The sequence below is a fragment of the Paenibacillus sp. LS-5 genome (assembly GCF_056121505.1).
In genome coordinates, this window is sequence record NZ_JBWAVA010000002.1 from 346,029 (window position 1) to 461,371 (window position 115,343).

Genomic DNA, 115,343 nt, shown 5'->3' on the forward strand with positions numbered 1-115,343 from the left:
CCAGCTTGCGGTTGACCCAGCCGTCATATTGCTTGGACAGGTGCAGCGGTGTTTCATAATGGGAGAGGGTGACCAGTGGTTCGATGCCGTATTTGTGAAGCTCGTCGAACAGGTCGTCATAGAACTGCAGACCTTTTTCATTCGGCTCGGTCTCATCCCCATTCGGAAAGATCCGTGACCAGGCAATGGAGGTGCGGAACACCTTGAAGCCCATTTCGGCAAAAAGCCGGATGTCATCCTTATACCGGTGGTAGAAATCAATGCCGGTGAGCTTCAGATTGTCTTCGGTAGGAACCCCGGTAACAGGGCCTTTGATGCCTTGCGGAGCTACATCCTGGGTGGACCAGCCTTTGCCGTCTTCCTGATATGCGCCTTCACACTGGTTCGCGGCTACGGAGCCGCCCCATAGAAATCCGTCTGGAAATTGTACAGTCATTAGTAATCCCGCCTCTTATAGGTTATTGAATGATTTATGGTAAGCTAATATTGTTTCCTTCAGGGTAAATGCTAAACGTTGTAACGCGTTACATGTCAAGTGTTAAGTTAGATAGATTATGGGTGTAAGGAGATAGAGCATGTCCAATCTGGATCAAATTGCGAAGCTGGCGGGCTTCTCCAAAGCAACGGTCTCCAGGGTTCTGAACGATTCCCCTCACGTCAGTGCGGAGACCAGGGACACCATTCTGGCCATTATGAAAAAGCTGGATTATGTTCCGAATGGCAATGCCGTCTCCCTCTCCAAAGGGCGTACCCTGCAGATCGGCATGTGTGCGGAGGGTATCAACGAGGTGATGCTGCCTTTTCTGAACAGCTTTGTAGAGACGGCCAGCCAGAACGGTTATCAGACTATTATTTATACCTCGGGCGGGGATGCGAAGAAAGAGCTGAAAGCCTTTGAAGATCTGCGGAGAAAAAGAGTGGATGCACTGGTCATTATTACCTGTGTTAATGATCATTCCCTGTTAGGTTCCTATTGCAAATACGGCCCGATTGTCTCCTGGCAGCGGATGGAGCTCACGGAGATCCACTCGGTCGCTATGAACCAATATGACGGGTACAAGCTGGGTGTGGAGCATGTTATTGAACAAGGGTACACCCGTGTTGCCAACGCACTTGGCAGGCCGAACAGTATGAATACGCTCAGCCGGTTGTCAGCGTATGAGGAGATCATGAAGAAATATCATCTCGCCATGCGCCCCGAGTGGACTCTTACCGGCATTTATTCGATTCGAGATGGAGAACGGCTGGCCCAGGAATTGCTGCTGGGCGGGGGAGAACGGCCGGATGCTGTGCTGTGCGCCAACGATTTGGTGGCAGCCGGGCTTATGAACGAAGCCCGCAGGCAGAAGATAAGGGTCCCGGAGGACTTGGCAATCATCGGCTTTGACAACACGGAGCTGGCGCATACGCTGGGGATCACCTCCATTGACAATCCCATTGCCGCCCAGGCACAGAACGCCTTCCATCTGCTCCAGGGAAAGCTGAACCAATTGGAGGCGGCGCAGCAGAAGCTGCAGTTCAGTCTCGTCAAGCGGGCGACAACGTAAGCTTGATCACGGGTGTGCATAAGGGCGTTCCCTATTAGCCCTCATAATTGCAAAAACAGAGGCAGGCCATGTGAACGGCCTGCCTCTGTTTTTTGATAGGTGGGACTATTGAAAGCTACGTGTGGAATCTCCGTTACATCAACGTGCTAACCTGTTGCGTGAGATATTGCAGTTCATAAGGTTTTACTAGTTCAAGCCTGGCTCTAGCCCTTAACCGCACCCGCGGTAAGTCCGCTCACAATGTATTTTTGACAGAACAGGTAGAGGATGAGCACCGGCAGCGAGGTCAGCACCAGATCCGCGAAGATCAGGTTCCAATCCCGGCTGTACTTGCCGTAGAAGTTGTACACCGAGAGCGGCATCGTCCAGTCCGAGCTGTCGGTCAGAAAATAGAGCGGGATCGTAATGTCATTCCAGACGGACATGAAGACCATAATCGCTACGGTTGCATTGACCGGAACGATCAGGGGAGTCACGATTTTGAAAAAGACATCAAACGTATTGGCACCCTCCAGGAAAGCCACCTCATCCAGCGCTTTGGGTATGGAGCGGATAAACCCGCTGTAGAGAAACACGCTGAACGCGGTGTTGAGAGAGGCATAGATGAAGATTACACTGGTAATACTGCCGTAAAAACCCATCCACTGCACGACACGGATCGTTGTAATGGTGGACATTGGAGCGATCAGCCCCATGAAAAAGAACATATACAGAAAGCCGGACCATTTGGTCTCCCTGCGTACCAGAATAAATGAAGCCGCCGAAGAGGTGAAGATATTCAGGATCGAGGATACGCCGGTAATCAGCAGTCCATTTAGAAAAGCGCGCCCCAGTCCGCCTTCGCGGAAGACCTTGGTATAGTTGGAGAACATCCATTGGTCCGGGAGACGCAGGGAGAACTTCAGCACCTCTGAGCTCGTCATAAAGCTTCCGAATATCATGATCAGCAGGGGAAGGATAATCAGCAGAGAAGCAAGGATCAGGAACCCTTCGACCAGATAATTGCGCCAAGCCATTTTACGTGTAAAACTCATTATTCTGATACCTCCTTACGCCGCATGAAGATTAGCAGTGGAATGGCGATGATGGTTACAGCGGCAAATAGCAGCGTGTTGACTGCCGTACCGAGGCCCCAGCTGCCTTCCCCGAACGAGCGCAGGATGATGGTACCCACTACCTGGGAAGCATTGCCCGGACCCCCGCCGGTGAGCACGAATACCTCTGAGAATACCTTTAGCCCGCCGATGAGGGTAAGCATCAAGTTGATATTGATTGCAGGGAGCAGGAGGGGAATGGTGATGCTGCGGAAGCTTCTCCATGAACCGGCTCCATCAATCGTGGCAGCTTCATAGTATTCTTTGGAAATGGACTGGAGTCCGGCCAAGTAGATGGCCATTTGGAAACCGGTATGCTGCCAGATGGAGACGGCCGCAACGGTCCAGATAACGATCGATGGATTAGTCAGCCAAGCCTGGCTTAAGGAATGCAGGCCCACAGCATCGAATATGCGGTTGATCGTACCATCGGAACGCAGCATCGGTGTAAATACAATACTAATGACCAGAACACTTAAGATTGACGGGGAGTAAAAGATAGCCCGCAGAAGGTTTTTGGATTTCAGCTTCATATTTAGGCCCACAGCAAGGGCAATCCCGAGCAGGTTCTTGCCGAGCACAGTGACTACTGCAAAGATAAAGGTATTCTTAATCGCGAGGAGCAGGGTTTTATCGGTAAAAATACGTTCAAAGTTGTCCCACCCGACAAATTTGATGGTGTCCCGGTCCAGCCGCCAATCGGTGAAGGAATAGTAGAGGCCGGTGAGTGCGGGAAACACGAAAAAAATGGAATAGATTAATAAGGCAGGCCAGATAAGGTAATACGAGTATAGTTTTTTTGATATTTTCATCTCTTCACACTCCTTTACAGCCAGGGCAGAATAAAGCCCGGACGGACTTTATTCTGCCTGTTGTACCGTTATTTAGAATCCCTCGACACCTTTGTCCTTCATCAGCTGGCTGAATTTTTCATCCCAGGCTTTGAGAACACCCTGAGGGTCCAGGCCGCCGGCGAACTCGTCTTGAAGCAGCCGGTACAGCTCGCTGCGGTCTACGATCATGTAAGCATCAGTGGTGAGCACAGTTTTCTTAGGAGTGATATATTGATCGACAATTTCCTGCTTGTATTCCGGAAGTTTCGGTGTAGTCACATCACTGAAGTTGGATACATAACCCTGAGCATCAACAATCTTCTGCGCCACTTCTTTGGTAGCGATGAAATCCAGGAATTTCTTGGCTTCTTCCATATGCTTAGCTTTCTTCGGAATGAATAACTGGCCGCCTAGCGGGCTTGCGCCAAGGCTTGCACCTTCGGAAGAAGGAATAGCGAACAATCCCAGATGCATATTCGGATCTTTTTCGGCCACATTTACAATCAGCCAGTCGCCCATGAACATCATGGCGGTTTCTTTATTCAGGAACTTGCCTACGGCCATATCATAGCTGTCACTGAGAATGTCGGTGTTGGTGTAGCCTTTCTTGTAGACGTCATATTGCTGTTGAAGGAAGGTGGCAAACTCGGGAACATCAGACCATTTTTTACGGCCGGCATTGATGTCGTCGAAAAGAGACGGTTCGTTCTTCGCGGCCCAGTCGGCAAATGCGGCAGCCGGCCAAATATTCGCGGCCCAGTTATCCTTGAACGGCATGAAGACCGGTGTAACTCCGCTTGCTTTGATCTTCTCGCATACTGCGAGGAATTCCTCGAAATTGTTCGGAATGGCAAGTCCCAGGTCTTTAAACATATCCTTGTTATATACAACTCCCTGCATTCCTGTATCCTGGCTGACATGGAAGCTGTAGACATGATCATTCGCGGAGAGTACATCCTTGTTCAGCAATCTTCCTACCCAAGGCTCATTGTCGAGAATTTCAAAGTTGCGCTCAAGGTTAAGATCCGTTGTGGCACTTGCCAGGTTGTACTGGATAAGATCCGGGACCTCATCCACGGCCAGCTTGGTCTGGAGGACGGTAGCCGTCTGTTCGGCAGGTAGCAGTTGAAGGTTCACTTTAATGTTGGTTTTCTGTTCGAACTCATCGAGCAAATCCTGTGCGACAAATGCCGAATCCTGTGAGCTTTTGGAGATGGCCAGCTCAATAGTAACTTTGCTGCTGCTTTTTCCACTGTCAGTGGCTGAAGCAGTATTGGAGTCTGATGCATTTTTGGAGCCTGAATTGCCGGACCCGCATGCAGCCAGCGATAATGTCATTACACCGGCCAATATACCTGTTGCGATTTTTTTCATTTTGTCACTCATGTTATCGCCCCCATAGATGTTGTGTTTTTTATTTTGTTGAATCCGTTTACATTTCTGATTATAGAGTGCTGCTTGTCTGAGGTACATGTTTGTGCTTGACTCTTTCTGTGTAATATTCTGAACTCCTGACCGCTTGTTCATTCAGGGGTTTGGATGTACAGTAGGAACATCAAAAGGATCAGGGAGGATTGAACTTGACGATTTTAGGCAAGAAACTAGGCGGCGGCAATTACCAGGCCAGTCTGCAGACGAAGTTCTTTCTGACATTCATGTTTCTCCTGCTGATTGTGCTTGGCTGCTTTCTGGTCTATGTCAACTACCTGGTCATCCAGCCGCTGAAGGAGAAAACGGAGAATGAAATGAAGATGGCAGCCGCCAAGGTCAGCGATCAGCTTAGCCTCTATATCAATAACCAGAATCAGCTGTCCCAGCGGATTCTGTCGAATAAAGATGTCTTCATGCTGCTCTCCGGCGGCGATTACACGGGAATAACCCTGGAAGGGCTGACCAGGAGCCGCAGGCTCAAGGATATCATGTTTCAAGCGATTGGTCCCAGCCTGAACATTGAAGACATGATTATCTATGACCTTAAGGGAGAGGAGGTCGTATCTTATATCGGATATACCAGTAACCCGACATCGCTTGCTCCGTTCCTGAAGGACAACGAAAAGATTGGGACGTGGAACGCAAGCGGTTACGCTTTGTATCGCCAGCCCTCGAACCGAATATCCTTTGTGCGGGCGATTATGAATCAGAATGGTCAGGTGTTCGGCTACCTGGCGATCCAGCTGGATCAGAAATATCTGAGAAGGTCAGCAGCCGGCATCGCGGGCAGTAAGGTGTATATTCTCGATCCGGAGCATCAGCTGATCTCCAGTTCGCCAGTACTTCAGGAAGGGCAGAAGGTTCCTGGATTTGCAGCCGCTAAAGCGGAGAATGGCATCTATCTGGGGAACAACCAGAACTATGTGGCCTATGATCGATCGGCTCAAACCGGTTGGACGACATACATTGTTACGTCGAAGAATGTGGTGCTTGGACCTGTCAATTCAGTCAAATATATATCCATACTGCTGATTACTGCACTGATTCTGTTCTCATTCGCTTTTATCTACTTCTCCACCAAAAATCTGCTGCTTCCCATCCGCAAGCTGCGGAGCCAGATTCTGCGGATCAACTACAGCAATATGAAGGTAAGGCCGGATACACATTCCAACAACAATGAGCTGATACAGTTGAATGAAGCTTTTCAGGAACTGCTGGAACGGCTTCAGGAGTCGATTGACCGGGAAAAGCTCGCGCTGCATGAAGAGGTAAAAGCACGGAATTCGGCGCTGCAGGCGCAGATTGCCCCCCATTTCATCCACAACGTCCTGTATCTGATCAGCATTGCTGCACAGGAAGGCAAGAACACCGTGGTATCGGAGATGTGCAAGCATTTGTCGGACAGCCTGCGTTATATTGTGTCTTCCCCTTATCAGCATGTGACGTTGTCCGAGGAACTGCGGCATACCCAGCATTATTTGTCTCTGATTCAGCACAATTTCGAGGATGATCTGGAGTGGGAGATTGATGCGGATGAGATGTTTGATCTGATCGAGCTGCCCCGGCTTGTCATCCAGCCATTTGTAGAGAACTGCATTGAACATGCTTTCAAAAACACCGATCCGCCCTGGAAAATACGGGTGAAAGTTAAGGTATACAACGGACTGTGGGCCGTAGAAATCCGGGATAACGGGGATGGCTTCGAGCCGGGCAGAATTAAAGAAATTCTGGACAATATTCATGGCTCAGACTTGGGAGCGTACGAGCTTCAGAATAATACATCGGGGATCGGGAATATGGGGATTGTTAACACGGTGAACCGGTTGAAGCTGATGTATAAGAACAGGCTATTCTTTAACATCTATCACCATTCGGAGGAGGGCAATGGAGCTACGATCCAGATTATTGCATCCCTGAGCAAAGACTTTTACTAACCAGGAGGGACAGCTATGTACACTGCAATAATTGCAGAAGACAGCAAGCCGATTCTACGGAATATCCAAGCTCTTTTGCAGTCGACGGAACTGCCCGTGAGAATTGTGGCGACAGTCTCGAATGGGATCGAGGCACTGGAATATATACAGGCACACCCCGTCGATATCCTGCTGACAGACATCCGAATGCCGAAGCTGGATGGACTTGCGCTGATCGAGAGCAGCAAGCTTGTGAATCCAAATCTGAAGGCTGTGCTGATCAGCGGATACAGCGATTTCGAATATACGCGAAAAGCGTTGAACCTTCAAGTGTTCGACTATTTGCTCAAACCTGTTGAGCGCCTTCAGCTCATTGAAGTCATGCAGCGGCTGGTTGAGCATCTGCAGGAGACACGCGGAAGCGAAATAAATATTTTAAAGGGAATGGTGGACCTAGAGTTCTTGTTGTCTCTGGAGCTTGGAACGGACTTTTATGAAGGGGATAAGATCATGCTGATCCTTCGCAAACAGCCCTTTACACCAGAACCGGGACCGGACCGCTGGACGAATCATGTGATTCAGTCTTGCTGTGTCGAGGCTTGCGCGCCACATGCCAGCTGGGTCTTTCCCGCATTGGCGCCTGAACAGTTTCTTGTAATCGTGAATAGTCCGGTTACGGACACCGGTCTATCCGTTAACGACTGCATGGAGAGAATCTCCGCTGCACTGCATGATCAAGGTATTCAGGTCTCCATCGCAGCAGAGGCACAGCGGGCAGGAATCAGGACACTTGCTGCGGGTTATGAGAAGCTGAATAAGCTGATGAATGAGGAGTTGTCTGTATCGTGCCGGCGAATGGAAACGGGCCATTCCCTGTCAAAGGGCGTGCTGGCCGGCAGTGAGATGGAGAAGCTGATGAAACATTTTGCGGATATGATTCAGCAGCGTCAAAGGGAACGATTTACGCTGCTGCTCAAACAGCAGTTGCTGAATTTCCATAATACCAATATCCGGATTACCGAGCTGGAAAGGTTCATCTGGACCCTGGCAGAGGCATTTCTTAACATGGAATCAGCTCCGCATACCGGGGAACGGCTGAAGGTGGAGGAGGGCGTGCAGCGGCTGCTGGCGAGTGAGAGCTATGAGATTTTCGAAGAGACTGCGCTCTCATGGGCTGAGCAGAACTTTGAATGGCTGCACCACCAGAACAAGAAGAGCGGTGAAGAACTGTTCCGGCAGCTGGATGAATATGTGCAGCAGAATATCTACGCCCAGCTGTCCATTTCGGATGTCTCGCGTAAATTTCATGTGAGTCCATCGTATATCAGCAGAATTATAAAAAAACATACGCAGGACACCTTTGTGCATTACTATATGCAGCTAAAAATCGATGAGGCTTGCCGGCTGATTGCAGCTAAACCGGAGTTGAAGGTGAAGGAATTATCGGAGGTATTATCCTTCGGGGATCAGCACTATTTCTCCAAAGTGTTCAAGGAATACACGGGCTGCAGTCCTACAGAGTACAGGGAGGGTCGAAGCAATAGTGACTAGGCGGTGGTCTCAAGTACACGGCTTTATATGATCTGACTTATGTTGATGATGACCATGACTAAAAGGCGCCTCAGTTTCCCTGGAGACTGGCGCCTTTTAGTCTGATCTGATCTTCAGGAAGAAGCTGCCGGGTGAAGGGTAAGCGGTATATTATTCCGTCAAGGATATTCCTGCTTTGTCGAATATATCTCGTAATTGCAGCTCTTTCTCATCGTTCCATGGGGTTGCCGGGGAATGGCTGAAGACAGGAACCGGAACACCCGAGAGACGCACTGCTTGTTTGATTGAGGGGATAAAGGGATTGTCCAGCGCGTACAGCGGTGGAATCTGAATGACCCTCCGGTGGTATTCAAGCACCTCTGACAATTCATTATTCTGAAAACTCTGATATAAGCCCAGCATAAGGTGCGGAGCGAAATTGGCGCTGGCTGCAATTGCCCCGGCTCCGCCTGCCGCAAGGGTGGGCAGCAAATATTCATCAAAGCCGCAGAACACAGCAAATGCCGGGTTCACTTCCTTAACCTGCAGAATCATCTGCCGGATATGGCTTAGCTGGTCCACCGTTTCCTTGATACCGACCACCTGCGAGTATCGGGCTGCAAGGCGGCTGACAAAGGCAGGACTCAAATCCTGGCCGGTAAGAGCCGGGAAGTTATACAGCATCAGCGGCAGCCCGGAAGCTTCGGCAATGGAGGCATAATGCGTAAACAGACTTTCATCGCTTAGCTTACAGTAGTAGGGATTGATGACGACGACACCGATAGCTCCGCTGCGTTCAGCATGCCGGGTAAGGCGGATGGCTTCGGAGGTCGTATTGCTGCCTGTTCCAATCCAGACCGGGAGGCGGCCAGCCGTATAATCAATGCAAAACTCCGCAATTTCCTCCCGTTCCCCCGCATCAAATTGGTTGAATTCCCCGGCGGTTCCCAGGAAGAACAAGCCATGAACACCTTTGTCTATCAGGCTGTCGATCAAAAGCTGCATGCCAGTACGGTCAAATTTCTGTTGTTCATTCAATATGGTGGGAACAGGGGGGATAATGCCTGCATTTCCATGAATAATATTCATTTTATTCCGCCTCCAAGTTTGATACTATAAACACAAGGTTATTATATTGAACCTGATGGAGTTAATCAAATGTTGTTTTATAGAAAGGGGATTAAAGGGTTGGAGCGTAAATATTGGGTTCCTGCTTTGGAGCGGGCCGATTTGATTCTGAATGCGATTTCCCTGAAGCCGGGGGAATGTAAAATGACTGATCTGTGCGATGCAACGGGCATCAATAAAAGCTCGATGTTTTCCTTGCTGCGGACGATGGAAGTTTTGAAGTGGGTGAAGAGGGATGAGAAGGAAGCCTATGCGCTCGGGGAAGGGATCGCGTATCTCAATACAGTATTTAATAAGTCGCATAAGCAGAACTACAACCTGGTGGAGCATTTTCTGAAGGCTTCCTCAGAGAGCGTTAAGGCCGTTGGCGAAACCTTTCAGCTGTCGGTACTCGACCGGAGTGAAATTATCTATCTGGCCAAGCAGGAAGGGCCATCACTGGTGAAGCTGGAGTCAAGCCCGGGGATGAGGTTCCCCGCTCACGCGACAGCGATGGGGAAGATGATGCTTGCGCTGCTCCCTCCGGATGAGTTAGACAAGCGGTACCCCGACAAGAGCATATCTCAGGTAACTCCACAGACCCTGACAGACTGGGATGAATTTACGGGAGAATTGGCTGAAATCCGCAGCAGTGGGTATTCCATAGACCAGGAAGAGATTATTCAAGGGATCTGCTGTGTGGCTGCACCTGTTCTTGATGCTTCCGGAAATGCGGTAGCAGCAGTAAGCGCCTCCATGCTGCGACATGCTTATGCCGATAACCTGGAAGCTGTCACTGAAGCGGTTATCCTTTTGGCGAAGAAACTGTCTTTATCTTAATGCCGGAATCCAAACAAGAAGAAAGAAGGGTTCAGAATGGAAATAAGCCTGCAAGAGATTATGCGTGAGGCACCGGAACAGTCAGCACCTATACATACAGCTGCGGCAGGGCCGGCAGGCAGACTCCCTATAACGGGTGAAATGTTGCGAAGTGCTCCAAGCGGTGAAATATTCGGAATGACCCAGAATTCGGGAATGGGCTGGAATCCGCTCCACTTGAATCGGCCTCAATATCTTATCCTAGGCACGATGGGGGGGATACGGCGCGAGGACGGCAGTCCGCTGGCTCTTGGCTACCATACCGGGCACTGGGAGATTGGCCTGATGATGGAGGAAGTCGCACATGAGATTACTGCACAACAGGGGATTCCGTTTGCGGGCTATGTCAGCGATCCCTGCGACGGCCGTTCCCAGGGAACATCGGGCATGTTCGATTCCTTGCCGTACCGGAACGATGCAGCGATGGTGCTGCGCCGGTTAATCCGTTCTTTGCCTACACGAAAAGGGGTACTGGGGGTAGCTACCTGCGATAAAGGGCTGCCTGCGATGATGGTTGCTCTGGCAGGCATGCGTGATCTTCCCGGAATCATTGTACCCGGGGGAGTCTCTTTGCCACCTGTTCAGGGGGAGGATGCCGGTAAAGTGCAAAGCATCGGAGCCAGATTCAGCAATGGTGAATTGTCCCTGGAAGAGGCGGCGGACCTCGGATGCCGGGCTTGTGCAACTCCCGGCGGCGGATGCCAGTTCCTGGGGACTGCCGCTACGGCCCAGGTTATTGCCGAGGCGCTCGGCATGTCGGTTCCCCATTCCGCGCTGGCCCCCTCGGGGCAGCCTGTGTGGAAGAATATGGGGCGCCAGTCTGCCCGCGCGCTTATGCAGATGGAGCATAGCGGTATGGTCATGAAGGATATTCTGACAGACCAGGCGATCAGAAATGCCATGGTGGTTCATGCAGCGTTCGGAGGGTCCACCAATCTGCTGCTCCATTTGCCTGCCATCGCCCATGCTGCCGGGCTGCGCGTTCCAAGCGTTGAAGATTGGAATGAAGTTAACCGTAAGACCCCGCGCCTGGTCAGTGTGCTGCCGAACGGACCTGTTCCGCATCCGACGATCCGCGTGTTTCTCGCCGGCGGTGTTCCTGAAGTGATGCTCCATCTGCGCCGGCTGGGACTGATTGACGATTCGGTACGGACGGTAACAGGAAGGACGCTTGGAGATAATCTGGACTGGTGGGAAACCTCGCAGAGAAGACAGGATATGCGAAGCCGTTTGAGAGAGGCGGATGGTATTGATCCGGATACTGTCATTATGAGTCCCCGAGAGGCTGCACGGCAGGGACTTGCCTCCACAATGACTTTTCCGACAGGCAATCTGGCTCCTGAAGGCTCGGTCATCAAATCGGCAGCCATTGATCCTTTGGTCCTGGACAGTGAAGGCGTATACAGGCACGTGGGGAGAGTTAAGGTCTATACTGCGGAAAAGGACGCGATCCGGAGCATCAAGGAAGGACGTATCCAGGCGGGGGATATTCTTGCCGTCATGGGCCGCGGACCCAGTGGAACCGGAATGGAAGAGACCTACCAATTAACATCCGCACTGAAGCACTTGCCCTTTGGCAAGTACGTTACACTCATCACCGACGCCCGCTTTTCCGGTGTGTCCACAGGGGCCTGCATCGGTCATATCGGTCCGGAAGCGCTGGCGGGAGGACCGCTTGGCAGACTCCGGGATGGGGACTGGGTAGAGGTTATTATCGATACGGTCAAGCTTGAAGGAAGTGTGAATCTGGTAGGGGATGGCGAACAGCCGGGCTCACCGGAAGAAGGAACGGAGATACTGGCTTCCCGGACCGCCCATCCGTTCCTTGCTGTCGATCCGGGATTGCCGGACGATACCAGACTATGGGCAGCGCTCCAGGCCGTCAGTGGCGGAACCTGGCAAGGCTGTGTGTATGATACCGACAAAATCATTGCCGTCCTCGAAGCAGGCCGGCAGGCAATGGGGTGGAAATGATGAGCAGAAATCTGATTCAGAACCCGATTCTCCGCGGCTTTCATCCGGACCCGTCTATCTGCAGAGCCGGGGAGGACTACTATATTGCCACATCTACATTTGAATGGTTTCCCGGTGTCCGGATCCACCATTCCCGTGATCTGGTGAATTGGCGGGTACTCACGCATGCGCTGACCCGCAAATCGCAGCTGAACATGGAAGGAGACCTTGATTCCGGCGGAGTGTGGGCACCGTGTCTCAGCTACGACAATGGAATTTTTTATCTGATTTATACCGACGTAAAGAGCAGACAGGGAGCATTCAAGGACACTCCCAATTATCTGGTTACCGCTCGGAATATCGAAGGTCCCTGGTCTGAGCCGGTCTATCTGAACAGCAGCGGCTTTGATCCGTCCCTGTTCCATGATACGGACGGGCGTAAATGGCTGGTCAATATGCTGTGGGATCACCGGACGCACAAGAACAGCTTTGCCGGAATTGTGCTAAAGGAGTATTCGGTTGTGCTAAAACGGTTGATCGGGCCGGTAATTCCTATCTATAAGGGTACAGAGCTCGGATTGACGGAAGGCCCGCATTTGTACCGGAAAGACGGCTGGTATTACCTGATTACGGCTGAGGGGGGCACCCAGTATAACCATGCTGTCACAGTTGCCCGGTCACGGACTATTGAAGGACCCTATGAAACTGATCCCCGCAATCCGGTGCTGACTTCAGCAGGCAACAGAGAACTGGAGCTTCAAAAGGCAGGGCATGCCTGTCTGGTCCATACGCAGACCGATGAGTGGTATATGGTTCACTTGTGCGGCCGCCCGGTGAAGGAGAAGTACTGCAATTTGGGCCGGGAGACAGCGATTCAGCGTTGTATCTTCACCGAAGAGGAATGGTTATCTCTTGCGGATGGAACGAATCAGCCTTCCGTCACAGTGGAAGGCCCGGATATTCCAGCTCAACCCTTTCCATCACCTGCGGAGAGAGATGATTTTGACAATCCGGTGCTGGATGTACGCTGGAGTACCTTGCGTGTTCCTGCAGATGAATCCTGGCTGTCGCTCCGGGAACGCCCGGGGTTTCTGCGCTTGATGGGAAGAGAGTCCATGAGCTCCCTGCACCGTCAGAGTCTGGTTGCCATGCGCCAACAGGATTTTTGCTGCAGTGCTGAAACCGGCGTGGAATTTGAACCGGAGCATTTCCAGCAGATGGCCGGCCTGATCATCTATTATGACACGAAGGATTACGTGTATTTGCGGATTACCCATGATGAGGAACTGGGCAAGTGTCTGGGAATCGTCCGGTCCGTGGACGGCGTATACGACGATTCTGTGAGTGCGCAGATACCATTGCAGCCTGGTACAATCTGCCTGTTGAAGGTAATTATTATTAGGGAGTCGGCTCAATTTTATTATAGTGTGGGCGATACAAGCTGGGAGAAGATCGGTCCAAGTCTGGATATATGTCATTTGTCCGATGATTTCCCCGCGTATATCAGGTTTACAGGAACGTTTATCGGCATGTGCGTTCAGGACCTCAGCGGAACATTTCAAGCTGCGGATTTTGATTATTTTGAGTACAAGGAGCTTCCGGGGGAATAAGCATTCGTCATGCCAGCCATTATTCTTCTGGCGTCATTGATCCTCATCCCTGTATTCCCGCGGAGATTTGCCGTACCAGCGTTTGAACTGACGGCTGAAATGGGCAATATCGCGGTAGCCCAACAGGTTCGAAATCTGGCTCACGGATAAGCTCGGATCATCGAGCAGTACCTTGGCCTCATGAAGCATCTGTTCAGACAGAAACTCCCTGGGGGACATCCCGAACACCTGCCGGAAGACACGATAGCAATGGGAGGCGCTGATGCCCAGCTCTGCGGCGATATCATCTATGCCATAATGGCTGTCGGGCAGCTCGACTTGAAACTGCTGAAAGACCAGTCCCTGCAGCCTGCTGCGGATCTGATGAGCAAGCTCTACCTTCTCGTAGGTGCCCGAAGCGGGTAAGTTGGCTTCGATGGAAAAAGCCTCCCACAGCTGGCCGAACAGTTCAAACACCGCAGATTGCAGCCTCATCCGTTGCGACATCGTGATGTCCCCGGAGATAGTGTTTGAAATCTCCACCAGCCTGGTAAAGACGGGGCCCAGCTTATGGGCAATGGTGCTCCCGGATTCAAAAAGAACATGGTCCAGCCGGCTTAACAGGGAGATTAGAATCTTGTCGTCGATATCAAAATGAATGCAAAAATAGGTAAAGGGTTTGCCATTGCCGCTTCTGCTGGAGTGGGAATCGCCCGGTCTTAACAAGACCAGATCTCCGGCCTTCTGCGTGTAGCTGTCATTGTTGACGACAAGCAGCTGTTCTCCTTCGAGCACATAATTAAATTCGTATTGCGGATGGGAATGAACGGGATAGGACCATTCGCCGTGCACCTTCCGCAGGTGCATGCCAAATAAATTCAGGGTTGTTTTGACATCGGGTATGATCGTTTCGCTGATGCTGTGTCCGAGTACAGGCGGTATAAATGCTGATACCATGGGACCTCTCCTTTCTTGACCATCTGTGTAACCTCAAATTTATTATCAGTATAGCAGGGCTTAGCTTGATTTGGGTAAATATTTGCTTGATTTGACAATGTTCCCGCCCGGGAGAGCCGTGTTAGGATGATCATAAACAATGCAAGTAATTTATTCAGCTTAAGTTACAGAGAGGAGTCTTTATGACAAAAACCAATTTGTTCTATAATGTTCAGCACTCTCCTATCGGTGCCTTCGCGAGCTTTACTTTGGGATTTAAGGGGAAGAATGGAGGACTTGGGCTGGAGCTGGGCAAACCGGCGGATGAGAATGTTTACGTTGGATTTCAGTCTGAAGATGGCGAAACCTATGAAGTGCTGCCCTTTTTCGAGCATGTGGAGGATGCGGGCGCGAGGTATGATATAGAAAAGGCGGACGAAACCGCCAAGGAACTGCAGGAGGTATTCCCTGCTTCGCCGGGTGGAAATGACAGAGATAAGCCAAGCGGCTGGTATCAGCCTTCCCGGGTAGTTATGAAAACGTTTGAGGATGAGAAAATAACCAGAACCCTGCATCCGGCAACGGATACCTGGAAGGCGGGAGATCTGACTTTTACCATTTATTCACCTGTCCGCTCCGTTCCTGATCCGGCCTCTGCTGATGAGGAGGAGCTGAAAGCCGCCATTCTGCCAGCCGTATTTGCTGAACTAACACTGGATAATACCCAAGGGACCTTTGCAAGAAAAGGATTCTTCGGTTACGAAGGCAGCGATCGCTACAGCTCCATGCGCAGGCTGAGTGATACCAGCGGAGGGGAGTTTGAAGGGATCGGACAAGGCCGGCTGACGGCTATTGCCTGTAAGGATACAGGGGTGCAGTCCGCTCTCGGCTTCACCATGGAGAAGATCCTTGAAGCGAAGCTTGAGCATAATCTTGCCTTTGGTCTCGGTGGAACAGGGGCTATTATGATGGAGGTTCCTGCAGGTGAGAAGCGGACGTACCGCTTCGCCATATGCTTTTACCGGGGCGGGCTGGTGACTTCAGGAATAGATGCCAGCTATGCGTATACCCGTTACTTTAAGAATATTGAATCCGTAGCAGGTTATGCGCTGGAGCATTTTGACGGGCTGATTCAGTCCTGTGAATCCGCCAATGCCTGGATCGATTCTGCCAGCCTGACAGAAGATCAGACCTTTATGCTCGCGCATGCCATTCACAGCTATTATGGCAGCACCCAGCTGCTTGAAGCGGAAGGGAAACCGATCTGGATCGTGAATGAAGGGGAATACCGGATGATGAACACGCTTGATCTGACAGCGGATCAGTTGTTTTTTGAATTGGTTATGAACCCTTGGACGGTGCGCAACGAGCTGGAACTATTCGTCCGGCGCTACAGTTATGTAGACAAGGTTGTGTTTCCTGGAGGAACCGAGGAATATCCAGGGGGGATCACCTTCACCCATGATGTTGGGGTAGCCAATGTATTTTCACGGCCGCAGTATTCTGCTTATGAGCTGGCAGGGCTGGATGACTGCTTCTCTTATATGAGTCATGAAGAGCTGATCAACTGGCTGTGCTCGGCACTGGTCTATATTGAGCAGACCCAGGACCGCGAATTCATCGACAGCATGCTGCCGACACTGCGCGCCTGCTTCGACAGCATGCTGAACCGTGATCATCCGGAGAGCCATCTACGCAATGGACTGATGGGTCTGGACAGCAACCGCACCCAGGGCGGTGCTGAAATTACTACCTATGACAGTCTGGATACCTCGCTGGGACAATCGCGCAATAATATTTACATGGCGGGGAAATGCTGGGCAGCCTATGTGGCACTGGAGAAATTTTTCGGACAAGAGGGATTGGCTGATCTCGCTGCCAATGCGGGACAGCAGGCAGACAAATGCGCTGCATCCATAGCCGCTAAGCTGAACAGTGATGGATATATTCCGGCTATCATCAATGAGGACAACGAATCGTGCATTATTCCGGCGATCGAAGGGCTGGTATTCCCGCTCTTCACAGGCTGTGAAGAAGCGCTTGACCGGAATGGCAGATTTGCCGGCTATCTGGATGCGCTGAACATTCACTTGAACAACGTACTGGTTCCAGGAGTATGTCTGTTCGAGGATAGCGGCTGGAAGCTATCATCCACCAGCAATAATTCCTGGCTCAGCAAAATCTACCTGTCCCAGTTCATCGCCCGAGAGATTCTGGATCTGCCTTGGGATGCGCGCGGACTTGCGGCAGATGCAGCACATGTGAGCTGGCTGCTCCATCCGGAGCTGTCCTACTGGTGCTGGAGTGATCAGATTCTCTCCGGCCTTATCGGCGGAAGCAAATATTATCCACGGGGGGTAACCGCTATTCTGTGGCTGCTAGAAGGTTCAGGCAACCGGTCGCTGACCGGGGTCAGGGAGGATACCTTTGCATGAACAATCCTCTGGATATCAGCAGCATGAACCCTGACGGTGGTTACCATGCCTGGCTCAGCTATCCGGCTCTGCCGTCCGGGCCCATGCAGGAACAATATGTGAAATGGTGCGGAGCGGTACAGGTTACTGAAGAGCACGGCACGGTCCAGGCTGCCCTTAAGGAATGGCAGAAAGGTATTGAATCCATGCTTGGCATGCAGGCAGTAAAAGTGGGAGAACCGGCTCCAAAGGGTCTATCTGTGGTATTCGGCACCTTTCAGGGCGGGAATCCGCTGATCGGCAGCGTGTTCGGGGAAGAAACGATCCGGACTGTAGGCCCGGAGGGTTTTGCGATCCGCACCAGCCAAGAACAAGGCTGTATTGCCGTTGGAGCCGCATCACCGGCAGGGGTGCTCTACGGAGTGTTCCACCTGCTGCGGCGGATCGGCAGCCTGAAGGAAATCGAGGGATTGGACGAAGTCGTTAACCCTGTGAATGGGCTGCGGATGATCAATCACTGGGATAATTTTGACGGAAGCGTTGAGCGGGGATATGCGGGAAGATCCTTTTTCTATGAAAATAACCGGTTTACAGACGATGCAGAGCGAATCCGTGATTATGCGCGGCTGATGTCTTCCACAGGAATTAATGCTATTGCCATCAATAATGTGAATGTTCATGAGCTGGAAACGCTGTTTATCTCCAAGCATCTGCCTGAGGTGGCCAGAATTGCCGATCAGTTCAGGTTATTCGGCATCAAGCTGTTCCTGAGCGTGAACTTTGCCGGTCCGATGCATGAAGGAGAAGTGGGAACCGCAGATCCGCTGGACCCCGGCGTACGTAAGTGGTGGCAGGACAAGGCGGCCGGTGTATATGCTGCGATTCCCGATTTTGGCGGATTTGTGGTGAAGGCCGATTCCGAGAACCGTCCGGGACCCTTCACCTATGGCCGGGACCATGCCGATGGCGCCAACATGCTGGCTGAAGCACTGGAACCGTTCGGCGGAATTGTAATCTGGCGCTGCTTCGTGTACAACTGCAAGCAGGATTGGCGTGACCGGAAGACTGACCGGGCCAGAGCGGCCTATGATCATTTCAAGCCGCTCGACGGCAAATTTAAGGATAACGTCATCCTGCAGATCAAGAACGGTCCGATGGATTTCCAGGTTAGAGAGCCGGTGTCTCCGCTGTTCGGAGCACTTGAGCGGACGAATCAGGTTATCGAATTCCAGATTGCCCAGGAATATACCGGACAGCAGCGCCATGTCTGCTATCTGGTACCGCAGTGGAAAGAGGTTCTGGAATTCAATACCTATGCCCAAGGAGAGAAATCCCCGGTGAAGCATATCGTGGATGGATCGATGTGGGGCAACCGTTACAGCGGAATTGCGGCGGTGTCCAATGTGGGCAATAACCGGAATTGGACCGGCCATTTGCTGGCCCAGGCGAATCTGTATGGATTCGGCCGCCTGACCTGGAATCCGGAGCTGACGGCAGAAGAAATCGCCAGTGAATGGATCTCCCTGACCTTCGGTACAGATCCTGCCGTTTCAAGTGTAGTCAGCCGGATATTGCTGGATTCGTGGGAGATCTATGAATCCTATACGGCACCGCTTGGCGTAGGCTGGATGATCAATCCCGAGCATCATTACGGGCCGAATGTGGACGGCTATGAATATTCGCAGTGGGGCACCTATCATTATGCCGACCACCAAGGGATCGGTGTAGACCGTACAGTAGAGACCGGAACCGGCTACAGCGCCCAATATATAGGTATAAATCGCGAACGTTATGATTCTCTCGAGCAATGTCCTGACGAATTGCTGCTGTTCTTCCATCATGTTCCGTATACCCATGTGCTGCATTCCGGCAAGACCGTGATTCAGCATATCTATGATACCCACTTCGAAGGGGCGGAACGTGCAGCAGAGCTGCTGGCTTCCTGGAGCAGCCTGAAGGGAAACCTCAGAGCGGATTTGTATGCGCAAGTGGAGCAGCGTCTCCAGGAACAGGCCAATCATGCCAAGGAATGGCGTGACCAGATCAATACGTATTTCTACCGCAAAAGCGGTATTGCGGATAACGGCAAACGCATTATCTACTAATAGGTTCAGCGGCCATGAGCGGATGATCTGCTGCAGAAAGTGCATTAGAATGCATTCAGGCCTTAACTAATTAATTCCGTCATCAGAATCTATTTCTATATTTGCATTAGCCTATGAATTCGCCTCGGCCTATTCATAGGCTAGCTTGCTTCCACTCATGACTTTCAAGTTCAAAGTATACAGGAGGGCATATGACACTCTCGTTCGGACGCATTATCGATCATTTAACCGAAGGAATCGCCAAGCTTGAACAGACGGTAGACAAGTTGGAATCTGGGGAACTGGAGACAGAGGTAAGAGGAATTGTGACTGCTTTTGCCGCTTCGCAATATGTTATTGAGCAGGCAATCGCGCTGGGAGCGAACTTGATCATCTCGCACGAAGGTGTATTTTACAGCCACAAGGAGCATGCAGCCGGGTTGGAACAGGACCCTGTTTATCAACAAAAGGCCGGGCTGATCGACCGTTCAAAGCTCGGGATATACCGTTTCCATGATTATCTTCACCGTTATGTACCGGATGGAATTACGAACGGGCTTCTACGGGAGCTTGGTTGGCAAGCCTATGTTACTGAGCACCGGCCGTCTGTTTCTATACTGACCATCCCGGCTATGAAGACTGAAGAAGTGGCGGAATATTTGAAAAAACAGCTGCAAATCCCCTATGTGCGCATTGCTGGCGATCTGTCCGCTTCATGCGTAAGAGTGGGCGTACTGGTCGGGTACCGGGGGGGCGGCTCCACGGCAATCCCTTTATATGAGCAAGATTCTCTGGACTTGATCATCGCCGGGGAAGGGCCGGAATGGGAGACACCGGAGTATATAAGAGACGCTGTCCAACAGGGACGGAGTAAGGCACTGATTATGCTGGGTCACGCAGAGAGTGAGGCACCCGGTATGAAATATCTGGCGGAGCAGCTGTCAGCAGCGTTTCCGGATGTGCCGGTACATTTCGTGCAAGATCAGCCGGTATTCCGGGTAGTGTAATAGATTGTCCCGAACCTCTTTGGAAGCAAAAGGGCGGGAGTGCTTGATTACTCCCTGTTCCACCTTGCGGATAAAGAGGTTTTTTACAAATGATCAATCCGGTTCATATTGTAGATTGCCCTCGAGGTAATATATATCTTATAGTTGTATTCTAGTAAAGGTAGATGCGAAGTCACCTTAAGGGAGTGCAGAATATGAAGCGGGAAAAGTTAATGTTCAGCAAAAGTGTTGCCTATAGATGGATTCTCTCCTATGCCGTGATTATGCTAATCCCGCTTATTGTGAGCGCTATCATTTATCTGCAGACCAAACAAATTGTCGAATACGAGATTATGCGGGCAAGTCATGCGATGCTGAAGCAAATGCAGAACACCATCGACAGTGAAATTAACCAGGCCGAGAAAATGGCCATGCAACTGTCCATCCATAATGATGTGAACAAATTCCTGAATCTGACCCTCCCGGATGAGGATACGCAGTCTTTTCAAATCTATAAAACCCGCCAGGAACTCAGCAAATATAAATCGACCAATGACTTTGTGAGCGGGATTTATCTATACTCAAGCGGCCTGGACAAAGTGCTGACGGATGAGACTTATACGGACAGCATTACTTTTTATGAGATCAATCGCCGGATGATCGGAATGCCTTATGCGGATTGGCTGTCTACACTCAAGGGAGAGGTTGCCGGGGAGAAGAACTTGCTTCCGCAAATTGAATTTAAACGCTGGGGTACGCAGGTGGTCTTAATGAAGCCATTCTCTAATGCCGGAAGGGCTAATGTCCTCAAAGGTACGCTCGTCCTTCCGCTGAACGGCAGTGCGATTCAGAATATGCTTAAAAACGTGGATTGGGTCAACAATGGGGACGTATATATCATCGATAAAAATCATCAGATTCTGTTCCAGAATAACAGTCTGGCAAATCTTCAGAGTGTCTCTTTCGCCGAAGAAGCCAATAAGAGTGCAGGGACTTCTTTTATGGATATCGCTGGTACGGAGAATATGGTATCTGTCATCGATTCGGACACAACAGACTGGAAGTATATAAGCGTATTTCCATCAAGTATATTTTGGGAAAAAGCGCAGGAGATCCGCAACCTGAATCTGTTCGGATTGCTGCTTTGTTTTTTTGTGGGGGGCGGCGTCATTTCTTATTTTGCACGCAAGAACTACAATCCTGTCCGTGAATTGGTGAATTTGTTCGAAGGAACCAAGGATGATCAATCCCAGCGGGTACTGGATGAGTTCGCCTTTATTAGAGAGAGCGCACTCGCTACGATCCGGGAAAGAGATGATATTAACAGCAGGCAATTCAGACAGCTGCGTGTACTGCAAGCCTACTATTTATCACGCCTGCTCAAAGGGCAGATTGAAGATGGATTAACCGTGGAAGAAGCGGCTAGGCTGCATCATTTTGAATGGGCATCGGAGGAATTCGCTGTACTGCTGTTCTACATTCAGGGCTGGGGGGAAGGCAGACCATCGCTCAGCCTTGCCAATTTTATCGTATCTAATATTATCAAGGACTTCACCGGTGAGCATCATGGCTTAAGCTTTACGGAAATGGATGGTATGCTGGCCGCTGTGATGAATATCAGTGCCGAGCGTAGAACCTGCTGGAAAGAGGATATTGAGGAGGCACTCGCTCAGACGCTAGAGTTCATTGAACGTAAATACCATCTGCAAATTGTAATGGCCGGAAGTGAGCTGCACACCGGACTGAATAGTCTGCACCAGGGGTATCTTCAAGCGCTGGAGGCTCAGGAGTACCGGCTGGTGCTGGAAGAGAATGTGTCGGTATGGTATGGCGATATTGAACCACAGCAGACGGACTACTACCTCTCCCTCAATGATGAGGTGGTCTTCATCAATCTGATTAAAAGCGGCGAGCTGGAAAAAGCTTCAGGGCTGGTGGATGAGGTTCTGGACCAGTTTTTCGGTTCCCAGGTTTCTGTAGAGCTGGTGAGGTATGCCATGATCGATTTGAGCAGCTCGATTATGAAGGCTGTCCCGCAAGAGACTCAGCGCTCCAAGCTGTGGGAGGAATGGCGGCCTTTGAAACGTCTGCTGGTCTGCACCACACGCGGGGAATTCCGGCAGGAGCTGATGGAACTGACAGCCATGGCCTGCGGCATGGCGAATGAGAAGTTGACGCTTATGTCCAATGCCGGAATAGGGGAAGAGGTCGCGGCGTACGTTAAGGACAATTATGCGGATATTAATCTTAGTGTATCCATGATTGGTGCCCATTTCGGCATTACTCCGCAATATGTATCCAAGTTATTCAAGGAACAGACGGGACAGGGGCTGCATGACTACATCAGCCAGATCCGCACGGCGGAGGCGAAAATGCTGCTGCAGGAGGGAGTGACCATAGAGGAGATTTCCATGCGTGTCGGCTTTTCCAGCAGCAGTGCGTTCATTCGGGTGTTCAAAAAATATGAAGGCATCACCCCGGGCCGTTTTAAGAATCTGCAATAAGTGAATTGGATCTTCCAGTTACCGGAAAAGAGGATAGGAGCTCAAATAGCCGATCCTCTTTTTTGCGTTTTGATCAATGGATTTTGCATATTGAACATTGTTTGTGTACAAGAATCAGCTTACATTGTAAGGGCATCAAGTCATCAAATAACACTAATTGGAGGTCGTCATCTTGATGAAATCATTCACAAAGAAAAAAGTCCACAAATCGCTTCTCCTTCTGTTTGGGTTCACACTGCTTGCAGCAGGCTGCAGCAATTCTAGCAATAATACTGATGAAAAAAACGCTTCTGTTAGGAATGCCAATGAAACCTCTGCTGCCAAATTCTCTTATCCAATGCCGGGAGGCACCGAATTAACCTTTATGAACGAACAATTGGGAGGTACGCCCGAACGATTGCCTATTGATGACGAATACGAAAAGCGCACAGGGATTAAAATCAAGCAGCTGGGCGGAACGCCAATGACGGATCAGAAATTCAGTCTGCTGCTGGCTTCCGGTGAACTGCCGGATATCTTCCTGAATACCTGGCTGCAGTATCCGGGCGGCCCGGACAAAGCGGTGGAACAAGGTTACATCCTGAAGCTGAATGATCTGATCGGCCAATATGCCCCCAACTTGAAGAAGGCACTCGCGGAGCATCCTGAGATTGACAAAATGATCAAAACCGATGATGGAACCTATTATGCCTTCCCATTCATCCGCTCCGAAGCTGGACGGGTCTATGGCGGGCCGATTATCCGCAAGGATTGGCTGGATGAGCTGAAGCTGGGTGTCCCGGAAACGATTGATGAATGGCACACGGTGCTGACCGCTTTTAAAGAAAAGAAAAATGCCGCTGCACCTGTAACGTTCCGCACGATGTTCCTGGGTGAGCGGACCGGCGGATTTGCGGGCGCCTTCGGTGTGATGGGGAACTTCTATGTAAATGACGGAAAGGTAGTCTACGGTTACCTGGAGCCCGGATATAAGGATTATCTGAAGACGATGGCCCAGTGGTACAAAGAAGGACTGATTGATAAGGATTTTGCTTCGATTGATTCGGCAACGGTAGACAAGAAGATGACCTCCAATGTGAGCGGTGCAACAATCGGCTGGCAGTTCTATATTGAAAAGTACAACGCAGCCGCGCAGGAGACGGAACCGGATGCCAACTTTGTGGCGGCACCTTATCCTGCAGCAGCCAAAGGCGGGCTCCCGGAGTTCGGACAGCTGGATAATGCTTACGCCGGTACCAGCTCAGCAGCGATTTCAGCCACAACGAAGAATGTTGAAGCAGCCATGCGCTGGCTGGATTATGCCTACACCCAAGAGGGCAGCATGCTGAATACGTATGGTGTTGAAGGCACTACGTATACTTTGGAGAACGGAAAACCTGTATACACCGATTTGGTAGTCAAAAATCCGGAAGGTCTCGGCAGTGACCAGGTAATGATGAAATACTCGCACGGAACCAATTTTCCAATGATTCAGCAAGATAACAATCTTCCGGCCAAATATAATCAAACCAAGGAGTCAATCGGCATCTGGAAAAAGACCAACCATGAAAGCCATCTGCTGCCTCCAATTACGCCAACCGCCGAAGAAGCCGACGAAATGAGCAGTATTATGAATGACATTAACGCCCTTGTGAAGGAAGCGGAGCTCAAAATTATTCTGGGTACTGAATCCGTTGATAACTACGATAAATATGTTCAGCAAATGAAGGACATGGGAATTGAAAGAGCGCTGGAAATTCAACAGGCAGCCTATGAGCGGTACATGAAACGCTAAAACCCCATTTCCGCAAGGGCCGCTGCACAAAGAGTATATCAGGCGGCCCTTGATATTTGCATTGCAGTAAAGGAGAGAAAGATATGCTGAAAACCAGACTAGGCAAAGATTTGCTCCGCAATAAATGGCTGTATCTGATGATTCTTCCTGTACTTATCTATTATGTGTTGTTTCATTATGTACCTTTATATGGCACGATCATTGCGTTCAAGCAATTTGTTCCGTCCAAAGGCATTCTGGGCAGTGATTGGGTGGGATTGAAGCATTTCGAGGAGTTTTTCTCCAGCATTTACTTTTTTCGTGTCATCAAGAATACGGTTTTGCTAAGTTTTTTCAACCTGCTGTTCGGATTTCCCGCACCGATCCTTCTGGCTTTGCTGCTGAATGAACTGAAGAGTCCGCTTTTTCGGCGGATTACCCAGACGATTACCTATATGCCGCATTTTATCACGCTGGTGGTTGTGGCAGGAATCATCCGCTATTTTACCTTATCGGATGGTTTGATTAACGATGTCATTGCCTTCTTTGGCGGCGCCCGGATCTCCTTTCTGCAGCAGCCGGAATCCTTCCGCCCCATTTATATAATCAGTGAAATCTGGCAGCAGATCGGCTGGGGGACCATCATCTATCTGGCAGCCATTACCGGAATTGATCAGCAGCAATATGAAGCTGCCAAGATTGACGGCGCCACGAAGCTGCAGCAGATCCGTCACGTGACACTGCCGGGGATTCTTCCGACGATTATGATCATGCTGATTCTGGCACTTGGAAATATTATGAATGTCGGCTTCGAGAAAATCATTCTCTTGTATAGTGCCAGCATCTATGAGACAGCCGATGTGATCTCAACTTATGTGTACCGGAAAGGGATATTGGAATTCAGCTACAGCTACAGTGCGGCAGTGGGGCTCTTCAACTCGGTCATCAACTTCACTATATTGCTGCTCGCCAACTCATTCAGTAAACGCGCCAGTAAAAACAGTCTTTGGTAAGGAGGGACAACCATGATTAAAACGTCACCCGGTGAACGTATTTTTGATATATGTAATACCATTATTATGGTGCTGATGATTATTCTCACGTTGTATCCCATGCTGTATATCCTGTTCTCCTCTCTTAGCGAGGGCAACCGTCTGATCTCGTTCAATGGCATTCTGCTTTGGCCGCAGGGATTTTCTCTGGAGGGCTACAAGGCTGTGCTTAACAATCCAGTGATTCTCACAGGCTTTAAGAATACCTTGTTTATTCTGGTGGTTGGGCTTGTTATTAATATGACGCTAACCTCGCTTGGGGCCTATTTTCTGTCCAGAGAAGGGGTTCTGCTGCAAAAGCCGATTATGTTCTTCATCGTATTCACGATGTTCTTTCAAGGAGGACTGGTTCCGTTCTACCTGATTGTGAAGTCCTACGGGTTACTGGACTCTTTATGGGCACTGATTCTGCCTACTGCAGTCAGTACCTTCAATCTGATTATTATGAGGACCTACTTCATGGCTATTCCCAAGGAGCTGGAGGAGTCGGCTTTCTTGGACGGTGCAGGGCATTTTACTATTTTATTCCGCATCTTCATCCCGCTCTCCATGCCGGTTGTCGCCGTGCTGATTCTCTATTATGGTGTAGGCCACTGGAACAGCTGGTTCAATGCAATGATCTTTTTGCGGGATCAGGACCTTTTTCCGATCCAGCTTGTGGTCCGCAACATTATTCTTGAAAATGACAATGCCAGCATGCTGGGAACCACTACGCTCATCCAGAGCCGCGATGTAGCCGAAACTCTGAAGTATGCGGCTATTATCGTGACGACGGCACCCATTCTGCTGCTGTATCCATTTTTGCAGAAATATTTTGTGAAGGGTGTTATGGTAGGAGCATTGAAGGGCTGATTGCTGTCACTTCCACAAACCATACACGGGAGGAACTTTGTCCATGAGTATCAAAAGAAGGCTGAACGGAGGCTGGCAGTTTATCAGACAGCCGCTTGGTTCAGAGCTGGCTTACGTGATTGCGGCCGAAGACTGGATGCCGGTAACCCTGCCTCACGATTGGCTGATCTACAATACGGATGCGCTTTATGAAAACGGGGAGGGCTGGTACCGAACTACCCTCAGCTTGGCCGAAGTGCCTGCTCATCAGCTGTGGTCCCTGCGTTTTGAAGGCGTATACATGAATTCTACTTTGTACGTCAACGGACATGCGGCTGGTGAATGGAAGTATGGATATTCCACCTTCGAATTCGATATTACGCCCTACCTGACTCAGGGAGACAATACGATTGTAATGCGTGTTGTTCATGAATCTCCGAATTCCCGCTGGTACTCGGGTGCCGGAATTTACCGCTCTGTGTGGCTTAAAATAACCCCAAAGACGCATATTGCGCCGGATGGCATTTATATTGCGGCCCGGCAGGCGGATAGCGGGTCCTGGACTGTGGATGTGGATTGTGAGCTGCAAGTAGAGGAAGGCCGGGATACGTCGGGACTAAAGCTCCTTCATATGGTTCTGGATGCAGGTGGAACAGTGATCGGACAGGTGGAATCTGCCGTTCCTGCCTTGGAAAGAGATCAGACGATACATGTCCACAGCCGGTTGACTATCGAACAGCCCTTGCTCTGGGATATTGGAAGTCCCCACCTCTATACCCTCCGAACAGAGCTATGGGATCAGGATGTGATTACGGAAGAGGAAGAACAGGCCTTTGGATTCCGTAAGGTAGAACTAGACAGCCAAAAGGGATTTTTCCTGAACGGACGTTACGTCAAAATGTACGGCGTGTGCCAGCATCATGATCTAGGCTGCCTGGGGGCAGCCGTGAATAAGGCAGCCCTGAGACGGCAGTTCGTGCTGCTGCAGGAGATGGGGGTGAACGCCATCCGGACGGCACATAACATGCCTGCCGTAGAATTGATGGAACTGGCAGACGAGATGGGGGTGTTAATTGTCTCGGAGGCTTTTGATATGTGGGAGCGAAGCAAGACTGCTTATGACTATGCCCGTTTCTTCCCCGACTGGTGGAAGAAGGACGTAGCCAGTTGGGTACGGCGGGACCGCAACCACCCGAGCCTGATCATGTGGAGCATCGGGAATGAAATCTACGATACTCACGCAGATACCCGCGGCCAGGAGCTGACGCGTATGCTGCAGGATGAAGTGCTGGCCCATGATCCCCGGGCCAATGCCTTCGTTACGATTGGCTCGAATTACATGCCATGGGACAACGCTCAGAAATGCGCCGATATCGTCAAGGTGGCGGGTTACAACTATGGCGAGAAGTATTATGACCGGCACCATGAAGAGCACCCGGACTGGTTCATCTACGGAAGTGAGACCTGCTCTACAGTGCAAAGCCGGGGCGTCTATCATTTCCCGCTGGCTCAGCCGGTATTGGCAGATGACGATCTACAGTGCTCCTCCTTGGGTAACAGCTCCACCAGCTGGGGAGCCAAAAGCACAGAGGCATGTATCACTTCAGACCGGGATGCGGCGTATTCCCTGGGACAATTTCTATGGACCGGCTTCGACTATATAGGCGAGCCGACACCCTACTTCACCAAGAATTCTTACTTTGGCCAATTGGACACGGCTGGATTTCCGAAGGACTCTTACTACATTTATCAGGCGGAATGGACCGATTACAGAACGCATCCGATGATTCATATCTTCCCCTACTGGGACTTCTCGGAGGGACAGCTTATTGATGTGCGGGTATGCTCCAATGCCCCGCGGATCGAATTGTTCTTCAATGAGGTATCACAGGGCATCTATGACATTGACCATGTCCACGGCCATAAGCTGCTTGGAGAATGGCAACTGCCCTATACGGAGGGTGTGCTCTGTGCTGTTGGCTATGATGAACATGGAAATGTGATTGCTTCGGAGCAAATTTCATCCTTCGGAAATAGCGCCTCTTTGGTGCTTACCCCCGATAAGCATGTGTTGACGGCAGACGGCCAGGATCTGATCTTCGTAACCATCACGGCGAAGGATTCGCAAGGTCTCCAGGTGGAGAATGCCAACAACCGGGTTCACCTGAGCATAGAAGGGCCTGGACGGGTGATCGGACTGGATAATGGCGACAGCACCGATTATGATCCCTACAAAGGCATGAGCCGCAGGCTGTTCAGCGGCAAGCTGCTCGCTGTTATTGCCGGCACGCTGGAGCCTGGTACAATCACCCTGCGGGCGTCTTCTCCGGCCATTGCTTCCGCCGAGCTTGTACTAGAGTCCAGCGCTCCGGCAACAGGTATATCGGATGACGGTGAGCTGTTCCTGTATGCCGACTGCCCTCTAGAGGGCATGGGGGATTCAGCAGATGCACAGCGCAGGAAGGCTGCGGACATTCCTGTACGCAAGCTGGAGATTTTCTGCCCCGAAGGCAATATTCTGACGCCGGAGCATCCTTCGCTCCCGGTGTATGTGAAGCTCCATCCGGAGAATGCCACCTTCCGGGATGTGGAGTGGCGGATCACAAATGCTGCGGGGATCGATGCGAACATCGCTTCGATGGAGGTGAAGGGACAGGAAGCTGTTATTACCGGTCTGGGGGATGGAGAAGTCTATATCCGTTGCGGGACAACGAACGGTGCCGACGGTATCCGTCAGTACTCCTCCATGAAATTCAAGCTCGAAGGGCTCGGGCAGGCTTGCCTGGACCCTTATGAATTTGTCTCCTCCGGTTATCACAGCAGCGCCAGTACGAATCTGACCAACGGGAATGAACGCGGAGTAGCAACCGCCCGGGAAGGGGAGAGCCGGATCTGTTTCGAACGGATTGATTTCAGAGAGTATGGAGCCGATGAAATCATCCTGCCGATCTTCTCCCTGGACGATGAGGAGTACCCGATTGACATATGGGAGGGCATCCCCGGTGAGTCGGGTGCCGAGCTGCTGTCTACAGTGATCTACCAGAAGCCTTCCCGGTGGAACGTATACCAGGAGGAGACCTACAAGCTGCCGAAACGTCTGACCGGCATCACATCACTCACTTTCGTCCTGCGGCAGAAGATCCATCTGAAAGGCTTCCAGTTTATCCAGAAGCGCAAAGCATACGAACAACTTAGCGCACTTGACAACAGCCGGATTTACGGCGATACCTTCACCGTGACAGAGACTGCCGTTGAAGGCATCGGCAACAATGTCTCCCTAACCTATGAGGGGATGGACTTTGGCGTACAGGGAAGCTCCCGGATCATCATTTGCGGGCGTTCTCCTCTAGAGAACAGTACGCTGCACTTGCTGTTCAGCGGAGCCGGCGGCGATTCCAAGCAGCTTGTGGAATTTGCGGGCAGCGGCAGCTATACAGAGCGCCAATTTGATCTGGAACCGGTCAGCGGGCAACGGACCTTCACCTTCTTATTCCTGCCAGGCAGCCAGTTCGACCTGAAATGGTTTCGATTTCTGCCGTCTGCAGAAGTAGAGGGTTGATCCGGCTGTTTGATCGATTAAAGACTGAATGATTGCAGGACTGGGCAGCAATCTCCCTAAAGAGAGGGCTGCCTTTTTTGTGTTGATCAGGGATTAGGCAATCGCAATAGGGTATTTGCCGGAAGTTATTTAAGGAAAAGAAAGCCTCCAAGGATTATTACTACCTGTATAATGATCATGGTGATGTGGTGTAGATGGTCGATACCAGTGGAGCGGTAGTCAACAACTATACTTATTATGAGTGGGGTAACATCTCCAACAGGTAGAGAAAACCTGGTTCAAGTACACCGAAGATATATGATGCCGAAACCGGATTGTATTATCTCCGTGCACGTTATGATCCAAGTATGGGGTTGTTTTTAAATGAGGATACGGTTGAAGGGTACACAACCTATTAGATTTATCCAATCCGAAGGTTAGAGAAGTGCTAGGCGTAACGCTGGATGGCATTATAATTAATGAATATACAATTACTCAACAACTTGGAAAGAGTGCTAAAAGTATGAACTTTACCGGTAAAATTCCACCTTCAGCAAGGGCTGATGGTGGGTTGAATGTAATTCTATTTGACGCAACATCAATAAAACAACTAGAAATAATTGGAGGGCTAATAGTGGAACTAGACGTTTTTCTGAAAGCTTATAAAGAAGAGGATTGGAAAGATTACTTGGAGTTTTGTAGGGGGGCGAACTTCGATTATAAAACTCAATTGGGTGAAATTACCTTGCCAGAGGATATTGCAGTAGTACTATGTTATAGATTTGGTGAAAACGAAGCTACAAAATGGCTTCATAAACAGGTTACAGCATTAGGAAATATTCAGCCTAAAGAGTTATTAAGTAACGAACAAGGCGAGAATATTTTAAGGGAAGTTCTAATGCGACTACCACATTAATACTACTACCACATGCAATATTAACTATTTAAAAATATGTAAAGAGTTAATTGAAGTGATTGTACCAAATCAATATGAAATCGGTATTTTTACTCTAACGTAATTTTCTAACTACATGGGAGCGCCCCATGTGGTTTTTTTCTGCTTCATAGCACATATCGCCCTATTGGAAATATACAGTTGCAATATACAGTTTGAATGTATATAGTAAGACTATACAGTTAGACTATATAATAAATTTGCCAAGAGTACAGCATGAACTCTAAAGGAGAAGAGAGATGGGGAGAGACAAATATCTGCCGCTTACGGAAACGGTCTATTATATCCTGCTCGCCCTGCATGAGCCTGCGCACGGATATTTGATCCTGCAAAAGGTTGAAGAGCTTAGTGGAGGACAGGTAAGAATGGCTGCGGGCACACTATATGGTGCGATTGAGAACCTGATTAAGCTTAAGTTCATTGAACCTGTAGGCACTGTAGATAACCGGCGCAAGGTCTATGTGATAACAGAAATGGGTCGGTCGGTAATGCGCCAGGACTTTGAACGGATGAATCACATGATGGAGACCACGCGAAGAATCTGGGCCTCTGACGGGAGGGAACGTAATGCGGAAATTTAAGTGGTTTACGAATATAGACCATGAAGAGAAATGGCTGAATGATATGGCCGGTAAGGGCTGGCAATTTGTCGGAAAATCCTTGTTCAGCTACGAATTTCACGAAGCCGAACCGGAGGTTGGCCGAATAAAGATTGATTACCGTGCCTTTGTCAAGAAAGACGATTTCGAGGATTATCGTGCTCTCTTCGAGGATAGCGGCTGGAAGCACATCCAGGGTTCGAAAAGTTCAGGATATCAGTATTTTAAGATGGTGAATGATCAGGGGAGTGGGGATATTTTTTCGGATGCCGATTCCAAAGCCGGGCGGTATAAACGTTTGTCAGAGGTGTGGCTCTCGATTTCCTTGTCTTTTTTTCCTATTGCTGTAGCGCTGATATCTACAGGTACTCTCAAGCCGGCGGCTCTGCTGAATCCCGAAGCCCTCTATTTGACCCCTGGATTATGGGAGAAGACTGGAGGTACATTTTGGCGGGCCTTTCTATTCGAGACGCCGTTTGCACTTCTTCGGGGATTGAGCGCATGGCTCCTGCCCCTGGTGATTATTCTGTATCTAATTTTCGCCTTCAAGGCGAACCGGCAATATAAGCGATCACAGGGGGGGAGCCTGTCCGATTAACGAGTGGTGTTATGCTGCATTCCCGCTAATAATATATTTCATTGAAATTACAGCTTATGGAAAAAATACTTGACACAGATATGATAAAATTAGTGAAATAGCGTTTTTTTGCTCATAGCATAGCTAACTGTTATCGGAGGAAAGACATGTACCAGTACAACGACCGGGAATTTGTGGATGTGCGTTTTGACGGGCATGATCTGCGTTATGGCGAGCTGATCCGCTGCACGTTTACCAACTGCACATTCATGAACACCTCTTTGGAAGAAATCGATACGACCCATTGCCGTTTTATCGAATGCGATTTTAAAGGCGCAGCCCTGAATGCTTCGATCCACACCGAATCTGCGTTTGAAAATTGTAAATTCAGCGGTGCGAATCTCTTTGTAAGCAAGTTCATCTCCTGCAAAATGACAGGTTCCGACTTCGCAGGCGCTCAGATGGATGGCATTACGCTAAGCGGAGGGGACTGGTCTTACGTGAATCTGCGGTATGCCAAGCTTGGCAAGCAGGATTTGCGGGGCATCCGTTTTTTTGAAGCGGATCTGTCGGAGTGTGATTTGGCGAAGGCTGACCTCAGAGACTGTGATCTGACAAGGGCCATGCTGGGCAGAGTTAATCTGACCGGGGCCGATCTGCGGGGAGCCAAGCTGGAGGGCGTGGATATGAAAGCGCTGATGGTGAAAGGAGTGCGGATGGACAGGGAGCAAGCTGTTGTGTTCCTGCGCTCCTATGGTGCGAAGGTGGATTGAGTTCAGGAGAAGAGCGGAGGCCAAGGCGGTCTCCGCTTTTTCATGTGCCATGAAATGGATCATGCCCGAAGGGCTACAGATCCCGTTTATTGAAAAAGGTATAAGTCACTGTGACAAGCACCACAATGAGCGCTGCCGACAGAAGAACAAAGACGGTATCCAACCCTCCGCCGTACATCACATTTTTGGCTTCAAAATATTTAAACGGTGTGATGTATTTCAGGCTTGCAAGCCTGTCATTCAAGTCGATCGCAATCGATAATACAAAGGTGAGCAAAAGAATTCCTGTGGCAAGTGATGCGGCGGTCTTGGATTTCTTGAGCACTGTTGCTGTTGCCGTCCCGATGAACAAGAACAGGAGCTGCAGGATGAACATGGCAAGCATGGTGATAGCTATATCCCCTGCAACGGACTCACCCTTGCTGTACTTCCCTACCATAAGGACAGAAGCTATACATGTAATCAGATTAAATAGGATGATATTGACCAAGGCCGCCAGCAATTTCGAGGTGATGATCTGATTCCGGGTAACCGGCTTTACAAATAAAAATTCTGAGGTCTTATCCCGTTCTTCCTTAGTGATGATATTCGCTCCGAGCATGACGGCATGAATCGTAGCCATCAGTAACAAATAGACGAATAAGATCCCGTAATACCCGCTGGCTGTATTCAGATCCAGGTTACCAATCCCTAATATCGCCTGCAGGGATTTGGGCATATCGGACATCATTTGACTCATGGACTGGCCTGAGGCGGATAACCCCGCATATTTGCCCATGCCAGAGGCTACCATCAGGAACACACCAATGCTCCAGAATAGTAAGGATTTTCGATACGCTCTTAATTCCCTCCAAAATACATTCACGAATGTTCCCCCCTCTAAACCGCATGAATATCTTTATGGGCATATATGAAATAGCTGGCTGAGACAGCAATCCCAATAATCACTGCCCCGGTGATCACATATGAGATCTCATATCCTGCATGCCTCATGATCTCGGCCGGATCGAAATATTTAAAGGGGGAAAGGTAGCGCAGCTTTGCATCTCCGGTTGTGGCTCCGATCATTCCAATAAAATAAAACGAAAACACAGTGGCCAGTGAAACCGTCAGCACGGATTTGATCTTTCGTACCATGACCGACATCACGATTCCAATAGCAAGAAAGATTAGCTGAATCCATAAGATGCTTAGGCTGAGCAGGAGAAACATCTTCAGGCTATAATCTTCAGTCTTCACCTGCGAAGCCATCCCATAGGCCGCCACTCCATAAATAACATTGGTAATGACCAAGGATACGAATGCGGCTATTAGCTTCGCGGTGATAACGGTTGTACGTGTAACCGGCTTTGTTAACAGGAAATCTGCTGTTTTCTCCCGGACTTCCTTGGAGACGATTGAAGTGCCCAGATTCATAGCCTGAATCGCCCCGATCAGAATGATGAATGTCAAAGCGTACGTATAGAAACCCATAATCGTAAACAGATTCTCTAAATCGAGTCCGAGTGCTTTTCTTAACGCTTCCGGATAGCCTTCCAGCAGCTTTGTGAATTCTTCGGCATCTTTATGGAAAGAAGGGAATAAGGACATGAACAGCATCATGATTGCGATCAAAGAAAGTAACCAGATGATTGTAGATTTCCGGTAAGCCTTCAGTTCATGCAGGAAAATATTCATCAGGACGCTAAGCCTCCTTTACATAATAGTGCATAAAGATCTCCTCAAGATCCGGCTCTTCAATCCAGACGTTGGTGACTTCGATGTCCGCTAGCTTGTGGAGTACTGTATTGAGGTTGCCCCTGAAGAGAAAGTGGACCTGGTTATCCTTAACTTCTAATTGGCTGACGCCGGGCAGACTGAAGTAATCCTTATCCAGCGAAGCTTTCGTGTGGATTTTAAATTTCTTATAATTATTTTCTTGCAGGGTGCTGATCTTTTCTACCGTAACAAGGGACCCTTCCTTGATGATCGCCACACGGCTGCAGAGCCTTTGAACTTCACTGAGAATATGGGATGAAAATAATACCGTTGCGCCTTTTTGGTTCTCCGTTTCCAGCAGTTCAAAGAATTTCTGCTGCATAAGCGGGTCCAGGCCGCTGGTGGGCTCATCCAGGATAATCAGCTTGGGCTCGTGGAGCAGCCCTTGGACAATTCCCACTTTCTTTTTGTTGCCGAGCGATAAATCATCAATTTTCTTCGTTAAGTCAAGATCCATAATTTCTGCCAATTCCTTGATTCGTTTCGTACAGTCCTTTTTGTAAAAGCTGGCCGAATACTTCAAGAGATCGTATACCTTCATATTGTCGTAATAAAAAACTTCCGAGGGCAGATATCCGATTTCCTTCTTGATCTCAGGAGCGAATTCAAAACAATCTTTGCCGAATATCCTGGCGCTGCCGCTAGTCGGGTGAATCAGGGACAGCAAGGTTCGAATCGTAGTGGATTTCCCTGCACCGTTAGGCCCGATGAATCCGAAGATCTCTCCCTCTTCCACATTGAAACTGATATCCGTGATCCCTCTGGACTTGCCATACGTCTTGGTCAGATGGCTAATCTCAATAACATTCATAATAGAACCTCCCGGAACTATGGATAAAAAGAATTTCTGAGCATTTCACTATACACGTCCAGCTCTGTAATAATTTCATCTAACTTCATTTGATCCACGGGAATCGATGCATACCGCTCCTGTAATCTGTAGGCGAAGCCTTCCATAGTCCAATAAATAATGTTAACTGCCTTTTCGATATCGATGCCCTCTTTGAATGTGGTGAGGTCGACATCTGCGAATAAATCTTTATAACCCTTGTTCAAAAACTCTTTTTTCCGGTTCTCTAAATCAGGCTTCACTTCACTTGCATCCTCTGGATTTACTTTCTTGATGAATTCAAAGGCATTGGGGTATTTCTGATATAACTCGAATTTGAGAATTGCAATCTGCCTGTATCGGATAAATATATCCCGCTGCTCCCAATCAATGTGTGCGTGTGCATTTTCTATAAGCATTTCTATAAAATAGTCGTACAAAAATAAATACAGATCCTTCTTGTTATTAAAATAATGGAACAACAGGCCCTTGGATATTTCCGCTTCCTTAACAATCTCATTGGTGGAGGCATTCTGATACCCTTTTAGCGCGAACTCCTTGAGGGCTGCATTGATGATGCGGTCCTGCTTATCCTGGCTTAGATTGTGAAATTTTGAGAACAACGTTTTCACCTCCTCATTGACCACGTTGGTCAATTTGATTTTACACCTGTTGACCAGTGTGGTCAATACTGAAAATTTATAGCAACAGGGTATTGGGCGTTCTATAATCCTACAGATAAGCCATAGGCGAGTAGAGCTTGATACCAAATTGGCGTGTCAAATGGGGGGACCCTTTGCACGCCTTTTTGTTGTATGATGGATCTAGGTAATTTTTAGAATTCAAGGAGGGTTTATCGTTTGTTTATTCAGAGAAAGGCCGGGCTGCGTCAACGAAAAAAGCTCAGTCTGACATCGCTGCTTACAGGCCTTGTGACACTGGTGGTTCTGCTAACCTCAACCATTATCCTGGTTGGCTCTTATGACTCCAAAAAACAATCTTTGATGGAGACGACGCTCCATCTGAATTACACCAATGCGGACCGTATGTCCAGGACGATGGATTCTTTATTTCAATCCATCAGCGGCAGTCTGGCCTATAATGCGCGGATCCTTTCCAATATGGACGCTATGACACCGGAACAAGTGGATCATCAATTGGAATTAATGCGCAACAGCAGCAATTATTTTAATTCTATTGTAGTAATAGGAGTAGACGGGGTTGTCCACAACGTAGAACCGGCCACATTAGGAGGAACCGTGGGCAAACATATTAATTCACAATCTTCTAAGGATGCTTTAGCACTCCAACGGCCTTACATATCCGCTCCTTACATGACTGCAACCACCAACAGACTGATTGTGTTCTTGAGTCAACCAATCTTCAGCAGTGACGGTACATATCTGGGTATTCTGGGCGGCACGATTTATCTGCAGGAGAATAATGTACTCTCCAGGATTTTCGGGAATAACAGCGTGGACGATCTGGGCTCCTATTATTATATTGTCGATTCCGGCGGTCATTTGCTGTATCATCCGGACAAGGAACTATCCGGGAAGGATGTCAGCAGCAACAAGGTTGTGCAGAAGCTGATGAAGGGGGAGAGCGGGGAACAGGAGGTTCGTAACCTTCATAGTATCGATCTGCTCGCCGGATACTCCAGCGTGCCGGCGAACGGCTGGGGAATTGTGGTCGTCTCGCCGATGAGCCTGATCCATCAGCAGCTAATTGGACACATACAGACGATTATTTGCTATTCGCTGGTTCCGTTTATTGCACTGCTGATTGCTGTGATCCTTGTGGCACGCAGAATAGCCCGGCCTTTTGCCTATTTGGCAAAACTGGTAAGTCAAATGGGGAAGAAGACTGTAATTCCGGAAGCCAAGCCGCGCTCGTACTGGAGCCGTGAAGCTGATTTGCTGACCGAGGCCGTCTTTTTGGCTGTGGCGGACATTAGGGAACAGACCGATCAGTTGACCCAGGAAGCTGCAACAGATGCGCTGACTGGTCTTAAGAACCGGAGATTCCTGGAGTATACGCTGGGCCAGTGGATCGCTTCAGAAATTCCTTTTTCACTGATTGTACTGGATGTGGACCGTTTCAAGTTCGTGAACGACACCTATGGTCATGTTACCGGTGACGAAGTGCTGAAGCATGTAGCTGGAGTAATTGTCTCCTCACTTCGGCCTGATGATATGTGTCATCGCTACGGGGGCGAGGAATTTATTATCCTGCTGGCCCGCACCCGCCCGGCGGAAGCCTTCATTGTTGCAGAAAGAGTCCGGCGGGCGCTGGAGCAGAGCAAAGGTCCCATTCCGTCTCAGGTCACAGTTTCTCAGGGCATAGCCCATTACCCGCTGCATGCTTCAGAGCAGGAGAAACTGCTGGAGAAGGCGGATCAGGCGCTATACCTGGCGAAGAGCAATGGCAGGAACCGGACGGTGATTGCTGAAGACACACCGGCTGCCCCATCAGCATAATGGCCTGTTGGAAACAAACAGCATGGAAGATAAGTGGAATTTGTCCACTTAAATAGCCTCAAAAGCCTGCTGTTCAAAGAATAGTTGGAAAAAGGATATCTAATTTAGGCGAATTCGCCTGTAAAGGTGTGAACCGGTCAGAATAGTGATCCTTTTTCCCACTAATGCTTGCGGAGTTGCGGGATGGGGAAGAATTAAGTTCACTTTTCCACTTGGGCTTGCCGCTGAGCAAACCTAAATCTATAATTCAAAACGGCTACGCGATCCAGTGAAGGACGGTGCGGCCTTTTTTTGTGTTGAATTTCAATTAGAACATTGACAGTTAGATTTCTATCTATTATGATAACCTTGTTACTTAGGTTTCTAACTAATTAATCGTTTTATGACTTTATTCAATAAGAACGGGAGGACTTCAAATGAAAAAAGAAACATCGAATCAATATGTTCTGGAATCCGCGCCGATGAAGAAGGCGATTGCTCATTTATCGATTCCGATGATGATCGGGATGTCAGTGGGTACGATCTACAATGTCATTAATGCCTATTTCATCGGCTTGCTGCATAATACAGGCATGCTGACAGCCATCACACTGGGATTGCCGATATTTACGGTGCTAATGGCCTGTGGAAATGTGCTCGGGGTTGGCGGAGGAACCTTTGCCACACGGCTTGCGGGTCAGAAGGAAACAGAAAAAGGCAAGCGTATTGCCGGGTACACCTTTTACGCGAGTATAATCTCGGGGCTTGTAATTGCGCTGATAGCGTTTCTAGCGATTCATCCGATCACTCAGATGCTGGGTGCAGATTCGGCAACGGCTCATTTTACCAAAACTTATACGCTGACTCTATTTGCAGGCGGCTTTGCCATCATCCTGAATTTTGCGCTGGAACAGATGGTGCGCTCTGAAGGAGCCTCCAAGGAATCCATGTACGGTATCTTTGTCAGTACGGCATTAAGTCTGATCCTGGATCCGCTGTTTATCCTGATTCTGAATTGGCATGTGGCTGGGGCGGCGCTGGCGATGTGCCTGGCTAATTTGGGCTCTGCGATCTATTATGTCTACTACCTGGACCAAAAAAGCGAGAATTTAAGAGGATTCCTGAAATATTACAGAATATCGCTGAAGGATAAGCTGGAAATCTACAAAATTGGCATCTCTGAGCTGCTGCTGGCCGCCTTTATGATTGTGACTACACTGCTGCTGAATAATTACTCTATTCAGTATGGAGAAAGTGTGGTGGCGGGATTCGGGGTGGCGCTTAGAATTGTGCAGGTCCCTGAGTTTCTGTCCATGGGCTTGTTCCTGGGCCTGATTCCGCTTTTTGCCTATAACTACTCCAGCAAAAATCTGCCCAGACTTCAGTCAGGCATCCGTCATGCCTTTATGTATATCGGGAGTATCTCTGTAATATTTGTAGGGCTGGTATATCTGTTTAAAGATCCGGTGATTAGCTGGTTCTCACAAGATCCTGCTGTACTGGAGATGGGTGCCTATATTATCGGGGCTATGCTGGTGTCGGCACTGTTCAATGGGTTCACAGGATTATTCACAAGTATCTTCCAGGCTACCGGGCAGGGCATTCCGACGGCGGTTATGTCGATTACCCAGGGCGTATTGTTTATCCCTGTGATAATTCTTTTGCATCAGTTCTTCGGACTGCATGGTGTGATCTGGTCCATGACCGTAACAGAAGTGATTACGAGTGTGATGGGTCTAGTCTTGTATATGAACTTCAGCCGGAAGCTGAAAAAGCTGGAGCGGGACGACGAATCCAAGGGAGCTGCGGAGGCTGCCTTAGTCTAAGCAAGGTTGTTGGGGAAAGAGGCTGTTCTGTTGCCGCCATTTTTGGTGACGATGGGACCGCCTTTTTTTGCGTCCAAGCTAATCTGAATTATTCCACACAGCAATGGCAAAAAGCTCATTGACAGCACTTATATCAACTTGATAGCATATACTATATCATCATGATATACAGATCCTTCTGGCCTGAGGCCAATATTCTAAGAAGAATGGAATGTGATGAAATATGCGGCGACAAAGGATTCGAAAGTCCATGCTGTTGTTTTCCATGCTGCTGTTCCCGGTTACCTTGAATTATTTTTCTCCTTATCTGATTGTCCAAGGCAGCTTTGCCGGGATCGCCACCGGAAGCTTTCTGCTGTTTGCTGCACTGTTTGGTTTCTCTTTAGTGTTTGGCAGAGCCTTTTGCAGCTGGGTGTGTCCGGCGGGAGGCTTGCAGGATGTCTGTACCCAGGTCGTGAATAAACCGGCAGGGCAGAGACAGAACATCATCAAATATCTGATATGGGTGCCGTGGATGCTGTCCATTCTGGCCGGATTTATAACCGCTGGCGGGATCGAAGCCGTAAATCCGATTTATTTTACCGACTACGGAATTTCGGTATCTGCCCCTCCGGCTTTCATTACGTACTTTGCCGTCGTATTATTGATAGTAAGTGTGTCTCTGCTGTTCGGACGGCGATCCTTCTGTCATTCTCTTTGCTGGATGGCTCCGTTCATGGTTCTGGGCAATACCCTCAAGAACAAATTGGGGTATCCCTCACTTCATTTGGAGGCCAGAACCGAAGATTGCATCAGCTGCAAGAAGTGTGACAAAGCTTGCCCGATGAGCCTGAAGGTTCAGGAAATGGTGCAGAACAGAGATATGAACAGCAATGAGTGTATTCTGTGCGGCAGCTGCCAGAGCGTATGCCCGAAAAATGTGCTGCGGGTGGGCTTCGGTGCGCAGAATGATACCGTCACAAAAAGCAGTTACACGGAGGGAGCCTAAGGAAAGATCATGCCCAAGGAAAATACTACGGTCTATATCATATTGGGCCTGTTGAACCATGAGGATCTGAGCGGATACGATATTAAGAAAAAGATAGATGTGATGATCAGCGGCTTCTGGGAAGTAGGCTATGGGCAGATTTATCCGACCCTGGCGAAGCTGGTAACCGAAGAGCTGGTGCTTAAGCATAAAGGCACCGGCTCCAAAGGCCCCGAGAAAAACACATATTCCATTACGGACAAAGGGCGGGAGCTTCTGAAGGCTTGGGTCATGCTTCCCGAGCAGAAGGAGTATACCAAATATGAGATCCTCTTGAAGCTCTTTTTCGGAAGCCTGGTTCCGGACGACAGCAATCTTGCGCGGATTGAAGATTTCAAGGAACGCCATATACAGAGTCTCCAGCAGATTCAGATGTTCAAAGGCAATCTGGAGCGCGTTCTCCATACCGAGAAGGATCATTTGTACTTTTACCTGACTGTCCTGTTCGGGGAGCATGTCTACAAGGCCTACCTGGACTGGGCGGAGGAAGCCAAGAAGCTGCTGGCAGGTAAACCCAACGAGGAACTGGATCAATGATGTGGATGTAAAAAGAAACTTAACCATTAGACTGTGAAAATAGAGGGTTAGACTGTCAATGCTTCGTTAAGCTAACAGGCAGTTATGCATAACTTCCAGGGAATGTAAACATCTAAATAACGTAAGGAACCAGGAGGCAGACAATTCATGGGAGGAACGAATGTATGGGATGCGGAGTGGGAGGTTAACGAAGAGCAGGCGCGGACGCTGATCGGCAGACAATTCCCTCAGCTGTCATCGAAGCAAGTAAAGCGATTGGGCTGGGGCTGGGACAATACGGTTTTTCTCATCGGTGACGAGTACGTGTTCCGGTTCCCAAGAAGAACGATTGCAGTTGGCTCGATTCGTATGGAAGGGAAGCTGCTGCCGAAGCTGGAGGCATATATGACCATCCCCTATCCGAAACCGTTCTTTTATGGCGAAGCAAGTGACGAATACCCGGCACCATTTCTTGGCTATGCCTACGTGCCAGGAGATTTCCCAATCGGTTTGACGGAAGAACGCCGGGCTTTATCGGCAGAGACTTTGGCGAAATTTTTGCGGAGATTGCATGAATTTCCGGTGCAGGCGGCGCTGAAGTGCGGAGTTCAGCAAGATCATCGAAACTTGACGGACATAGCATCGCGCAAAGTGAAATTGGAGGGCTTTCTATCGAAGGTGGTTGAACACTTGTCGCCGGATGAGTCTAGTGTGATCGAAGCGTATATTAGCAGGCTGCAAAAGGACCGTGTCGAGGCGGTGAATGCACTGCTACATGGCGATCTTCATTTCAAAAATATGCTTGTGAATGAGAACGGGATCGTTTCCGGCATCATTGATTGGGGCGATCTGAGCGTAGGACATCCGGCTTGCGATTTGAGCGTTGCGTATAGCTTTTTACCACCTTACGCTCGCGGCGTGTTTTTCGAAACGTACGGAGGAGCGGATGAGGAAACGAAGCTGCTGGCGCGGCTGATTGCGGTATACATCCCCATACTGATCTTAATGCAAGCGGTCGATGACGGGAATGAAGAGATTGCGGTAGAGGCGAAATCCAACATCATGCGGGCACTGTCGGATTAGGCTCATTATTTCGTTGCGGCTATGGGGCTAGGCTATCGGCACCATTTTGTCGTTTAAAGGACGCGATAAGGCACGATCCGCCTTCTCTGATGCCGCTTTATGTTGAGGAACACGAAATTCAACAGAGTAAGTCATTGCGCTAACGGGAGACTATAGTTCAACCAGAAAAGGGAGCAGGACGTCACGGCGTTGCTCCCTTTTCATTTGAAGTAACGGGCAGATTTGTTGAATATAATCATTTTGTCCCATATTAAGACTTTCGTTTATTTTATAATAAAAGAAAAGAAGAGGTGACTTTATGACTGAAGCAACTATCCGTATCTTGAATGAAAGTGATCCCGTAGTGATCTCCGAGGCCTTTCATAATCAAGGGTGGGAGAAGCCTGTAACTCTTTTTCTAAAATATTTGGAAGAACAAGAAAAAGAGCAGCGAGTCACATTGGTAGCTGAGATTGAAGGTGATTTTGCGGGTTATATCAATGTCCTTTGGCAATCAGATTATCCCTATTTTAAAAAGCAGCTTATACCGGAAATCCAGGATTTTAATGTGCTGATTAAGTATCGACGTCACGGAGTAGGCACATTGTTGATGGATAAAGCAGAAGAAATAGTTAGAGAACGATCAGAAGTCTCAGGTCTTGGTGTAGGCCTGTTCAGTGATTATGGGGCTGCACAAACCTTATACGTTAATCGTGGATATGTTCCGGATGGCAAAGGAATATTTAAAGACGGCGAGTACCTACAATATAGTCAGCAGGTAATTGTAGATGATGATCTGAATTTGTTCTTTGTTAAGAGATTATGATGGGAAGCTAGGCATTTAAGCGAATCTCAGCCAGATATTGAACTAACGGGGAATAATACGTTAATAACGAAGCAGGCCGTCGCGGCGTTGCTCTCTTTTCCATTGAAGTAATAAGTTATCATTCCCATATTTTGTACTGATGACACCAAACGTTCAAGTCTTCAGCTTGATGAAATAGGATCACCAAGATCATCAACTTGAAGATGGATCACGATAAAGAACCTGCGCTAAAATGTTCAAGCGCAGGTTCTTTGCTAGGCATTTTTTTTATTTGTAAGGAACAGACTTGGAATGAAGATTACCGCTAGAGCAATAGCGGATAATAAAAACCCCGAATGATAACCCTTTAAATTATTTGCAATGGTTGGCTGCAATCCTTGTAGGGTAGCTGCGACAACGGTTGCGATAACGGCTGAACCAAAGCTTGAGCCCAAGTTCTCAATAATATTAATCCCAACACCTGCTTCAGGAAGTTGTTTACTGTCAAGTCCTGTATATGCATCACTTGTCAAAGGAAGACTGATTCCTCCAACACTGGCACCACGGATAAACAAGATAATGGAGATCCACATCATACTTGTTTTATCGGTGATAAAGATAAGCGGAACAGACCCAACAAGTGAAAGTACTAAGCTGACCATAACCACGTATTTCGCACCGATCTTGTCAATCATTATTCCTATCAAAGGCCTGGTCACAAGCATCCCAACCCCTTGAGGAATTAACGCAAGCGCTGCTTCGGTCGCCGTGAAATGACGAAAGTTCTGGAAGTACAATGGAAGAATTAACATAGGTCCCATGATAGCAGCATTTGTCAAGAATAGCCCGATGCTGGAGGCTGTGAAGCTCTTATGTGCAAATAAATTCAATGGGAGCACGGTTTGATTTTTTCTTACTAGATTATATACGAAGTAGATGACGGCTAAAACAAGGCCAACGCCAACCCAAATAGTAGTTTCGCTATTGTTAAATGAAGCATGATCCGCGGCTTTTGTAATTCCATAAATCAATGCCGCACTCATTAGCGACAAATCAATAATCCCAAATAGATCGAGTCTATTATCTTTGTTGAACGGTTCAAAATTGGGCACCTTTTTCATCATAAGCGGGGCAGCAATCAAAACGATGAACACGTTTATAAAGAATATCCAGCGCCAGGATGCTCCTTGAACAATGAACCCCCCAATAACAGGTCCTAAGATGGGACCGAAGATCATTGGGGTACTGACGATTGCCATCACTCTACCCAGATTTTCTTGACCTGCTGTTTTGACTAAAAGCGTGAACATTAGCGTGGTAATTACTCCGGCGCTGAAACCTTGAAGCAAACGGAAAAAGATGAAGCTGGAAATGTCCCAGCTAACTCCTACTAAAACAGAAATTACACCAAAAGCGATGACGGCCCCGATGAAAATTTTCTTGCCGTTAAATTTGTTCATAAGCCAGCCGGATACGGGAACCGCGACCGCAAGAGCTAAAACATAACCTGTAATAGCCCATTGAATGATATCCAATGTTGTGCTGAAGTCCTTCGTCAGTTTGTCGATGGCGATATTCACCATCGTGGAGTCAAGCATAGGGGCAATAGCTCCAAGTGCAATAGCCCAGGCAGCCATAAGGACTTCTTTGGGCAATCCTATTTTCTTTGCTTTATTTTTTGCCATTTTATTCACCTCTTAAAAAGTTGTTTTGTTTCCTTGTCAACAAAATAATATGTCATTTTAGTTTCCTTGTCAACAAAAAATATCCATAAAAAAGCAGCCAACTCTCAATAGAGCACGGCTGCCTGTGGTTTCACTTATCAATATTCAAACTCTCCAGCTTAATTAATTTCTAGACCCGTTTTCTTTATTTCTGCATCAAGATGCTGACTATACTTTTTCATGAAGCTAAGCATACTTTCAAATTGTTCCTCGGTTACCTGTTCAAATATGTCTTTATCCCGCTCTTGAAACTCTTGGTGCAGATCCTCATGGATAATATAAATTTTCTTCCCTTGCTCAGTGAGCCTAAAATAGATTTCTTTCTTATTATCAGGCTTCTGGTAGCCTTCAATAAGGCCTTTCTCCATAAGCTTCTTCGTTAGTTTACTTATGGCACCTTTGGTCATATATAGCGATTCCGCAAGTTTTGTAACATTTGGATCTACATTTCTTTCAATGTATTCAATACAGTGAACTTCTGAAGGCTTATAACCTTTAAGACTGTCTTCCAACTTATTTTTATTAAGCCAAACCATTTTGTTAAATAAGTCCCTGAATTCCATCATGACCAGTTCCTGTTTGTTCATGGCCGTCTGTCCTCCCGCCTTTTGATACACTACAATAATTATATTGATTTTTTGTTTCCGATTCAACAATAGTTTACTTATGATGAGTGAACATCTACTGACAAAATTAAAGAAGATGCAATTCAATTAACGGAGAACTATAGTTCAACCAGAAAAGGGAGCAGGCCGTCGCGGCATTGCTCCCTTTTCCATTGAAGTAACGGGCAGCATTTCTATCTATGGAGAAATCACCGTATCATAAGTAACAGCAAGATTTTATAGAAAATCCTGCAGCAGGCTTAAAAAGGTGATTGGACTGGGAAGAGGTTGGGTTGGGCATGCGACTCGGGAGTGGTGAAATCACACCGATGCTTGGGCGACTTCGTCTTTATATACTGATGTAGATTTGGTTTAAATAGAGACGCGGTGTACCATAGTATGCAATCTTCCTATATTGTGGGTAACTGGATAAAAAATGAACAAAAATGGGGGAGTCAAGGAGGGATGGATAGTGATCGTAAAATGCCCGGTCCCCATAGACCATTCCTTTGATAGCAGTAGTCATTTCTTTTTTGAACACACTGAAACGGATGTCTGCAACTTTTTGATTGAATTCACCATCATCTACATATGCGCTTCCTATTAAATTCATTCGACCATGTGAATCTTTTTTCCACTCCGCTAATACTTCATCACGCATTTTGGGATTAATGGACTTATAGTTGTACACATATCCAATATCCAAAAATAATTGTGCAGTAATATCCGAATGCGTGAGAGTATATTTCCTTCCTTCTAATGGTTTGGAGGAAGTAGCAGGTGGAATTAGGTTTGTGGTCAGTTTCCTTGGGTCAAAAACAGACATGTATAACCCCCCCTTTTAGGTCAGTAGTCTGAGTCCTAGTCAAATTACTTTATGTGGTTCAATGACTAGTTGACTGTGTTGATGCCCTAGATCCGTCGCATGATTATGGTGAATGCGTGGGGATTGAATATCGTATAAGTTGGTTTTCTTTATTACGCTTTAAATCTTAACCGGTATTGAAGGGTATGAATGTAGTAGCCGCCGGGTTTGGATTTGACTCTTTCCACCATTTGGATCAGTACGACCAGGATGTGCTTCAGCCAAAACAGAAAGATGAAAGGGTGAGAATTCATGGAAGTAAATGTGTTAGAGCGTTTACCAAATCCAATAATCTTAAAAAAGCTAATGAAATTCCAAGCATCATTAAATATTATTCTTTGTCAAGATGAATGGCTTCGTTACCATAGCTTTGTTCAAGATTGGGATAAGGATGTTTGTATGGCGAAAATAGATAATGGAGCAGGTGATCATCTACTTATTTTGTTTTCCTCTGAAGGTTCCATAATAAAAGGCTTCGATCATGAATCTGAATTAAGCCCATATGCGCAAGATGAACATAAAGTATATCAAGGGATTTATGATGACGTTCCAAAGGAATTATTATCTTTGCTTGAAGATGATGCAATTGAAAAAGACGATGTGACTTTTTGTATTTGGCGTAAAAACAGTGACATTAACTGGCACAAGGGAAAAGTTGATATTCCAAAAGGTGAAAGCGATGGTTCTGAATTTTTAGTGGGCTGTATATTCCTTACACCAGAGGATTTTGTAGAATTTGCAATAGGTTATTTTGAATTATCACCATCATTAGATGTTGTTGCAAAAATATACGATGATTTCCCCATTACGGAAGAGATGATCAATATCTTAAATCCTAACTGTGATGTAAAGAAAGTTCTTCAAGAAATAGAGTTATTACGCTTAAGGGGTTAGAGTAGGTAATGTGTGATTAAGCTGTAATCATAAATAACATTCCATGGATTCGTATGAAAACGGGGTTGTTAGATTCAGCCACATTTATTCTAACGAGCACTGCTACGTCGGTAGAGTAGTTGATGCAAGAGCTTGGTAATCTCGATATCACAGAGGTAACGTTAACCATGTTGAAGGAGTACATGGTAAACAAGCTGATCGTTTGAAGCCGAGCAGCCTGGGTCACAGAATTCGGTTTGTTCGTTCTCTCTTCCGTTACGCATATGAAGAGTCGTATCTGACTTCTAATCCTTCACTAAAATTAGGAGAACCGAAATTACTTATGCATGCCAGTTCCTTGATAACGGTGCCCCCTTAGATTTCATCCAAGGTATGCTAAGTCATGACTAAAGGGCAAGGTAGTTCTAATATGTGGTAATATTGAGTGAACATTAAAAAATGGATTTTGGGGGCCAGCAATGAAAACTCCTGAACTGTATGAACTAGAATACCTATTCGAATGTGAAGCAGAGCTAAGCGATGACGGTGTTCCATGGCAATATACATCAATTTCATTCCAAATAGTTAGAAATCATATAAAGGCTGTATTCGAGCTTGAAGAAGCAAGCCGGAGTGGCCAGTTAAGAATTTATCTTAACAATGAAGAAATAAACAATTACTGCTTAGAAAATATCAGCACTATTCAAATAAAGCGTGAAAATAACTATGAATGTCTTATCCTAGAGTTTGATGAAGAAAACTTTGTGCTGCCACTGGCTTTACAGACCAAACCATCAATTAAAACCTCTTGGGGAACATCGTTAGGATTAAAGAGGTAAATCGTTATATCGTTACGTTAACGGAGAATACTTGTTCAGCCTACCCATGATAGTTAAACCTTCTGATGTTAGGTAAAAAGGAATAAAGGGCGAACTCGGGGTGGTATTTTTTAAAGGGTTGCAGACCGAGAAAATAAGGTATACCTGGCAATGCTTCATTAGGCTAACTGGCAGGCTTGTGCAGTTAAATTGCTGAGCTAGAGGAGGCGTGTACGCATGCCCGAATACTCTCATCTCCAAACGTATCTCAAATGTAACCGACATAACTTTAAGGAGGTTATCAATCATTTTGCAGAAGTACTAAGCTCCTTGTACCTCGACTCAAGCCACTTCACATCGGAATTGGAGTGGGAAGTCTCGGATAATGGGTTTATGTATGTTGGCGGTGGTGCTGAATCACAAATATTCGTTCGCAATGATTTTGAACTTCATATCCGTCCTTATGTGATGGGATGGACGCCAGAAGTAATAAAGGAACTAGATTGGAAGACAGGGCAGTTAAAAGATGAGTTTAAGACTTTACTATGGGCAATGTTGACAAGATTTTCGGAGGAGTTTAAAGAAAGTGGCGTGTATTTCACAAACGAAGTGACGGACGGAACACCATGGGAAGCTTTAGTATGCTATACAAAAGAGGACTTATGGACTTTTGATGCAGCCATTATACCTGATCATCTGATTGATATGTACAACGATGGTCCAGATGAAATGTTCATGCACAAGAATAAACGTACTATGCTCGTTGCCCGGAAGTCTGTTTGGCGTGAAAAACCATGGCTTAGTAATGATTGAACTTACGGGAGAATGATAGCTCAAATACAACCTAATATAGGAGATTGTCCATGTGCTTTTCGAAGCGTTATATATGGATTGAAGCTGAAAAATGGCCTGTAGGCTCATGGGATTGTAAGGACGTTGAGGCAAAAAAATATACAAACCGGTGAATGCATGAACAGTGTTTATTTTTGGTCCAGCGATATGGTTTTTTTATAACCGAAGAATCGTTGAGCTAACGGGAAACAATAGTTCAGTGAACTAAGAGAATGAGGAGAAATTTTGAATGAGACAAGGATATGTTTTAGTGAATAAAAGCAAAGGAGAAATAGTAAGCTTTGCCCATCTCCCAGCGAGCAAAGCAATGGAATTAGCCATGAATCCCGTAACAGCAGCCATAACGACCTGGTATCTTTTGAGTAATATAGGCGATCAAATTAGTTTTATTGAAGAGGAACATGTAGTGGACGACTATCACGATGTAACCGATCGGCTCATTGACGATTTGATTAAAAGAAAGCTTATAAAAGATGACGGGATAGAGGTATTTGACCCAAATGAACCTGAGATATTCATTCGGCGGCTGAGAAGCACGTGGATGGACCGTAAGTAAGAACGATTGGTTCGAACAATCCGGAAAAACGTTGAGCAGATGAAAGGGTGACATTGTAATGCAATTCAAGTTGTATACGGATGTGCATGAGTTTTACAAGGATACCTATGATGTGCTGATGCGACATGAAGCACAAAATTTGATTCCTCTTGGCAATATTATCATTGGGCATGAAGGAATAGACAAAACAGACTGGCGTGACCCTGTAAATTGGCTTATGGCAACTATTTCGGATGCTAAGGGTATACAACTGACCGCCATAATGACACCGCCACATAATATTACGCTTTATGCAACAGACAACATAATTAACCCAGAAGCTATAAACTGTCTGATAGATGGGTTGAAAGACCGTGATATTCCAGGTGTGACAACCGAAAAAACCCTGGCAGAGTATTTTGCCAAAGAATATACCTTGCGCAAGGGAATAACTTTTAATACAACCATGAGCCAACGTATATATGAACTTACGGTAGTAAACCCAGACATTCAAAAGGTTGGTAGCATTCGATTGCTAGATGAAAAGGATATTCACTTTTTCCCATACTGGGCTGAAGCATTTTATGCAGCGGGGAGTTATGGCGCAACAGAAATGTCTATCCCGCAAGATGCAGACCCTTACCTCTACCGAATAGCATCGAAAAAAATCTATATTTTAGAGGACAACGGGATACCCGTTTCTATGGCAGGATATACAAGGGTAATGCAGACGGCTATTGGTGTGGCATTTGTATATACCCCTCCATATGAGCGCAGGAAGGGTTACGCTACTTCAATTGTGGCGCAAATAAGCCAACTTGCATTGGATAAAGGATTCACTAAGTGCGTCTTATATACGGACTTAGCAAATCCCACATCTAATAGCATCTATCAAAAGATAGGCTATAAGCCAATTTGTGATTCGCTCCAGTTAAAATTTGAATAAGTATTCAACAAACTATTAAAGATCATATTTAAGGAGATAATTTATGAAAGGTAAGATACTCTTATTATTTTTTATAACGATAGTGTTTTCAGCTTGCCAAAATATTAGTCAGTCGACTACCTCGAACAGCGAAACTAAATCGATAATGAATTCTGAACTGCCTCCTGATGTAGTGAGTACAGGTAATGGAACAGAATCGAAAGAAATAACTGAAGGTCAATCAGATACTAATAATAATGAAGTGTTATCCATGAGCATTGGGAACTATGATTTGACTGGGGAATTTTATGATGAAATGCTTCGAAATCCTATAGATCATGATTATGAGGTGGAATTTAATGAATTTCAAAATTCCAAAGATTTTTCAACAATTGAATGGAGGACGTTGGTAAACAAGTATTCAGAGGTTTGGGATAAAGAGTTGAATCAAATATATAAAAGTCTTCTTTCTAAATTGGATAGAGAACCCAAAAAAGCACTAATTGAATCCCAGAAAGAATGGTTACAGTATCACTTAAGGGAAACAGAATTTGTAGAGAAGACATTTATTAACAATAGTTACCTTGGATCACAAGGATTAGTAAGCCTAGACACGGTTATAATGGAGAGAATTAAGGAAAGAACAATGCAATTATTTGAATATCGATATTTGCTAGATGGTGAAGTTGAGTTTTTATATCAAAGCAAAAAATAGAGTTGAAATCGTGATCAAAGGTTTTTAGGTGATGCTTCGAAGACAGTAACGGCGTATAACCCCATATTCACGCATCGGGGGGGGCTGCTTCTCGGTCCGCTAACGGGACACGCATTCGAATCGGTCGCTATTCAACTAAAAGGCAGATTTCATGATAAGATAGTTTATCTTACTGAATTTGGGGGTGGTGGCGAGATGGCCGGAATTCTTGACAAAGGTCCTTTTTATCATGGGACACGAGCAGATTTGCAGATTGGAGACTTACTCACAGCTGGCTTTCGCTCAAATTTCAATCCCGATGTTGTGATGAATCACATTTATTTTACAGCTTTACGTGATGGGGCTGGTTTAGCTGCTGAGTTGGCAAAAGGCGATGGTGTACCGCGCGTGTATCTCGTTGAGCCGACAGGCGAGTGGGAAAATGATCCAAATGTGACGGACAAGAAATTTCCAGGTAATCCGACGCGATCATATCGCAGCAAAGCCCCACTAAAAATTGTTGGCGAAGTGAAAGATTGGGTTCGACAAACGCCTGAACAACTCGCAGTTTGGCGAGAACGTTTGGCGAAAATAGATAAAGGCGAGATTCTAAATTGACTAACTTTAAATTAGTGCGCTGAGATTTACTTCGCAGACAACTGGTGGCACTAGGCGCCGAATGGAACTTGGTACTAAAAGGAGGAGAAGAATACATGCGGGAAGAACAGGGAATATTCGCAGGCGAAGGATATAACAGGTCGTACGCAATTGCTACGAGTCTGCCGATTTTGAATATGAGGGGTAGCATATCGCGTGAAAGTAACGGACAACTACCGTTTCCGTGGGTGCCAACTGGCATCAAGATTGATAAAGAAGTGATGTTGGATACCGTTATGAAGCAAAAGTCACTCGAGTATTTATTCAATATGCAATTCAGTAAGGAGGAAATGTCCGACCGCAAATTGGTTGTAGGCTGTTATGAATACAGGAATCCGAATGACAAGGAACAAATAACGCTATATGCGCTAGTTTCGCTCAAGGAATTTCTTGCGAGATACGGTGATGAACGGGCATTGGAGATTCAGATGCGAGTTGGCTGCGCATACGAGAAGATTATGGAGGAATGCGATGAAGCCATTGAAGAACACTATGCAGTGTTGCGCCGGGCACTTCATTTGAAGAATCTGAGGGACAAATACGACATCGTATATGAGTGGGTTGAAGAAGAAGGGCAAAAGAGGTACATAAACAGATATACCAAGTCGGGGTATAAGAAGATTGAAGCTAAATCATTCGAAGAGTTGAACCAACTCTACGGTGAGCAGCGGAAGAAGGATGCAAAGAAGACGTTCTCGACTCTGGAGCCGTTAGAAGCATTCATGCGAGCATAAGAAATCCGCCCCTTTACGGGGCGAATGCTTCCGTTAACTCAATAATAGGAACTGCCACTCTTGAGTTTAAATCTCTTCGTCCATTTTGTATTCCAGAATATCGCCAGGCTGACATTCCAAAGCCTTGCAAATCGCCTCTAAAGTGGAGAATCGGACCGCTTTTGCTTTTCCATTTTTCAATATAGAAAGGTTAGCCATCGTAATACCAACCCTCTCCGAAAGTTCAGTTACGCTCATTTTCCGTTTAGCCAGCATCACATCAACATTGATTATAATCGCCATGGATTTCACCTCAGACTGTTAAGTCATTTTCTGATTTTATTTCAATGGCTTCTTTTAATAGCTTTTGGAGAACGGCAGCAAACACGGCAATCACCATGGAGGCGAAAATGATGATCAACCCGATGACTATAATCCCTGGGGCATCATCCATATCCGCCATAAGATAGAAAAGCGGTAAGCCAGCCACATACAAGACACTGATTGTGAATGCAGAGTATTTGATTTTTTTTAGAACCTGTACAGATAGTTCAGAGAAAGCCTTGTTCTTGTCAATATAGCCTAAAAGTATAAAAGCTTGATACAGAGCGAAGTAAAAGGGAATTGCCGATGCATACAAATCGATGAGTACAAGATATCTAATAGAAGTCATATCCGGATACAATTCTGCTGCAAACTCCGCGATCTCCGGCACCGCAAAAATGCATAAAGCAAGAACCGGGATTCCAATTAGAATAACAGCCGCCCTTAAAAAGAGAGTGGTTCCTCGCTCCACAACATACACCTCATTTAATTATTGTTACTGTGAATGTAACATATAATTTATCGTTTAACAATATATTTTGATTGTTAATTGATGTATTTTAATTGTTTTCTCTTCAAACGCGGGGAGACCACTGCAAGGAGGTAATCCGGCCGCCGCTGAGGACGTTCACCAGTATTTGCTCCCTGATACCGACAATCCAGAGCTGACTTGCACTTCCTGTACCTGCGCATCCTGATAAATAGGCAATGTGGTTACCGTCCGGCGACCAGCTGACAGGAGTGGCATAACAGTCGGAGGCCGCCAGCGTTCTTTGGTTCTGACCGGTACGATTGTCGATCTGGATGAGAGAATAATAATCCGGCTCTTTATAGTCGGTTGCGCTGTAGGCGATGCTACGGGAGTCAGGGGACTATGCCGGGAAATAGTTTTGGCGAGCGGTCCGCCTTCCAGCGTATAGAAGGCACCGGTGGCCAAATCCACCGCCGAAATGATGGAGATGCTGGCACCGGGGGATGTATATAATGCGAAGGTTCCGTCCGGGGATATCCGAACGTCATGGAGCGGACCGTCCGTATTTTGCGTGATTTGTCTGCGATGGGTGTTATCGGTCGGGAGGCGGAAGAGCTGAGTAGTGCCCGTGGAATCCGGAGCCGCGAATAGAAGTTCCGAACCCGAAGGGAACCACTGGGCGTCGCTGGCACCCGGCTCCGGGATGGCATAGCTGCTATGGGAGAACGTATCGTAGACGACGAATTGGGTGTTTATGACGTACACGAGGGAGCGGTTGTCTGGTGACCAGTCCAGCAGGGGGTAAGGATCGGTTTGGTCGATCCTGGCTACGGAGAGTGTGAATGTATCCAGCAGGTGGATCACATTGTCCCTGCCGATGAAAGCGATCCTCCTGCTGTCTGGAGACCAATAGGGAACGGAAAATTCCGCACCATGTCCTTTGGTAAGTTGAAAATGAAGACCGTCCTGCGTCCGGTACAGCCAAATGTCGAACGTTCCGCCGCGGTCCGACGTGTAGGCAATCCATCCTTGAATGGGATGATGAGGAACAGCTTGCACAGACAACAACCTTTCCTGAATCATCTAATACTTCAGTTATAGGATACGTTGAAGCCTTTTACAATAAGCCATACGGCAAGGATCATTTCATTGGCGGCAACTGGCAATGACAAGATAGCTCCCCATACCGATAGTTGAGGAAATACTCCGAACATTTCGAACAGCCCTGCGCTAAACACCAGTATAGATCCGGTAATGCCCAAGACCGAAATGAACCTGGGGACCAGCTTGGTTTGATAAAAAATGTAGCTGTACAACAGCGTGTTGATTCCCAGCATGACATTGGGCCCCAGCATAAACGTCCAGTCGTGGATTGCTTTTAATAGTGTGCCTGAAGCTTCCAAAGAGGTTATATCCACAGCGGTAGAAGTCGTGAACTCCCGGCTTAAGGTCAATAAGGACAGCACACTGATGATGCCCACAGTGATGATAACGGCCTCAAGAAACCTGAAGCATAGATGTCCAAGAGCCAGTGTCTCATTGTATTTTCTTAAAAGCGGGAACATGGTAATCGAAGTGCCGACAGCGGAGACGACAAGAATTAACTCCATAACCGCCCCCAGTATCACCTGGTTGGCATGTTCAGAACCCTTCATTAAATAATCGGGACCGTTCAGGATCGGATCGTATAAAAGAAGTCCAGCTATCGATGAAACTGCTGCAAGAATAAATAGAACACCCGTTATTTTCGCTGCTGCCTGGTTGGAATTCATGCTTTCATCTCCTCATTAATTTATTCCTTCGGGCTGTCTCCGTAGAAGAATACCTCTTCCAAAGATAGGTTGAAGGCGATAGCAATCCGGAAGGCCAGTTCCAGAGAGGGCGAATAGTTCCCTTTTTCCAAAGCCACGATGGTCTGTCTCGTTACGCCTACTTTGTCTGCCAGTTGCTGCTGTGTCATCTCATCGTGGTCAAAGCGTAATCTGCGGATGTGATTGCCAACCAGATTCTTACCCATCCTAGACTCCCCTCCGATAATGATAAAGTTTCGTAACGGAGCCGGTTACATCAGAGATGAATCCGCCGGCAATCAGGATCACGAACATCACCTGTATGGGCTGATCGTTGACCAGCGATCCCATGGCAGCAAGAAAACCAAGGACAAATACAAAGAAAGAATTCCGGGTGGCCTTCAAGCTAATGAGTTTATCCAGTTCATCGGCAAAGGACGGTTCCTTTTCTCCGGTCGTGATTCTAAAGGAAATGTTGAAAATAATGCTGATCAGGATATGCACTGCGATTGAAACCAGAGTCAAAGTGATTACGAAGGAACCCCAATAATGAAAGATTTCCGTTGAGCCTGCCCCCTCAGGATATTTTGGATACATGTAAGCACAATAAGATCCGAAAATGAGGATTGCCGTAAACAGGGATACAATGCTCTTCTTTTCTTGATAGGTCATACGCTACACCGCCTATACAATATTTTGTTAACAAGTTAAGTTTGATGTACATAATGTAATACATACCATTCATAGTGTCAAGTTTATTATACATTTTGGGAATTCACAGTGGAAAGACTCACAAAAAAGAGGCTCAATCAGGGCGGGATGCAGCGTGAACAACGGCAGATATACCGTTATCGCTCCGCACTGGCCGAAACGGCAAGCCACCAACCCTTCCCTCGGCCCTTCTTAGCAAGTAGCGTATGATGAAGTTCGTCATCACCCTCCGCAAAATGGTAAACTAGCAAGTATAGTATTTTACGGGGAGTGAACTTCTTATGAAAAAGCTAGCTGCCGGTTTCCTAGCCGGTGCAATACTGATGGTAAGTACTCAGGCGATTGGGGCCTCATCAAGTCTAGTTGGTAAAACCATTCAAGCAGAATACACCGTAAAAGTGTACGGCAAGAAGCTGGCCGACCCGGCCATAGTCATTAACGGGAAAAGTTATGTACCCGTGCGTGCGATCGGGGAGCTGGCAGGATATAGGGTCTCCTTGTCCGGCAAGACTATAAGTCTGGATGACAAAAAGAGCATAGCCTCACCTTCACTGACCGGCATGAGCGAGAGCAAGACTATAGGACCGCTGCCCACACTGACAACGAATTCGGATTCAGCAACAGCAGTGGCCAAAAGCAAAATTGAAGCGATTGACAGCGAAATCGATAGAGTAGTCGATAACATTCTGTCCACCAGCAGCAGGCTGAAGGTAGACCCGTCCAATAAGGAACTGAAAGATAACCTGGAGCAGTATAAAGCGGAATATGCCGACCTACTGAAGCAAAAGGACGCGGAGCTGCAGAAATAGAACAGGAACAGCGGACAGACATGAGTATGAATATTTGCATAATGTCACATAAAAGATGCCGCCCCGTCATTTCATTTGCGATGATACGGGCGGTTTTTTAGTGGGGCAGATTTTTTGAGGAATGCCCTCTTTTTCTGTAGAGAAGCAACCAATTACTTTAGCCGCGTGCGGATACCGAACTGGCTGTACTTGCCCCGGCGCTTTCAGCCTCACGGCGGTATCCGCCGGGGGTTTTGCCGATGATCCGTTTGAAGACCTGGTTGAACGTTTTGGTATCGTGGTAACCGACCTGCTCGGCGATGAGCGGAATGGGGGCGTGCAACTGCTGAATCAGCAGGGTGCAGCTCTTTTGAATCCGGACATTTTGCAGGAAATGATGGAAGGTCTGGCCGGTGTGGGCTTTGAACAGCCGCTGAAGATGCCGCTCGCTCCAGTCAAAGGTCCGGGCAAGATGGGACAACGTAAGGTCCTGGGCATACTCCTGCTGGAGATAGTGGAGAATTTGCAGGAATTGCGTCTGACGGTTCACCGGAGACTGAAGCTCATGATGCTTACATCTGTACAGGGTGACAATCAGTTGAATGAACAGGGTCAGCAGATAGCTGTCCGAGCCGGTCTGCGGGAGATTGTACTCCCGGTGAAGTGAGAGGAAAAGGCTCTCAATGAAACCATTTTGATCGGTCATGGAGAAAGTGGGCACCTGCTGATTTTTGATCTGTTCCAGGTACGCTGCAATCGGCGCATCCAGAATTACGGAGGAGATGTCATCCAGAAGCTCTGCTGTGAATAAGCAATTGTAGACGACGAGCGGTTCTTTAAGTGAATGGGGCGACGAGGGCCGGAACACATGGGATACGCCGACGGGAATGAAATACAGCTGTCCCCTGCAGGTCTTCTGAACCTCATGTTCTGTATAATGGAACCCCGTTCCCTCTGCAACGAAGGCTAACTCGATGAAGTCATGGGAATGAAGGGGGAGCTGGTAAGTCTCCGTAGCACGGTTAACATAGAGCAGCAGATTTTTTTGAAAAAAAGTTTCGCCTTTAAGCGTATGGTCTGCCGAATTCATCCGTTCATCCCCTTTTAACGTAATAAAAGTCCTTATTGCACAGGAGAAATGTCCTTTTTACGGGTCATGCGCAGAAATACAATTTCTATAATTGTAATAGAAAGCGTTTCAAAATCACAGGGTGAATCCAAGAAAAGACGGGGTGGATATGAATGTTGAAGGTTCAAAAATTACGTGTGGAGTATAAGGAGAATCCGGTCGGGATGGATGTGCGTTATCCAAGAATCAGCTGGCAGCTTCAGTCGGAGGAGCGGAATGTAATGCAGCAGTCTTACGACATTCAGATATCCGAAGAGCCGGATTTTCACAGTCTCCTATGGACCTCCGGCAGAGTATATTCAGATCAATGCACTCATGTGGAACTGAAGGAAATGGACCTCCGTTCACGGCAGCGGTATTATTACCGCGTGAAGGTGTGGGATCATGAGAACCGGAGTACAGAATGGTCGGAAACTGCGTTTTGGGAGATGGGGCTGCTGACGGAAGCGGAGTGGAAGGGCGAATGGATCAGCGCTCCGCTATCTCTGCTGGATGTAGAGGTGGAGCAGTGTCCGCTTGTACGCCACACCTTTCATATCGATGGCACTCCGCTTCAGGCCAGAATGTACGTGACTGCCCTAGGCCTGTATGAAATGGAATTGAACGGCTCACGGGTGGGGGACGGTAATCTGACTCCAGGCTGGACCAGCTACAACCACAGGCTTCAGGTTCAGACCTATGATATTACGGCGCAGATGGAAGCAGGAGAAAATGCTGTCGGTGCCTGGCTCGGAAATGGCTGGTACAAAGGAAACCTGGCCTGGGATAACCGCAAGCATCTGTTCGGCGACCGCCCGGCATTGCTCATGCAGATCCATCTGACCTTTGAGAATGGAGCCGAACAGATCATCACTACCGGGGAGCACTGGACTGCTGCCGCAGGTCCGATTCTAATGTCGGAGCTTTATCACGGCGAGACCTATGATGCCCGTCTTGAGCAGAGCGGATTCAGCAGGGCTGGTTTTGATGACAGCAGCTGGTCCAGGGTAGAACGCATCTCGCATTCCAAGAAGATTTTGGTGGCACAGGAGAATGTTCCGGTAAGAAAAATAGAAGAGATCAAACCGCTTCAGTTACTTAAGACACCAGCCGGTGAAGCCGTACTTGATATGGGGCAGAACATGGTCGGCTGGATGCATTTTACCCTGGATGTTCCTGAAGGGACGCAAGTTCAGCTGCTTCATTTTGAGGTGCTGGACCGGGACGGTAATGTATATACGGATAACCTGAGACGAGCCAAGCAGACCGTTACTTATATAGCAAAAGGCGGAGGTCCGGAAAGCTATGAGTCGCGGTTTACCTTCCAGGGATTTCGTTATGTGCAGCTGATTGGTTTCGGTGAGAACGTCTCTTTGCAGAACTTCACAGGCATTGTGCTTCATTCGGATATGGAACCTACCGGCTCTTTCACCTGCTCCAATCCGCTGCTTAACCAGCTCCAGCATAATATCCAATGGGGTCAAAAAGGCAATTTTGTCGATGTGCCGACCGATTGCCCGCAGCGGGATGAACGGCTCGGCTGGACCGGAGATGCGCAAATGTTCATCCGCACTTCCGCTTACCTGATGAATGTGGCGCCGTTCTTCACCAAATGGCTTAAGGATCTGGCAGCCGATCAGCTGGACAATGGCGGTGTTCCCTTTGTAATTCCGAATGTACTGGGAGAAAAGGATCATTCCTCTGCGGCTTGGGGGGATGCTGCGGTCATTTGTCCCTGGACACTGTACCAGTGCTATGGGGATAAGCGAATTCTGGAACAGCAGTATCCGAGTATGCAGGGCTGGGTGGAATATATCCGTCAGCAGGGCAGTGACGAATTTCTGTGGAATACCGGTTTTCATTTCGGGGACTGGCTGGGTCTGGATGCCAAACCGGATAGCTATAAAGGGGCTACGGATACCGATTTTATTGCAACAGCTTTCTACGCCTATTCTGTTCAACTGATGCAGAAGACAGCCCATGTGCTCGGAAAAAGAGATGACGCCCAGCATTACTCAGAGCTGTACAGCCATATTGTGACAGCCTTTAACCGGGAATTCATCACCCCTTCCGGGCGGTTATCTGTAGCCACACAAACAGCCTGTGTGCTGGCGTTAATGTTCGGGCTAGTGGAAGGAACGGCAAAAGAACGTACAGTAGAAAAACTCCTGAAGCTTCTGGAGGAGAGCAACTACCATCTCACTACCGGTTTTGTCGGAACGCCGTACCTGAATCTGGTGTTAAGCGAAGCGGGGCATACGGATGCAGCCTATAAACTTCTGCTGCAGACCGATTATCCCTCCTGGCTGTACCAAGTGACGAAGGGAGCGACGACCATATGGGAGCACTGGGACGGAATTAAGGAGGACGGCAGCTTTTGGAGCAGGGACATGAATTCGTTCAATCATTATGCTTATGGGGCTATCGGAGACTTTTTGTACCGCCATGTTGCCGGAATTGAGCTGGATGAGGATTGTCCTGGCTATAAAAAGTTTGTGATTCAGCCGCAGCCTGGAGGAGACCTAACTACGGCAGCAGGCGAGCTGGAAACGATGTACGGGCGTATCCGCTCCGAATGGAGAATAGCATCGAATCATATGGAGCTATCGGTTTCGGTACCGCCGAATACCACTGCTGAGCTGTATCTCCCGAATGCCGAGCTGGCCCAGGTGCGGGAAAGTGATGAATTGCTGGAGCAGGCGGCTGGTGTGCATTCGGCAGAACAAGTGGAGGATAAAGTGAAGGTAAATCTGGGCTCCGGCGACTACAGCTTCAATTATATGGTGGAGCCAGGAACGCTTTGATCTGAGTGGGAGGAATGTAATGGGAGTGAAGGGGTTTCTGCAGCAGAAGGCTGTGGAAGTCCCTTATTTGCTTTTCGCTTAGATAAGCGCTATTATAGATCAGTAAAGTCTTTGATTGAGGTGAAACAATGAAGTATTCAAAAGCAACCAATTATGCGCTGCACACCATGCTCTTTATGGTAGCCGCTGCGCAGGATAAGCCCATAGGGGTACAGCAGCTCGCAGAGCGGCAGGGGGTATCTCCCACGTATCTGTCGAAGATCCTGACGAAGCTGGTGAAGGCGGGTCTCATTGAGTCCGCATCCGGTGCGAACGGCGGATACCGGTTGAAGCGCAAGCAGGAAGAGATTTCTTTTCTGGACATCATTCATGCGATCGAAGGTACGGCTTCGTTGTTTGATTGTACGCTTAATCACTCCAGTACGTGCCCGATTCAGCGGGAGATGATCGAAGCGGAGCAGCAAATGGAACGGTATTTGCAGAATAAGAAAATGTCCGAGCTTGCTGTGGGACTAACGGTGGACTGATCATCCGCCGTTTTTCGCGGATTGATTATAGATATAGAAAGTCTTTTAAGTCTATAAAATAAAAAATGAGCATGTTGAGAGGAATGAGCTGATATGACAACCGATTTATTCAACGCCAGCGTATGGGAAAAGGCCTGGAAGGAGGACCCGGAAGCGACAGGCAATAAATTCAGGATGGCCGGAATGGATCCGGCGCGTTCCTTTGACCACAAAGCGAAGACATTTAACGAAGAAGTGTTCAGTGAAGGGGGAAGAGCCAGAAGCGAGCGGATTATCGGCTGGCTGGAAGGGCAGGGAGTAGGCTTTGAGGGGCAGTCCGTACTGGATGTGGGCGCGGCTTCGGGCGGGTTCACGGTTCCTTTTGCCGATAGAGGGGCAGTGGTTACAGCGGTAGAGCCGAACATACCATTAAGCGAGCTGTTCATGGAGAATACAGCCAGGTTCGGTCCGGGGCAGGTAGAGCTGGTACATGACGTGTTCGAAAATATAGATATTGCTGCACAGGGCTGGAAAGGCGCCTTCGATCTTGTATTTGTATCCATGTCTCCGGCAATTGTGGATTGGGATAGTGTGGAGCGCGTGCTCAGCTGTGCGCGGAAGTACTGCTACATTAGCCTTTTGGCAGGGGACAGAGAGTATAGTCTGCTTAATGAGGTTCTTCCTTTGCTGACCGGACATGAAGTATCTACAAAAAGCTCGGATATGGCTTACTTAACCCATTTACTTTATCTGAAGGGCTATTCGTTCGAATCGTTGATCACACGGGAGATGAAGAGTACTGAGCTGCCTAGCGAAGAGGCGATTGAAGAGACCCTGCAGCTACTGAAGCATCATGGGTTGAAGGCTGATGAGTCTGCGCGGAGTATCATTACGGAGTATGTACAGCGTACCTATCCTGACGGCAAGGTGTTGATTAAGCAGGGCGGTCGTTTTGGTAAGGTGCTTATCCGGCTGCAGGATCAGAATATGTACAGCAGGGCTGAAGCGGGCAAGCGCTAAGAGCCGGGCATTGTCTTTATGACAAAAGATGTTATCCTAATAGATAGATCCCCAGCGCGGGATCTATTTTACTATGTGGAAGGAATGATGGATATGAGAGGGCAAGTACAGATTTTTGAGCAGGAACTGATGAAGAGAGCGGGTGAAATCTACTATGAACCATAGTCTGATTACAGATGCGCTGAGAGAGGAACTGGTGCGGCAGTTAGTATATTTGGATGAGAATACTTTTGGCATACTGGATCGCATAGCATTGGAATCGCCTGCAGACAGGGCAGAAATCCGAGTAATGATTCAGACGTATCAAGAGCGTGTACAAGGCATATTGTCTGGAAAAGGTGATGAACTTAGGCGCTCCACCGTGCTTATCGGCTCTTGGGTTTCTCTACAGATTGGCCCTGAAAAGCTAAAGGATGCATATCGTATTGTTATTCCCGGTGAATCGGATCTGGATGAGTACTGTATTTCACTCTGGTCTCCGATGGGTAGAGGGCTTCTCTTGGCAGAACCCGGTCAGACGGTAAGTGTTCACACTCCCCTCGGAAGTGACGAGGTGCTTGTGCTAGAGAATGTATATGATTATCCGTTAACAGATGAAAAGTGGGGGTAAATGTTACAAAGGAACGCAATAAAGGGGCAGCCTCGCGGCTGTCCCTTTATTGGCTGGTAAATTACCGGTGGTTCTGGAGTGATAAAAAGAAGAATACTACCCACCGCTGAGAGTGAGCTCTATGCTGTCGTTAAGCTCTACTTATAATTCCTCAACCTCACGCAGCCAAAGTGCTGCGGAAGCGTCACTTGGCATGCGCCAGTCTCCGCGCGGCGACAGGCTGACCGTTCCGACCTTCGGTCCGTCCGGGAGACAGGAGCGCTTGAACTGCTGGGTGAAGAAACGGGTGACGAATACCCGGAGCCACGTCACCAGCTGCTCCTTAGGGTAGGTATCGCCAAAAGCATGATGGGCAAGATAGAACATTTTGGCGGGAGAAGCGCCGGTCCGCAGCATGTAATACAGGAAGAAATCATGCACCACATAAGGCCCGAGAATATTTTCTGTGAGCTGGACAATCTCGCCTGTAGCAGATGGCGGCAGAAGCTCGGGACTGATTCCCGTGTCGATGATGTCGTAGAGCAGCTTGTTCACGGTTTCGTCCGCCTCGTGATCAGCATACCAGGCGACGACATATTGAATAAGCGTCTTTGGAATGCCTGAATTGACGCCATACATAGACATGTGGTCACCGTTATAGGTACACCATCCGAGGGCAAGCTCTGACAAATCACCGGTACCAATGACAATGCCGCCGTTCTTATTGGCCAGATCCATCAGGATCTGCGTACGTTCCCGGGCCTGGACATTCTCATAGGTCAGGTCGTGAACATTCTTGTCATGGCCGATATCCTCGAAGTGCTGCAGGCAGGCAGCTTTGATGTCTACTACCTTGAGTGATGCACCAAGCGCCTTAATGAGACCAACGGCGTTGTCGTAAGTGCGGTTCGTCGTGCCGAAGCCCGGCATCGTGACAGCCAGCACATCGCTGGCCGGACGGCCAAGCAGCTCCATCGCACGGACAGCGACAAGAAGTGCCAGCGTGGAATCCAGACCGCCGGAGATGCCGATCACGGCCTGCTTGGTTCCGATGTGGCGTATGCGCTTCATCAGGCCGGAGGTCTGGATCGAAAGAATCTCCCGGCAGCGGTCACCCCGCTGCTGCGGATTGCCGGGTACAAAGGGATTCACGGCGATGCTGCGGACCAGCTTGCGGCCCTCATGCAGGTTACCCGGCGCCGCATAGAGTACCTCGCGGTAATTACGGCCGCCCTTGCCGGCACGGAAGGTGCCCATCACTGTGCGGGAATACTGGACTCTCGGCAGATCGATATCGGCGATGATGATCCGGCTCTCATGAGTGAAGCGCTCGGATTCAGCGAGCATCTGCCCGTTCTCAGCAATCATCGAGTGGCCGCCGAATACCACATCCGTTGTCGATTCACCGGTATTGCAGCCGGCGTAGACGTAGCCTGCCACGCAGGAGGCAGATTGGCTGGTGACCAGCTGGCGGCGGTAATCCGCTTTGCCTACCAGTTCATTGCTGGCGGAAGGATTGAACAGAAGCGTGGCTCCGGCCTGGGCAAGCAGGCTGCTCGGAGGAACCGGAACCCAAAGATCCTCGCAGATTTCCACGCCGAAGGAGATCCCGCCGCTGCCTTCACAAGTGAAGATCAGGTCATTGCCTATGGGCACAGCCGCTGTACCTATCCGCAGCTCGGAGACCTCAAGCTCCTCTGCTCCGGCAAACCAGCGGGGTTCATAGAACTCACTGTATCCTGGGATGCAGGTCTTCACAACAAGACCCAGAATTTGACCTTGCTGCAATACAGCGGCACAGTTGAATAATCTGCTTTTTACAGCAACAGGAAGACCGGCAATAACAATCAGGTTCCGCCCCTCAGTTGCAGCGGTGATCTTATGTAGTGCTGTAAGCGCAGACTTCTGGAGCGTGGGCTGCAGGAATAAATCCGCACAGGTATAGCCGGTAATAGACAGCTCCGGCAATACCAGATATTCAACCTGATTCTCATCCGCTTGCCGGATAGCGTCTATAATCTGCGCTGCATTAAACTCGCAGTCGGCAACCCGCATTTCAGGGGAAGCGGCGGCGACTCTAGCGAATCCGAAATTCTCCATTTGTTTCACCTATCCTTTGTATGATGACACGTACTAATAATTAATTGTACCCATGATGGGGTATCTATAACAAGTAGATAAGACCGAATGGGTCAGAGCCCGCTTTTTGAACCGTTCCTAAAAATCTGCTATACACCAATAATAACACGTGTTATACTCTTGCCGAGGTGCTGATATGGGCAAAAAAAGAGTAACCAGCCACGACGTTGCCAAGCTGGCCGGAGTATCCCGCAGTGTAGTCTCTGCGGTGCTGAATGATACGCCGGGCATTGGCGTAAGCACAGAGACCCGTGAGAATGTACTGGCGGCGATCCGCGAATTGAACTACCATGTAGACGCTCAGGCGCGTAGCATGAAGACGGGCCGCAGCATGAGTCTGGCTGCGTTCGGTGATACACGGCATCCGCTGTTCATGCGGCTGCTGGAGGGTATGCAGAAGGAATGTGAAGCGCATGGCTATCACATTCTACTCTGCTCGCCGGGCCACAAGCCGGACGGCGAGGCAAGGGATGAGCTGGTGGATCTCTACCACCAGCGGAAGATCGACGGCATCGTGACGCTGGATGATACCAGCTACCGCGATGAGGCCTGGGCCGCCAAGGTTAACGAGGCGGGGGTTCCGTATGTTTCCGTGGAGGGCTATGCCGAGGCGGAAGGGGTATGCTCTGTGCTGGCCGATTACAAGGGCAGTGTGGAGCTGGCTCTGGAGTATTTGCTGCGGCCTGGAACTCCGCAGCTGCTGGCTCCGGTGTATGCCGAAGTCTACCATAACGGCATCCGCAGTTGGGCGGAACGAACACGCCGGGAGGCCTATAGTAGCTGGTGCAGTGAACGGGGCATGAGCCCGTTTTGGTTCCGGCTTCCCGAGCTGGATGGGCGGGTGGATTGGGAGGAATGGCTTCTGAAGCTGTCAGAGATTGGCAAGCCAATGCCTCCGCTTCTGGTGAACTGGTCAAGCGGCATCCCGGATTTGTACCGGGCCGCCAATAAGCTGGGCCTTCGCATCGGTGAAGAGCTGCGGGTGATGGCGGCAGACAATACGATCCAGGGCCATCGTCTGAGCCTGCCGGCTTTAAGCTGTGTGGAAATCCCCTACGTAGGCATGGGGGAAGAAGCGGTCCGCCGGGTGCTCAGTCTTATTGAAGCCGGGGCCTCAGCGGAGGAAGGGAAGATATGGCTTCCGGCGGTATTAAGGGCAGGCGAAAGCGCGTAAGAAACGGATATCGTCCTTTGATAAGGGGGACAGCCGTTTTTGTTTGAATATAACACGTGTTATACAAGGAGGCTGGGATCATGTTTTGGACGGAGGAGAAGCTGGCTGCACGGCTGCGGGAGCTGGAAGGTTACCGTTACCGTGAGATTGCCAAGCTGGATGATTGGCTTGCAGTGGAGGATACGGATGGAGCAAACGGAATGTACCCTCCCCGGCTGGAAGGAGACAGCAAGCTTCAGCACGGGGATTACTGGACTGGACGCGATGTGTACATTTGGCTGCAGCGGATAGTGGAAGTGCCTGCCGGGTGGAAGGGGAAACGTGTGGTTGGCATATTTGACTTCGGACGGACCGGAGGGGGCAACAATAGCGGCTTTGAGTCGCTGCTGTATATTGACGGCAAGCCGTATCAGGGTGTGGATTCTAACCATCAGGAGGTTTTTCTGGAGGAGGATGCAGCCGGGCGGACACTGGATTTCACTTTCCGCTTATGGTCAGGGCTGGAAGGCGGAGGACGACCTGTTCCCCAGGAGCACCGGATGATACGGGCAGAGCTGGCCTGGCTGGATGAGGCAGCCGATAATTTGTACTATACCGGCCGGGCCGCACTCTCGACCTACAAGCAGCTTGCGGACAATCAGCCGGAGAAGCAGGAACTGCTGATGGCGCTTAACCGGGCATTCAACAGGCTGGACTGGTCCAAACCGGGCAGCACAGACTTTTACATTTCCGTTCAGGAGGCAGAATCACTTCTTCTGGAGCAACTGGCACGGCTTGAGTCTAAGCATCCGGTAACTGTAACCGCAATCGGCCACACCCATATCGACGTAGCTTGGTTGTGGCGGCTTACCCATACCCGGGAAAAAGCGGCACGTTCCTTTTCGACCGTACTCCGGCTGATGAAGCAGTACCCGGAATATATTTTTTTGCAGACACAGCCTCAGCTATACGCGTACATCAAGGAAGATTATCCGGAAATCTATGACGAAATCCGCAAGCGGGTTGAAGAAGGGCGCTGGGAAGCCGGGGGTGCGATGTGGCTGGAAGCGGACTGCAACTTGACCAGTGGAGAGTCGCTGGTGCGCCAAATTCTGTACGGGACGAAGTTTTTCCGGGAGGAGTTCGGTGTGGACTGCAAATATTTATGGCTGCCGGATGTCTTTGGCTACAGCTGGGCGCTGCCGCAGATTTTGCGGAAATCGGGAATTGACACTTTCATGACCACCAAAATCAGCTGGAACCAATATAACCGGATGCCCCATGACACCTTTCGCTGGAGAGGCATTGACGGCAGTGAAGTGCTGACTCACTTCATTACCACACCTGAAGGACCTGACTCCGGCGCCTGGTATTACACTTACAACGGACTAATTGAACCCTTCTCCGTTCAGGGAATCTGGGATCAGTACCGGGACAAGAATATGAATCGCGAGCTACTGCTCTCTTATGGATACGGTGATGGGGGCGGGGGAGTGAACCGCGAAATGCTGGAAATGCGCCGTCGGCTTGATACAATGCCGGGGATTCCCGCAGTCCGGACGGGCCGGGCAGATGAGTATTTTGAGCGTCTGAATGAAACCATCCGCAGTACCGACCAATATGTGCATACCTGGGACGGTGAGCTGTACCTGGAATATCACCGGGGAACGTATACGAGTCAGGCCTACAACAAACGGATGAACCGGAAGCTGGAGCTGCTTTACCGCGAAGCGGAGTGGCTGCAGGTACTGCTCGCTGTGGAAAAAGGCAGCTTCAGCAGCTACCCTGCAAAGCCGCTGCTGGAAGGCTGGCATACCATCCTCCGCAATCAGTTCCACGATATTATTCCTGGATCCTCCATCCATGAGGTATATGAGGACTCCCGGCTGGAATATGCAGAAGCGGAACGCATTGGCCGCGGAGCGGCGGATGCTGCGGCAGAAGAGCTGACCGGATGGTCCGGTTCACAGCTGGTATCGGAGTACACGGTATTTAATGGAGCCTTCTTCGAACAGACAGAGCTGGCAGCTATTTCTTATGAAGCAGCAGGAGATGTGGTGTGGAGTACTGCGGATGGTCAAAAGCTAGCATTCCAGCGCGTAGGGGATGAATGGCTGGTGGAAGTTCCGTCTGTTCCGATGCTAGGCAGTATAGTTATCACTTCACGGCCTGTGGAAGCAGCGGATTCTGCTGATTCTGTTGGAGGAAAGAGCAGCGCACGGGAAGGGGCAGCCTTTATTCCTGAGCTTCCGCTTCCTTTCGAATGGGAGGATTCGCGGCTCACGACGCCGTTTTATGTATTGGAGTGGAACGGGTCCGGGCAGCTGAGCCGGATCTTTGATCTCCGGGAACAGCGGGAGGTGCTGGCTCGCGGTGAGAACGGTAATGTGCTTCAGGTTTTTGAGGATAAGCCGAAGATGTTCGATGCCTGGGATATTGATCTTTTTTACCAGGAGAAAATGCGGGTGGTCACCGATCTCCGCTCCGTCGAGCTGATCGAGTGCGGAAGGCTTGCCGCGGTGCTGGAATTCACTTGGAAGTATATGGACTCTTCTATCGTACAGAGGGTAAAAGTGTACAGCAGAAGTGCACGGATCGATTTCGAGACACGGGTAGACTGGCATGAGCAGCATCAGCTGCTGAAGACCGCTTTTCCGGTTGCCGTGCGGGCTACAGAAGCCACCTATGACATTCAGTTCGGCAACGTAAAGCGGCCTACCCACTGGAATACAAGCTGGGATTATGCACGGTTCGAAAGTGTGGGCCATCAGTGGGCCGATTTGTCGGAGCGGGGTTATGGGGTCAGTCTGCTGAACGACTGCAAATACGGCTACGACATCAAGGATCATGTAATGCGGCTGTCATTGATCAAGTCGGCAACCGATCCTGACTGGCAGGCGGATCAGGGAGAACACCGGTTCACCTATGCCCTGTTGCCGCATAAAGGGGACTGGGCAGCGGCAGCTACTGTGGAGGAGGCCTGGTCACTGAACAATCCGCTGCGTGTAGTTAAAGGCGGTTATTCAGCCGGAGCCGGCAAATCGCTGATCAAGACAGACACCGCAGGGATCGCCGTCGATGCTGTCAAAATGGCGGAGAATGGCGACGGCTTCATCGTCCGCCTGCATGAGTATACAGGCACCCGGAGCACCGTAACGCTCAGCAGTGATTATCCGCTTCATTCCTGGCAGGTATGTGATCTGATGGAGCGCCCGCTGGGCGAAGCTTACGTTGGCCAGACGATTACCAGCGAATTGAAGCCGTATGAAATTAACACCTATATTGTAAAATTCTCTGGTTAATATAGGAGAGTAATCACTCTTAGTTCGTCACACGGACAATAAAAACGGGCATTCTTCTCATGGTAAGGTGAGAGGGATGCCCTTTTTGGTGTGTTTTTTTGCCTAAGCATAATGTATCTAATGTCTATATTTCCTTCTAGCTTCCTGTCTCCGGTTATACTTCGTCATACAGCCTCCGCAGAAAATCTGCGCTCTCCTGCACATACTCTTCGGGTGTACTTTCCAGAATGCCTTGAATATGCGGCCGCTTATATTTCATATAACGGAGCAGTGGAGCAAAGTTCAGCAGACCTTGGCCGGCAGGCGTAATCACGATCTCACCGTCCCTGACCGTGAAATCCTTCAAGTGGATGACGGCAATACGGTCGCCGAGCAGCTCCAGCGCTTCTGCTATTACAGTATCCTGCTGCAGGTAATTGTCCACGGTCATCAGATTGGCGCAATCGAGTATAATCTGCAGGTTATTGGAGGGAATTAGGGTGAGCAGACGCCGTGCAAGCTGTGCAGTATGGATCGGGTGATTGATCCCCGCTTCAATGCCCACCGTTACCCCGAAGTGTTCGGCTTCCGCTACCATGGCCTTCACAGAAGTTACAACCTGCTGAAAGGCTTCCTCCGTAAAATTAGCCGGTGTGTATCCTCTGCCCACACTTCCGGTTTCCGTTCCGACCAGACTGGCACCGAAATCCCGGGCCAGCCGGAGCTGGGTAGTAAATGCATCAATGGCCAATGTTCTACGAACGGGATCGGGATCGACGATATTGACGTAGCAGCCGAGCACGGCAATACGTATTCCGGCCCTCCGGAACGCATCGCCATAAAAGGCAGCGGTACCGGGACTCAGACTGGATAGCGAGGGAACAGACTCCGGGAACGATTTGTGTACAGCGAACTGTATGTGTGCGAAATGGTGCTGCCCGAGCTTGGCGGTCAGCTCTGTCAGAGGCAGTTGGCCAAAGTCATGGGCGCGTATGCCTAGATGAAGCGGTGCAGTCATGATATACCCTCCTGCTTATGAATTAAGATCATGTTCTAAATATGTAACCCCAAGCTGCAAGCTGTCCGCTTGCGGCTTGGGGTTACATGAAACACTTCTCTGTCGCTATGAGCCTTATAGCTGTGAACTGGCCTCAGCCGTCTTAAGCCCCGGCCGCCGCAGATATACACCCAAGGCAGTCAGCTCTGGGGACTGCCGGATCGCCTCGGCGACCCGTTCAGCGACACGGGCAGCGCCTTCTTTGGAGAAGTGCGTGTCATCCGTGACACCCTCCGGATAGTTCGGATGAGCGTTCGCGGGCAGATGCATGAATAGCTGCCGCGAGCCTTCTTCTCCCAGCACGCGGTATAGCTGCTGGGAGGAAGCAAAGATATCGAGCAGCGGCGTACCGGTCTGCGCCGCGACCTCGCGCATCGCTTCCGGGTACAGCCCGACGGCGAGCGGATCGGGCTCGCCGCCTTCGGTAAACCGGCGGCGGCTGACCGGGGTCAGCAGAACAGGATGTCCGCCCCGGCTGCGGGCGAAATCAATGAACGTGAGCAGATTCTGGCGGTATTCGGTGCCGGGATCGGTGTAGCGGGCGCGGTCTTCCAGCTTCTGATCATTATGTCCGAATTGGATTAGCAGATAGTCACCGGACCGGAAATCCTTGCCGATATCCTCCAGCCGGCCTTCTGCCAGAAAAGAGCGGGTGCTGCGTCCGTTCACCGCACGGTTATCTACGGTAATCTCTGGACCAAAATGCTCATGAAAGAATTCCCCCCAGCCTGTCATCGGTTTCTCACCCCCGCTTTTCTGAGCGGCGGTAGAGTCACCTGCAATATACAGCGTAGGCATCATATTCTTCCCTTCCTGATTCAAGAGTGTACAGCGTTTCGGGTTTCGAAACCGAAATATCCTGCGGCATTGCTGTAGGAGATTCCTTCTACCAGCTGTCCCAGCAGCGCCTGATCGTCCGGTGCTTCGCCGCGCTCTGCCAGTTCGCCGAGCAGCTCGCAGAGGACACGCCGGAAATATTCGTGGCGCGTGTAAGACAGAAAGCTGCGTGAGTCGGTCAGCATGCCGACGAAATTACCCAGCAGGCTGTTGTCGGCAAGCAGGGTCAATTGGCGGCGCATCCCGTCGCGGGTATCGTTGTACCACCAACCGGAGCCAAGCTGAAGCTTGCCAGCGGTGTCTTTTTGATAGCAGCCCATTAGAGCCAGCAGGACCGGGTAGTCTCCCGGATTCAGCGAATAAAGGATGGTCTTAGGTAATCCCTTGCCGCATTCGGCCCGGTCCAGCAACTTCGAGAGGGCCTCAGCCAAAGAAAGATCGTTTATTCCATCGTAGCCCGTATCCGGTCCCAGGCGGTTATACATCGGTGTGTTATTGTTGCGGAAGGCGTGCAGGTGAAGCTGCATGGTCCAATTGTGGTCATGGTACATTCCGATCAGTGCCGATAGAAGCTCTGTGCGGTAGATAGTAATCTCTTCTTGCGACAACACCGCACCTTCGATACGTTTGGTGAAAATCCGCTCCAGCTGTGAGGCATCACCAGCGGCTTGATAACGCAGCACGTCGAGTGCATGGTCAGACAACCGGCAGCCATTATCATGGAAAAATTCCACACGGTTCCGCAACGCTTCGACCAGTGAGTTATAGGTGGCTACCGGAGCTCCGGCTGCTTCTTCCAGCCGGGCCAGCCAAGCCGGGAATCCTTCGGCATCAATATTCAGCGCTTTGTCGGGACGGAAGGTCGGGAAGACCTGAAAGTCATGCTCCGACTCCTTCAGCAGCCGGTGATATTCCAGCGAATCTGCCGGGTCATCCGTAGTGCAGATGATTTTGACATTCGAATTCCGGATCAGACTCCGCCGGGTAAAGGCAGGTTCAGCCAGCTTGCGGTTCACTTCCTCCCAGATGGCAGGAGCGGAAGCTTCGTTCAGTAGTTCATTAATCCCGAAGAATCGGCGCAATTCCAGATGGGTCCAGCTGTATAGCGGGTTGCCGATTGCTTTTGGAAGCGTCCGGGCCCAGGCCAGGAACTTGTCATAATCCGAAGCATCCCCGGTAATATGGGATTCTGGAATTCCGTTGGCCCGCATAAGCCGCCATTTGTAATGATCTCCGGCCAGCCAGGCTTCGGTCAGGTTGCGGAACGCCTTATCTTCATAGATCTCCTTCGGATCAAGGTGGCAGTGGTAATCGATGATCGGCATGGTTTTGGCATGATTATGGAAGAGCTTACGCGCCGTATCGCTGGTCAATAGAAAATCGTCATTTAAAAACATTTAGATTCTCCCTTTGCTTGGATTGGATTAGGATAGGATTTATAGCGTAACTCCGGTTTTGAAAATCGCCAGCTCGCGTACTTCATTCTGCTCGTTGCGCGTTTTTTGGCCGCTCGCCACATCGATGATATAAGCGATAAATTCCTCCAGCACCTCAGCCATCGGGCGTTCCAGCAACGGCCCGGCATTGAAGTCCATCCAGTGACCCTTTTTGGCGAAAAGATCATTATTAGTCGCTACCTTGACTGTCGGCACAAAGCTGCCGAACGGTGTTCCCCGGCCGGTTGTGAAGAGTACGAGCTGGCAGTCCGATGCGGCAAGGGCAGAGGCAGCCACCAGATCGTTGCCCGGAGCCTGCAGAAGACTTAGGCCTTTACGGCGCAGCTTCACGCCGTAATCCAGCACGTCCACAACAGGCGAGCTGCCGGCCTTCTGAGTGCAGCCCAGCGATTTATCTTCCAGCGTACTGATTCCGCCAGCCTTGTTGCCGGGGGAGGGATTCTCATACACTGGTTCCCCGTAAGAGAGGAAATACTGCTTGAAATTGTTAATCAGGGAGACGATATCCTCATAGACCTCGCGGTTCTCCGCACGGGCCATGAGCATTTTCTCGGCGCCGAACATTTCTGGGACCTCAGTCAGTACGGAGGTTCCGCCCTGAGAGATGATGAAATCCGAGAAGGCGCCAAGCAGCGGATTGGCGGTAATGCCGGAGAATCCGTCGGAGCCGCCGCATTTCAGCCCGATGTTCAGCTCACTGAGCGGAACCGGCTCGCGGACATCATTTTTCGCTGCCTCGTACAGCTCTTCGAGCAATAGGAGGCCTGCCTCCACCTCGTCGCCCACCTCCTGGGCAACGAGGAATTTGACCCGGCTCTTGTCGTAGTCGCCCAGCATGCTGCGGAACTCGGAGACGATATTGTTCTCACATCCGAGGCCAAAGACTAACACGCCCCCGGCATTCGGGTGATTCACGGCATCCAGCAGGATGCTGCGGGTCATGCGGTGGTCATCGCCCAGCTGAGAGCAGCCGTAAGGGTGCTTCAGAACGGTAAAATTATCAAAGCCGCCCAGATCCGGATGTTCTGTCTTGAATTCCTGCAGCATCTGTTCGGCAATGCCGTTCACACAGCCTACTGTGGGAATGATGAACAGATCATTCCGGATACCCACTTTGCCGTTTGCCCGGCGGTAGCCCTGAAAGGTCAGATCACGTTTTGGATAAATAACTGGGTGCAGTTCGGGCTGATATTCATATTCTTCTTCTCCCGACAGATTGGTCTTGATATTATGCGTATGAATCCAGTCACCTGTCCGGATCGCTTCGATCGCATGCCCGATAGGGTAGCCGTATTTAGTAATAACATCGTTCTCGGCGAAGTCGGTTAAGGCAATTTTGTGGCCCTGCGGAATATCCTGGGCAGCCTTCAGGTAGAGTCCTTCAAAAGAGATCTCTTCACCAGAAGTAATCGGGCGCAGCGCTACGGCTACCGTATCACGGGGGTTCATTTTCATTAGATGTTTCATGGTGTTCCTCCTAAAGGGAATGGATATTCAGGCTTCAGTACTTATCATCTGCAGCAGTGCGTCACGGATGTCAGAGCTTTGGAGCTGGTGCAGCTGGGCTTCAACTGCCTCGGTCAGGCCCGCTATCAGAGACAGATCCTGGCCCCACAGGCTGTCATCCTTAAGAATCGTTGCGGTGAATGTGGTAGGGTTGCTCCAGGCCTGATCGAATACCGCCAGCACTTCAGCACTGTCCTGACGCTTCACGCGGTCTCCCCTGTAGCTGAGCAGCAGCGCGGCGAAGGCAAGGGTAATCAGCGGCGGCAACTGGCTGCGTTCCTGCTGATACCGAAGGAGCACAGGAAGGAGGCGGGTCTTGAATTTGGAGATGCTGTTCAGAGATATCGAAGCCAGCTCATGGCGGATGAAAGGATTCTTGAACCGCTCAAGCACGGCATCTGCGTAAGAGAGCAGCTCCTCTTCAGGAAGATCAAGCATAGGAATAAGCTCCTCATCCAAAAGCCCGCGCACATAGCGGTAGAACATGTCATCGTTCATCACATCTTCGACGGTTTCGAGCCCGGCCATCATGGCAAGGGGAACCATAGCCGTATGCGGACCATTTAGAAGATGAACCTTCCGTTCACGGTAGTGGGTCATGTCGTCTGTAACGATTACATTAAGCCCGGCTTTGGCCAGCGGCAGCCGTTCGGAGAGCCATGAAGGGCCTTCAATAACCCAGAACAGGAACGGCTCTGCGGTTACCATCAGCTTGTCGGCGTACCCAAGCTCCGTTTCCAGCTCTGTCGCCTTATCGCGTGGATAACCTGGGACAATGCGGTCCACCAGACTGCAGCAGAATGTGTTCTCTGCACTGAGCCACTGCAGGAAGGCTTCACCCAGATTCCACTCCGCTGCGTATTGCCGCACAATTTGCTCCAGCTTTTCGCCATTACGGTCAATCAGCTCGCAGGGGATGATCACGAAGCCCTTTTTGCCGAGCTCAAACCGCCGGTGCAGAAGAGCGGTCAGCTTGGCAGGAAAGCTTGCAGGCGGCGCATCCTCCAACTTGTCCCCAGCGTGATAGGCGATACCTGCTTCTGTTGTATTGGAGGTAATGAATTCGAGTTCATCATTCTCGGCCAGAGCCAGATATGCCTCATAATCGCTATAAGGATTGATCACACGGCTGACGCTGGTGATAATCTCGTGCGAATTGACAGGCTGCTGCTGCATGATGCCGTTCAGCAGTACCGTGTAGAGATTATCCTGTTCGGCCATAAGTCCGCCAAGTCCCTCTCCGATAGGCACAACAACTGCAGCACTTCCGTTAAACAGGCCTTGTTTGTTCATCTGCAGCAGCTGCCAGTCTACAAAAGCCCGCATGAAATTCCCTTCCCCAAATTGGATCATCCGTTCCGGATATTGCGGCAGACCGGGATGCGTGGTTCTGGATAAACGCTGTGTCATAAGTGTTCAATACTCTCCTTTATAATGTATTGGAATGATGCACACGTGAACATTTTATTTAAAAAAAGAGAGTCTCTTTTTTTAACCGGATGTAGCTGGGAATTGCATGCTTTGGCGGAGGATCCATAACAGCGAACAGCGAGATCTGCGGACCCTCTGTCATAGCATTTAGTTCTACTTTTTTCCACTTCAATAGAGTCACTCTTGAACCGCTCTGCCAGCTGGCTGCACATGGAATCTTGCTTGTTACCGCCCCTGCTTAACGGTTCATGACTACTGTAGTTCAGCAACAGTTTGGCGGGTGACTAACGCAGTCTTCACGAATAGCTGCTGGGGTTTTGTCTCCGGCTGCTGAAGCAGCTGGACCAGCATTTTGGTGCCGAGCTCGCTGATCTCTGTAATGGGCTTGCGGACCGTAGTGAGGGCTGGATTCGTGTACCGGGAGAACATAATATCATCGAATCCAATGAGAGAAATTTGCCCTGGAATATCGGCCTTGTGAGCGTAGCAGGCGTTCATCGCACCAATTGCCATGTCGTCATTGGAGCAGAACACCGCTGTCGGCGGATCTTCTAGCAGGAGCAGAGTAGTCATAGCCGCATAGCCGCTCTCGATGCTATAGTCACCAGCCGCAAAGTAATTCGAGTTCAGCGGAAGGCGATTGGCGATCAGGCTGTCCATGAAACCCTGTTTGCGCTCACTTGATGATTTGAATCCAGGTTTGCCTTCGATAATAGCGAATTTTTGGTGTCCCTGCCGGACAGCATAGTCAATGGCTTCCTTCACGCCTTCACGGTCATTAGCCACCACGTTCATAATGCCGGGATCTTCAAGCTGGCGATTCAGCACGACCAGTGGAATCCCCATCTTCTTCACATGATAGATGAAGGCATTATCCTCATCGCTCTGGCTCATGACCAGAATGCCATCGAAGCGCTGCGGCTGAATATTCCCGAAGTTGTGTACGCCGTCAATGCCGTTGACCGTTAGGTTGAAGTTCTCATCCAGGATGTGGCTGATTCCTTTGATCGCATCGACCAGGAAGCTGGCCGAGGTCCCCTGCTCAATACTGGAGAAGAATAGACCGATGGTGAAGGATCTTTTGGTCACCAGGCTCTTGGCGCTGTAATTGGGGACATAGTTCATTTCTGCAGCGATTTTTTCGATTTTGTCCCGGGTGACTTTCTTGATCAGCGGGCTGCCGTTCAGCGCTCGGGAAACGGTGGTATGGGAGACGCCGGCGACACGTGCAATGTCTTTGATGGTGATCATAATATCTCTCCGGGTAAATAGAATTGTTAACGATTTCAGTGTACGATCTACACACGGTCAAGTCAAGGAATTATTAAAATGCACACGTTAAAATTTTTGTGGCAGTTTACCGCATCTGGCGCTATAATCTATTTGCTTGCCCATAGCCGGGCATTGAGGGTGGGCGATCGCTCCTGTATTTCTGAATGCGCTTTCCTTGAGGTCTAGGGAGAACACGAGTCCATGCGCGCTTATGTGCCGGGCCTGTCAACGAAGCCGATTGATAAGGAGGAAGAATAGATGCTGGTAGGAAAAGAAGATTTCTGCGATTTTCATACCATTCAGGAAGCTGTACACGCGTTGGAATCTCAGCCGGAGGATGAAGAACAGACGCTGTATATTTTGTCAGGTGTATATGAGGAGGCGGTAAGAATATACCGTTCCCATTTGCGGATTATTGGTATAGGAGACGTGGAAATAACCATGAACCGGTATGCCAAGGAACTGGACGCTGCAGGAGAAGAGATTACCACCTTTGCCACTCCGACGCTTTTTCTCGGGGGAAGCCGCTTGGTGGTGGAGAATCTGACGGTTGCCAATACGGCCGGGCAGGGAACAGACATTGGGCAGGCAGTGGCGGTATACGCCCATTGTGATGAGACGGTCTTCCGTAACTGCACATTTAAGGGTTATCAGGATACCCTGTTTACGGGACCGCTACCTCCAGCTACGAAGGATGGAAAACCCTTCGGAGGCATCCCCTTGAAGGAGCGCCACGAACGCTGCCGCCAGCTCTATACCCATTGCTATATTGAGGGAACAGTGGATTTTATTTTTGGCGGAGCGGCGGCCTATTTTGAACATTGTGAAATCCGCAGTCTGCCGCATTACGGCCAGGGTGAAGGATATATAACGGCGGCATCCACGCCTGAGGGGCAGGAATACGGTTATATTTTCAGTGAGTGCTTCTTAACGGCTGATCCGGGCGTTACTGGAGTCTACCTCGGACGGCCTTGGCGCGGGTTCGCCCGGACTGAACTGGTGAATTGCCGCTACGGCGGACATATCGATCCCCGGGGCTGGGATAACTGGAACAATCCGCGTCATGAAGGGACAGTCCGTTACTGCGAATATGGCTTGGCGGGTGATGATCCCTTGCGGAAGCAGCGTGCAGCTTGGGCACGGTTGCCTGATGTAAATGTGAAGGCACCGGGTAAATCTCAGATTTTTGCCGGCACGGATTTTTGGAAGAGGGAGGGAATCCATGGTTAGGACAGCAGAGACTTTACCCGACTTCGAAGCCCTGTTCATGGAGGGCGGGATGCAGCAGGAGCGGCCTTTTCATATGCTGCTGAAGCTGTACAGCGGGATGCGGCTGAATCTGCTGGTCTCCTTGTTGTTCTATATTTTTAAGCATGCACCGACCTGGGTCATCCCCGTCATTACTGCCGATATCATCAATCACCTTAGCAGCAGCAAGAACGGAAGTTTGCACTGGTTATGGATGGATATGATCATTGTCGCTGTTGTGATTCTGCAAAATATCCCTTCTGCTTATATTCATGTGAGCTTTATGAGCAGATCCTCACGCCAAGTGGAAGCAGGGCTCCGGGGGACGCTGATCCGCAAGCTTCAGCATTTGTCGATGACCTATCACAGTGATCTGAGAGCCGGACGTCTGCAGTCTAAGGTTCTTCGTGATGTGGAGGCCATTGAGACGCTGTCCAAGCAAATGATGTATTCCTTCATGCCTGCGGTGACGAATGTACTGATTGCGATTACGATTACCGCCTTCAAAAGCCTGCAGGTCACTTTGTTTTTTGTACTGGTGATTCCGTTCGGAGTGCTTTTGATTACCTTTTTTCGCGGGAAAATCCGCAGCCGGAACCGCGAATTCCGCCGCCAGATCGAGAGCATGTCCGGTCAGGTAGCGGAGACGGTGGAGATGATTCCCGTGACCCGGGCGCATGGACTAGAAGAGGTGGAGATCGGCAAGGTGGATCTGACGCTGTCGGAGCTGAAGGGCAAGGGATACCGCCTGGATATTACGGAAGCTTTGTTCGGAGCGTCCAGCTGGGTGGTGTTCACTTTGTTTCAGCTTATGTGCCTAGGGTTTACTTGCATTCTGGCTTATAGAGGAACGATTCAGGTCGGTGATGTCGTGATGTATCAGGGCTTTTTCTCCACGATACTCGCTTCGATCAATAGTCTGCTGGCCGTGTATCCGCAATTTGCCCGGGGTTTCGAGTCAATGCATTCTATCGCTGAGGTTCTGACCTCCACCCAGATTGAGGAGTACCAGGGAAATACAGAAGTGACTTCCTTTCAGGGGACGTATGAATTCAAAAGTGTGCAGTTTCATTACAAGGATACGGATAAGCATGTACTGAAAGATTTCAGTCTGAATGTACAGGCTGGAGAGTGCATTGCCTTAGTAGGGGAGTCGGGAGCAGGCAAATCTACGGTGCTTAATCTGGTTGTTGGCTTTTACCGGCCGACTGGCGGAAGAATTCTGGTAGATGGGCATCCGATGGATGAGCTGGAGATGCGGACGTACCGGCAAAAACTCGCGGTGGTTCCTCAGAGTACCTTGCTCTTCTCAGGCACCATCCGCAGCAATATCGCCTTTGGTCTTACTGATGTTCCGGAAGAGCGGCTGCTGGAAGTGGTGCGTATGGCCAATCTGGAGGATGTTATTGCCCAGATGCCGCAAGGTTTGGATACGCTGATCGGTGAGCATGGCGGCAAATTATCCGGCGGGCAACGTCAGCGGATTGCCATCGCCCGGGCCATGATCCGTGATCCCGAGATTATTCTGCTGGATGAGGCGACATCAGCCTTGGACAACATCTCCGAATTCATTGTACAAAAAGCAATGCGGGAGCTGATCCGTGGACGGACCACCTTTATCGTGGCCCACAGGCTGTCAACCATCCGGGATGCAGACCGCATTGTGGTGATGAAGGATGGTCAGGTGGCCGAGGTCGGCACGTTCGAAGAACTGATGAGCCGCCGGGGTGCATTCTACGAGCTGAAGCAGATGCAGGGCTGATCACACTTGCCGCGGGGCCTGTATACTCAATAAAAGCGGACACATGCTCCCTGCCATGTGTCCGCTTTTTCAGTAAAAATTTACTCGTCCTTGAGTGTATCCTTCTTACTGGATTCCTTGGGAGAATCTCCAGTAAGCGTCTCTTGCACATTATCCATAATGCCTCCGACGATTGTCTCCAGGTTGTCTGTAGATGCCGGCTTTCCGGGTCTGCTAGCATCAGGAATCTGAACAAAACCGGGGGTTCGTTTGTCTTCGAATTTCTCTTTGTCACTCATGCTTCTCATTCCTTTCCATGCTTCTGAAGTTAGGGTATGTCCATAAGGCCCGTCTTATGTAACGAGTAAACCATATGGGCAGATCTGAACCAGGAATAGAGGGAGCTGAGCTTTTCAATTGAAGAAAACAGGGCTTTATGATTGGGGTCAAATGTAATAAATTGGGGTTAGGCTTTGTTATGCTGGAATTTGGTGATTTCCCGGTCATAATGGGATACACTGCCGTCAAATCTTTTGAGGCGCACGTAGTCTTCGGCAAATTTCTCTACGATTCCGATACCGACCTGGGAATACATCCCGTCAGGATCCAGCTGTAACGCGGACACATAGGTCTGCGACAGTGCGGCGACAAAAAAATCAACATTTTTAACAAGTGTCTGTGGCATGGGGACATTCCTCCGTTCGTTCGCTTTAGCGCGGCCTGCTGCCAAAAGCTTTTTATCTATAATACGACAGCCTTAGCATTTTGAAAACAAGATTTAAATTGCAATATTTGTGAAAGTAACGCTTGGTTTTCAAATGAAGGAGGAAGAAATGGTTGAGCGCTGCAATAAAGACACTTGTCATTTCACTGACCGTTTTGGGACTGCTCCTCGTGCTGACTCCCATAGTTTATGTAAGGGTCGGCACCATTGTCTATGCCCACAGGGTGATAACCTACCTGACTGAAGAAATGGGCTATGCCCGGGATGAAATCGCTTCGGTAAAAGGGGAATGGACCATAAAGGCACCTCCGTTTGCTGTGCGTGTCAGGTTTAGAGATGAGCCTGAGGTAGAGTATACTTATTTTGCACACGACGGGGTGGTACAATTCAGCTGCGAGATTTGCCGGAAAGGCTTGGACCAAGGAGTCACGGAGAAGAATCTGAAGCATTACGTTCCTCTGGATGAATGACAAGAATAGGTGGTAACAGCATGGAAAATAACACCGAACAAGCCAGGGAGCTGTTCACCCGTTATCTGGGTAGCCCTATACAAATGCACCGTGAAGGTGTGCTGCAGCAGTACAAGCAGTTCGAAGTCGGCAAAGAAACAGAACAGCTATGGGCAGAAGATCTGACTGCAGGATATCTGCAGCAGCTGTCGATCCGCGACTGGGAGGCGGTGGCTGCGCTCGAAGCACTTTCCAAGCAATATCCGAATCCTGTAATCGTGGAAAAGACCGTTGCGTTCGCTTCACGTAATCTAATGAGCGCAGACAGTATTGTCAGGCTGCTGTTCGCCGAAAACTTGGTTGGCATTATCCGCTCCCATAAAAAAGTATTGTCCCGCGAGCAACTGTTCAGCGCCTGCCGGGCTGCCGCAGAGCTGCTGCAATCCGTCGCCGGGCAGCCGCTGGTGGCCGATCCAGGCCATGAGCTGGAGCACCTGGGTCTCAAAGATAAACGGGGGCTGAACAGCAGAGCGAAGAGGGGCATCGATGAAGTGGAAGCGTTATTGAACTGAAGAATTTCTGGCAGGTAGGAGCAAATTTTATGGAGGAATGAAGATGAGATTGCTGGTCTCTCAGCCAGTCCACGAAGCTGGTTTGTTGAAGTTGCATGAAGAATTGCGGCAGTGGTCCGCGCATTACGATGCAGTACTCTACCCCGAAGGATATGTGACGGATCAGGACGGTGTTCAGACCCTTCGCACTCTTGCCAGGCAGTACAGCAAGCTGATAATTACCAGCTATAAAGATGAGAATAACAAGGACCGGGCGTTAATGATCGGTCCCGGCGGAGAGATTCTGCTCGAAAGGGCGAAGTCTCCGATGCAAGGGGGGCTGTATGCTCCTTCCGTGGTTGACGCCTTAGGGATTCAGATCGGTTATCTGCTGTGTGTGGAGATTTTGCAGGGTCTGAGCGGGCTTGCGGGGCAAGCCGAATCTCTGGATTTCATAGCCCATCCGATTGGAGTGGGGATGTTCAGTGAGGAACAGTTTGCCTTGTGGACAGAAGAAGCCGCACGAATTGCACTGAGATATAAATGTCCTATCGTCGGAACCAGTCATGCTGATGGCTCATACCGGAACTGTGGAGTGTCTATTCCCATTTCCTACTGTATAGATGCAAACGGCCAACCGCTATACATTTCCAAGGCCGACACAAGAAGCCGCATTGTGGATTTGAAAAGCGGTGGTGTTGTGGTTGCGGGAGCAGACGGGCTGGTAGCGACAGTATGAGGAATCTTGTGGTTGTAGCAACTATCTTGATTGTCCTTGTTCTTGCTGTTGTCTCTTTACGCTCGGTAAGGCGGGATATCCTTTCATCTGGAGTAGTACAGCAGCAGGCAGAGCAGGAGATCAACAGGCTGATAAACATTCCTGAGCATATGGATTTTGATGCAAGACCTGATCATCCAGTGAGCTTCGGCTATAAATGCCAGTGGTATGCGGTTAAAACAACGGATACGGAGGCGGTGGCCCAATCGTTCGGACTAGAAGATCTGCAAACGGCGAATTGGCAGACGGGGATTGCGGGCGCCTATACTGGTTATTATTTTTTCTCACCTCCGGTCAAAGGTTGGACCCTGGTGGTTAATTCTCACATGGCAGATTTGGGTGTGCCTGGTGAGGATAATCCTAGAGAAGTGGTTAAACGGCTAAGCGCCCAATTTGGTAAGGCCTATTACTTTGGAACACATCGTGTTGTCGAATATCATGCTTGGATTAAGGGTATGCAGGGAAAGATAATCCGGGCTTACGGGTATGTAGGAGAATCCGGTGAAACGCTTATGGATGAGGGCGAACTTACGGAAGAAGAGACAGCTAATGATCTAGTATTTTCGGATTCCTTTTCCGGAGGCGGGCGAGTGCCTAATGAAGAGGATGTAATCGAGCTGGCTTCGATGTGGACGGTGTCTCCTTTAATGGAGGAAGAGGACAATGAGACAGGAAACGGGCTGGCTGGGACTGCAAAAGCACATTAATAGTGAATGAAAGAGCTGAAAAGATGAGATAATCACACCAGGTAGACTGAGCCAGAAACAGCACGGGGTCGAAGCATTATATAAGTCTGCAAAGCGAATATGACATAAAGCTGTCCGGTTAGTTGTGTTACGATTTCCTAGCTATATTGAAAAGGAAAATGCGGTAGAGAACCGGCAGGAGGAGACAACAATGGCAGAACCTTTAAAAGCAATGTACAATGAGGGATTTCTGCGAAACTTCGGCTCGAAGGTGCAGAATGTATACAGCGATTTTGACCTTGAGGGTTTTGTCACAACAGCAATGCGGGACCCTTGGGAGACGCTGGAGCTTAAAGGCCGGATGCGGCGGATCACGGAGACGATGGGTGCATTTTTGCCCCTCCGGTATGAGGAAGCCCTCGAAATTCTGTTTGCGATAGATGAAGAATGTGTAGGTTTCCCTTATCTGATCTTCCCCGATTTCGTCGAGGTATATGGAGGCAGTGATGAACACTTTGAGCTATCCATGACAGCGCTGGAGCGCTTTACGCCCAAATCTTCAGCGGAATTCGCCGTTCGTCCATTTCTTCTGCGTGACCCGAAGCGAGTGATGGTGCAGATGCTGCAATGGACGAGGCATCCTAATGAGCATGTACGGCGGCTGTCCAGCGAGGGCAGCCGGCCCCGTCTTCCCTGGGGTCAGGCGCTGCCCATGTTCAAGCGTGACCCGTCACCGGTATTGCCGGTGCTCGAGCAATTGAAGGATGACCCATCATTGTATGTGCGCAAGAGCGTTGCGAACCATTTGAATGACATTGCCAAGGACCATCCCGCGGTCGTGATTGATATCGCACGGCGCTGGAAAGGAGTGAGTGCGCACACGGACTGGATCGTGCGCCACGGCTGCCGTACACTGATCCGCCAAGCGGACCCTGAGATTATGGCCCTCTTTGGATATGCAAGCCAGGAGAACGAGACTCCTCTTGCCGTCAGCGCCTTCCTGTCAGTTGAACCAGCGGAACTGCACATAGGCGACAGCTGTGAGCTGGCGTATGCCCTTGACATCCGTGAGGGAGAAGCGGCCCATATACGAGTAGAATACGGTATTGATTTCGTGAAGGCCGGGGGCAAGACCTCGCGTAAGCTGTTCCTGCTCTCCGACAAAACGGTTCCTGGCGGCACCAGGCTGACTGGCAAAAGGACCCACCGTTGGGCAGATCTGACCACCCGCCGCCACTATGCGGGAGAGCACACTCTAACGCTGTTGGTGAACGGTCGTGAAGCCGCATCTACAGTGCTTTTATTGAAACCGCAAGATCATGGAGATCTACCGAAATGAGTAGGGGGATATGGTTAATCGTGTACACAGAAAAAAAGCGGAGCCCTTAGTAGCAGGGTTCCGCTTTTTCTGGTTTAATCAGTAATGTAAGTTATTCCTTAATATTGCCAGCCATCTTGAGCCGTTTGGCGATTTCCTTGAATTCCTCAGCAGAGATACCCGGTGCGAACTCTTCCTTGGATTCAGGTGCTTCAGAGATAGGTACGCCTTTCGGCACACCCTGAATGACCTCCAGCGGAAGTCCGTCCTCCGGATGGGTGCCTTTCCAGATCTGATCAATGGAGCTGAAGTCCTTGTCGCTCCATGTATACAGCTTGGTGTGCACCCCTTTTTCTTCATATTTGGCCGCCTCACTGAAAGACTTATTGCTGAGGGAGGGGATAGGTACGAGCTTGGTGACATTGACGCCGGTTGCAATCTCCAGAGCTTTGGCATAAGCCACCACATGGACACCGCCGCGAACAAGCAGGAAACCAACGACGGCGCGTGCAGCCGGATGATCGGTCATTTCATAGACCTTCATTTTATGCGTTCTTGCTCCGCACTCCAGGAAGAAGTTGTGCAGCAGGTCTTCCACCAGGTTGCCGCTGTTGAACACATTGGCTCCGGTCCACGGATTGCCCATAGAGTCAAAAGGCATCGCTCCTTGGGCTCCGGCTAGAAAGTGGTAGGACAAACGGGCATCCTTAACAGCATCCAGTGGAGTAGAGTCAGGCTCCTTATAGGAAGTAGAGCCTCTGAGGCATTTATTCACAGCATGTGATACCAGCTCGACATGACCCAGCTCTTCGGCAGTAATACTCATAACCAAGTCGTAGAAAGGCTTCAGTTTGTCTTTGGATCGGAAGTTAAAAGATTGATAAAGATAATTGTTAAGTGTAGACATCTCGCCGAACTTTCCTCCAAGCAGTTCTTGAACGGCGGCAGCGGCATTAGGGTCTGGCTTCTCGACTTCGGGAATCTCGATCATGATCTCATCCATGCGTTTGAACATTGAATAGTCATCCTCCTTAGCGCTACAGCAGAATTTGTAAATCCTACCAGCCTTATCTTAAACGTAATCATCTATTCTTAAACATGGTCTGGTACCGATATGGAAGCTTGATATGCAGCTGCTGATTGTCTTTGGGGGCCAGATTGGCCATTCCAAGCACATAACTTTTGAGACTGCCTGCGGGTGCGTTCTGCCACAGCTTGAAGCCGTCAGAAGTGACCACACCTGGAATGTCAGTCTTAGCTGTACCGGCAAAATGTATTTCATGGAGCCGTCCCACCAGATCCGCCATAACCTGAAGCTCCTCTTCTGAATACTTGTCATAAGCGTCATCCTCCGAGAGCTGAGCATAGATCCGGGTAGAGGAACGCTTGATGAAATTCTGCTTACTGTAGGTGCTAAAGTGCAGCAGATTATTATCCTTGCTGCCTGAAGACGCTGCCCACAGCTCCATATTCAGCTTGAAGGTGCTGTAGTCAAATGTATGATTCACAGAAGAATATTGCAGCATGCCATACTGGTGAGGATACACGGATAAGGCGCTATCTGCGATATCATAAATGCGGGTGCCGCCTCCGCTATTCTCGCTGATGTCCTGTATATGGATATGGCCGCTGAGTGCAATAGCAATACCGTTCTTTTTCAACGCTTCGATCACAGATATATTGTCATTCACAGTGAATCCCTCCTGAATATATTCACTGTGATCCAGCAGGCTGTGGTGCATGACCGCTACAATCTGTGCCCTGCTACCTTCCGCCAACCTCCCGCATTTACCTATCCACTGCAATGTGGTGGAGGATACTTTTCCATCGAGCTGGGGGTGCCCAAGCTCTTTGTTATTGGCATACCGGCTGGTGTCAAGCATAAGCAGCCAGAGATCATCAGAGGGGGCTGCCAGGTAACTCAGGGAGTCTTTATCTTCCAGCAAGGCTTCACCGTATCCGAAGGAGTGGTAGAGGCTGCGGAATTCCTTCGGATTGACATCATCCACATGGATTTGACGGTTGCCCTTGAATTTGCGTGCCCAAGGATTTCGAATGTCATGATTTCCGGGAATAACATATACCTGTATTCCGGTGTTCTGTTCTATGGTATTCAGATGTTTTGCCAAATCCAGATGACTCCGCTTCTCCCCGTTATTGGTAAGATCTCCGCTAATAACAAGCACATCCGGCTTCCTCATTGCAATATCATTGCCAAGTGCACTAATTAGTTCTTCGCTATAGCCTAACTGCTTGCCGTCTCCGGCGGCGAGGAATTGATTGAAGGCCGGGCCATAGTCGGTCAGGCTCTTGGACAGGTAGTGTGTATCTGTGGTCGTCATAATCGTCAGATTCTGACCCGATTGAATCCGGTACTGTGGCAGCTTAGTCTCCAGTCCACTGCATGAAGCCAGAACGAGAAGAACAGGAACAAGCACCAACCCTCGGAATGAAATGTGCATGATAGCCTCTTTTCTCCATAAGCAGTAAAGAGGTGCTTCTCCGGGCATCAAGCCTTTAGAGAAACACCTTAGAAGGAACCCTATTATTATTTTTGTACTTCGGTTACACCCGTTACTTTTCCCTGGTCCGATGCACTGTAGGTGGCCTGGTATTTTTCATCGGAGAAATAGACATTGCCTTCGATTGTTGCATTCACGACACTGAAGCCGTTAGCTTCTACATATACGTCTCCCACAAAGGTGCCGCCCTGAATGCGGGCATTCTCGCTTTTAATGGTGATTTTGGGAGCTGTCAGGGTAAAAGAGTTGGTGATGTTATGATCCGCATCCTGTGTGTACAGTGCGATCTTGCGTGCAGGTTTATCTTTGTTGATGAATTGGCCGTCGACGACGAGAGCCTCTGTGAAGGTGAGATCCTTAAGAGTTGCGGCAATCCAGGTGCCGTCCTTGCTGATCGCTTTTTTGAAATCTTCTCCGTTGTCTACGACGGAAGCTGAAGTCACAGCATCTGGAGCGGCAGTGGCGGTGCTGGCGGTTCCGTTGTTAGCTGGCGTATTAGTGCCAGCCTTATTATTGTTGTCTGATGAATTTCCGCATCCGACAAGCAAGGTCAGAACGAATACCGCCGCTAAGGCTGCTAGCTTTTTCATGTGAATATCCTCCTTGGGTATTGAGTTAGGGTATAATATTTACCGAACGTTCTATAAATGGTAGAATTGGCGCAGAAAGGAGCCTGATGATGGCCAGAAGCAAAGAGTTTGATGTAGATAACGTGCTGGGCAAGGCGATGAACGTATTTTGGCAACAGGGATATGAGAAGACCTCCATGCAGGATTTGGTTACCGGTATGGGTATTCATAAGCGGAGCATGTACGACACTTTTGGAGATAAGCACACTTTATATATAAAAGCGATGGAACGGTTTGCAGATATGACCACCAGCAAGATGGAGGGGCGCGTTGAAGGGGTGGACTCCGCCAAGGAAGCCATCCGGTTATTGTTTGAAGCAATTATCCATAAGCAGGAGTCAGAGCCTGCAGGCTGCCTGCTGGTGAATACAGCGGTTGAACTGGCCAATCATGATCCTGCGGCAACCTCCAAAGTGAATGAGGCTTTTCTGCACACGGAACAGCTTTTTGAACGTTTGGTAGTGAAAGGGCAGACAAACGGTGAAATCTCCGGACGTCATCAAGCGGCAGATCTGGCTGTATTCCTGCATAACGCACTGGTGGGTCTCCGGGTAATGGTCAAAACCACAACGGATAAGAGAAAGCTGCAGAGCATTGTTGACACCACGCTTGCGCTACTGGATTAATTACCATGGGGATATTATGAACCCATAGCCGGTATATTATCCACAGATGTACCGGAGGTAGCCGTTTTATTTTTTAACTTCAAACTCGCCGCAGTTTGGATTACAATATTATTTTGAATTGTAAAGCGGCAGAAAGGGGCCAGGTTCAATGGCTAAGCAGAAATATTATGTGGTATGGGAAGGCAAGCAGCCGGGAGTGTACGGGACATGGGCAGAATGCCAGGCACAAACGGATCATTATACGGGAGCAAAGTATAAATCCTACGAATCCAGAGCTGAGGCGGACGCCGCCTACAAGGCAGGCTGGAAAGGGAATTGGGGAACCGGGGCTTCAGCTTCGGCTGCAGGGAAGAGCAAATCCGCAAATGCATTTAAGCGCAGCATCACTGCTGCTGAGACTTCGGCGGAGATTGATTATGACAGTATTTCCGTGGATGTGGGAACCCGGGGCAACCCCGGACCTGTAGAATATAAAGGGGTGGACACACAGACCGGTGAACTCATTTTTTCCTGCGGACCGATCAAGAAAGGCACCAATAATCTAGGTGAGTTTCTGGCGATCGTCCACGCGCTGGCTCTGCTGAAGAAGGAAGGGAGCAGCCGCACGATTTACAGTGATTCCATGAATGCGATGAAGTGGGTCAAGCAAAAGAAGGTCGCCACCACGCTGCCGCGCGATGCTTCTACAGAGGAAATTTGGACTCTGATTGACCGCGCGGAACGCTGGCTGCAGACGAATACATACAAGAACAAGGTGCTCAAGTGGCAGACCAAGGAGTGGGGCGAGATCAAGGCGGATTACAGGCGCAAATAAACTGCCGGAATCCAGCTATATTTTGGGTAATATCAGGTAATGAATGAAATACACGTATGGGAGCGGGTGGAACATCATGTTTGGCAACGATTGGGATGAGATCCTGCAGGACGAGATACAGAAGCCTTATTTTCAGGAGCTGCGCCACACACTGGCACAAGAATACAAAGTGGAGACAGTATATCCGCCTCAGGATGAATTGTTCTCGGCGCTAAAGCTGACGCCTTACAGTAGGACAAGGGTTGTAATTCTGGGGCAGGACCCCTATCACGGAGCGGGACAAGCACATGGACTAAGTTTCTCGGTCAAACCAGGGGTCAGGATACCGCCTTCCTTGCGTAATATTTACACTGAACTGCACAATGATATGGGTGTGCCCGTTCCGAACCACGGCTCGCTCTTGCACTGGGCGGAAGCCGGTGTTCTGATGCTGAACGCTGTACTTACGGTTCGGGAAGGAGAGCCTAATTCTCATAAAGGGCTCGGCTGGGAGACCTTTACCGATGCCATTATGAAGAAGCTGAACGAACGGAAGGAACCGATGGTCTTTATCCTCTGGGGCAGTTATGCCCAGCAAAAAGGAACCCACATCGATCCCGGCCGCCACCTTGTGATTAAGTCCCCGCATCCGAGTCCCTTCTCAGCACATCGGGGTTTTCTGGGCAGCCATCCCTTTTCGCAGGCGAACCAGTATCTGGAGTCGAAAGGCTTACAGGGAATTGATTGGTCCATACCGAATATATAGATAACTTGGATACAGCGAAGGGGGTGGAGCCATGAAGCATTGGGTAGGCAGACCGGTTATTATGTATTGTGGTGAAGAACCCCATACGATCATGAAGGGTGTTTTACGTAGATGGGACCCGGCAGCTTCCGTGGCCGTCATTGGCCATCAGGAAATTGCGGTGCCTTTTCGCGACATTGTGTACATCAAGGCTCTGGCCCCCAAAGAGAGAGCCTTGGCCCCAACGCTGCATGTAGTAGGCTATGTTATGAGAGAACGCCAGCAATTCGACAATGCAGTCTACTTCAAATCAGCGGTTACCGTCTGGAAGGGCGATCAGCTGATTGCTTACAATACAACAATTGTTTCCCATACCAAGGGCTCGGTCACGCTTGCGGATGGGCAGAATCTGCCAAAAGGCAGCTATGTTTTTGTTGTGCGTTCACTCCGGGGGTGAAGGGTTACGGCAGTTTTCTTCATTCTTAAAACCACAAAAAGTGAGCAAAGCAGCGATTCTCCTGTATTGGAGGAACGCTGCTTTGTGTTTTGGTCCCCAGTGGCTTGTGTAGCATGTAGCTGTTCTTCAAAAAAATAAAGGGTTAGATCAAATATAAGATCATTTCGGAGGGCAAGTGATTTATCGCATTATGGAAATGATTGATGGTTATGGTCAGTTGAACTTTGAAGTGGATTTGATTGATCAAGAGACTAAGCAGTCTTTACGAGATGGAATACAATTACACGATAAGTTTATGGATCATTTATACAAACTCCAATAAGGGACGTCCCAGCCATTTCATGGCTTATGAGACGTCCCTTTTTTAATGATGTGATCCCATTGTTGCTTAGGTCACAGCTGCTCTTCTTTGGTGATGACAACATCTTCGACCCGTTCAGCGATGATAATCTCGTAGATCCGCAGGAAAATGATTTTGAGGATCATATATACAGGTAGTGCGATCAACACACCAATAATGCCATAAAAATCGCCCCCGACCAGAACCAGAATTACAGTGGTCAAGGGATGCACATCCAGTGATTTACCGTAAATAATGGGAGACAGCACATTATCCTGGATCTGTTGGGCTACTACAATAATCACCAGCGACCAGATGGCCATCGTCGGAGATTCGATGAAGCCTACAATCACAACCGGAACCGCAGCCAGCAGAGAGCCGACATACGGAATGAAGTTAAGCGGGATGGAGATGATGGCAAGCAGCAGGGAGTAAGGAAGCCCAATAATAAGGAATCCTATGTAGAGCAAAGCTCCCAGGATCACGTTCAGCAGCACTCGTGTAACGATGAATCCGCTCAGTGCACTGTCAATATCCATCAGCATATCCTGTCCTTCCTTACGGAACTTTCTGGGTGACAGACTAAGCAGAATCGGCGAGAGTTTGTGGCCATCCTTCAGCATGTAATAGAGAATAATCGGCAAAGTAGCAATCACGACAACGATGCTAGACACGACACCAATCAGATTGGTCATCGAATTGCTAACCCAGGTAATGGCATCGTTTAAATATTCCGAGAGCCTTGCTGACACATCAGCATCCCCCTTGAAGAAACGGGAGAAAGTGGGGTCGTTCTGCAGCTTGGTGAACTGATCCTGCAGGCCCTGCACCAGATAAGGTGTATTGTCGATGAAATTCTGGATCTGCTCCCGCAGAGTTGGCCAGACCAGCGCCAAGAAAAGAACAAACAGACCAGCGAAAGCGACATAGATGAGCAGTATGGAGAGCATGCGGTTCAGCTTCTTGCTCTCCAGGAAATTGACTAACGGACGCAGCAGATAATACATGAAGCCGGACAGCATCATCGGCACAAGTAGAAGGTTGAAGATCGCTATCAGCGGTGAGATGAGAAAAAAGACTTTAGAGCCCAGATACAGTATTGTCAAGAATGCAATAATAGCCAGGCATGTTCTGAAATATTTGCTTTGTAGCAAGGAAGCACCCCCCTAATTCTCTCGATTATAGCATTTATGTATCGATTCTATCTTTATAACCGAATTAAGAGGGATTGATTCAGGTAGCGGCAGGTGTAAATCTGAGCCGGGGTTTAGGGACCGAATGCAGCGGTTAATATCGCATTAACAGGAGGGATGATAGTGACGAAACTGGTTCTGGGGATTTTTGAACATCAAAGTGATGCCATCCTGGCTATTGAGGACGTGTGTGCACATGGAATCAAGTCGAAACAGGTCTCGGCTGTAACGAAACAGAAGAATACGCTGGAGATCATCAGCCACGATACTGGGATTGGCCGGACAGAAGCCGGCGAGGGGAATGGAGGGTTATTCGGAACGGCTGTAGAGCTCGGTGTAGGTCTTGATCTAGTGAATGATAGTGCTGTAGCAGCAGGGCCTGCAGCCCGTAAATTGGCGGGGGCGGATCTGGATGGGGATGGTCTTGACATCAGTCTCATCAGTATCGGAATTCCAATGGAAGATGCGAGACTCTATGCAAAGCATGCTGATAAGGAACATGTTATTGTTATCGTGGCTCTGGAGGAAGAACAGAGTCAGCAGGAGGTGAGCTCCTTGTTTGAGCAGCATCACTCCATTCCTCTAAATACTCTATAGGAAAACATGGGCAATTATATAATAGTTCAACGCGGTGAACGGTTTTTTCGTTTCGCCGCTTTTTTTTTCCTGGATTGCACGAACAGAATGGGATTGATAGCGGCCTGGCCGCCTGTTTCTTTGGCTGCCTGTTTGGCTTTTACAAGAGATAAAAAGGCGAAAACATCCCCTAATGCCGTTAGTCCCGCTGCAATAATGGCATAGTCTTCCGCATCCAATTCTTCAGCTTCGATAGGGGTATCCTTGTTGCCCGGGGCAGTATTTCCGCTATTACCGCCATTCGCGTTGTCCCCGTATCCAAAGTAAATGTTATTAGCCATCTCCTGTTCACCTGCTTTTTTCCATGTGTAATATAAAATATGTAAAAATGTGCCGAGTTGAAATAGGCAATCAGGTCGATATTTAGAAGGCCTATTTGACAAAAGGATTGCTTGCTCTAAATGAGCAAAATCGAGCACCTGTTATTTTTAGCTTTCATTCCATTTTTCCTCTTTGAAAAACGTATATCTACGCTATTCAAAGGAAAAAATAAAGGGAAGAAAAAAGCTTTACTATGAATGAAAACGCTGTTATACTCATAAATGAGCAGAAACAATCACAAACAGTCAACAATGAAATGCGATTTGCTCATTTTGGCCCAGTGCTAATACGTATAAAAAACACATTGTTTCATCATTAATTTGCCGCAGTTCACAAGGAGTGAGCGCCCATGTATGAAGAGGAACGCAAAAGAATAATTCTTCAGTTTGTGGAAAGGAATACCCGGGCTTCAGTCCAGGAGCTTAGCCAAGAACTGGAAGTATCAGAATCCACGGTACGCCGGGATTTGAAAGAGCTTGAAGAATCCCGGCTGCTGAAACGCACGCATGGGGGAGCCGTTTCGCTGCAAAGTGTCAATTTTGAAGCTGCCGTTCCTTACAAGGCAGACCGGTTTCTTGATGAGAAGCAACGAATCGCACAAAAGGCTGTAGAAATGATTCAAGATGGAGATGCTATCCTGCTGGACGGCGGAACAACAACACTGCAAATTGCTAAAGCACTGAGAGCGTTCACGAACCTTAAGGTCATCACCAATTCCATGATCGCCCTGAATGAGTTGAAGGATTGCCACAATATCGAAGTTTCGATTACAGGAGGACTGCTTCGGCAGGATACCTTGGCATTTGTAGGGCCGATGACCGAACGTTCACTGGAAATGGTGCGTGTAGATAAAGCGTTTCTGGGTACGAACGGATTGGATTTACGTGAAGGCATCACCACTCCGAACATGCTGGAAGCTGCAACCAAGCGCAAAATGATCTCTGTGGCCAAACAAGTCATTCTACTGGCTGACCACAGCAAAATAGGGCAGGTTTCCTTCTGTAAGGTAGCTGACCTGCGGGAGATGGATCACTGCATTCTGGATAGAGAGACCCCTGAAGGCTTCATTCGCGGGCTGAAAGGCTTGGACCTTGACTACACCTTGGTGTAAGGACAAGAAAACCATAATAAAGAGGGATAAACATGATCTATACTGTGACGCTTAATCCTTCCATTGACTATATCGTGGAAGTTAAAGACTTGAAGCTTGGCAGTCTGAACCGGATGACACGCGACCTCAAGCTCCCGGGAGGAAAAGGCATCAATGTTTCCCGTGTGCTGAACACACTGGAGGTACCTAACACGGCGACCGGTTTTCTGGGGGGATTTACGGGGAGATACATCGAGCAGTGGCTGGGTGAAGAGGACATCTCAAGTGATTTTGTAACGGTAAATGATGATACCCGGATTAATATCAAGCTCAAAGCCGGGGAAGAGACAGAGATTAACGGAACCGGACCTGCGATCCGGGATAATGAGGCGGAGGCGCTGCTGGTTAAGCTGGAGGCGCTACAAGCAGGTGACATTCTGGTTTTATCGGGCAGTGTGCCACCATCACTGGGAGGAGCCTTTTACAGCAGACTGATTGCAATATGCAAGCATAAAAAGGCTGAGTTTGTCATCGATACGACAGGTCAGGCACTAAAAGATGCGCTTGCGCTGGAACCGCTTCTTGTGAAGCCTAACCATCATGAACTGGCCGAATTGTTCGGAGTCCGAATTCACACTAGAGAAGAGATTATCACTTATGGCCGCAGATTGATGGAATCGGGAGCACGTTATGTTCTGGTCTCCATGGCGGGTGAAGGGGCACTTTTTATCTCGGACCAAGGCGTATTCTTTGCCAATGCACCTAAGGGCAAGGTGAAGAACTCCGTAGGGGCAGGAGATTCGATGATTGCCGGATTTGTGGGAACTTTATATATGACGGGAGATATACTGGAGGCTTTTCGTACTGGCGTGGCCTGTGGCAGTGCGACGGCATTCTCTGATGATCTGGCAGAGAGAGCACTCATTGAGGAGCTTCGCACACAGATTGTAATTGAACAGGTATAAACCAAGCAGCACACATGTGATTAAGGGAGTGGATTGTAATGAAAATTTCGGATCTGATGATAAAAGACACGATGATCATGAACCTTCAGGCGGTATCCAAGGAAGCGGCTATTGATGAATTGATCGCCAGCCTTGCAGCCAGCGGACGGATTAATGATCCCGTATTATTTAAGGAAAAGATACTGGCTCGTGAAGCACAGTCCAGCACGGGAATTGGCGGGGGAATCGCCATGCCTCATGCCAAGACCAAAGCAGTCAATGAAGCTACTGTTGTGTTCGCAAAAAGCACTGCGGGTGTAGACTTTGCCTCTTTGGACGAAGAGCCTGCGAAGCTGTTCTTCATGATTGCTGCTCCAGAGGGAGCTGGGAATATGCACCTGCGTACACTGGCTGCACTGTCCAGGCTGCTCATTGAAAGCGAATTCATTGATGCGCTGATGAATGCACGGACGCCTGACGAAGTAGTTGCCCTATTCGATGCCAAGCAAGCCGAAGCCGAAGCTGAGGCGCAGGCAAATGAAGTAGCTGATACTGGCGGTAGCCCAAAAAAGGCTACAGAAAGTTTAATTGTAGGCAACCCGAATTCGCAAAGCTTTGTAGTTGCGGTTACCGCTTGTCCTACAGGGATTGCGCATACCTATATGGCGGAAGATGCCCTGAAGAAAAAAGCCAAAGAAATGGGCGTAAATATCCGGGTGGAGACGAATGGTTCCGAAGGGGCCCAGAATGTGCTGACTCCGGACGAGATCGCCCGGGCCAGCGGTGTAATTATTGCCGCCGACAAAAATGTAGAAATGGCGCGCTTCGCCGGGAAGCCAGTGCTCCAACGGCCGGTGAGTGACGGTATTCGCAAGCCCGAAGAACTGATCACCAAAGCTTTAAAGGGAGAAGCTCCAATCTATCGAAGCGAGGGACGGAGCGGAGATGAGGCTCCGGCCATGAAATCCGGCAGCATCGGAAGCAGAATCTATAAGGATCTGATGAACGGCATCTCACATATGCTGCCATTCGTAGTCGGCGGCGGTATTCTGCTCGCGATCTCGTTCCTGTTCGAGCAGGTGGCAAGTGTGGATAATCCGATTGTCAAACTGCTGCAGACCATTGGCGGCGGGGACGGAGCCTTCCATTTCCTGATTCCAATTCTAGCCGGCTTCATCGCACTCAGCATTGGTGACCGTCCTGCCTTGATGCCGGGTATGGTCGGCGGATATATGGCCCTCAATTCTAACGCCGGTTTCCTTGGCGGTCTGGCTGCCGGTTTCCTGGCCGGTTATGTGGTTATTATTCTCCGCAAAGCTTTTGCCGGGCTGCCCAAGACGCTTGATGGATTGAAGCCGATTCTGCTCTACCCGGTGTTCAGTCTGCTGATTACCGGCGGAATAATGTTCTATCTGTTCGATCCGGTATTCAGCTGGCTAAATGAAGGTCTGATCAGCGGACTTAACAACCTGGGAACAGGGAATGCAGTTCTGCTGGGTCTGGTACTCGGGGGCATGATGGCCATTGACATGGGTGGACCGTTCAACAAAGCTGCTTACACATTTGCCATTGGAGTATTTACCTCCAGCGGCAACACCAACGGATTGATGATGGCGGCAGTTATGGCCGGAGGGATGGTACCTCCACTGGCTATCGCCCTTGCCACTACTTTCTTCAAAAATAAATTTACCGAAACAGAACGTAAATCCGGTCTCACGAACTATGTGCTGGGTCTGTCATTCATTACGGAAGGCGCCATTCCCTTTGCTGCAGCCGATCCGATGCGTGTACTGACCTCCTGTATCGCAGGTTCAGCCGTTGCCGGGGGTCTGACCCAGTTGTGGAATATCAACGTTCCTGCACCACATGGCGGTATTTTCGTAGCCGCACTGTCCAGCAACGCCTTGCTGTTTATCCTGGCCGTCCTGATCGGCTCTGTGATCTCAGGTTTGACGCTTGGCCTGTGGAAGAAGCCACTGAAGAACGGCTGAGCATAGCATAATTCATACGAGGCTGCCCGTAGTCATTAGCTACTGGGCAGCCTCTTCGCCGTGCAGTCAGGTGAGATTCAACAGTTTACACTTTGCTCCCGGACGGATTTGACCTACCCTCTTGCAAGATGTTAGGGTGAATTAAAGGGCTGGAACTCGCTGGGTCCATGATTACTTGAACAAATAGTATCCGTTCTGCGATTTTGGACAGGCTTTCTTTGCAATTTGTAGAATAGAGTCATACATACTGGGAATATAAAGGAGAGAGCGGAATGATTTTGCATAAAGGAGAGGTCTTGTTCCGCCAAGGGGATCCCTGCGTGAATCTGTTTCAGGTGAAGAGCGGAATCTTTAAGGTAACCCGGCTGCATGAGAATGGGAACGTTGTATTATTCAATCTTTTGTACCCTGGGGAAACGGTCCCCCATCATTCACTCATTTCACCGAAGGAGGCGCATGGAACGGCTGTAGCGATGATGAAAAGCGAAGTCGAGCTGATTCCAGCGGCGGAATGGTACCGCGAGCTGCGTGAGAATCCGGACAAAGTCATGGAAATTGCCTTGCTGCTGCAAGAAAAGGTGCGTTTCATGCAGACCCGCCTGGATCACCTTACGGTAGGCACTCCGGGAGAGCGGCTTGCGCTGCTGTCACGATGGCTTCGCGAGTATTCACACGGCGCAGCACTAACAGATTTATTAACACAGGAGGAGATAGGCCAGCTGATCGGGGTAAGGCGTGAGACGGTAAACCGTCTGCTCCGTAGCCCGGACTGACACAGATTTTACAAAGAGCTGGATGCTTTTTAATGGAAATGTGTTTAGAGAAGCCCCTCCGCGTGGTATAATCTATTCAGAACACATCAAATTAGAGAAAGGATCAGGATACCATGTGTCCCCGAAGGACGATTCCCCAAAGGACGATTTGGAAACGTTATGATCTGTCTTATACTTAGCTTCCCTGTAGAAAGTGCGCGTACCGTTGTTATTTGACGAAACCGCCTCTACGAGGGAAGGGAGTATTGTATGCGAAGGAGCAACACCTCCTCCGGTCAGACCCATCGTAGAGGCTTGGAATACGTCTAAGCCGCCATCTACAATAAGGGGAGACCTGTATGAGGAAACAAGACAGTGGCATGGCATTGCCGCTTCGACTAACTGTTATTTTGTCCGGAACATTATTGCTTGCATTTACTTATTATCACATCAATTATCAGAACCATTTGACCGAGGGTGGTTTCGTAGGATTATCTCTGCTCGGCAAATATGTATTAGGCATCTCGCCATCTTTGTCTATTCTAGTCTTAGACATACCAGTACTCTTAATCGCAATGATCTTCAAGGGAAGAACGTTCGTATGCAACACTTTCATCTCTGTGGGAGCCTTTACGGTATTTTACAGTCTGATGGAACGTTATTCCGGATGGGTAATCAACTTGCAGGATAACTTGCCGGTTGCGGCATTGTTGTCCGGTGTACTGACAGGTCTAGGAGCGGGAATGGTCCTGCGCGGCGGCGGGGCAAGCGGTGGTGACGATATTTTGTCGCTGCTGATCAGTGAATGGAAGGGAATTAAGGTAGGAACCGTATTTATCCTGATGGATGTTATCGTTCTGGCATTATCGCTTTTCTACATGCCTCTCAAGGAAACGCTGTACACCGTAATGGCTGTAGTCGTTGCAGGCTACGTAATTACGTTTACAACCTCACTTGGCAGACCTAAGCTGAGCAAAGCACCGAAAATTCAACCCGCACTAAGCAAGCCGCATGATGGTACAGTAATGTGAAGAGTCTCCAATTGCCCCCTGATTCGGGGATAAGCGAAAGGTCAGCCGGATTAACATTCGGGCTGGCCTTTTTTGTTGTTCAGCCCTTTCGTGTGATTATGGAGGGGGACTGAAACCATCGAAGTACGGAGAGCGTATATATCTCGATCGTACAATCATAGGATTACATAGCATACTGAGAATTAGCTTTGGAGCAGCTTTTATTGCGAACATAACTATTAGGAGGAATTACAATGAGTGCACATGAGATTGATTACGTAATTATGGGTGAGGAAATTCAGTGTGTTGAGGTTCAGCTTGATCCAGGGGAGAGCGTGATTGCCGAGGCCGGCAGCTTCATGATGATGGACCCGGAGATCTCGATGGAGACGATTTTTGGCGACGGTACAGGATCACGCGGAGGCGGGCTGATGGGCAAACTGATGGGCGCAGGCAAACGCCTGCTGACCGGTGAGAGCCTGTTCATGACAGTCTTCACACACAGCGGTTCCTACGGCCGCAAAGGCGTAACCTTTGCCGCACCTTACCCGGGCAAAATCATCCCATTGGATCTTCAGCAATATGGGGGCAAGATTATCTGCCAGAAGGACTCTTTCCTATGTGCAGCGAAAGGCGTATCGATCGGGATTGAATTCCAGCGCAAGCTGGGTGTAGGATTCTTCGGCGGTGAGGGCTTCATTATGCAAAAGCTCGAAGGAGACGGTCTATCGTTCGTTCATTCCGGAGGTTATGTTATGGAACGGACGCTGCAGCCCGGGGAGACGATTAAGCTGGACACCGGTTGTCTTGTGGCGATGACCTCAACAGTGGATTACAATATTGAATTTGTAAAAGGTGTAAAAACCGCATTGTTCGGCGGTGAAGGACTCTTCTTCGCCACCCTGAGGGGGCCGGGCAAGGTATGGGTGCAGTCGTTGCCGTTCAGCCGGATGGCGGATCGTATTCTGTCGGCTGCCGGCAATTCCGGCCGCAAGGAAGAAGGCAGCATTCTCGGCGGACTAGGCAATTTGCTGGACGGCAGATAGACTCTACGCAAAGTTTGCTGGTTGACGTTATTCTATATAGCTAAAAGGCCGCATGCCGGATGGATCTTATCCGGTGTGCGGCTTTTTTTGAGCAGGTTCTGCTGCGCAACATCATACAGGCATATTCAATTCTTGTCGTTAATAGCCGCAGCCCTTATTTGACTACAATGCAGGGACTGTATATATTATGGGGCAAACCCCTTAGCGGGCTTATACTGCAAACCGGAGGCCTGATATGTTCAAAATTTTCATTATCGAAGACGATCGTGGACTAGTAACCCTACTCCAGGATTATTTACATAAGTTCGGCTATGAGACGCAAGCTGTGCATGATTTCGATGCGGTTCGGACGGAGTTCGAGCAGTATGCCCCCCATCTGGTGCTGCTGGATGTGAACCTGCCCAGGTTCGACGGTTATTACTGGTGCCGCCAAATCCGGGGGATCTCCACCTGCCCGATCCTGTTTATCTCCGCCCGGGAGGGCAAAATGGATCAGGTGATGGCGCTCGAAAACGGGGCAGATGATTATATCACCAAGCCGTTCGATTATGAGATTGCCCTCGCCAAAATTAAAAGCCATCTCCGCCGGGCCTACGGCTCCTATGCCGGAGGCGGAACGGAGCGCAGCCTGACCGTGTCGGGGCTGATGCTCGACGTGGAGCGTCTGGTCCTGACACGGGGCAACGCCAAAATTGATCTCAGCCACACCGAAGCCAAAATTCTGGATGAGCTGATGCAAAAGGCGGGCACCATCGTGACCCGTGACCGGCTGCTGGAGAAAATCTGGGATGACCAGGCTTTTGTTGATGATAATACATTAAATGTGTACGTGACCCGGGTACGCAAAAAGCTGTCGGCGCTGGATATCGCGGACGGCCTTCAGACGGTGCGCGGTCAAGGCTACAGGCTGTGCGAGAACTGGGAGGAGGTCTAGCATGAAGCTTTTTGTGCGGGAACAGATGCCGCTGATTGTTATTTATCTGGCCCAGCTTCTGATGATCACTCTGGTCTACCGGCTGGACGGGGGCAGCGGAGTGAATGTTAGCTTATATGCGGGTCTGCTCAGCACCTGTCTGCTGCTGGCCTATCTGGCATACCGCTATTATTCCAACCGTTCCTTCTACGAACGACTACTGAATCTGCCTTCTTCACTGGATGACTCCGGCGGACCTGCCCAGAGCACTCCGCTGGCGGAGAGCCTGCGTAGCTTACTTGCCCATCAGTTCCGCCTATACCAGAATGATCTGCACAGCTACCGCCACAAGCTGGAGGAGCATATCCATTTCATTAACCAGTGGGTGCATGGCATGAAGACCCCGCTGTCTGTCATCCACCTCATTATTCAGGATAAAGACGGACCGCCTTTTACAGCGATTGGCGATGAGCTGGACCGGCTCAAAAAAGGGCTGGATACCGTGCTCTACACCGCCCGTCTGGACACCTTCGAACATGATTTTTACGTGGAGCGTCTGGAACTTTCGGCTATTGTAAGGGGCGTGACCTCTGAGCAGAAAAGGCTGTTTATCCGCAAACGTGTTTTTCCTGCTATTTCTGTGGATAATGGTATATTCGTTACATCGGATGAGAAATGGCTGACATTTGTGCTGACCCAGCTGATTACCAATGCATTGCGGTATACAGTGGAGGAGGGAAGGTTTGTATATTTTCATGGATATGAAGGGGAACAAGGCAGACCCGTACTTGAGGTGCGGGATGAAGGTGTAGGGATTCCTCCTGGAGATTTGCCGCGGGTATTCGATGCCTATTTTACCGGCGTGAATGGACGAAGCTTTCAGGAGTCTACCGGAATGGGCCTGTATTTGGTGAAGCAGATCTGCGGCAAGTTGGGGCACCAAGTGGAAATATCCTCTGAAGTGGAGAAAGGGACGACGGTTCGGATCATATTTTGAATTATAAACCTGCCGCCTCTTGTATGAGACAGCAGGTTTTTCCAGCTTGTGATCTCTTCTCTGCCTGCTCCCTGAACTCTCCTTCGCGGCTTACAATACTGTAAGGTAGTTGTAAGTTTCAGAAATAGCAGCTGTTGTTTACAGTTTGTATAATGAAAACAAACCAGGGGAATGAAGGAGCGAAAGCATTTGCCCATATTAGACGTCCATAATCTATCCAAAATATATGAAGGCAAAGTGTCGACTCACGCCCTGAATCATATCCGATTTGCTGTGGAGAAGGGTGAGTTCGTAGGAATCATGGGACCTTCAGGCAGCGGAAAAACTACACTGCTCAACTTGATTGCCACCATCGACGAACCAACCTCGGGTCAAGTATTGATCGGTGGCCGCAACCCGAAAAACCTGGGGCGCAAGGACAAAGCGTTATTTCGCCGCAAAGAGCTAGGGTTTGTCTTTCAACACTTCAACCTTTTAGACACGCTAACCGTGGAAGAGAATATTGTGCTGCCACTCACGCTTGCCGGAGTCTCCGTAAAGGAGATGGAGGATAGGCTTGCAGAGGTGACAGAGAGACTGGCCATCCGCCCCCTTCTGCACAAACGGACTTATGAAATCTCTGGCGGACAGATGCAGCGTGTGGCCATCGCCCGGGCCATGATCCACCGGCCTGCACTGATTCTGGCGGATGAGCCGACAGGCAGTCTGGATTCAAAATCCGCAAGTGAGGTCATGAATCTGCTGGCTGAGGTGAATGAGGCGGAAGGCGCCACGGTGCTGATGGTTACACATGATGCGGTAGCTGCGAGCTTTTGCCATCGGGTGATTTTTATCAAAGACGGACGCTTCCACAGCGAAATGTACCGGGGTGTGAGCCGGCCGGCCTTCTTCCAGAATATTATCGACATGCTGTCGCTGCTGGGGGGAGCGGGTCATGAACTTCCGGCAGTTCGCTTATAGGAATGTAACGCGGAATAAGCGGAAATATGCCGCGTACTTTGTCAGCAGCGCGTTCTCGGTTATGGTCTTCTTTCTGTGCGCCTTGTTTATTTATCATCCGTCCATTTCGCAGGACATGATCCTGGGAACAGCGGCGAATACGATGATGGCTGCGGAGGGGATTATTTATGTCTTCTGTTCCCTGTTCGTGCTTGTCTCGGTAGGTTCATTCCTGCAATCGCGTTATCTGGAGTTCGGTATTCTGCTGATGCACGGTATGACTAAACGCCAGCTAAATCTGATGGTGTTTATGGAAAATATGATGATTGGCGGGTCCGCCATCCTCACTGGCACACTGCTCGGGCTGCTGCTGGGCAAGCTCTTCCTAATGATCGGGTCCGGGTTTCTGGGCATCCCGCCACTTCCATTCCACCTGCCCTGGCAGGCGCCGGTGCTTACCATCTGCAGCTTTGTTCTGCTATTCATGCTGATCTCGCTGTCTACCTTTGCTTTTATAGGGAACGAAGCACCAAGCGGCTTGTTCCAGAGCGGGCACAGAGGGGAAGCTGAGCCGAAGGGATCTAAAGGGCTTGCGGTGATCTCAGGTCTACTGATCCTCGGCGGGTACGCTATGGCAGTTGCCACGACCGCGGGAACGGTTGAGATCATGATGATTCCCGTTGTGCTGATTACCACATGCGGCACTTATCTTTTTTACACCCAACTAAGTTTGTATGTCGTAGAAAAGCTGCGGAAGCTGCGCCGGTTCCAATGGAAGCATACGCATATTCTCACGTTCTCGGGTCTGTCATACCGGTGGAAGGATAATGGACGGATGTTTTTTATGGTCACCATTGTATCGGCAGTTTCCTTCACCTCGGTGGGCGTCTTTGCATCGATCCACACGCTGTCACGCGAACTGAAGCTGGATTATCCTGCCGCTGTCGGCTATGTAGCCAAGGGAGGGGAGTACCCTTCCTCGGAAGAGAAAGACCTGCGTGGGATCACCGCAGAGCTTGATCAGCTGGGACTACCTTTTGATACCCTGCGTATTCCGCTCAAAGTCGCCGCGGTCGAGTCACAGACGGGCCCTGACCATACACATCAGCTGCCGCTGATGTCCTACAGTAATTACAAACTTGCTCTCCGGCATGCAGGCTTCAGCTCGGATGAGCCGCCGCTTGAAGGCAATGCAGGCCTTGTGATGATCGGCTCCCAGCGTGACCGCAGCCTGACCGCTGAACGCTTCAAAGCAACCTATCAGCTGAAGCAAGGAATCCGGATCGAAGAGACCGGCTATACGCAGCATGTGCCGGTTGCCGAATATCTGCTGCCCGAGCTGGACGGCAGGGGTGGGGGCGATTTCAGCGGACTGGTGATCAGCGACAGCTTGTACAGCCGGGTTATCCCGGTGCAGCAGGATTGGTACACTGGCTTTTATGTGAATGATTTTGCCCGTACGGTGGGAGTAGCTTCAGAGCTCGCTGCTACAGGGAAGGTTCCTTATGAAGAAAAGTCTGCTTATGCTGTCGTGATCAGCGGAACCTTATTTGAGATTCAGCGCACGCTTTACAGTGCCATGCTGTTCGCTTCACTGCTCGTCGGCACGGTCTTCTTCATCGCTGCCGGCAGCTTCCTCTACTTCCGTCTATATATGGATCTGGATCATGACCGCCTGCAGTATTCAACCTTGTCGAGAATGGGCTTTACCGACCAAGAGATGGACCGCATTGCGACGCTGCAACTGGCACTCATGTTTTTCATTCCGGTGCTGTTGGCAGTTCTGCACAGTATCTTTGCTTTTATCGCGCTGCAGCGGCTGTTCTATCTATCCATCGCAGCCGAGACCGGAGCTGTGCTGATCGGCTATCTGGCTGCCCAGACGCTGTACTTCTTCTTCATCCGCAGCCGCTATTTGCGCAACCTCAAGAAAAATCTTATCTAGACGGAGGGAACCGAATGAAAACATGGATCACAGATATTATGGAGCAGTTCGGATATATAGGAATTTTTCTGATGCTGGCGCTGGAAAATGTTTTTCCGCCCATTCCTTCAGAGGTCATCCTGCCCTTCGGCGGATTCATGACCACAACTTCTGGGCTCACGATTCCCGGAGTACTGATCGCTTCAACGGCGGGTTCTTTGCTTGGAGCAGCTATTCTGTATTGGGTCGGCCGGATGCTGGATGTCAGCCGGATGGAGCGGATTGTGGACCGCTATGGCAAATGGATCCGGATCAAAAAGAGTGATATCCGCAAGGCAGACGCCTGGTTTGACAAATACGGCTACTGGACAGTGCTGTTCTGCCGGATGGTACCGCTCGTCCGAAGCCTGATCTCGATCCCGGCTGGAATGTCGGGGATGAAGTTCGGATTGTTCATGCTGTTTACGACAATCGGCACGCTAGGCTGGAATACACTGCTGATCCTGCTGGGCGCTGCGCTCGGAGAGTCCTGGGAGGACATAGGCGGGTATGTAGATGCTTATTCCAGCGTGGTCTACATCTTGATTGCCGGAGGAATTCTTGCGCTGGGTCTGCTGTATTTACGTAAACGCCATACTGCCGGCAAAGCCCGCGGCTAACAAACTATGGCGATGCTCACCAAACTAAGTCTATGCTTTCGAAGCAAGTTTTGTACGAAGCGATTTCATAGATGTTAAGCTCACAAAACTTTTAGGAGGAGATTACATGGAGCTTTTGACTATTATTAAAGCAATCATATTAGGGATTGTAGAAGGTTTAACAGAATTTGCTCCTGTATCCTCAACAGGCCATATGATTATTGTCGATGATATGTGGCTGAAATCGCAGGAGTTTCTCGGAAAATATACGGCCAATACCTTCAAGGTAGTGATTCAGCTCGGCTCTATCCTGGCCGTTGTGGTTATTTTCCGCAACCGGTTCATCGATCTTCTGGGTCTGAAGCGGTTCAGCCGCAAGGCACTGACCGCGGTACCGGAAGGCCAGCCTGTAGTGGAAACCACGGGACGGCTGAAGCTGGCACAAGTGCTTGTGGGTCTGATACCGGCCGGTGTGCTCGGATTTCTGTTCGAGGATTATATTGATGAGCATTTATTCTCGACCGCTACGGTGCTCATTGGCCTGGTCGTTGGAGCGATTCTGATGATCTGCGCAGACCTGTTCGCCCCCAAAAAGATCAAAACGGAGAGTGTCGATCAAATTACATATAGCCAGGCGCTATCGGTCGGCCTAGTCCAGTGTTTTTCGCTCTGGCCGGGTTTCTCGCGTTCAGGATCAACCATCTCCGGCGGGGTTCTGCTCGGAATGAGCCACCGCGCCGCCGCCGATTTCACCTTCATTATGGCAGTTCCGATCATGGCTGGAGCCAGTCTGATCTCACTGCTCAAGAACTGGCAATATTTCACCCTTGACGCCCTTCCCTTCTTTATTGCCGGTTTCATCAGCGCTTTCCTGTTCGCACTGCTGTCCATGCGTTTCTTCCTGAAGCTGATCAACCGTATCAAGCTGATGCCGTTTGCAATCTACCGGATTGTTCTCGCTGCAGTGGTGTATCTGGTATGGTTCTAGAATAGAACAATAGTTGAACCTGGCGGTGCCTTCCTTGGAAGGTACCGTCTTTTTAATATGTGCAGCAAAGAAGATTCAGTTGCCAAATCCGGCCAGATGCTGTTTTGCTATAGCGAATGTGTATAACTGGAAACGCCGGAATCTGTTGCAGTCGGCAAAAAGGGTACAGTATGATGGCTTCAGATTAAGGACATGAGACGCGAATACTAGAACAAACAACCAATAACGACAGATGAGGAGCAGATCTTAATGACAACTAAAATAATCACCAGTAATCTGGGGTACCCGAGAATCGGCAAAAACCGTGAGTGGAAAAAAACGCTGGAGGCTTACTGGTCCGGTAAAATAGGCGAGCAGGAGTTCCGTGCTGCCATGGCGGATATTCAGCTTCAGCATCTGCAGTCGCAGCAACAGGCAGGCATTGACCTGATCCCGGTGAATGACTTCACTTTCTACGATCATGTGCTGGATACAGCGGTCATGTTCGGCATTGTGCCACCGCGTTATGATTATGACGGCGGAACCGTCCCGCTCGATCTGTATTTCGCCATGGCACGCGGCAATGCTGCCGCGCCGGCCTGCGAGATGACCAAATGGTTTAATACGAATTACCATTATATCGTGCCGGAGATCGGTAGCCACACGCCCCGGCTGACTGAGAATAAACCACTGACCGCCTACCGGTTCGCCAAATCGCACGCAGGTATTGAAGGTAAGCCGGTTATTGTCGGATTGTATACCTTCCTCAAGCTGTCCAAGGGATTTCCGGCTGCGGACATCGGGGAGGTTGCCGCTCGCTTCCTGCCGGTATATATTCAACTCCTGCAGGAGCTGCAGCAGGAGGGTGTGACCTGGGTACAGATCGATGAACCGGCCGTCGTGATCGGACTGGATGCAGGAGACATTGCCTTGCTGAAGAGCATTTATGGCGAGATTTCCGCTGCAGTCCCCGGTTTGAAGCTGATCTTGCAGACTTATTTTGAAGCGGCCGAACCTTTGGAAGTTCTGCTTGAATTACCAGTACAGGCAATTGGCCTTGACTTTGTCCACGATGGCGGCGCAAATCTGGAAGCCATCAGACAACTGGGTTGGCCGGAAGATAAATGGCTATGCGCAGGTATTATTGACGGGCGCAGCATCTGGCGCGCTGACCCTGATGCCAAGCTCGTGCTGGTTGAAAAGCTGGCTCTCCATGTACCGCTGGACCGGCTGATTCTTCAGCCATCCTCCAGCCTGCTCCATGTTCCGGTAACGGTTCAGAGCGAAGGGAAACTGAGGCCTGCTGTGAAACAGGCGCTTGCCTTCGCAGATGAGAAGCTGGGAGAGCTGCAGCTGCTCGCAGCAGCTGCAGGTGGAGACAGCGGAACAGCTGCGGCGGGGCTTGCAGAGAGCCGGGAAGCGCTTGCTGTCTTCCGCGCTCTTCCCGAGCGCGGACGCCAGGACGTGGCGGAACAGGTTCGCCGTCTGGATACGCTGCCGGACAGCCGGAGTCTGCCCTTTGCAGAACGTGTGAAGCTGCAGCAGGAGAAATGGCAATTACCTCTGCTTCCGACTACTACCATCGGCAGTTTTCCACAGACTGCTGAGGTTCGTCAGGCGCGTCTCAAATGGCGCAAAGGGGTATGGAATGAGGAGCGCTATGATACGTTTGTGCGCCGCCAAATCGCCGAAGCGATTACGCTGCAGGAGGAGCTTGGTCTGGATGTACTGGTGCATGGTGAGTTTGAACGTACGGACATGGTCGAGTTTTTCGGTGAGAAGCTGGGCGGCTACCTGTTCACCCAGAACGGTTGGGTGCAATCTTACGGCTCACGCTGCGTGAAGCCCCCGGTCATCTATGCGGATGTTGCTTTTATTCAGCCGATGACCGTCAAAGAAAGCGTGTATGCCCAGTCCCTGACGAAGCTGCCGGTAAAAGGCATGCTGACTGGACCGGTAACCATTCTGAACTGGTCGTTCGTCCGCGATGATCTTAGCCGCGAAGAGGTCGCCAAGCAAATTGCCCTTGCCCTCCGCCATGAGGTGCAGGCGCTGGAGGATGCAGGGATCGAGATGATTCAGGTGGATGAACCGGCCATTCGTGAAGGGCTGCCGCTGAAGGCGGAAGACCATGAACATTATTTGAATTGGGCTGTTCGTTCCTTCCGCGTGGCTACGAATCATGTGAAGGATACTACGCAGGTTCATACCCACATGTGCTATAGCGAATTTAATGACATGATCGGAGCCATCTCAGCCATGGATGCGGATGTGATCTCCATTGAGACTTCCCGCAGCCATGGAGAGCTGATAACAGCTTTTGAAGATCATGATTATGATAAAGGAATTGGACTGGGGGTCTATGATATCCATAGTCCGCGTGTTCCTGAAGTAAAGGAGATGACTCAGAATATTGAGCGGGCACTGCGTGTGCTGGATGCCGGGCAATTCTGGATTAATCCTGACTGCGGGCTGAAGACACGCGGCTGGGAGGAGACCGAGGCGGCACTTCGCAACATGGTGCTAGCTGCAGGCAATGTGCGGAACCAAACCAACGGATAACTATTCTTAGACTTCGGCAGACCTTGACCCTTATTCCTTGTGAATACAGGGTCTTTTTGTGTTTCTTGCCTTTAGAGACACCTTCATTGCAGATAGTAACGAAGCGCCCGTAACCAATAAAACGCCATTCAATTGGAAAAAATGCCGTTTTCCTGCAACCTTCCAGCTTTTGGAACGTCATTAACTATAACGCGAAAGATGCCTACAGATAAAGAGCGCTTCGCTGATTGCAACCTGTATAACAGAAGCAGGAATTCCACTACACTTTTTGGAGGAATGAGCATGCGTACAAGGGGTCTGCATTATCTGAATTTTTTATTGGGGTTATTGATGTTTGCTGTGATTGTAGCGGGGTGCGGGGCTGGGGGCAACAATGATTCTGCGAAAACAGAATTGAAGTCAGACAATGCCAGCACAGTAGAAAGCTTGGATAGCACTTCGAACCAGAACACTTCAGCTGATGGCGGGCCAGTAGATCAAGCCGCATCCACTGAAGCCGAAGCTCCAGCCGCGAATAAAGCTGCGGTTGCCGGTGGCGGAAGCTCGGCGGTTAACAGCGCGGATGCAGATCGGGCAGCGGCAGGGGCAGCCGGGTTTACGGGTAGCGACGTTGTGGGCGGACTGAACAAGAAGCTGATCTATCACGCCAGCCTAGCGATGGAAGTAACAGACTATGCGAAGGCGCAGACAGAAGTGCGTAATATGGTGACGCTCGCAAACGGCTACATTGTTGAATTTTCGGAGAACACATCCGAATATGAGCAGGGGGGAACCTTCATTCTGAAGGTGCCGGCTTCCGGATTTTCTTCCTTTCTGGACCAATTAGAGAAAATTAAAAATGAGAAGTTACAGCATAAAATCCAGGGTCAGGACGTCTCAGAGGAGTATGTGGATCTGGAGTCACGCCTCAAAGCCAAGCAGTTGATGGAGAGCCAATATATCGAGTTTATGAAAAAAGCGACGAAATCTGCCGACCTTGTAGCTTTTGCGAATCAGCTTGGAGCCATACAGGAAGAAATTGAGACCATCAAGGGCAGAATGCGCTATATTAACCAGAATGTGTCCTTCTCAACGGTTGAGCTTCGCCTGTACCAGACCGATGAGAGTCTGAATATTGCCAAGACCCAAGAAAAAGGGCCGTTAATGGACCGGGCTTCGGATGCGCTTCAGAGCAGCCTGCATGCGCTGTCGGTGATGTTTCAATGGCTCTTCGTATTCCTTGCAGCGGCGCTTCCTGTATTGATAATTGCTGCTGTCGTTGTGGTGATTGTGCTCTGGGTCCGCAAAAAAAACAAGTCACGGGATGATGAGACAATAGAGCGTATCCGTCAGGTCAATCGGGAGCAGAATCAGATGCTGTCTCAACAGACCCCCGGGAATGCGGCACCTATACATGATGCAGATGAGCTGGATGAGAACAAGCCGGAGTAGTATTGTGGTAGAAGAAAATAAAGCCTCCAACACCGCTGTTCGCGGGTTTGGAGGCTTTGTGATGTTGATATGAAGCTGTGCGGACATTACCACCGCTATTTAAGCATGCTGGAACAGTACACGATATTCGCCGTAGCCTTCTTTTTCCAAATCTTCTTTCGGAACAAAACGCAGGGCCGCTGAATTAATGCAGTAGCGCAGACCACTTGGTCCGGGGCCGTCATTAAATACATGTCCCAGATGGGAATCGGCTGTTTTGCTGCGAACCTCGGTGCGGATCATCAGATGACTGAGATCTGTTTTCTCTTTGACTGAATAGTCACGGATCGGACGGGTGAAGCTGGGCCAGCCGCAGTCGGAGTCGAATTTATCCCGGGAGCTGAACAGCGGTTCACCGGATACGATGTCTACATAGATGCCATCCCCGTGATGATCCCAGAATTCGTTGCGGAAAGGGGATTCGGTTGCATTGTTCTGGGTCACTTCATATTGTAGCGGAGTCAGACGTTCCTTGAGGCTCTGCTTCTCTTCCTTGTGCTTCCAGTGGTCCTCGATAAAAGCATCACGGCCGGAGCCTTTGCGGTAACGCTTATAGTGACCAGGATTCTTATGGTGATACCCTTGATGGTACTCTTCAGCCCGATAAAAAGGCTTGGCCGGAAGAATCGGCGTCACAATGGGAGCAGAGAAACGTCCGCTAGCCTGCAGTTCCGCCTTGGAAGCCTCAGCCTGTTCCCGCTGCTCTTCGGAATGGGTGAAAATGGCAGTTCCGTATGAAGTGCCCCGGTCATAGAATTGCCCCCCTGCGTCCGTAGGGTCAATCTGCTGCCAGAACAGCTCCAGCAGTTTGGTGTATGGAAAAATATCGGGTTGAAATGTAATCTGGACCGCTTCAACATGTCCTGTGGTTTCCGAACAAACCTCTTCATAGGTCGGGTTAACCGTATGTCCGCCCGTATAACCTGAGACGATCTCAACAATCCCTGGCAGATCTTCAAAAGGAGATACCATGCACCAGAAACAGCCCCCGGCAAACGTGGCTTTTTCAGTTTTACTGCTTATATTGTCAGATTGAACATCACTCATGTATATCCCTCCATTCATAGATTGCAATTAAATAGATCACAATGTAATTATAAAACAAAAAAGAACCGCCTGCCAGCTGGCGGCTCAGTCTTTCTTCGAACTGAAGGATCGTGGGCGCAGCGATAAAATGGCTAACGCCAGTACAGCCACATATGCCAGTATAGCTATCCACGCACTTCGCGGATGCTGGAGCATCTGTCCGCCGAGAAAAGCGTATAAAGCAATTGCAGGGATTTTGCCAAGTCCGGATGCTGCCAGATAGCTCCAAAAGGGTAGCCCGGCAGCGCCGGCATAGATATTTACCCCCATCTGCGGAACGACAGGTGCCAGCCGGGCCAGCACCACCGCTGCAAAAGGCCGGCGCTGTACGGCAGCTGTGAATTTATCCAGGGCAGGTACTGAGGCCAAATAGGTTCTGGCCTTTTCCTGGAACATATATTGAACAATACCGTAGATGATCGCTCCTGCCAGAGTAGAGGCACTCCAGCACATCACGGCCGCAGTCAGACTTCCATAGGCATACCCGTAAATTCCAATAATCAGCTTATAAGGCACCGGGGGGAACATTGCCAGCACAGTAGCGGCACCAAAGCCCAATAACAGATTATGATCCTGCCTTAGCCAGGCCAGAATGTCATATCTGTAGATAAACGTAAGGAATATTCCCGAAACATACAGCAGTACAGTCAGCCATTTTCTCATTCTATTATGCCCTTTCTTCCGTTCATTCCTCTCATCATACTGAATAATTAGTATTTAATGAAGCAAAGATCATTGGTCACCGCGACTTGTCACGATATAATACGTCTAAAAGGAAAAGGAAAACCTTACAGCCAAGGGAGATACGCCTATGAAAAGTACAGAACGCAAAAGAGTGGCGCTGGTTGGCCTCGGTGATATCGCCCGAAAAGTCTATCTGCCTCTGCTTTCCCGTCATGATCATGCGGAGGTAGTCGGTGTGCTTAGCCATTCGCCGGCCACCGTACAGGGAGCAGTTCATTCCTACCGGTTCCCTAGAGGCACTACGGATCTGAATGAGCTTTTGTCGTGGGAGCCGGATGTAGTATTTGTGCATAGCCCTACCCCTACGCATTATGATATTGTAATGAAATGCTTGAGTCATGGAGTTTCGGTGTATGTGGACAAGCCGCTGTCCTATGATCTGGAGGAATCCCGGCGGATGGCCGGATTTGCCGAAGATCAGGGATTGCTGCTGGGCGTAGGGTTCAACCGGCGCTACGCACCGATGTATACGGCGGCCAAAGCCTGGCTGGAGAAAGCAGGCGGCATCAGCGCTTGTCACGCCTTCAAGCACCGGACCAAGCTGCAAGCCGGCAGCAGCCGTGAGACCGTTCATGATGATCTGATCCATATGCTGGATCTGCTGCTCTGGTTATGCGGCGGGGATGCCGAACTGCTGCGGGGCCATCTGCAGTCCGACGAATCTGGACGGCTACTTCAAGCCTCTGGGATTCTGGGCTGGAATAACGGTGTGACCGGAATGTACAGCATGGTGCGTGAAGCCGGGGCAGATATGGAGAAGCTGGAACTGCACGGTAACGGCAGATCTGTGGAAGTTGTGGACATGGAACGGGCAACCTTATATGAGAAAGGCACATTGCCGCGTACGCAGAATTTTGGAAGCTGGGATACAGTGCTGGAGCGGCGTGGATTTAGCGGTGTGGTGAATCATTTTTTGAGCAGCTTGGACACACCCGAGCAATGCGGCATTGCGGCATCAGCGCTCCTGTCCAGTCATGAGCTGGCGGCGAAGCTTACCGACTGACTATGGAGTAGAAAGGAGGAACCACATGGAGGATTACCGCAAATCAACGGAAGAGCAGATCATAGAGAGCTACAAGCGGGATGAAGAAATGATGATCCTGGTTTTTGCCCAATGGTGTGTGAATAACAAGCTGGACCCGCATGCGCTGTATCTTCAGGCTTATCCGCAGCAAGAAGGGAATGCAGCACTAAGCCACGCGCTGTCACTGACTGTACCTATGGATGAAGCTGGCTTTATCTCCGACGATACGGTGCTTGGAGTCCTGTCTTTATATAGCAATGATGACCTTGCTTATGTGGTGACTGAGGCTATAGCCAGCAGGAAACCGCAGCAAGATACGGGCGAATGAACTTTTTTTTGCCAAACGATGTTCAATGTGTTATAAATGTGTTAAAATTATATATACTAACTTATTGTAAGTTTTAATAGTGAGAGGTGAGAATAATGGAAGAACATCAGCTGACGATGTGCCCTCGATTCGAATCGGCCTTCTCATTCTTAGGTAAACGTTGGAATGGACTTATTATTCAGACATTGATGAGCGGACCCAAGCGTTTCAAAGATATTTCCGGTTTGATCCCGTCAATGAGCGATAAGATGTTGTCCGAACGAATGAAGGACCTGGAGTGTGAAGGGATTCTGGTACGCCATGTGTACCCGGAAACACCCGTACGCATCGAGTATGAACTGACAACCAAAGGCCGTGCGCTGGAGCCGGTCATGCAGCAGATTCAGTCTTGGGCGGAGAGCTGGGTCGAGTAGACCCTGCCCTTACACCCTGTAGCTGCCCCTTTTTCCTGATGGAGAGAGGGGCTTTTTCATTTTAAATTGCAAATAAATTGCACGTAAGGCGGCAGAATATAATATAATAGAAAAAAGTTGCTGCCCCTCCCCTTGCCATTGCTGTATTTTGCCTAGCGATTTCTATAATTATGGTAACGCTAACAAAATAAAGAATATGCTTTCGATGTGAGTTTTTGTCCGAAGTGAATTCAGGAAGCTATGTTAAAACAATTTTTAGGAGGCGAGGAAGATGACAACCACCTTGTTTTCCCGGGAAATAACCTATGGAAAAAAAGATGTCGCCGAATTGGAGAGTGCTTCGATCAGAGTGCAGCTTATTTACGACAAAGTGTTGTTCATGCTTCACGGCCATCTTCCCGATACCTTGTGGAACGCATGGATTGGGGTACCTTATGACATCATCTCCTCTTTATACAAGGGGGATAACGATAGCGGAAGTGTTTTTCAAAAGTGGATACAAAGCCCAGCTGGCTGGAAATGTATCGGCTGTGAGCGCCATTGTCTTGAGCCCTCAGCTGGTCCGGCTATTCTATCATCTGGCAATCCCCGCAGGTTTACCTTCCATAATGGCATCCGCCAAAGTATGGTGCTGCAGGCAGTGATCTGGTCGATGTATGAAAGTACGCTACTCTTCCAGCCCTATTTGGGTGAGGATTCTTTTCTGGATGAGGCGGATCTGGATACGATCTCCACGTACTTCGTACCGACTTATCTAAGCAATCATCCTCTGGTCCAGAATGGCAAACGCTGCAAAGTATACCAGGAGTCAAATATCCGGGTGTATCAGGAATGGATCGCCGCTCCCGATTTGGTGCTCCAGTGGAATGGAGGCCTGACTGAAGGACGGTGGATGACTGGGGTCTATGTGGACCACTCACGTTTTGCGGGGCTGGGACCATATCTGAAGGATGCGCAGGGCAAGCGGACGTATATGCGGGCCACGGTGCAATGATTCTACTGTCCTTCCTTTGGGCCCTTACGGACTGTATGTACTGTAGGCATTCCTAGTTCCACCAGTTCATTAAAATTTTTTATATTCAGTGCGTACAATCACAAACTGTCTCCCCTGCTGGCGTTAAGGTATAGAGGTACAAGAAACCTATACCAACAACCCAAGGGAGGGCCCCTTATGACGGCCAAACAATTTAACAATACAATGACAGATCCATCCATTCATTTCACCGGTGAAGCCATGGTGAGAGATATCGTCCTGCAATTCCCCAAATCAGCCGATTACTTTAAGGCACAGCGGATTGACTTTTGCTGCGGAGGCGCGAAACCATTGGCAGAGGTAGCTGCCGAAAAAGGACTGGATACGGATGCAGTTATTCAGGATCTGAACAAACTATATGCCGAACATCCGGTGCTTGAAGAAGATACGGCCTGGAATGAAGCGTCTTCGGAAGAACTGGTAGATTATATTATTAACAAGCATCACAGATATTTGCGCGAAGAGTTACCGCTTATCGCCCAGAATGTAACGAAGGTCTTCCGCGTTCATGGTGAAGATTCTCCGCACCTGGCTGAGGTTTACCGCTTATTCCATACGCTGCGTGAAGAATTGCTGGAGCACACAGCTAAGGAAGAAGAGAGCGAATTCCCCAAAATGCTGGCCTATGATAAGAATCCAAGCGAAGAAGGGTTGACTGAACTGCGCGGACTTCTGCATTCACTGGAAGAAGAGCATGACGGGGCGGGAAACATTTTGCGCGAGTTGCGGAGAGTTACTGGGGACTTCACCCCGCCGGAGCATGCCTGCACCACCTACCGTCTCACTTATGCCCGGCTTGAGGAGCTGGAGGGAATGACCTTTGAGCACGTGCATCTGGAGAACAACATTCTCTTCCTGCGTTACCAATAGAGGATTATCGGTTTTACAAGTCCCTTCGGGGACTTTTTTTATGGGCTGGGACCAGGAATATTTGAGAACCGCACCCATTTACGTTATTCTTAAAAAGACTATGTACATAATCAAGACCTGTCTGAGCAGCAGTAGAAGGCTGGAAGCTGGCGGGAGAAGGCGGTGCCGGGAATGTCCGC

General features: G+C 49.4%; 107 protein-coding genes (2 of these 107 cut by a window edge). 71 read left to right on the top strand and 36 right to left on the bottom strand.

Going from position 1 to position 115,343, the window contains the following annotated elements; all coding sequences use genetic code 11:
- On the bottom strand, positions 1 to 436 hold the 5' portion of the coding sequence (locus AC0MA3_RS04855; protein ID WP_474655357.1) for a glycoside hydrolase family 1 protein. Its footprint begins 983 nt before the window's first position; the window shows 436 of its 1,419 coding nt (coding positions 1–436); its start codon is at positions 434 to 436; its stop codon lies off the left edge, out of view.
- A gap of 139 nt (positions 437 to 575) precedes the next feature.
- Here AC0MA3_RS04855 and AC0MA3_RS04860 point away from each other — a divergent pair, with 139 nt between their 5' ends.
- Complete coding sequence (locus tag AC0MA3_RS04860) at positions 576 to 1,547, top strand: LacI family DNA-binding transcriptional regulator (protein WP_474655358.1); 972 nt, start codon at positions 576 to 578, stop codon at positions 1,545 to 1,547.
- Positions 1,548 to 1,750: 203 nt separating this feature from the next.
- On the opposite strand, the gene AC0MA3_RS04865 is transcribed toward AC0MA3_RS04860, so the two are convergent.
- From AC0MA3_RS04865 to AC0MA3_RS04875, 3 genes are all read right to left on the bottom strand, one after another.
- Complete coding sequence (locus AC0MA3_RS04865; RefSeq protein ID WP_379161488.1) at positions 1,751 to 2,581, bottom strand: carbohydrate ABC transporter permease; 831 nt, start codon at positions 2,579 to 2,581, stop codon at positions 1,751 to 1,753.
- Positions 2,581 to 3,453 carry a carbohydrate ABC transporter permease gene (locus AC0MA3_RS04870; protein WP_379161490.1) on the bottom strand — a complete coding sequence of 291 codons (873 nt, stop codon included), beginning with the start codon at positions 3,451 to 3,453 and terminating at the stop codon, positions 2,581 to 2,583. Before AC0MA3_RS04870 ends, AC0MA3_RS04865 begins: the two co-directional genes overlap by 1 nt.
- Before the next feature lie 72 nt (positions 3,454 to 3,525).
- Entirely contained in the window at positions 3,526 to 4,860 is a 1,335-nt protein-coding gene (locus tag AC0MA3_RS04875) for an ABC transporter substrate-binding protein (RefSeq protein ID WP_474655359.1), read from the bottom strand.
- A 194-nt stretch (positions 4,861 to 5,054) separates the two neighbouring features.
- On the opposite strand from AC0MA3_RS04875, the gene AC0MA3_RS04880 reads away from it, so the two are divergent.
- Positions 5,055 to 6,839 (top strand): sensor histidine kinase, encoded by a 1,785-nt coding sequence (locus AC0MA3_RS04880; protein ID WP_474655360.1) that lies wholly within the window; start codon positions 5,055 to 5,057, stop codon positions 6,837 to 6,839.
- A 15-nt stretch (positions 6,840 to 6,854) separates the two neighbouring features.
- Positions 6,855 to 8,369 (top strand): response regulator, encoded by a 1,515-nt coding sequence (locus AC0MA3_RS04885; protein ID WP_474655361.1) that lies wholly within the window; start codon positions 6,855 to 6,857, stop codon positions 8,367 to 8,369.
- A gap of 150 nt (positions 8,370 to 8,519) precedes the next feature.
- Here the strand turns inward: AC0MA3_RS04885 and AC0MA3_RS04890 are convergent, their stop codons facing one another.
- On the bottom strand, positions 8,520 to 9,437 hold the full coding sequence (locus tag AC0MA3_RS04890; RefSeq protein WP_474655362.1) for a dihydrodipicolinate synthase family protein: 918 nt from the start codon (positions 9,435 to 9,437) through the stop codon (positions 8,520 to 8,522).
- A 99-nt stretch (positions 9,438 to 9,536) separates the two neighbouring features.
- On the opposite strand from AC0MA3_RS04890, the gene AC0MA3_RS04895 reads away from it, so the two are divergent.
- The 3 genes from AC0MA3_RS04895 to AC0MA3_RS04905 are packed head-to-tail and all read left to right on the top strand — an operon-like array spanning position 9,537 to position 13,897.
- Positions 9,537 to 10,295 carry an IclR family transcriptional regulator gene (locus AC0MA3_RS04895; RefSeq protein ID WP_474655363.1) on the top strand — a complete coding sequence of 253 codons (759 nt, stop codon included), beginning with the start codon at positions 9,537 to 9,539 and terminating at the stop codon, positions 10,293 to 10,295.
- Between the two features lie 36 nt (positions 10,296 to 10,331).
- Positions 10,332 to 12,308 (top strand): YjhG/YagF family D-xylonate dehydratase, encoded by a 1,977-nt coding sequence (locus AC0MA3_RS04900; RefSeq protein ID WP_474655364.1) that lies wholly within the window; start codon positions 10,332 to 10,334, stop codon positions 12,306 to 12,308.
- Positions 12,308 to 13,897, top strand: coding sequence for a glycoside hydrolase family 43 protein (locus tag AC0MA3_RS04905; RefSeq protein ID WP_474655365.1), 1,590 nt, complete (start codon positions 12,308 to 12,310; stop codon positions 13,895 to 13,897). Before AC0MA3_RS04900 ends, AC0MA3_RS04905 begins: the two co-directional genes overlap by 1 nt.
- 33 nt (positions 13,898 to 13,930) lie before the next feature.
- Here AC0MA3_RS04905 and AC0MA3_RS04910 read toward each other — a convergent pair whose 3' ends face one another.
- A complete protein-coding gene (locus AC0MA3_RS04910; protein ID WP_474655366.1) occupies positions 13,931 to 14,833 on the bottom strand; it encodes an AraC family transcriptional regulator in 903 nt (300 codons plus the stop codon).
- Between the two features lie 182 nt (positions 14,834 to 15,015).
- Here AC0MA3_RS04910 and AC0MA3_RS04915 point away from each other — a divergent pair, with 182 nt between their 5' ends.
- The 12 genes from AC0MA3_RS04915 (at position 15,016) to AC0MA3_RS04970 (ending at position 32,878) form a co-directional block, all read left to right on the top strand.
- Positions 15,016 to 17,247, top strand: a complete 2,232-nt coding sequence (locus AC0MA3_RS04915; RefSeq protein ID WP_474655367.1) for a glycoside hydrolase family 52 protein — start codon at positions 15,016 to 15,018, stop codon at positions 17,245 to 17,247.
- On the top strand, positions 17,244 to 19,331 hold the full coding sequence (locus AC0MA3_RS04920) for an alpha-glucuronidase family glycosyl hydrolase (protein ID WP_474655368.1): 2,088 nt from the start codon (positions 17,244 to 17,246) through the stop codon (positions 19,329 to 19,331). Before AC0MA3_RS04915 ends, AC0MA3_RS04920 begins: the two co-directional genes overlap by 4 nt.
- Before the next feature lie 191 nt (positions 19,332 to 19,522).
- Positions 19,523 to 20,317: a Nif3-like dinuclear metal center hexameric protein gene (locus AC0MA3_RS04925; protein WP_474655369.1), complete on the top strand. Its 795-nt coding sequence runs from the start codon at positions 19,523 to 19,525 to the stop codon at positions 20,315 to 20,317.
- A 194-nt stretch (positions 20,318 to 20,511) separates the two neighbouring features.
- Positions 20,512 to 22,800 carry an AraC family transcriptional regulator gene (locus tag AC0MA3_RS04930; protein WP_474655370.1) on the top strand — a complete coding sequence of 763 codons (2,289 nt, stop codon included), beginning with the start codon at positions 20,512 to 20,514 and terminating at the stop codon, positions 22,798 to 22,800.
- Between the two features lie 175 nt (positions 22,801 to 22,975).
- Positions 22,976 to 24,574, top strand: a complete 1,599-nt coding sequence (locus AC0MA3_RS04935) for an extracellular solute-binding protein (RefSeq protein ID WP_474655371.1) — start codon at positions 22,976 to 22,978, stop codon at positions 24,572 to 24,574.
- Between the two features lie 83 nt (positions 24,575 to 24,657).
- Entirely contained in the window at positions 24,658 to 25,566 is a 909-nt protein-coding gene (locus AC0MA3_RS04940; RefSeq protein ID WP_379161518.1) for an ABC transporter permease, read from the top strand.
- Positions 25,567 to 25,578: 12 nt separating this feature from the next.
- Positions 25,579 to 26,457 carry a carbohydrate ABC transporter permease gene (locus AC0MA3_RS04945; protein WP_379161520.1) on the top strand — a complete coding sequence of 293 codons (879 nt, stop codon included), beginning with the start codon at positions 25,579 to 25,581 and terminating at the stop codon, positions 26,455 to 26,457.
- Between the two features lie 43 nt (positions 26,458 to 26,500).
- On the top strand, positions 26,501 to 29,995 hold the full coding sequence (locus AC0MA3_RS04950) for a glycoside hydrolase family 2 TIM barrel-domain containing protein (RefSeq protein WP_474655372.1): 3,495 nt from the start codon (positions 26,501 to 26,503) through the stop codon (positions 29,993 to 29,995).
- A 424-nt stretch (positions 29,996 to 30,419) separates the two neighbouring features.
- Entirely contained in the window at positions 30,420 to 30,890 is a 471-nt protein-coding gene (locus AC0MA3_RS04955) for an antitoxin Xre/MbcA/ParS toxin-binding domain-containing protein (protein ID WP_474655373.1), read from the top strand.
- 278 nt (positions 30,891 to 31,168) lie between these two features.
- Positions 31,169 to 31,510 (top strand): PadR family transcriptional regulator, encoded by a 342-nt coding sequence (locus AC0MA3_RS04960; RefSeq protein ID WP_474655374.1) that lies wholly within the window; start codon positions 31,169 to 31,171, stop codon positions 31,508 to 31,510.
- Positions 31,497 to 32,126: a DUF2812 domain-containing protein gene (locus tag AC0MA3_RS04965; protein ID WP_474655375.1), complete on the top strand. Its 630-nt coding sequence runs from the start codon at positions 31,497 to 31,499 to the stop codon at positions 32,124 to 32,126. Before AC0MA3_RS04960 ends, AC0MA3_RS04965 begins: the two co-directional genes overlap by 14 nt.
- 146 nt (positions 32,127 to 32,272) lie before the next feature.
- Entirely contained in the window at positions 32,273 to 32,878 is a 606-nt protein-coding gene (locus AC0MA3_RS04970) for a pentapeptide repeat-containing protein (RefSeq protein WP_474655376.1), read from the top strand.
- Positions 32,879 to 32,951: 73 nt separating this feature from the next.
- Here AC0MA3_RS04970 and AC0MA3_RS04975 read toward each other — a convergent pair whose 3' ends face one another.
- Genes AC0MA3_RS04975 through AC0MA3_RS04990 form a run of 4 tightly spaced genes read right to left on the bottom strand, consistent with a single transcriptional unit; the run spans position 32,952 to position 36,088 of the window.
- Positions 32,952 to 33,743 (bottom strand): ABC transporter permease subunit, encoded by a 792-nt coding sequence (locus tag AC0MA3_RS04975; protein ID WP_474655377.1) that lies wholly within the window; start codon positions 33,741 to 33,743, stop codon positions 32,952 to 32,954.
- A gap of 14 nt (positions 33,744 to 33,757) precedes the next feature.
- Positions 33,758 to 34,555 carry an ABC transporter permease gene (locus AC0MA3_RS04980; protein ID WP_474655378.1) on the bottom strand — a complete coding sequence of 266 codons (798 nt, stop codon included), beginning with the start codon at positions 34,553 to 34,555 and terminating at the stop codon, positions 33,758 to 33,760.
- Between the two features lie 7 nt (positions 34,556 to 34,562).
- Positions 34,563 to 35,447 carry an ABC transporter ATP-binding protein gene (locus tag AC0MA3_RS04985; RefSeq protein WP_474655379.1) on the bottom strand — a complete coding sequence of 295 codons (885 nt, stop codon included), beginning with the start codon at positions 35,445 to 35,447 and terminating at the stop codon, positions 34,563 to 34,565.
- A gap of 17 nt (positions 35,448 to 35,464) precedes the next feature.
- On the bottom strand, positions 35,465 to 36,088 hold the full coding sequence (locus tag AC0MA3_RS04990; RefSeq protein ID WP_474655380.1) for a TetR/AcrR family transcriptional regulator: 624 nt from the start codon (positions 36,086 to 36,088) through the stop codon (positions 35,465 to 35,467).
- A 237-nt stretch (positions 36,089 to 36,325) separates the two neighbouring features.
- Here AC0MA3_RS04990 and AC0MA3_RS04995 point away from each other — a divergent pair, with 237 nt between their 5' ends.
- The 6 genes from AC0MA3_RS04995 (at position 36,326) to AC0MA3_RS05020 (ending at position 43,181) form a co-directional block, all read left to right on the top strand.
- Positions 36,326 to 37,945, top strand: coding sequence for a sensor domain-containing diguanylate cyclase (locus tag AC0MA3_RS04995; RefSeq protein ID WP_474655381.1), 1,620 nt, complete (start codon positions 36,326 to 36,328; stop codon positions 37,943 to 37,945).
- A 416-nt stretch (positions 37,946 to 38,361) separates the two neighbouring features.
- Positions 38,362 to 39,750, top strand: a complete 1,389-nt coding sequence (locus tag AC0MA3_RS05000) for an MATE family efflux transporter (protein WP_474655382.1) — start codon at positions 38,362 to 38,364, stop codon at positions 39,748 to 39,750.
- A 250-nt stretch (positions 39,751 to 40,000) separates the two neighbouring features.
- On the top strand, positions 40,001 to 40,738 hold the full coding sequence (locus AC0MA3_RS05005) for a 4Fe-4S binding protein (protein ID WP_379161567.1): 738 nt from the start codon (positions 40,001 to 40,003) through the stop codon (positions 40,736 to 40,738).
- A 9-nt stretch (positions 40,739 to 40,747) separates the two neighbouring features.
- On the top strand, positions 40,748 to 41,314 hold the full coding sequence (locus tag AC0MA3_RS05010) for a PadR family transcriptional regulator (RefSeq protein WP_379161569.1): 567 nt from the start codon (positions 40,748 to 40,750) through the stop codon (positions 41,312 to 41,314).
- A gap of 147 nt (positions 41,315 to 41,461) precedes the next feature.
- Positions 41,462 to 42,376 (top strand): phosphotransferase, encoded by a 915-nt coding sequence (locus tag AC0MA3_RS05015; RefSeq protein WP_379161571.1) that lies wholly within the window; start codon positions 41,462 to 41,464, stop codon positions 42,374 to 42,376.
- A gap of 298 nt (positions 42,377 to 42,674) precedes the next feature.
- Positions 42,675 to 43,181, top strand: a complete 507-nt coding sequence (locus AC0MA3_RS05020; RefSeq protein ID WP_474655383.1) for a GNAT family N-acetyltransferase — start codon at positions 42,675 to 42,677, stop codon at positions 43,179 to 43,181.
- A gap of 254 nt (positions 43,182 to 43,435) precedes the next feature.
- Here the strand turns inward: AC0MA3_RS05020 and AC0MA3_RS05025 are convergent, their stop codons facing one another.
- The 3 genes from AC0MA3_RS05025 to AC0MA3_RS05035 form a co-directional block, all read right to left on the bottom strand.
- The gene (locus AC0MA3_RS05025; protein WP_474655384.1) at positions 43,436 to 44,845 is read right to left on the bottom strand and encodes an MDR family MFS transporter; all 1,410 of its coding nucleotides are present in this window, start codon (positions 44,843 to 44,845) and stop codon (positions 43,436 to 43,438) included.
- 158 nt (positions 44,846 to 45,003) lie between these two features.
- Complete coding sequence (locus AC0MA3_RS05030; RefSeq protein WP_474655385.1) at positions 45,004 to 45,471, bottom strand: MarR family transcriptional regulator; 468 nt, start codon at positions 45,469 to 45,471, stop codon at positions 45,004 to 45,006.
- 367 nt (positions 45,472 to 45,838) lie between these two features.
- Positions 45,839 to 46,315, bottom strand: a complete 477-nt coding sequence (locus AC0MA3_RS05035; RefSeq protein ID WP_474655386.1) for a staygreen family protein — start codon at positions 46,313 to 46,315, stop codon at positions 45,839 to 45,841.
- Positions 46,316 to 46,606: 291 nt separating this feature from the next.
- Between AC0MA3_RS05035 and AC0MA3_RS05040 the strand changes: the two genes are divergently transcribed.
- The 8 genes from AC0MA3_RS05040 to AC0MA3_RS05075 all read left to right on the top strand — a co-directional run bounded on the left by AC0MA3_RS05040 (position 46,607) and on the right by AC0MA3_RS05075 (position 52,442).
- The gene (locus AC0MA3_RS05040; RefSeq protein WP_474655387.1) at positions 46,607 to 47,248 is read left to right on the top strand and encodes a hypothetical protein; all 642 of its coding nucleotides are present in this window, start codon (positions 46,607 to 46,609) and stop codon (positions 47,246 to 47,248) included.
- Between the two features lie 458 nt (positions 47,249 to 47,706).
- Positions 47,707 to 48,066: a hypothetical protein gene (locus AC0MA3_RS05045; RefSeq protein WP_474655388.1), complete on the top strand. Its 360-nt coding sequence runs from the start codon at positions 47,707 to 47,709 to the stop codon at positions 48,064 to 48,066.
- Positions 48,067 to 48,282: 216 nt separating this feature from the next.
- A complete protein-coding gene (locus tag AC0MA3_RS05050) occupies positions 48,283 to 48,858 on the top strand; it encodes a hypothetical protein (RefSeq protein ID WP_474655389.1) in 576 nt (191 codons plus the stop codon).
- A 268-nt stretch (positions 48,859 to 49,126) separates the two neighbouring features.
- Complete coding sequence (locus tag AC0MA3_RS05055; protein ID WP_474655390.1) at positions 49,127 to 49,453, top strand: hypothetical protein; 327 nt, start codon at positions 49,127 to 49,129, stop codon at positions 49,451 to 49,453.
- A 58-nt stretch (positions 49,454 to 49,511) separates the two neighbouring features.
- Positions 49,512 to 50,378 carry a GNAT family N-acetyltransferase gene (locus tag AC0MA3_RS05060; RefSeq protein ID WP_474655391.1) on the top strand — a complete coding sequence of 289 codons (867 nt, stop codon included), beginning with the start codon at positions 49,512 to 49,514 and terminating at the stop codon, positions 50,376 to 50,378.
- 43 nt (positions 50,379 to 50,421) lie between these two features.
- Positions 50,422 to 51,072, top strand: a complete 651-nt coding sequence (locus AC0MA3_RS05065; protein WP_474655392.1) for a lysozyme inhibitor LprI family protein — start codon at positions 50,422 to 50,424, stop codon at positions 51,070 to 51,072.
- A gap of 195 nt (positions 51,073 to 51,267) precedes the next feature.
- Positions 51,268 to 51,669, top strand: a complete 402-nt coding sequence (gene arr / locus AC0MA3_RS05070) for an NAD(+)--rifampin ADP-ribosyltransferase (RefSeq protein ID WP_474655393.1) — start codon at positions 51,268 to 51,270, stop codon at positions 51,667 to 51,669.
- Between the two features lie 95 nt (positions 51,670 to 51,764).
- Positions 51,765 to 52,442 (top strand): hypothetical protein, encoded by a 678-nt coding sequence (locus tag AC0MA3_RS05075; protein WP_474655394.1) that lies wholly within the window; start codon positions 51,765 to 51,767, stop codon positions 52,440 to 52,442.
- 66 nt (positions 52,443 to 52,508) lie between these two features.
- Here AC0MA3_RS05075 and AC0MA3_RS05080 read toward each other — a convergent pair whose 3' ends face one another.
- The 6 genes from AC0MA3_RS05080 to AC0MA3_RS05105 all read right to left on the bottom strand — a co-directional run bounded on the left by AC0MA3_RS05080 (position 52,509) and on the right by AC0MA3_RS05105 (position 55,679).
- A complete protein-coding gene (locus AC0MA3_RS05080; RefSeq protein ID WP_379161635.1) occupies positions 52,509 to 52,724 on the bottom strand; it encodes a helix-turn-helix domain-containing protein in 216 nt (71 codons plus the stop codon).
- 10 nt (positions 52,725 to 52,734) lie between these two features.
- On the bottom strand, positions 52,735 to 53,217 hold the full coding sequence (locus tag AC0MA3_RS05085) for a DUF2975 domain-containing protein (protein WP_379161637.1): 483 nt from the start codon (positions 53,215 to 53,217) through the stop codon (positions 52,735 to 52,737).
- Between the two features lie 156 nt (positions 53,218 to 53,373).
- Positions 53,374 to 54,282: a hypothetical protein gene (locus tag AC0MA3_RS05090; RefSeq protein WP_474655395.1), complete on the bottom strand. Its 909-nt coding sequence runs from the start codon at positions 54,280 to 54,282 to the stop codon at positions 53,374 to 53,376.
- 26 nt (positions 54,283 to 54,308) lie between these two features.
- Positions 54,309 to 54,989 carry a DUF4386 domain-containing protein gene (locus tag AC0MA3_RS05095; RefSeq protein ID WP_474655396.1) on the bottom strand — a complete coding sequence of 227 codons (681 nt, stop codon included), beginning with the start codon at positions 54,987 to 54,989 and terminating at the stop codon, positions 54,309 to 54,311.
- Between the two features lie 20 nt (positions 54,990 to 55,009).
- On the bottom strand, positions 55,010 to 55,234 hold the full coding sequence (locus AC0MA3_RS05100) for a helix-turn-helix transcriptional regulator (protein WP_379161643.1): 225 nt from the start codon (positions 55,232 to 55,234) through the stop codon (positions 55,010 to 55,012).
- A gap of 1 nt (position 55,235) precedes the next feature.
- Positions 55,236 to 55,679: a hypothetical protein gene (locus tag AC0MA3_RS05105; RefSeq protein WP_379161645.1), complete on the bottom strand. Its 444-nt coding sequence runs from the start codon at positions 55,677 to 55,679 to the stop codon at positions 55,236 to 55,238.
- 320 nt (positions 55,680 to 55,999) lie between these two features.
- Here AC0MA3_RS05105 and AC0MA3_RS05110 point away from each other — a divergent pair, with 320 nt between their 5' ends.
- Positions 56,000 to 56,527, top strand: coding sequence for a hypothetical protein (locus AC0MA3_RS05110; protein WP_474655397.1), 528 nt, complete (start codon positions 56,000 to 56,002; stop codon positions 56,525 to 56,527).
- A 157-nt stretch (positions 56,528 to 56,684) separates the two neighbouring features.
- Here AC0MA3_RS05110 and AC0MA3_RS05115 read toward each other — a convergent pair whose 3' ends face one another.
- Positions 56,685 to 57,596 (bottom strand): helix-turn-helix domain-containing protein, encoded by a 912-nt coding sequence (locus AC0MA3_RS05115; RefSeq protein WP_474655398.1) that lies wholly within the window; start codon positions 57,594 to 57,596, stop codon positions 56,685 to 56,687.
- 152 nt (positions 57,597 to 57,748) lie between these two features.
- Here AC0MA3_RS05115 and AC0MA3_RS05120 point away from each other — a divergent pair, with 152 nt between their 5' ends.
- The 4 genes from AC0MA3_RS05120 to AC0MA3_RS05135 all read left to right on the top strand — a co-directional run bounded on the left by AC0MA3_RS05120 (position 57,749) and on the right by AC0MA3_RS05135 (position 62,554).
- A complete protein-coding gene (locus tag AC0MA3_RS05120) occupies positions 57,749 to 60,418 on the top strand; it encodes a family 78 glycoside hydrolase catalytic domain (RefSeq protein WP_474655399.1) in 2,670 nt (889 codons plus the stop codon).
- Positions 60,419 to 60,546: 128 nt separating this feature from the next.
- Positions 60,547 to 60,945 carry an RrF2 family transcriptional regulator gene (locus tag AC0MA3_RS05125; RefSeq protein ID WP_474655400.1) on the top strand — a complete coding sequence of 133 codons (399 nt, stop codon included), beginning with the start codon at positions 60,547 to 60,549 and terminating at the stop codon, positions 60,943 to 60,945.
- Positions 60,946 to 61,038: 93 nt separating this feature from the next.
- Positions 61,039 to 61,944: a class I SAM-dependent methyltransferase gene (locus tag AC0MA3_RS05130; protein ID WP_474655401.1), complete on the top strand. Its 906-nt coding sequence runs from the start codon at positions 61,039 to 61,041 to the stop codon at positions 61,942 to 61,944.
- A 154-nt stretch (positions 61,945 to 62,098) separates the two neighbouring features.
- On the top strand, positions 62,099 to 62,554 hold the full coding sequence (locus AC0MA3_RS05135) for a GreA/GreB family elongation factor (protein ID WP_474655402.1): 456 nt from the start codon (positions 62,099 to 62,101) through the stop codon (positions 62,552 to 62,554).
- A 141-nt stretch (positions 62,555 to 62,695) separates the two neighbouring features.
- On the opposite strand, the gene AC0MA3_RS05140 is transcribed toward AC0MA3_RS05135, so the two are convergent.
- Complete coding sequence (locus AC0MA3_RS05140) at positions 62,696 to 64,633, bottom strand: NAD(+) synthase (protein ID WP_474655403.1); 1,938 nt, start codon at positions 64,631 to 64,633, stop codon at positions 62,696 to 62,698.
- A 175-nt stretch (positions 64,634 to 64,808) separates the two neighbouring features.
- On the opposite strand from AC0MA3_RS05140, the gene AC0MA3_RS05145 reads away from it, so the two are divergent.
- Positions 64,809 to 65,846: a LacI family DNA-binding transcriptional regulator gene (locus AC0MA3_RS05145; protein ID WP_474655404.1), complete on the top strand. Its 1,038-nt coding sequence runs from the start codon at positions 64,809 to 64,811 to the stop codon at positions 65,844 to 65,846.
- An 80-nt stretch (positions 65,847 to 65,926) separates the two neighbouring features.
- Positions 65,927 to 69,127, top strand: coding sequence for an alpha-mannosidase (locus AC0MA3_RS05150; protein WP_474655405.1), 3,201 nt, complete (start codon positions 65,927 to 65,929; stop codon positions 69,125 to 69,127).
- Between the two features lie 154 nt (positions 69,128 to 69,281).
- Here AC0MA3_RS05150 and AC0MA3_RS05155 read toward each other — a convergent pair whose 3' ends face one another.
- From AC0MA3_RS05155 to AC0MA3_RS05180, 6 genes are all read right to left on the bottom strand, one after another.
- Positions 69,282 to 70,124 carry a sugar phosphate isomerase/epimerase family protein gene (locus AC0MA3_RS05155; protein WP_474655406.1) on the bottom strand — a complete coding sequence of 281 codons (843 nt, stop codon included), beginning with the start codon at positions 70,122 to 70,124 and terminating at the stop codon, positions 69,282 to 69,284.
- A 114-nt stretch (positions 70,125 to 70,238) separates the two neighbouring features.
- Positions 70,239 to 70,964, bottom strand: a complete 726-nt coding sequence (locus tag AC0MA3_RS05160) for a rhamnogalacturonan acetylesterase (RefSeq protein WP_474655407.1) — start codon at positions 70,962 to 70,964, stop codon at positions 70,239 to 70,241.
- A gap of 17 nt (positions 70,965 to 70,981) precedes the next feature.
- Positions 70,982 to 72,397, bottom strand: a complete 1,416-nt coding sequence (gene uxaC / locus AC0MA3_RS05165) for a glucuronate isomerase (protein WP_474655408.1) — start codon at positions 72,395 to 72,397, stop codon at positions 70,982 to 70,984.
- 39 nt (positions 72,398 to 72,436) lie between these two features.
- Positions 72,437 to 73,924 carry a UxaA family hydrolase gene (locus tag AC0MA3_RS05170; RefSeq protein WP_379161691.1) on the bottom strand — a complete coding sequence of 496 codons (1,488 nt, stop codon included), beginning with the start codon at positions 73,922 to 73,924 and terminating at the stop codon, positions 72,437 to 72,439.
- Positions 73,925 to 73,951: 27 nt separating this feature from the next.
- Positions 73,952 to 75,373, bottom strand: a complete 1,422-nt coding sequence (locus AC0MA3_RS05175; RefSeq protein WP_474655409.1) for a tagaturonate reductase — start codon at positions 75,371 to 75,373, stop codon at positions 73,952 to 73,954.
- A 273-nt stretch (positions 75,374 to 75,646) separates the two neighbouring features.
- The gene (locus AC0MA3_RS05180) at positions 75,647 to 76,645 is read right to left on the bottom strand and encodes a LacI family DNA-binding transcriptional regulator (protein WP_474655410.1); all 999 of its coding nucleotides are present in this window, start codon (positions 76,643 to 76,645) and stop codon (positions 75,647 to 75,649) included.
- Between the two features lie 279 nt (positions 76,646 to 76,924).
- Here AC0MA3_RS05180 and AC0MA3_RS05185 point away from each other — a divergent pair, with 279 nt between their 5' ends.
- Positions 76,925 to 77,896 carry a pectinesterase family protein gene (locus tag AC0MA3_RS05185; RefSeq protein ID WP_379161696.1) on the top strand — a complete coding sequence of 324 codons (972 nt, stop codon included), beginning with the start codon at positions 76,925 to 76,927 and terminating at the stop codon, positions 77,894 to 77,896.
- Positions 77,889 to 79,676 (top strand): ABC transporter ATP-binding protein, encoded by a 1,788-nt coding sequence (locus AC0MA3_RS05190; RefSeq protein ID WP_474655411.1) that lies wholly within the window; start codon positions 77,889 to 77,891, stop codon positions 79,674 to 79,676. Before AC0MA3_RS05185 ends, AC0MA3_RS05190 begins: the two co-directional genes overlap by 8 nt.
- 80 nt (positions 79,677 to 79,756) lie before the next feature.
- On the opposite strand, the gene AC0MA3_RS05195 is transcribed toward AC0MA3_RS05190, so the two are convergent.
- Together AC0MA3_RS05195 and AC0MA3_RS05200 are read right to left on the bottom strand one after the other, a co-directional pair.
- The gene (locus tag AC0MA3_RS05195) at positions 79,757 to 79,954 is read right to left on the bottom strand and encodes a hypothetical protein (protein WP_379161700.1); all 198 of its coding nucleotides are present in this window, start codon (positions 79,952 to 79,954) and stop codon (positions 79,757 to 79,759) included.
- 167 nt (positions 79,955 to 80,121) lie between these two features.
- Positions 80,122 to 80,340 (bottom strand): hypothetical protein, encoded by a 219-nt coding sequence (locus AC0MA3_RS05200; RefSeq protein ID WP_020428986.1) that lies wholly within the window; start codon positions 80,338 to 80,340, stop codon positions 80,122 to 80,124.
- Between the two features lie 152 nt (positions 80,341 to 80,492).
- Here AC0MA3_RS05200 and AC0MA3_RS05205 point away from each other — a divergent pair, with 152 nt between their 5' ends.
- From AC0MA3_RS05205 to AC0MA3_RS05225, 5 genes are all read left to right on the top strand, one after another.
- Entirely contained in the window at positions 80,493 to 80,849 is a 357-nt protein-coding gene (locus AC0MA3_RS05205; protein WP_379161703.1) for a DUF3139 domain-containing protein, read from the top strand.
- 20 nt (positions 80,850 to 80,869) lie between these two features.
- Positions 80,870 to 81,400, top strand: coding sequence for a hypothetical protein (locus AC0MA3_RS05210; protein ID WP_379161706.1), 531 nt, complete (start codon positions 80,870 to 80,872; stop codon positions 81,398 to 81,400).
- 43 nt (positions 81,401 to 81,443) lie between these two features.
- Positions 81,444 to 82,118, top strand: coding sequence for a hypothetical protein (locus tag AC0MA3_RS05215; RefSeq protein ID WP_379161709.1), 675 nt, complete (start codon positions 81,444 to 81,446; stop codon positions 82,116 to 82,118).
- Between the two features lie 8 nt (positions 82,119 to 82,126).
- Positions 82,127 to 82,864 (top strand): hypothetical protein, encoded by a 738-nt coding sequence (locus AC0MA3_RS05220; RefSeq protein WP_474655412.1) that lies wholly within the window; start codon positions 82,127 to 82,129, stop codon positions 82,862 to 82,864.
- Between the two features lie 190 nt (positions 82,865 to 83,054).
- The gene (locus tag AC0MA3_RS05225; RefSeq protein ID WP_474655413.1) at positions 83,055 to 84,182 is read left to right on the top strand and encodes a DNA alkylation repair protein; all 1,128 of its coding nucleotides are present in this window, start codon (positions 83,055 to 83,057) and stop codon (positions 84,180 to 84,182) included.
- Between the two features lie 91 nt (positions 84,183 to 84,273).
- Here the strand turns inward: AC0MA3_RS05225 and AC0MA3_RS05230 are convergent, their stop codons facing one another.
- The 3 genes from AC0MA3_RS05230 to AC0MA3_RS05240 form a co-directional block, all read right to left on the bottom strand.
- Complete coding sequence (locus AC0MA3_RS05230; RefSeq protein WP_474655414.1) at positions 84,274 to 85,176, bottom strand: manganese catalase family protein; 903 nt, start codon at positions 85,174 to 85,176, stop codon at positions 84,274 to 84,276.
- Positions 85,177 to 85,243: 67 nt separating this feature from the next.
- Positions 85,244 to 86,623, bottom strand: a complete 1,380-nt coding sequence (locus AC0MA3_RS05235) for a metallophosphoesterase (RefSeq protein WP_379161720.1) — start codon at positions 86,621 to 86,623, stop codon at positions 85,244 to 85,246.
- Positions 86,624 to 86,709: 86 nt separating this feature from the next.
- Positions 86,710 to 87,273 (bottom strand): hypothetical protein, encoded by a 564-nt coding sequence (locus tag AC0MA3_RS05240; RefSeq protein WP_379161723.1) that lies wholly within the window; start codon positions 87,271 to 87,273, stop codon positions 86,710 to 86,712.
- Between the two features lie 89 nt (positions 87,274 to 87,362).
- On the opposite strand from AC0MA3_RS05240, the gene AC0MA3_RS05245 reads away from it, so the two are divergent.
- The 4 genes from AC0MA3_RS05245 to AC0MA3_RS05260 all read left to right on the top strand — a co-directional run bounded on the left by AC0MA3_RS05245 (position 87,363) and on the right by AC0MA3_RS05260 (position 89,933).
- On the top strand, positions 87,363 to 87,938 hold the full coding sequence (locus AC0MA3_RS05245; protein ID WP_379161726.1) for a TetR/AcrR family transcriptional regulator: 576 nt from the start codon (positions 87,363 to 87,365) through the stop codon (positions 87,936 to 87,938).
- A 148-nt stretch (positions 87,939 to 88,086) separates the two neighbouring features.
- Positions 88,087 to 88,752: a ribonuclease H gene (gene rnhA / locus AC0MA3_RS05250; RefSeq protein WP_379161729.1), complete on the top strand. Its 666-nt coding sequence runs from the start codon at positions 88,087 to 88,089 to the stop codon at positions 88,750 to 88,752.
- 76 nt (positions 88,753 to 88,828) lie between these two features.
- Positions 88,829 to 89,497, top strand: a complete 669-nt coding sequence (gene ung, locus AC0MA3_RS05255; RefSeq protein ID WP_379161732.1) for a uracil-DNA glycosylase — start codon at positions 88,829 to 88,831, stop codon at positions 89,495 to 89,497.
- 31 nt (positions 89,498 to 89,528) lie between these two features.
- Positions 89,529 to 89,933, top strand: a complete 405-nt coding sequence (locus AC0MA3_RS05260; protein ID WP_379161735.1) for a hypothetical protein — start codon at positions 89,529 to 89,531, stop codon at positions 89,931 to 89,933.
- 393 nt (positions 89,934 to 90,326) lie between these two features.
- Here the strand turns inward: AC0MA3_RS05260 and AC0MA3_RS05265 are convergent, their stop codons facing one another.
- Positions 90,327 to 91,427: an AI-2E family transporter gene (locus tag AC0MA3_RS05265; protein WP_379161738.1), complete on the bottom strand. Its 1,101-nt coding sequence runs from the start codon at positions 91,425 to 91,427 to the stop codon at positions 90,327 to 90,329.
- Between the two features lie 162 nt (positions 91,428 to 91,589).
- Between AC0MA3_RS05265 and AC0MA3_RS05270 the strand changes: the two genes are divergently transcribed.
- A complete protein-coding gene (locus AC0MA3_RS05270; protein WP_379161742.1) occupies positions 91,590 to 92,063 on the top strand; it encodes a general stress protein in 474 nt (157 codons plus the stop codon).
- Between the two features lie 26 nt (positions 92,064 to 92,089).
- Here the strand turns inward: AC0MA3_RS05270 and AC0MA3_RS05275 are convergent, their stop codons facing one another.
- Positions 92,090 to 92,383 (bottom strand): hypothetical protein, encoded by a 294-nt coding sequence (locus AC0MA3_RS05275; protein WP_379161745.1) that lies wholly within the window; start codon positions 92,381 to 92,383, stop codon positions 92,090 to 92,092.
- A gap of 389 nt (positions 92,384 to 92,772) precedes the next feature.
- On the opposite strand from AC0MA3_RS05275, the gene AC0MA3_RS05280 reads away from it, so the two are divergent.
- The 14 genes from AC0MA3_RS05280 to AC0MA3_RS05345 all read left to right on the top strand — a co-directional run bounded on the left by AC0MA3_RS05280 (position 92,773) and on the right by AC0MA3_RS05345 (position 109,627).
- Positions 92,773 to 93,534, top strand: a complete 762-nt coding sequence (locus AC0MA3_RS05280) for a DeoR/GlpR family DNA-binding transcription regulator (protein ID WP_379161749.1) — start codon at positions 92,773 to 92,775, stop codon at positions 93,532 to 93,534.
- 32 nt (positions 93,535 to 93,566) lie between these two features.
- Positions 93,567 to 94,478 carry a 1-phosphofructokinase gene (gene pfkB / locus AC0MA3_RS05285; RefSeq protein WP_474655415.1) on the top strand — a complete coding sequence of 304 codons (912 nt, stop codon included), beginning with the start codon at positions 93,567 to 93,569 and terminating at the stop codon, positions 94,476 to 94,478.
- A gap of 38 nt (positions 94,479 to 94,516) precedes the next feature.
- Entirely contained in the window at positions 94,517 to 96,448 is a 1,932-nt protein-coding gene (locus AC0MA3_RS05290; protein WP_379161756.1) for a PTS fructose transporter subunit IIABC, read from the top strand.
- A 272-nt stretch (positions 96,449 to 96,720) separates the two neighbouring features.
- Complete coding sequence (locus AC0MA3_RS05295; RefSeq protein ID WP_379161759.1) at positions 96,721 to 97,221, top strand: Crp/Fnr family transcriptional regulator; 501 nt, start codon at positions 96,721 to 96,723, stop codon at positions 97,219 to 97,221.
- A 338-nt stretch (positions 97,222 to 97,559) separates the two neighbouring features.
- Positions 97,560 to 98,231, top strand: a complete 672-nt coding sequence (locus AC0MA3_RS05300) for a YitT family protein (protein ID WP_379161762.1) — start codon at positions 97,560 to 97,562, stop codon at positions 98,229 to 98,231.
- Between the two features lie 233 nt (positions 98,232 to 98,464).
- A complete protein-coding gene (locus AC0MA3_RS05305; protein ID WP_379161765.1) occupies positions 98,465 to 99,256 on the top strand; it encodes a TIGR00266 family protein in 792 nt (263 codons plus the stop codon).
- Between the two features lie 235 nt (positions 99,257 to 99,491).
- On the top strand, positions 99,492 to 100,190 hold the full coding sequence (locus AC0MA3_RS05310; protein ID WP_379161768.1) for a response regulator transcription factor: 699 nt from the start codon (positions 99,492 to 99,494) through the stop codon (positions 100,188 to 100,190).
- Between the two features lies 1 nt (position 100,191).
- Entirely contained in the window at positions 100,192 to 101,166 is a 975-nt protein-coding gene (locus AC0MA3_RS05315; protein WP_379161771.1) for a sensor histidine kinase, read from the top strand.
- Between the two features lie 189 nt (positions 101,167 to 101,355).
- Positions 101,356 to 102,126, top strand: coding sequence for an ABC transporter ATP-binding protein (locus tag AC0MA3_RS05320; RefSeq protein ID WP_379161774.1), 771 nt, complete (start codon positions 101,356 to 101,358; stop codon positions 102,124 to 102,126).
- Complete coding sequence (locus AC0MA3_RS05325) at positions 102,101 to 104,050, top strand: ABC transporter permease (RefSeq protein ID WP_379161777.1); 1,950 nt, start codon at positions 102,101 to 102,103, stop codon at positions 104,048 to 104,050. The genes AC0MA3_RS05320 and AC0MA3_RS05325 overlap by 26 nt, the downstream gene beginning before the upstream one ends.
- A gap of 14 nt (positions 104,051 to 104,064) precedes the next feature.
- The gene (locus tag AC0MA3_RS05330) at positions 104,065 to 104,688 is read left to right on the top strand and encodes a DedA family protein (protein WP_379161780.1); all 624 of its coding nucleotides are present in this window, start codon (positions 104,065 to 104,067) and stop codon (positions 104,686 to 104,688) included.
- A 106-nt stretch (positions 104,689 to 104,794) separates the two neighbouring features.
- Positions 104,795 to 105,655 (top strand): undecaprenyl-diphosphate phosphatase, encoded by an 861-nt coding sequence (locus AC0MA3_RS05335; RefSeq protein WP_379161782.1) that lies wholly within the window; start codon positions 104,795 to 104,797, stop codon positions 105,653 to 105,655.
- A gap of 249 nt (positions 105,656 to 105,904) precedes the next feature.
- Positions 105,905 to 108,196, top strand: a complete 2,292-nt coding sequence (gene metE, locus AC0MA3_RS05340; RefSeq protein WP_474655416.1) for a 5-methyltetrahydropteroyltriglutamate--homocysteine S-methyltransferase — start codon at positions 105,905 to 105,907, stop codon at positions 108,194 to 108,196.
- 282 nt (positions 108,197 to 108,478) lie between these two features.
- Positions 108,479 to 109,627: a DUF4349 domain-containing protein gene (locus AC0MA3_RS05345; RefSeq protein ID WP_379161788.1), complete on the top strand. Its 1,149-nt coding sequence runs from the start codon at positions 108,479 to 108,481 to the stop codon at positions 109,625 to 109,627.
- A 99-nt stretch (positions 109,628 to 109,726) separates the two neighbouring features.
- Here AC0MA3_RS05345 and msrA read toward each other — a convergent pair whose 3' ends face one another.
- Together msrA and AC0MA3_RS05355 are read right to left on the bottom strand one after the other, a co-directional pair.
- A complete protein-coding gene (gene msrA, locus AC0MA3_RS05350) occupies positions 109,727 to 110,713 on the bottom strand; it encodes a peptide-methionine (S)-S-oxide reductase MsrA (protein WP_379161791.1) in 987 nt (328 codons plus the stop codon).
- A gap of 84 nt (positions 110,714 to 110,797) precedes the next feature.
- Positions 110,798 to 111,415: a TVP38/TMEM64 family protein gene (locus tag AC0MA3_RS05355; protein ID WP_379161795.1), complete on the bottom strand. Its 618-nt coding sequence runs from the start codon at positions 111,413 to 111,415 to the stop codon at positions 110,798 to 110,800.
- A 148-nt stretch (positions 111,416 to 111,563) separates the two neighbouring features.
- Here AC0MA3_RS05355 and AC0MA3_RS05360 point away from each other — a divergent pair, with 148 nt between their 5' ends.
- From AC0MA3_RS05360 to AC0MA3_RS05385, 6 genes are all read left to right on the top strand, one after another.
- Positions 111,564 to 112,499, top strand: a complete 936-nt coding sequence (locus AC0MA3_RS05360) for a Gfo/Idh/MocA family protein (protein WP_379161799.1) — start codon at positions 111,564 to 111,566, stop codon at positions 112,497 to 112,499.
- A gap of 25 nt (positions 112,500 to 112,524) precedes the next feature.
- On the top strand, positions 112,525 to 112,848 hold the full coding sequence (locus tag AC0MA3_RS05365) for a hypothetical protein (RefSeq protein ID WP_379161801.1): 324 nt from the start codon (positions 112,525 to 112,527) through the stop codon (positions 112,846 to 112,848).
- A 95-nt stretch (positions 112,849 to 112,943) separates the two neighbouring features.
- Positions 112,944 to 113,261, top strand: coding sequence for a winged helix-turn-helix transcriptional regulator (locus tag AC0MA3_RS05370; RefSeq protein WP_025702950.1), 318 nt, complete (start codon positions 112,944 to 112,946; stop codon positions 113,259 to 113,261).
- Between the two features lie 271 nt (positions 113,262 to 113,532).
- A complete protein-coding gene (locus AC0MA3_RS05375; protein ID WP_379161805.1) occupies positions 113,533 to 114,255 on the top strand; it encodes a hypothetical protein in 723 nt (240 codons plus the stop codon).
- 177 nt (positions 114,256 to 114,432) lie between these two features.
- Positions 114,433 to 115,164 (top strand): iron-sulfur cluster repair di-iron protein, encoded by a 732-nt coding sequence (ric, locus tag AC0MA3_RS05380; RefSeq protein WP_379161808.1) that lies wholly within the window; start codon positions 114,433 to 114,435, stop codon positions 115,162 to 115,164.
- A 171-nt stretch (positions 115,165 to 115,335) separates the two neighbouring features.
- Positions 115,336 to 115,343, top strand: partial view of a hypothetical protein gene (locus AC0MA3_RS05385; protein WP_379161811.1) — the 5' portion only. 694 nt of this gene lie beyond the right edge of the window; 8 of the gene's 702 nt are visible here — the first part of the coding sequence; it begins with the start codon at positions 115,336 to 115,338; its stop codon lies off the right edge, out of view.

What these genes read in the sequence shown, in the direction of transcription:
- AC0MA3_RS04860 (WP_474655358.1), top strand. Translation starts at nt 576, where the DNA reads ATGTCCAATCTGGATCAAATTGCGAAGCTGGCGGGCTTCTCCAAAGCA.
- AC0MA3_RS04865 (WP_379161488.1), bottom strand. Translation starts at nt 2,581, where the DNA reads ATGAGTTTTACACGTAAAATGGCTTGGCGCAATTATCTGGTCGAAGGG.
- AC0MA3_RS04870 (WP_379161490.1), bottom strand. Translation starts at nt 3,453, where the DNA reads ATGAAAATATCAAAAAAACTATACTCGTATTACCTTATCTGGCCTGCC.
- AC0MA3_RS04875 (WP_474655359.1), bottom strand. Translation starts at nt 4,860, where the DNA reads ATGAGTGACAAAATGAAAAAAATCGCAACAGGTATATTGGCCGGTGTA.
- AC0MA3_RS04885 (WP_474655361.1), top strand. Translation starts at nt 6,855, where the DNA reads ATGTACACTGCAATAATTGCAGAAGACAGCAAGCCGATTCTACGGAAT.
- AC0MA3_RS04890 (WP_474655362.1), bottom strand. Translation starts at nt 9,437, where the DNA reads ATGAATATTATTCATGGAAATGCAGGCATTATCCCCCCTGTTCCCACC.
- AC0MA3_RS04900 (WP_474655364.1), top strand. Translation starts at nt 10,332, where the DNA reads ATGGAAATAAGCCTGCAAGAGATTATGCGTGAGGCACCGGAACAGTCA.
- AC0MA3_RS04905 (WP_474655365.1), top strand. Translation starts at nt 12,308, where the DNA reads ATGAGCAGAAATCTGATTCAGAACCCGATTCTCCGCGGCTTTCATCCG.
- AC0MA3_RS04910 (WP_474655366.1), bottom strand. Translation starts at nt 14,833, where the DNA reads ATGGTATCAGCATTTATACCGCCTGTACTCGGACACAGCATCAGCGAA.
- AC0MA3_RS04915 (WP_474655367.1), top strand. Translation starts at nt 15,016, where the DNA reads ATGACAAAAACCAATTTGTTCTATAATGTTCAGCACTCTCCTATCGGT.
- AC0MA3_RS04920 (WP_474655368.1), top strand. Translation starts at nt 17,244, where the DNA reads ATGAACAATCCTCTGGATATCAGCAGCATGAACCCTGACGGTGGTTAC.
- AC0MA3_RS04925 (WP_474655369.1), top strand. Translation starts at nt 19,523, where the DNA reads ATGACACTCTCGTTCGGACGCATTATCGATCATTTAACCGAAGGAATC.
- AC0MA3_RS04930 (WP_474655370.1), top strand. Translation starts at nt 20,512, where the DNA reads ATGAAGCGGGAAAAGTTAATGTTCAGCAAAAGTGTTGCCTATAGATGG.
- AC0MA3_RS04935 (WP_474655371.1), top strand. Translation starts at nt 22,976, where the DNA reads ATGAAATCATTCACAAAGAAAAAAGTCCACAAATCGCTTCTCCTTCTG.
- AC0MA3_RS04940 (WP_379161518.1), top strand. Translation starts at nt 24,658, where the DNA reads ATGCTGAAAACCAGACTAGGCAAAGATTTGCTCCGCAATAAATGGCTG.
- AC0MA3_RS04945 (WP_379161520.1), top strand. Translation starts at nt 25,579, where the DNA reads ATGATTAAAACGTCACCCGGTGAACGTATTTTTGATATATGTAATACC.
- AC0MA3_RS04950 (WP_474655372.1), top strand. Translation starts at nt 26,501, where the DNA reads ATGAGTATCAAAAGAAGGCTGAACGGAGGCTGGCAGTTTATCAGACAG.
- AC0MA3_RS04960 (WP_474655374.1), top strand. Translation starts at nt 31,169, where the DNA reads ATGGGGAGAGACAAATATCTGCCGCTTACGGAAACGGTCTATTATATC.
- AC0MA3_RS04965 (WP_474655375.1), top strand. Translation starts at nt 31,497, where the DNA reads ATGCGGAAATTTAAGTGGTTTACGAATATAGACCATGAAGAGAAATGG.
- AC0MA3_RS04970 (WP_474655376.1), top strand. Translation starts at nt 32,273, where the DNA reads ATGTACCAGTACAACGACCGGGAATTTGTGGATGTGCGTTTTGACGGG.
- AC0MA3_RS04980 (WP_474655378.1), bottom strand. Translation starts at nt 34,555, where the DNA reads ATGAATATTTTCCTGCATGAACTGAAGGCTTACCGGAAATCTACAATC.
- AC0MA3_RS04985 (WP_474655379.1), bottom strand. Translation starts at nt 35,447, where the DNA reads ATGAATGTTATTGAGATTAGCCATCTGACCAAGACGTATGGCAAGTCC.
- AC0MA3_RS05000 (WP_474655382.1), top strand. Translation starts at nt 38,362, where the DNA reads ATGAAAAAAGAAACATCGAATCAATATGTTCTGGAATCCGCGCCGATG.
- AC0MA3_RS05005 (WP_379161567.1), top strand. Translation starts at nt 40,001, where the DNA reads ATGCTGTTGTTTTCCATGCTGCTGTTCCCGGTTACCTTGAATTATTTT.
- AC0MA3_RS05010 (WP_379161569.1), top strand. Translation starts at nt 40,748, where the DNA reads ATGCCCAAGGAAAATACTACGGTCTATATCATATTGGGCCTGTTGAAC.
- AC0MA3_RS05015 (WP_379161571.1), top strand. Translation starts at nt 41,462, where the DNA reads ATGGGAGGAACGAATGTATGGGATGCGGAGTGGGAGGTTAACGAAGAG.
- AC0MA3_RS05020 (WP_474655383.1), top strand. Translation starts at nt 42,675, where the DNA reads ATGACTGAAGCAACTATCCGTATCTTGAATGAAAGTGATCCCGTAGTG.
- AC0MA3_RS05025 (WP_474655384.1), bottom strand. Translation starts at nt 44,845, where the DNA reads ATGGCAAAAAATAAAGCAAAGAAAATAGGATTGCCCAAAGAAGTCCTT.
- AC0MA3_RS05030 (WP_474655385.1), bottom strand. Translation starts at nt 45,471, where the DNA reads ATGAACAAACAGGAACTGGTCATGATGGAATTCAGGGACTTATTTAAC.
- AC0MA3_RS05035 (WP_474655386.1), bottom strand. Translation starts at nt 46,315, where the DNA reads ATGTCTGTTTTTGACCCAAGGAAACTGACCACAAACCTAATTCCACCT.
- AC0MA3_RS05040 (WP_474655387.1), top strand. Translation starts at nt 46,607, where the DNA reads ATGGAAGTAAATGTGTTAGAGCGTTTACCAAATCCAATAATCTTAAAA.
- AC0MA3_RS05045 (WP_474655388.1), top strand. Translation starts at nt 47,707, where the DNA reads ATGAAAACTCCTGAACTGTATGAACTAGAATACCTATTCGAATGTGAA.
- AC0MA3_RS05050 (WP_474655389.1), top strand. Translation starts at nt 48,283, where the DNA reads ATGCCCGAATACTCTCATCTCCAAACGTATCTCAAATGTAACCGACAT.
- AC0MA3_RS05055 (WP_474655390.1), top strand. Translation starts at nt 49,127, where the DNA reads ATGAGACAAGGATATGTTTTAGTGAATAAAAGCAAAGGAGAAATAGTA.
- AC0MA3_RS05060 (WP_474655391.1), top strand. Translation starts at nt 49,512, where the DNA reads ATGCAATTCAAGTTGTATACGGATGTGCATGAGTTTTACAAGGATACC.
- AC0MA3_RS05065 (WP_474655392.1), top strand. Translation starts at nt 50,422, where the DNA reads ATGAAAGGTAAGATACTCTTATTATTTTTTATAACGATAGTGTTTTCA.
- arr (WP_474655393.1), top strand. Translation starts at nt 51,268, where the DNA reads ATGGCCGGAATTCTTGACAAAGGTCCTTTTTATCATGGGACACGAGCA.
- AC0MA3_RS05075 (WP_474655394.1), top strand. Translation starts at nt 51,765, where the DNA reads ATGCGGGAAGAACAGGGAATATTCGCAGGCGAAGGATATAACAGGTCG.
- AC0MA3_RS05080 (WP_379161635.1), bottom strand. Translation starts at nt 52,724, where the DNA reads ATGGCGATTATAATCAATGTTGATGTGATGCTGGCTAAACGGAAAATG.
- AC0MA3_RS05095 (WP_474655396.1), bottom strand. Translation starts at nt 54,989, where the DNA reads ATGAATTCCAACCAGGCAGCAGCGAAAATAACGGGTGTTCTATTTATT.
- AC0MA3_RS05100 (WP_379161643.1), bottom strand. Translation starts at nt 55,234, where the DNA reads ATGGGTAAGAATCTGGTTGGCAATCACATCCGCAGATTACGCTTTGAC.
- AC0MA3_RS05105 (WP_379161645.1), bottom strand. Translation starts at nt 55,679, where the DNA reads ATGACCTATCAAGAAAAGAAGAGCATTGTATCCCTGTTTACGGCAATC.
- AC0MA3_RS05110 (WP_474655397.1), top strand. Translation starts at nt 56,000, where the DNA reads ATGAAAAAGCTAGCTGCCGGTTTCCTAGCCGGTGCAATACTGATGGTA.
- AC0MA3_RS05115 (WP_474655398.1), bottom strand. Translation starts at nt 57,596, where the DNA reads ATGAATTCGGCAGACCATACGCTTAAAGGCGAAACTTTTTTTCAAAAA.
- AC0MA3_RS05120 (WP_474655399.1), top strand. Translation starts at nt 57,749, where the DNA reads ATGTTGAAGGTTCAAAAATTACGTGTGGAGTATAAGGAGAATCCGGTC.
- AC0MA3_RS05125 (WP_474655400.1), top strand. Translation starts at nt 60,547, where the DNA reads ATGAAGTATTCAAAAGCAACCAATTATGCGCTGCACACCATGCTCTTT.
- AC0MA3_RS05130 (WP_474655401.1), top strand. Translation starts at nt 61,039, where the DNA reads ATGACAACCGATTTATTCAACGCCAGCGTATGGGAAAAGGCCTGGAAG.
- AC0MA3_RS05135 (WP_474655402.1), top strand. Translation starts at nt 62,099, where the DNA reads ATGAACCATAGTCTGATTACAGATGCGCTGAGAGAGGAACTGGTGCGG.
- AC0MA3_RS05140 (WP_474655403.1), bottom strand. Translation starts at nt 64,633, where the DNA reads ATGGAGAATTTCGGATTCGCTAGAGTCGCCGCCGCTTCCCCTGAAATG.
- AC0MA3_RS05145 (WP_474655404.1), top strand. Translation starts at nt 64,809, where the DNA reads ATGGGCAAAAAAAGAGTAACCAGCCACGACGTTGCCAAGCTGGCCGGA.
- AC0MA3_RS05150 (WP_474655405.1), top strand. Translation starts at nt 65,927, where the DNA reads ATGTTTTGGACGGAGGAGAAGCTGGCTGCACGGCTGCGGGAGCTGGAA.
- AC0MA3_RS05155 (WP_474655406.1), bottom strand. Translation starts at nt 70,124, where the DNA reads ATGACTGCACCGCTTCATCTAGGCATACGCGCCCATGACTTTGGCCAA.
- AC0MA3_RS05160 (WP_474655407.1), bottom strand. Translation starts at nt 70,964, where the DNA reads ATGATGCCTACGCTGTATATTGCAGGTGACTCTACCGCCGCTCAGAAA.
- uxaC (WP_474655408.1), bottom strand. Translation starts at nt 72,397, where the DNA reads ATGTTTTTAAATGACGATTTTCTATTGACCAGCGATACGGCGCGTAAG.
- AC0MA3_RS05170 (WP_379161691.1), bottom strand. Translation starts at nt 73,924, where the DNA reads ATGAAACATCTAATGAAAATGAACCCCCGTGATACGGTAGCCGTAGCG.
- AC0MA3_RS05175 (WP_474655409.1), bottom strand. Translation starts at nt 75,373, where the DNA reads ATGACACAGCGTTTATCCAGAACCACGCATCCCGGTCTGCCGCAATAT.
- AC0MA3_RS05180 (WP_474655410.1), bottom strand. Translation starts at nt 76,645, where the DNA reads ATGATCACCATCAAAGACATTGCACGTGTCGCCGGCGTCTCCCATACC.
- AC0MA3_RS05185 (WP_379161696.1), top strand. Translation starts at nt 76,925, where the DNA reads ATGCTGGTAGGAAAAGAAGATTTCTGCGATTTTCATACCATTCAGGAA.
- AC0MA3_RS05190 (WP_474655411.1), top strand. Translation starts at nt 77,889, where the DNA reads ATGGTTAGGACAGCAGAGACTTTACCCGACTTCGAAGCCCTGTTCATG.
- AC0MA3_RS05195 (WP_379161700.1), bottom strand. Translation starts at nt 79,954, where the DNA reads ATGAGTGACAAAGAGAAATTCGAAGACAAACGAACCCCCGGTTTTGTT.
- AC0MA3_RS05200 (WP_020428986.1), bottom strand. Translation starts at nt 80,340, where the DNA reads ATGCCACAGACACTTGTTAAAAATGTTGATTTTTTTGTCGCCGCACTG.
- AC0MA3_RS05210 (WP_379161706.1), top strand. Translation starts at nt 80,870, where the DNA reads ATGGAAAATAACACCGAACAAGCCAGGGAGCTGTTCACCCGTTATCTG.
- AC0MA3_RS05215 (WP_379161709.1), top strand. Translation starts at nt 81,444, where the DNA reads ATGAGATTGCTGGTCTCTCAGCCAGTCCACGAAGCTGGTTTGTTGAAG.
- AC0MA3_RS05225 (WP_474655413.1), top strand. Translation starts at nt 83,055, where the DNA reads ATGGCAGAACCTTTAAAAGCAATGTACAATGAGGGATTTCTGCGAAAC.
- AC0MA3_RS05230 (WP_474655414.1), bottom strand. Translation starts at nt 85,176, where the DNA reads ATGTTCAAACGCATGGATGAGATCATGATCGAGATTCCCGAAGTCGAG.
- AC0MA3_RS05235 (WP_379161720.1), bottom strand. Translation starts at nt 86,623, where the DNA reads ATGCACATTTCATTCCGAGGGTTGGTGCTTGTTCCTGTTCTTCTCGTT.
- AC0MA3_RS05240 (WP_379161723.1), bottom strand. Translation starts at nt 87,273, where the DNA reads ATGAAAAAGCTAGCAGCCTTAGCGGCGGTATTCGTTCTGACCTTGCTT.
- AC0MA3_RS05245 (WP_379161726.1), top strand. Translation starts at nt 87,363, where the DNA reads ATGGCCAGAAGCAAAGAGTTTGATGTAGATAACGTGCTGGGCAAGGCG.
- rnhA (WP_379161729.1), top strand. Translation starts at nt 88,087, where the DNA reads ATGGCTAAGCAGAAATATTATGTGGTATGGGAAGGCAAGCAGCCGGGA.
- ung (WP_379161732.1), top strand. Translation starts at nt 88,829, where the DNA reads ATGTTTGGCAACGATTGGGATGAGATCCTGCAGGACGAGATACAGAAG.
- AC0MA3_RS05260 (WP_379161735.1), top strand. Translation starts at nt 89,529, where the DNA reads ATGAAGCATTGGGTAGGCAGACCGGTTATTATGTATTGTGGTGAAGAA.
- AC0MA3_RS05275 (WP_379161745.1), bottom strand. Translation starts at nt 92,383, where the DNA reads ATGGCTAATAACATTTACTTTGGATACGGGGACAACGCGAATGGCGGT.
- AC0MA3_RS05280 (WP_379161749.1), top strand. Translation starts at nt 92,773, where the DNA reads ATGTATGAAGAGGAACGCAAAAGAATAATTCTTCAGTTTGTGGAAAGG.
- pfkB (WP_474655415.1), top strand. Translation starts at nt 93,567, where the DNA reads ATGATCTATACTGTGACGCTTAATCCTTCCATTGACTATATCGTGGAA.
- AC0MA3_RS05290 (WP_379161756.1), top strand. Translation starts at nt 94,517, where the DNA reads ATGAAAATTTCGGATCTGATGATAAAAGACACGATGATCATGAACCTT.
- AC0MA3_RS05295 (WP_379161759.1), top strand. Translation starts at nt 96,721, where the DNA reads ATGATTTTGCATAAAGGAGAGGTCTTGTTCCGCCAAGGGGATCCCTGC.
- AC0MA3_RS05300 (WP_379161762.1), top strand. Translation starts at nt 97,560, where the DNA reads ATGAGGAAACAAGACAGTGGCATGGCATTGCCGCTTCGACTAACTGTT.
- AC0MA3_RS05305 (WP_379161765.1), top strand. Translation starts at nt 98,465, where the DNA reads ATGAGTGCACATGAGATTGATTACGTAATTATGGGTGAGGAAATTCAG.
- AC0MA3_RS05310 (WP_379161768.1), top strand. Translation starts at nt 99,492, where the DNA reads ATGTTCAAAATTTTCATTATCGAAGACGATCGTGGACTAGTAACCCTA.
- AC0MA3_RS05315 (WP_379161771.1), top strand. Translation starts at nt 100,192, where the DNA reads ATGAAGCTTTTTGTGCGGGAACAGATGCCGCTGATTGTTATTTATCTG.
- AC0MA3_RS05325 (WP_379161777.1), top strand. Translation starts at nt 102,101, where the DNA reads ATGAACTTCCGGCAGTTCGCTTATAGGAATGTAACGCGGAATAAGCGG.
- AC0MA3_RS05330 (WP_379161780.1), top strand. Translation starts at nt 104,065, where the DNA reads ATGAAAACATGGATCACAGATATTATGGAGCAGTTCGGATATATAGGA.
- AC0MA3_RS05335 (WP_379161782.1), top strand. Translation starts at nt 104,795, where the DNA reads ATGGAGCTTTTGACTATTATTAAAGCAATCATATTAGGGATTGTAGAA.
- metE (WP_474655416.1), top strand. Translation starts at nt 105,905, where the DNA reads ATGACAACTAAAATAATCACCAGTAATCTGGGGTACCCGAGAATCGGC.
- AC0MA3_RS05345 (WP_379161788.1), top strand. Translation starts at nt 108,479, where the DNA reads ATGCGTACAAGGGGTCTGCATTATCTGAATTTTTTATTGGGGTTATTG.
- msrA (WP_379161791.1), bottom strand. Translation starts at nt 110,713, where the DNA reads ATGAGTGATGTTCAATCTGACAATATAAGCAGTAAAACTGAAAAAGCC.
- AC0MA3_RS05355 (WP_379161795.1), bottom strand. Translation starts at nt 111,415, where the DNA reads ATGAGAAAATGGCTGACTGTACTGCTGTATGTTTCGGGAATATTCCTT.
- AC0MA3_RS05360 (WP_379161799.1), top strand. Translation starts at nt 111,564, where the DNA reads ATGAAAAGTACAGAACGCAAAAGAGTGGCGCTGGTTGGCCTCGGTGAT.
- AC0MA3_RS05365 (WP_379161801.1), top strand. Translation starts at nt 112,525, where the DNA reads ATGGAGGATTACCGCAAATCAACGGAAGAGCAGATCATAGAGAGCTAC.
- AC0MA3_RS05370 (WP_025702950.1), top strand. Translation starts at nt 112,944, where the DNA reads ATGGAAGAACATCAGCTGACGATGTGCCCTCGATTCGAATCGGCCTTC.
- AC0MA3_RS05375 (WP_379161805.1), top strand. Translation starts at nt 113,533, where the DNA reads ATGACAACCACCTTGTTTTCCCGGGAAATAACCTATGGAAAAAAAGAT.
- ric (WP_379161808.1), top strand. Translation starts at nt 114,433, where the DNA reads ATGACGGCCAAACAATTTAACAATACAATGACAGATCCATCCATTCAT.